This is a genomic window from Streptomyces sp. C10-9-1, from assembly GCF_024497955.1.
Lineage (GTDB): Bacteria > Actinomycetota > Actinomycetes > Streptomycetales > Streptomycetaceae > Streptomyces > Streptomyces sanyensis.
The window spans coordinates 1-100,659 of sequence record NZ_JANHKP010000022.1 but is presented as its reverse complement, the minus strand read 5'-3'; the positions used below and the strand labels follow the sequence as shown (position 1 = coordinate 100,659).

The window sequence follows — 100,659 nt, the reverse complement described above, 5'->3', positions numbered from 1 at the left end:
CAGATCTTTCCGATCCGATTTCCTCGGGGTGTTTCTCGGTCCTGCTCTCCGCTTTCCGGCCTCCCGGCCTTCCAGCGGTTCCGACTCTATCAGACCCTTTTGGCTCCGATTCCCCGTCGGCGGGACTGCCTCAAAGGGGCCGCTTTCGCGTTTTCCTTTTCGGCTTCCACCACGTTAGCGGATTCTCCTGGCGGCTCATAATCGAGGCATTCGAGCAGAATTTCGGCATGCCGAAATTCGCCCGGTCCGGGAGTCGTTCGTGAGTGATGGGTTGCCGCTCCGGGGTGCTTGGAGGCACATCCCGTTCCAGCGGCTCGGAATACATTAGGGGTCCGGCCCGAGTGCGTCAAGTCGAGCGTCCTGGGGCGGGCGGACCGGGCAGCGGCCCGCCATCGGGTCGGCGGTCGCGATACCTGTCACCGGTCGCCCCACCCCGCGCCCGGAGGACCCGGGCCGTACCCGGATGCCCGCGGCACGTCTCCGCCGGCCGGACGCGGGCCGCGGATCAGGAACCGGCGGACGGTCGGGCTCGCGGACTCAGCCGGTACGCCGAGACCGTCGGATCCCCGGCGAGGGAGAACCGGTGCTGCCAGTCGTGGGCCCTGCTCACACCCACCCGGGGACCCACCCGGATCAGCGCGGCGGGTACCGGCTCGCCCTCGGACAGGACGACCGCGGAACCTGACAGGACGTCCGCGCCGTTGTGCTCCCGCGTGATGCCGAGTGCCCGGCAGAAGTTGCCCGGACCTCGGGCGAGACGCGGGCCGTCGACCCGCTCCCCCCGCCGCTCACGTGCCAGGTCTTCCCCCTCCACGACCCTGCCCGCCCGGAGCAGGACGGCCGAGGCGGCGCCGTCCGTCCCGGTGACGACGTTGGCGCACCAGTGGAGGCCGTGGGACCGGTACACGTACAGGTGCCCCGCGGGTCCGAACATGGCGGCGTTGCGGGGCGTCCGGCCCCGGTAGGCGTGCGAGGCCGGGTCGGCCGTACCGGAGTACGCCTCGGTCTCGGTGAGGACGACGCTGACGGTCCCTTCCGGGGTCGTGCAGGTGAGGACGCTCCCGAGCAGCGTGGGGGCGGCCTCTTCGGCAGGACGGGAGAGGAAGTCACGGTCCACGGCGGGCGTCCTCCTCGGCAGGGGTGCAGCGGACGTGAGCACGGCGGGGGGCTCCTCCCGTCACCGCCCCGCGCACAGGTGCCCGACCCGGCAGCACCGGTGCCCTCCGGGGGACGGCCCGGTCGCGGAACGGGCGGAGCAGCGGCGTACGGTCGGGTCTCACGGTCACCGGATCGAGGCTACCGGGGAACCGCCCGCGGTCCTGCGGCGTATACGGGGTCGACGGCCGTGCGACCGAGACGACCGAGAAGAACAAGCTAGGAGTGGACATGGGCTTCAAGAAGCTGCTCGCGAGCCTGGGTGCCGGCGGTGCCTCCGTGGAAACCGTGCTGTCCGAGGAGAACGTCGTACCGGGCGGCGTGGTCCAGGGCGAGGTGCGCATCCAGGGCGGCTCCGTCGACCAGCAGATCGAGGGGCTCTCCGTCGGCCTCCAGGCGCGGGTCGAGGTCGAGAGCGGCGACCAGGAGTACAAGCAGGACATCGAGTTCACCAAGGTCCGCCTCGGCGGCGCCTTCGAGGCGAAGGCCGGGGCGGTCCACGTGGTGCCGTTCGGCCTGGAGATCCCGTGGGAGACGCCCGTCACCGCGATCGACGGCCAGATCCTGCGCGGGATGCACATCGGTGTGACCACCGAGCTGGAGATCGCCCGCGCCGTGGACTCCGGCGACCTCGACCCGATCAACGTCCACCCGCTCCCCGCGCAGAAGGCCATCCTCGACGCCTTTATCCAGCTCGGGTTCCGCTTCAAGAGCGCCGACATGGAGCGCGGCCACATCCGGGGCACCCGCCAGCGGCTGCCGTTCTACCAGGAGATCGAGTTCTTCGCCCCCCAGCAGTACCGGGGCCTGAACCAGGTGGAGCTGACGTTCATCGCCGACGAGCGCGAGATGGACGTCGTGCTGGAGATGGACAAGAAGCCGGGCCTGTTCACCGAGGGCAGCGACTCCTACCGCTCGTTCCAGGTCGGTCACCACGACTACCAGGGCACGGACTGGGCCGGCTACCTCAACCAGTGGCTCGCCGACGTCGGCGGGCGCCGCAACTGGTTCTGAGCGCCCCGGAGCCCGCCGGACGCACCCGTCGTCCGCCCGGACGGCGGGGCCACGGGGTAAGCGCTTCGGCGCCGGGTGCGCGCGCAGGGCCGGGTCGGGAGGGCGCGGCGGGCCGTGCCGGCGACCGGCGGCGCGGCGCGCGGCCGTGCGGGGCGCCGCGGCTCGGCCGTAGCGGACCGGACGAGGCCCTAGGCTCGTCTCCACCGTCGCCGGACCGCGTTCCGGCGGACCGGCGGCGGTGGAACCGACAGGACTGCCGAACCGGAGGTTTTCGACGTGGCCGAGCCGACGCGGGCTCCCCTTCCGCACGACTTCCACCCGCCGGTGCCCTCGTTCACGGTGGTGAGCGACGACATCGCACCGGGCTCCGACCTGGGGGACGCCCAGGTGCGCGCGAAGGGCGACACTTCCCCTCATCTGCGCTGGGAGGGCTTCCCGGAGGGGACCGGGAGCTTCGCCGTGACCTGTTTCGACCCGGACGCGCCGACGGGCAGCGGGTTCTGGCACTGGGTGCTCTTCGACATCCCGGCCTCGGTGACCGAGCTGCCCGCCGGTGCGGGCGGCGGCATGTTCGACGGGCTTCCGCCGGGGGCCGTCCACGTCCGCAACGACTACGGGTCCAGGGACTTCGGCGGCGCCGCGCCCCCGGCCGGTGAACGGCACCGCTACGTCTTCACCGTGTACGCGGTGGACACCGGGAAGCTGGGTCCGGACGCCGACGCCTCGCCGGCCGCGGTCGGCTTCCATCTGCGCTTCCACACGCTGGCACGGGCCCATGTGATCGCCGAGTTCGAGGAGCCGGCCGCGGGCTGAGTGTTCGCCTCCCGTTTGCCCTGCCCTGGTTCTGGAGAGATCAGGGCAGGGCAGTTTTTTCTTGCCGGGAGCCGGGGGTTCGTCCTCCGGGCAGGCACGGATATTGCGTTGTCCATCTCGGCGCGCCCGGCCAGAGTTGTTGCGAGCCCGAGCCCGCCGACCGGGCACGGGGCGTGAACGGGAGGTGGGCTGGATGCGTGACACGCTGGTGCTGAACGCGAGCTTCGAGCCGCTGTCGACGGTGACGCTGAACCGCGCCGTGGTACTGGTGCTCCAGGACAAGGCCGTCGTCGAGCAGGCGCACCCCGAGCTGCGTGTGCGCGGCGCCGCCGTGGACCTTCCCGTGCCCCGGGTGATCAGGCTCTGCCGCTACGTACGGGTGCCGTTCCGAAGACAGGCGCCGTGGTCGCGCAGGGGTGTGCTCGTGCGGGACCAGAACCGCTGCGCGTACTGCGGCGGTCGTGCCACGACCGTGGACCACGTGGTGCCGAGGTCGCACGGAGGTGCCGACTCCTGGCTGAACACGGTGGCCTCGTGCGCGGAGGACAACCACCGCAAGGCGGACCGGACGCCGGAGCAGGCGGGGATGCCGCTGCTGCGCCGCCCGTTCGTGCCCTCGCCGGCCGAGGCGATGCTGCTGGGGCTGCGCTCCGGCGAGCGGGCGGCTCTCCCCGACTGGCTGGTGACGGCCCCCGCCGCATGAGGCCGACGGGGCCGGGCGGGGCGCGGCCGTTGCCGGGTGGGCCCGCTTCCGCGGAGGCGGGAGCGGGCCCCTGGCGTTCTCAGCGCAGCAGCAGCTGTGCGATGGCGCTCACGCCCACCACGACGATGACGGTGCGCAGGACGGCGGGGGGCAGGCGGCGCCCCACCTTCGCGCCGATCTGGCCGCCGACGGCCGAGCCGACGGCGATGAGCAGCACGGCGGCCCAGTCGAAGTCGGCGACGAAGAGGAAGAACAGGGCCGCGATGCTGTTCACGATGGCGGCGAGGACGTTCTTGACGGCGTTGAGGCGCTGGAGGGTGTCGTTCAGGAGCATGCCCATCAGCGACAGGTAGAGGATGCCCTGGGCGGCGGTGAAGTAGCCGCCGTAGACGCTGGCGAGCAGCAGTCCGCAGAACAGGGCGGGCCCCACGTCGGCCGCGCCGGACGCGGTTCCCCGGCGTTCGCGGCGGCGCCGGACGGCCGCGGAGATCCGGGGCTGGAGGACGACCAGCACCAGTGCCAGCGCGACCAGGACGGGGACGATGGTCTCGAAGGCCGTCGGGGGCAGCAGGGTGAGGAGCACCGCTCCGGTGACCCCGCCGAGGGCGGCCGCGACGGCGAGCGTGCGCACCCGCCGTCCTTGGCCCCGCAGCTCCTCCCGGTAGCCGATGGCGCCGCTGAGGGAGCCGGGGACGAGGCCGAGTGCGTTGGAGACCGTCGCGGTGACCGGTGGCAGGCCGGTGGCGAGCAGGACGGGGAAGGTGATGAGCGTTCCCGAGCCCACGATGGTGTTGATGGTGCCCGCGCCGATCCCGGCGGCGAGGATCGCGAGTGCTTCCCAGACGGACAACGAATCCCAGATGGACAACGCCATCTCCTCCACGGTCGATGAGACGCCTCCCCGCCACAGGGTCGAGGGGCCTCACCGATCATCCACGGGGGTGCGGCCGTCAGTCGATGGGGGGTTGCTCCCGGCGCTCGGCGGCGCTGCCGCTCTTCTGCTGGCCGGGCACGCTGCCGCCCATGCCCGCCATCGGGTTGAAGTTGCCCATGGCGCCGCTGAGGCCCTTGAGGGCGTCGCCGATCTCGCTGGGCACGATCCAGAGCTTGTTGGCATCGCCTTCGGCGATCTTCGGGAGCATCTGGAGGTACTGGTAGGCGAGCAGCTTCTGGTCCGCGTCGCCGGCGTGGATGGACTCGAAGACGGTGCGGATCGCCTGGGCCTCGCCCTCCGCCTTGAGGGCGGCCGCCTTGGCCTCGCCCTCGGCGCGCAGGATGGCGGACTGCTTCTCGCCCTCGGCGGTGAGGATCTGGGACTGGCGGATGCCCTCCGCGGTGAGGATGGCGGCGCGCTTGTCCCGGTCGGCGCGCATCTGCTTCTCCATCGAGTCCTGGATGGAGGTGGGGGGCTCGATCGCCTTCAGTTCGACGCGGTTGACGCGGATGCCCCACTTGCCGGTGGCCTCGTCGAGCACACCGCGCAGGGCCGCGTTGATCTCCTCGCGGGAGGTGAGCGTCCGCTCCAGGTCCATGCCGCCGATGATGTTGCGGAGCGTGGTGACGGTGAGCTGCTCGATGGCCTGGATGTAGCTGGCGACCTCGTAGGTGGCGGCCCTGGCGTCGGTCACCTGGTAGTAGATGACGGTGTCGATGTTGACGACCAGGTTGTCCTGGGTGATCACCGGCTGGGGCGGGAAGGGGACGACCTGCTCGCGCAGGTCGATGCGGTTGCGGATGGAGTCGATGAAGGGCACGACGATGTTCAGGCCCGCGTTGAGGGTGCGGGTGTAGCGGCCGAAGCGTTCGACGATGGCGGCGCTGGCCTGGGGGATGACCTGGATGGTCTTGATCAGGGCGATGAAGACGAGCACCACCAGAATGATCAGGACGATGATGATCGGTTGCATCGCGCTCCCTGTGCCCTTCGCTGCGGGGTGTCCCCGGGGACCGGCGCCGGACCGGTCCGTCGACTGTGGTGATCAGTTTCCCAGAACTCGGGCCGTGGTGGGGCCCGTTCGGCCGGTGCGGTGCCTTCGGCCGGGAGCGGTGGGCGGCGGGGCGTCACATGACCACGGCGGTGGCACCGTCGATCTCGACGACGTCGACCTGTGCGCCGACCTCGAAGGCGGCGGACTCGTCGTAGGAGCGGGCGGACCAGATCTCGCCCCCGAGCTTGATCCGCCCGTTCCGCCCGTCGACACGCTCGACGACCACGGCCTGGCGTCCCGTCAGGGCGTCCACGCCGCTGGCGAACCCGGGTTTCTGCGAGCGCTGCCGGGCGGCGAGGGGGCGGACGACGGCGATCAGTGCCACCGAGACCGCGACGAAGACGAGCACCTGGGCGACCACTCCGGCGCCGAGGGCCGCGGTGACGGCCGCGGCCACCGCCCCTGCGGAGAACATGCCGAACTCCGGCATGGCGGTCAGCACGAGCGGAATGCCCAGTGCGACCGCGACGATCAGCCACCACACCCACGCATCGATGTCCACGGCACCCATGGTAGGGGCGGTGGTCGCCGTCGGGACAGGGGGCGTTCGGCCCGGAGGGCCGCCCGGCCGGCGCCGCGGCCGGTGGCAACCGGTCCGCAACTGCCTCCGGGGGCAGGGGGCTTCGCTCAGCCGAGCGGAAGGCCCTGCGCGGTCCAGCGGTCGCCGGTGCGCTCGACGACGAGGGGGAGGCCGAAGCAGAGGGAGAGGTTGCGGGAGGTCAGCTCGGTCTCCACGGGGCCCGCGGCGAGGACCTTGCCCTGGCGGATCATCAGCACGTGGGTGAAGCCCGGCGGGATCTCCTCCACGTGGTGGGTCACCATGATCATGGAGGGGGCGTAGGGGTCGCGGGCGAGGCGGCCGAGGCGGCGTACGAGGTCCTCGCGTCCGCCGAGGTCGAGTCCGGCGGCGGGCTCGTCGAGGAGCAGGAGTTCGGGGTCGGTCATCAGCGCGCGGGCGATGAGGGTCCGCTTGCGCTCGCCCTCGGAGAGGGTGCCGAAGCGGCGGTCGAGGTACTCGGTCATGCCGAGGCGGTCGAGGAAGGCGCGGGCCCGCTGCTCGTCGATCTCGTCGTAGTCCTCGTTCCAGGTGGCGGTCATGCCGTACGCGGCGGTGAGGACGGTCTCCAGGACGGTCTGGCTCTTGGGGAGCTTCTCGGCCATCGCGATGCCGGCCATGCCGATGCGGGGGCGCAGCTCGAAGACGTCCACCGCACCCAGGCGCTCGCCGAGGATCCGCGCGCTGCCGGTGCTGGGGAAGAGGTAGCTGGAGGCGATGTTGAGGAGGGTGGTCTTCCCGGCGCCGTTGGGTCCGAGGATCACCCAGCGCTCCCCCTCCTTGACCGACCAGGAGACGTCGTCCACCAGAGCGCGTCCCTCGCGGACCACGGATACGTCCACCAGCTCCAGTACATCGCTCATGAGCGCGTTGTCTCCCCATGCGTCGTCGAGGTCTTCGGGTGTCGGTGCGCCGTGGGCCTCCTGCGTACGGCTCAGGACACAGCACCGAGGGAAAACCTACGCCACCCGCCCCGCGCTCCGGGCCCCGGCCCGGTCCGCGGCCGGCGCTCCGGGAGGCGCGGGGCCCGTGGGCCGGGTGCGGGACGGTCCGGGGTGCGGTACGTCACAAGGCGCCGGGATCCCGGCACGGCAGGACGGACCGGTCGTTCCGGGCGGAGCGGGACGTGCCGGGAGGCCCGGGCCGTCCCGCGCCTCCCGGGGGTGTTCCCAGGGCGCGGCGACCGGTGCGCGGCGAGGGGCCCTCGCGCCGGGCGCACCCGGAGGACTCCGGCGGCCCGGCGGGGGTGCCTGCCGGGGCCCGGGGCCGGGCGGGCGGGACCTCCGCGGCACGCCCCGGGGACCGTCCCGCCGCCCCCGGCGGAAGCGGGTGCGGCACCGGCCGCGGTGCGCCGCGCGGCGGCGGGCCGTCCCGTGCCGGGGCGTCCGGGCGACGCGGCGAGGTGCCGCGGCCTTCGGCGTGGGCCCACCGGGGGTGACGGGGCGGCCTAGGCTGGTCGGCATGCTTTCGGAACCACGTTCAGGGCGCCTGGCCGCCTGGGGCAACGCGCTGCTGGCCGGTCTCGTCCCGCCGGACGACGCGGCGGCCGCGATCACCGGCGGGGACGCCGTGCACCGGGTGGAGGGCCTGCCCGAAGAGGACCGGCCGGTCGGGCTCACGCTGGCCCTGGGGCGGCTGCGGGCCCTGGGGGTGACGGGCTTCCGGGTGGCACTGCCCGCTCCGGGGCATCCGCTGGGGCTGAGCGGGCCGCCCGAGTTCAACGCCCGCGCCCTGGAGGCGGAGGAGGCGGTCACGGCCGTGGGGGCGGCCTTCGGGCTGGTGCCCGAGGTGCACGAGGCGGGGCCGGTGGGCGATGTGCACCGGGAGGTGGTCTGGCGGTGCCTCCCGGTGCGTGAGGCACCGCCCGCGGACGTCCCCTCGCTGGGCGAGGCCGAGAGGGAGCTGGCGGAGGCGCTGCGGGAGGCGGCCGAGGTCCTGGCGCGGCTCGACGTGGCGGCCTCCGGTCCGGCGGCGGAGGCCGCGCTGGACGCGTACCGGGCCCGGGCCGAGGCCGGGTGCGGGGAGGCGCTGGCGCCGGGGTACCCGGCGCGGGCGGCGCGGGTGCTGGAGCTGGCCCGGCGGATCGCGCTGCTGGTCTCCCTGGCCTACGGCAACGGGCACGGGGGTGCGGTCAGCGCCTCGGAGATGGCGGCGCGGGCGCGGGCGCTGGAGCCGGTGGAGCGGGTGGCACGGCGGGCGCAGGTGGCGGCGTACAACGCCTGTGTGGAGGAGCGGGAGCGCGGGCGCGGCTGACGGTGCGCCACCGCCCCGGTCCCGCGGGGGGCCGGGGCGGTGGCGGGGGCGTCAGGCGTTGGTGGCGGCGTTGCCGAAGGCGGGGTTCAGCAGGCCGATCACGTTGACCGAGTTGCCGGACACGTTCACCGGGATGTGCACGGGCAGCTGGACGAGGTTGCCGGAGGCGACGCCCGGGGACTGGACGGCCTGGCCGTGGGCGTGCGCACCGCCGGCCTCGGTGGCGGAGGCGGCGCCCGCGCCGGCGGCCACGAAGCTGCCGGCGATCATGGTGAGGGCTGCGGCCTTCTTCAGGTTCTTCACTGCTTCATCCTCCTGGGCGAGTGCCGCGACGGCCGCCGCGGCACTCTGGAGAACGCCCGACCCCCCGCACGGATACGCCATGTGAGTGACGAACACCCGTCGGTGTGAATCCACGTTCGGAAGATGACATTCCGATTGTGTGCCCGGCCGCGCTCCCCCGGGGGCCCGGACACGCCCGCGTACGCCCCGGGCCGCGCTCTCCTCAGCCCGCGTCACCGTGCCGGACGGCCCACAGCGCGGCCTGCGTCCGGTCCGCGAGGTCGAGCTTCATCAGGATGTTCGAGACGTGTGTCTTCACGGTCTTCTCCGAGAGCACCAGCGCACGGGCGATCTCCCGGTTGGAGCGGCCGTCGGCGATCAGGCCGAGCACCTCGCGCTCCCGGTCGGTCAGGCTCGGGCCCCTGCCCGAACCGCCGCCCGGCGCGTCCTGCGAGAGCAGTGCCCCGGCGACCTCCTGCTGGAGCAGCACATGGCCCGCGTGGACCGAGCGGATCGCCCCGGCGAGGGCGTCGGGGTCCACGTCCTTGTACACGTAGCCGGAGGCGCCCGCCCGGAGGGCGGGGACGACGGTGCGCTGCTCGGTGAAGCTGGTCACGATGAGCACCCTCGCCGGGCTGCCCAGATCGCGCAGCCTGCGCAGCGCCTCGATGCCGTCCGTGCCGGGCATCTTCACGTCCATCAGGACGACGTGCGGCTCCAGCTCGACGGCCCGCTCCACGCCCTCCGCCCCGTCGGCGGCCTCGCCGACCACCTCGATGTCGTCCTGCACCTCCAGGAAGGTGCGCAGGCCCCGCCGGACCACCTGGTGGTCGTCGACCAGCAGCACCCGGATCCGCTCCTCAGCCACCGGGGACCTCCATCTCGATCGTGGTGCCCTCGCCGGGCGCCGATTCCACCGTCAGGGCGCCGCCCACTCCCCCGGCGCGGTCCCGCATGGAGACCAGGCCGAGGTGGCGGCCCGCCCTGCGCACCGCTCCGGGGTCGAAGCCCCTGCCGTCGTCGTGGACGCTCAGGACCGCACCGCGGCCCCGGCGGGCGAGGGCGACGTCCACCCGGCCGGCGCCGGAGTGGCGCAGCGCGTTGTGCAGGGCCTCCTGCGCGACCCTCAGCAGCGCCTCCTCCTGGGCGGCGGGCAGCGCCCTGATGCGGCCCGCGTCGAAGGTGACCCGGGCGCTGTGGGCGCGGTCCAGGACCTGGACCTGGGTGCGCAGGGTGTTGACCAGGCCGTCCTCGTCCAGTGCCGCGGGACGCAGCTCCACCACGGCGGCACGCAGCTCGTCGGCGGCCTCCGCGGCCAGCTCCGCCACCTGGTGCAGCTCCTCCTTGGCGCGGGCCGGGGCGCGGTCCACCAGCGCGGCGGCGGCCTGGGCCGTCAGCCGCAGGGAGAAGAGCTTCTGGCTGACGGCGTCGTGGAGCTCGTGGGCGAGGCGCGAGCGCTCCTCGGCGATGGTGAGTTCGCGGCTGCGCTCGTACAGCCGGGCGTTGGTCAGGGCGATGGCGGCGTGCTGGGCGAGGATGCCCAGCAGCTCCTCGTCCTCCTCGGTGAAGCCGCAGCCGCCGGACGGCGGCCGGGCGCAGCGCTTGTTGGCGAGGAAGAGGGCGCCGATCACCTCGTCGCCGTCCCGGATCGGCAGCCCGAGGAAGTCGGTCATCTCGGGGTGGGCGGAGGGCCAGCCGCCGAAGCGCGGGTCCCGGGTGACGTCGGCCAGCCGCTCGGCGCGCGCGCCCTGGAGCATCGCGGCGAGGACGCCGTGCTGGCGCGGCAGGGGGCCGATGGCCTTCCACTGGGCGTCGGAGACGCCGTCGACCACGAACTGGGCGAAGCCGCCGTGGTCGTCGGGGACGCCCAGCGCCGCGTACTCGGCGTCCAGCAGCTCCCTGGCCGAGGCGACGATCGTCGCCAGCACGTCGCGCACCTGGAGGTGCCGGCTCATCGCCAGCAGCGCGGTGCTCACGGCCGCCAGGCCGGAGCTCGGTCGATGGCTCATGGCCTCACGGTACCGGCGGCCGGTGACCTTCCGTATCGGGCCGGGGACCGCTTCGGACCTGGGCCTCGGGTCGTAGGCCGACCGGTGGTCGTAGTCCGAAGTGCCCGGCCGGGAGGGGGCCCGGGCACGAGGCGACCGGGCGGTGCGCGTTCCTACGGTGGCGGCGAGAACGCGACGTACGGAGCGGAAGGGGCGGTCGCCATGCCGGTAGCGGTGGTCACGGGGGCGTCGAAGGGACTCGGGGGTGCGCTGGCGAGGGGCCTGGCCCGGGAGGGCTGGGACCTGGTGCTCGGTGCCCGGACGGCCGGGGAGCTCGGGGAGAGCGCGCGGCGGGCGGGACTCCACGGGACGCGGGTGAGGCAGGTGGCGGGCGATGTGGCGGACGCCGGGCACCGCTCGGAGCTGGTGTCCGCCGCCCGGGAGCTGGGCGGGCTGGACCTGCTGGTGAGCAATGCCGGTGCGCTCGGCGCGCAGCCCCTGGTACCGCTGGCGGAGCTGTCGCTGGAGGGCTTCCGCAGGGCCCTGGAGGTGAACGCGGTGGCCGCGCTGGGCCTGGTCCGGGAGGCACTGCCGCTGCTGCGGCGTTCTCCCGCGGGGGCGGTCCTGGCGGTGAGCTCGGACGCCGCGGTGGAGGCGTACGGGACCTGGGGCGGCTACGGGGCGTCCAAGGCGGCGCTCGACCGGCTGGTGGCGGTGCTGGGCGTGGAGGAGCCCGGCCTGAGGGCGTGGAGCGTGGACCCGGGCGACATGGACACCGGGATGTACCGCGCGGCGGTCCCCGGCGACCGCGACCCGCGGCCCTCGCCGGAGTCGGTGGTGCCGGCCTTCCTGCGCCTCCTCGCCGAGCGCCCCGCCTCGGGCCGGCTGGTCGCCGCGGACCTGGGAGGCTCCGCGTGAGCGCGGGTGCGGCCCGGGGCTCCGGGCGGGGCGGGGCGGGCGCCGTGCGGCTGGAGGGGCTGCGGGTGCCGCCGGAGCTGTCGGCGCGGGTGCCGGCGGAGGTGCGGGGCGCGGGACGGGAGGACGTGCGGCTGCTGGTCTCGCGGGGGCGCCGGGTGGTGCACCGGGTGTTCCGGGAGCTGCCGGGCCAGTTGCGGGCGGGGGACGTCCTGGTGGTGAACACCTCTCCCACCCTGCCGGCGGCGGTCGACGGGCGGCTGGGCCCGGAGCCGGTGGTGGTGCACTTCTCGACCCGCGGGCCGGGACGGGGAGCGGGCGCCCGGTGGGCGGTGGAGCTGAGGAGTCCGGACGGCGCGGGGACGACGGTACCGCGGGCGGGCGGTCCGCCGGGGGCCGTGGTGCGGCTGCCGGGGGGCACCCGGCTGGTGCTCCGCGAACCGCTGGCCCCGGGAGCGGACCGGCTGTGGTGGGCCTCGGCCGAGACGGCCGTGCCGGAGCTGCTGGCGCGGTACGGGCGCCCGATCCGCTACCGGTACACGGAGCGGGACCAGCCCGCCGCGGCGTACCGGACGGTGTTCTCGGTGCCCTGTCCGGACGGGTCGGGGTCGGCGGAGATGCCGAGTGCCTCGCGGCCCTTCACGGGTGCGCTGGTGGCGGAGCTGGTGAGCCGGGGGGTGCAGTTCGCCCCGGTCACGCTGCACACGGGGGTGTCGTCCCCGGAGGCGCACGAGCCTCCCTACCCGGAGCGCTTCTCGGTGCCGGCGGCGACGGCGTGGCTGGTGAACGCGGCCCGGGCGGCCGGAGGGCGGATCGTGGCGGTCGGGACGACGGCCGTGCGGTCGCTGGAGTCGGCCGCCGGGCCGTCGGGCGCCGTGGTGCCGACCGCCGGCTGGACGGATCTGGTGGTCACGCCCCGGCGGGGTGTGCGGGTGGTGGACGGGCTCCTGACGGGGCTCCACGAACCGGAGACCTCGCATCTGCTGATGCTGGAGGCACTGGCGGGCAGGGAGGCCCTGGTCCTCGCGTACGAGGAGGCCCTGCGGCGGGCCTACCTCTGGCACGAGTTCGGGGACACCCACCTCATCCTCCCGGCGGAGAGCACCCACATAGCGAGTTGCTGAAGCAACAGAGGGTGAGGGAGGCCCTGAGGGCGTGTGAGCCCTCGCATAGGGCGCAGGTCACTTACGAACCGTGCTAGTGGATAGATAAAGGGCATGTGAGCACGGACAGCACGGGTTAATCGGGCGTATCGGGCAAGGGTGATCCACTACCGCAGTTAGTACGTCACACCTTTGCCAGCAGATTTTGCTGCCGCTAAGAATTGCCGACGTCGCTTCCACGAACAGCGCAGAGCCGAACCGGCCCTGGAGCGACTCCCCGCTATTCGAAGAGGTACGCCTGCATGTCCGTGCTCAACTCCCCCGCCCTCCGTCGCCTCCGATCGCGCAAGGCCGCGGTCGCCGGTGTCGCCGTCGCCTCCGCCGCCGCCGTGGGGCTCACGCTCGTCCCCACCGACGCCGACGCCGGCACGACCACGGAGGTCGCCGCGGCCGCCCCGGTCTCCTGGAAGGTGGACCCCGCCCAGGCCGCCAAGGTGCAGGAGAGCATCGCCACCCAGCAGTCCTCCTTCGAGGCGCAGGTGAAGGCGCAGCTGGAGAAGAAGAAGGCCGAGGCCGAGGCGGCGAAGAAGAAGGCCGAGGCAGCAGAGAAGGCCGAGGCCGAGAAGAAGGCCAAGGCCGCCGCCGAGAAGCGTGCCGAGGAGAAGGCCGCCGCCGACCGCAAGGCCCGCGCCGCCAAGCCCGCGAAGGTGACCTACCCGAACAACCTGGACGGCTGGATCCGCGAGGCGCTGTCCATCATGAAGAAGCACGACATCCCCGGCAGCTACGAGGGCATCCACCGCAACATCATGCGCGAGTCCTCCGGCAACCCCCTCGCGATCAACAACTGGGACATCAACGCCCGCAACGGCGTCCCCTCCAAGGGCCTGCTCCAGGTCATCAAGCCGACCTTCGACGCCTACCACGTCCCGGGCACGAAGAAGGACCAGTACGACCCGGTCGCCAACATCGTCGCCGCCTGCAACTACGCGGCCGACCGCTACGGCTCCATGGACAACGTCGACAGCGCCTACTGAGCCGCGCGCACCCCGGCCGCCCGGCGCGGACACCGCGGACGCCCGGAGGGCGCACCCCCGTTCGGGGTGCGCCCTCCGGCGTCGTCCGCGGACCGTCCCCGGCCCGCGGTCACGTCACTTGCGCATGACCTCCGGCTCGTGGCGCCGCAGGAAGCGGGCCACCAGGAAGGCGCAGAAGGCCCCGAGGGCCAGCAGCACGCCCATGTCGAGCACCCAGGCCCCGGCCTCGTGGTCCCACAGCGGGTCCGTGCTGGCCGGATCGTCGGTGTTGGGGTTGATCCGGTTGAAGTCCAGGGTGGTGCCCGCGGCCGCCACCGCCCAGCGCGAGGGCATCAGGTACGAGAACTCGTTGACGCCGACCGTGCCGTGCAGGACGAACAGGCAGCCGGTGAAGACGACCTGGACGATGGCGAACATCACCAGCAGCGGCATGGTCTTCTCGGCCGTCTTCACCAGCGCCGAGATGATCAGGCCGAACATCATCGAGGTGAAGCCGAGGGCCATGATCGGCAGGGAGAGCTCCAGCAGCACCGCGCTCCCGAGGACCAGCCCCTCCTCGGGCAGCTCGCGGGTGGCGAAGCCGATCGCGCCGACCAGCGCACCCTGGACCGCGGTGATCATCCCGAGGACGATCACCTTGGACATCAGGTACGCGGACCGGGACAGGCCGGTGGCCCGCTCCCGCTCGTAGATCACCCGTTCCTTGATCAGCTCGCGGACCGAGTTGGCGGCGCCCGCGAAGCAGGCGCCCACCACCAGGATCAGCAGCACCGTGGTGGCCGTGCCGTTGGGGATGATCCGCCCGGTCTGCTCGTTGACGTTGACCAGCAGGCCGCTGTCCGGGTTGATCACCAGGCTCACGGCGCCGAGGACGGCCGGCAGCACCAGCATCAGGGCCATGAAGCCCTTGTCCGAGGCGATCACCGAGACGTACCGCCGGATCAGCGTGAACAGCTGGGAGCCCCAGCTCTGCGGCTTCGGCGGCTTCAGCTGCTGCGGCGGCATCTGCACCGCCTGCGGGGCGACCGCGTCGATGTCGGCGGCGTACATCTGGTAGTGCTGGGAGCCCTTCCAGCGGCCGGCCCAGTCGTAGTCCCGGTAGTTCTCGAAGGCCGAGAACACGTCCGCCCACGTGGTGTAGCCGAAGAAGTTCAGCGCCTCCTCGGGCGGGCCGAAGTACGCCACCGCTCCGCCGGGCGCCATCACCAGCAGCTTGTCGCAGAGCGCGAGTTCGGCCACGGAGTGGGTCACCACCAGCACGGTGCGGCCGTCGTCGGCGAGACCGCGCAGCAGCTGCATCACATCGCGGTCCATGCCCGGGTCGAGGCCGGAGGTCGGCTCGTCCAGGAAGATCAGCGAGGGCTTGGTCAGCAGCTCCAGGGCCACCGAGACGCGCTTGCGCTGCCCGCCGGAGAGCGCGGTGACCTTCTTGTCCTTGTGGATGTCCAGCTTCAGTTCGCGCAGCACCTCGCCGATGCGCGCCTCGCGCTCGGCCTCCGTGGTGTCGGCCGGGAAGCGGAGCTTGGCCGCGTACTTCAGGGCCTTACGGACGGTGAGCTCCTTGTGCAGGATGTCGTCCTGCGGGACCAGACCGATGCGCTGGCGCAGTTCGGCGAACTGCTTGTAGAGGCTGCGGTTGTCGTAGAGGACGTCGCCCTGGTCGGCCGGCCGGTAGCCGGTCAGCGCCTTGAGCAGGGTGGACTTCCCGGACCCGGAGGGGCCGATCACGCCGATGAGCGACTTCTCGGGCACGCCGAAGGACACGTCGCGCAGGATCTGCTTGCCGCCGTCGACGGTGACCGTGAGGTGGCGGGCGGAGAAGGAGACCTCGCCGGTGTCGACGAACTCCTCCAGCCGGTCGCCGACCAGCCGGAAGGCGGAGTGGCCGACGCCGACGATGTCGCTCGGGCCGATGAGGACCGTGGAGGACTTGGCGATGGGCTGGCCGTTGACGTACGTGCCGTTGTGCGAGCCCAGGTCGCGGATCTCGAAGCGGCCGTCGGGGGTCGCGACGAACTCGGCGTGGTGGCGCGAGACCTGGAGGTCGGAGACGACCAGTTCGTTCTCCAGGGCGCGTCCGATGCGCATGACGCGGCCGAGCGCCAGCTGGTGGAAGGTCGTCGGGCTGCGGTCGCCGTAGGCCGGGGCGGGGTCCTGCCGCCCGGCGCCCTGCTGGTGCGGGACCTGCCCTGCCCCCGGCGTCCCCGCCGCGCGCGGAGCCTGCGCCCCCTCGCCGGCGGGCGCGGATGCGGCGGCGGGCCCGGGCCAGGCCCCCGGCGCGCCGCCGGCCTGTGCGGCGGCGTGGGGCGCGGCGGCGGGCTGGGCGCCGTAGGCGCCGGGCGCCGGGGCGGAGAAGGCCAGCCGCGGGCCGTCCGTCGCGTTGCCGAGGTGGACGGCGGCGCCGGGGCCGAGCTCCGCCTGGTGGATCCGCCGGCCCCCCAGGTAGGTGCCGTTGGTGCTGCCGTGGTCCTCGACGGCCCAACTTCGGCCGCTCCAGCTGAGCGTGGCGTGCCGCCACGAGACCCGGGCGTCGTCGAGCACCAGGTCACCCTGGGGGTCGCGGCCGAGCGTGTATGTCCTGGACGGATCGAGGGTCCAGGTCCTTCCGTTCAATTCCAGTACGAGTTCCGGCACTCCATGCCCCACTAGTTGTCCCCCGAGCGCCCCCCGTCGCCGGGAGCCTAGGGATGGCGAACATCGTGGGAACTATTTCAGGCCCGGTCCGGTATCCGAAAGCCAGGCCGTGGGAAGACCCCCTTCGGTACCCAGTTGGGACCTTCGTCACCGCGCGGCGACGTGGCGCGGGGCGGTCCCCGACACGGCGCAGGGCGGTGCGGCCGAGGCCGGGGGACGCCCGGTGCGTGAGGGGGAGGCACGGTCCGCACCGGGGCGGCGGCGTGCGGCGCGCGGCTGTCCGCCAGGCGGGACGGAGGGGCTGTCCCGGGCCGCGCCGGATACGGTGGGAGCACCATGACTGCAGCGCAGACCCCTCCGGGTACCGACGTCCCCACCCTTCTCGTGAAGATCTTCGGGAAGGACCGCCCCGGCATCACCGCCGGGCTCTTCGACACCCTCGCCGCCTACGCCGTCGACGTGGTCGACATCGAGCAGGTCGTCTCCCGCGGTCGGCTCGTGCTGTGCGCGCTGGTCACCTCGCCGTCGGCGGGCGGGTCCGGCGAGGGCGACCTGCGGGCCACCGTGCACAGCTGGGCGGACTCCCTGGGGCTCCAGGCCGAGATCATCTCCGGTACGGGCGACAACCGGCCGCGCGGCAGCGGGCGTTCCCACGTCACCGTGCTGGGCCACCCGCTGACGGCCGAGTCGACGGCCGCCATAGCGGCCAGGATCAGCGGCATGGGCGCCAACATCGACCGCATCTTCCGGCTGGCGAAGTACCCCGTGACCGCGGTCGAGTTCGCCGTCTCCGGTGTGGAGACGGAGCCGCTGCGCACGGAGCTGGCCCCGCTGGCCCAGCGCATCGGCGTGGACGTGGCCGTGGTCTCCGCCGGTCTGCACCGGCGGGCCCAGCGCCTGGTCGTGATGGACGTGGACTCGACGCTGATCCAGGACGAGGTCATCGAGCTGTTCGCCGCCCATGCGGGCTGCGAGGACGAGGTGGCCGCGGTGACCGCCGCGGCGATGCGCGGTGAGCTCGACTTCGAGCAGTCGCTGCACGCCCGGGTGGCGCTGCTGGAGGGCCTGGACGCCTCGGTCGTCGACAAGGTGCGCGCCGAGGTCCGGCTGACGCCCGGGGCGCGGACCCTGATCCGCACCCTGAAGCGGCTCGGCTACCAGGTGGGCGTGGTCTCCGGCGGGTTCACCCAGGTCACCGACGACCTCAAGGAGCGGCTGGGGCTGGACTTCGCCTCGGCCAACACCCTGGAGATCGTGGACGGCAGGCTCACCGGCCGGGTGACGGGCGAGATCGTCGACCGTGCGGGCAAGGCCCGGCTGCTGCGCAGGTTCGCCGGGGAGGCGGGGGTTCCGCTGGAGCAGACGGTGGCGATCGGCGACGGCGCCAATGACCTGGACATGCTGAACGCCGCGGGGCTGGGAGTCGCCTTCAACGCGAAGCCGGTGGTGCGCGAGGCCGCGCACACCGCGGTCAACGTGCCCTTCCTGGACACGGTGCTGTACCTGCTGGGCATCACCCGGGAAGAGGTGGAGGCCGCGGACGGCGGCGCCGCGGAGCACTGAGCGGGGGGCGGTCCGCCCCGGGCCCCGGCGCGCGAGGGATGCCTCCGCCGGGGCCCGGGGCGTACGGCTCAGTCGTGCGGCGTGCAGTAGTCGAGCAGGCGTCCGGAGCCGTGCTCCAGGGTCTTCCAGGGTCCCGAGAAGCCCACCACCGCGTAGGCGGAGGTGGGGAACCCGTCCCGGTTCATCCGGGACAGGGTGTCGCCCTCCACGCTCCCGGCGAGCGCGTCGGCCAGCGCGTGCATCCCGGGGTTGTGGCCGATCACCAGCAGGTCGCCCACCTCGTCGGGGACCTCGTTGAGCAGGGCGATCAGCTCCCCGAGGGATGCCTCGTAGAGCCGCTCCTCGTAGACGGTCCTCGGGCGGTGGGGCAGCTCGTGCACGACCAGCTTCCAGGTCTCGCGCGTCCGGGTCGCGGTGGAGCACAGGGCGAGGTCGAAGGCGATTCCGGCCTGGGCGAGGCGGCGGCCCGCCACCGGTGCGTCCATCCGGCCGCGGTCGGCCAGAGGGCGCTCGTGGTCGGACACCTGGGGCCAGTCCGCCTTGGCGTGGCGGAGGAGGACGATCCGTCGGGACTCGGGGGATCCGGGGGGTGTCCCCCCGGAAGACACAGCGGCGCTCATACCTCCCAGCTTCGCATGAAACACGCCACCGGGCGCAGGGTGTTGACGGCTCTCCCTCGAAGGGGAGGCATCAGGGAGCGAGGGTCTCGCGCACCTGCGCGAGGAGCGCGCCGACCGCTCCGGCGCCCTGCGCACCGTCCGCGGCCTGCACCGCTCCGGTGGCCGTGATCAGGGCGAGGAGCGCGGCGAAGGCCAGCACCGGGAGAACCAGCGCCCACCAGGGCAGCCTCGTCCCGGCCGCGGCCGCTGGGCGGGGACGGGTGTGCGTGGGGACCGGCATCGCCGCCTCCGTGGGTCTGGGCTGGGGTACTTCCGACCCTACGGAGGAGCACCGGGCGGACCCATCCGGTGATCCACCCAGTTCTCCCTGAGCCCACCCCCCTAGGGGGTGGTGGTGCAGGCCCCACCCCCCAGGGGGCGGGGACCACGGGGGCGCCCGGCGCTCAGGGCGCGGCGATCGTCGCGACGATCGAGATGACCACGCCGATGAGGAGGATCAGGCCGAAGATCCCGAGGAGCTTCCGCTGGCCGTTCTGGGGGTTCGGATCGAGCACAGGCATGGGGTCAGTCTCGCATCCCCCGCTCGTCCTCGATCGTGCGGTCCCGGCCCGCCAGCACGCCCATGGCCATCTGGGGCACCAGCAGGGCGGCCATGAGGGACAGGGGCAGGGTCCAGCCGCCGCTGTGCTGGTAGAGCATGCCGACGAGCAGGGGGCCGGGGACGGAGATCAGGTACCCGGCGGACTGGGCGAAGGCCGAGAGCCGCACCACGCCCGCGCCGGTGCGGGAGCGCATGCCGATCATGGTCAGGGCGAGGGGGAAGGCGCAGTTGGAGACGCCCAGCAGCAGGGCCCAGGCCCAGGCCCCGGCGGCGGGGGCGAGGAGCAGTCCGAGGTAGCCGGCCAGTCCGCACAGCCCGAGGAGCACGACGATCGGGCCCTGGTGGCGCAGCCGGCCCGCCACCCGGGGGATGACGAAGGCCAGGGGGACGCCCATCGCCATGGTGACGGCGAGCAGGACGCCCGCGGTCGAGGCGGGGACCCCCGCGTCGCGGAAGATCTGCGGCATCCAGCCCATGGTGATGTAGGCGCCGGTGGCCTGGAGGCCGAAGAAGCCCCCGAGGGCCCAGGCGGTGGGGCTGCGGGTGATCCGGGGGGCCGGGGCGTCCCCGGGGGCCGCGGCGGCCCCGCCCTCCGCGGTCGCGGAGCGGCCGCGGACCAGGACGAGCCAGGGCAGGACCGCCAGCGCCGCGGGAAGGGCCCAGACGGCGAGCCCGGTGCGCCAACCGCCGCCCAGCGCCGAGGTCATGGGGACGGTGGCCGCGGCCGCGGCGGAGGTCCCGAGGGCGAGGGCCATCGAGTAGAGGCCGGTCATCGAGCCGACCCTGTCCGGGAAGTACCTCTTGACGATCACCGGCATCAGCACGTTGCTGACGGCGATGCCCATGAGGGCGAGGGCGCTCGCGGCGAGGAAGCCGGCCTCGCCCCCGGCGAGGGAGCGCGCCACCAGCCCGGCCGTGACGGCGGCCATGCCCGCGCAGACCACGGCGGCGGGCCCGAAACGGCGGGAGAGGCGGGGTGCGGCGCTGCCGAGGACGGCGAAGCAGAGCGCGGGCACGGAGGTGAGGAGCCCGGCGGCGGTGCCGCTCATGTGCAGGCCGGCGCGGGCCTCTTCGAGGAGGGGGCCGAGGCTGGTGATCGCGGGCCGGAGGTTGAGGGCTGCGAGCACGATGCCGACGGCGACGAGCCGGAGGGTCCACACCGCCCGCCGGGTGCCGGGGTCCGCGGGGGCGGCGCCGCGGGGGGAGGGTCGTGTGGGTGCCGTTTCGGCGGGTCGCAGGGTCCGGATCTCGTCAGGCATGGGGCCCATCATAGAATCATGGGATGAATACGTGTCCAGTCGGATGCCGCAGGGGGCCGGGTGCTGGAACGATGGGGTGACGACCGGCCCACGACCACCGGACCCGAGCGGGCCGGCCTACGACAAGGAGCACCATGGCGCTGTCCTCACCCCGGCGTTCCGCGCTCTCCGACCAGGTGATCGCCCAGCTGCGGAACCAGATCACCTCCGGGGAGTGGCCGGTGGGCTGCCGCATCCCCACCGAACCGGAACTCGTGGAGCAGCTCGGCGTCGCCCGCAACACGGTGCGCGAGGCGGTCCGCGCCCTGGCGCACAACGGCCTGCTGGACATCCGCCAGGGCTCGGGCACCTACGTCGTGGCCACCAGCGAGCTCGCCGGGGTGATGCACCGCCGCTTCGCCGACGCCGACCCGCGCCACATCGCCGAGCTGCGCTCCACCCTGGAGTCGTCCGGCGCCCGTCTGGCCGCCGAGCGGCGCACCGCGAAGGACCTCCTGCAGCTCCAGGCGCTGCTGGGACGGCGGGAGGAGGCGTGGGAGTCGGGCGACGCCGAGCGCTTCGTCGCCGCCGACGCCACCTTCCACCTGGCCGTGGTCGCCGCCTCGCACAACGAGGTGCTGACCGGCCTCTACGCCGACCTGGCCGACCTGCTGCGGGACTGGCTGCGCGACGACGTCGGGCGGGAGCTGCGCCCGGAGCACCACATGGACCACGCCCGCCTGGTGGAGGCGATCAGGGCGGGCGACGGGGAGCGGGCCGCGGCGGAGGCGGCGGGCTACCCGTTCCTGTGCCTGCGCCGCCCGGAGGGCGTGTGACCGCGCCCCGGCGCGGTCGGGGGCCGCGCGGACGCCGGGGACCGACGCGGGGCGGAGGGGCGGCGGACGGCGTCAGGCCCTCCCCACGACGGGCTCGTGGCTGACCCAGGCGCCGCGGACCTCCTTCCAGCAGCGCAAGCTGAGCTCCACGTAGCCCGCCGGGTCCACCCGGGCGGCCGCGGTGTCCGCGTCGACGTCCCACCACCGGTCGCACTCGACGTGCAGCCGGACGCGGTCGGCCCGCGGGTAGGGGTTGTGGCAGTAGGCGGTGGCCCGGGATCCGTCGACCACCGTGCGGCAGTCGGCCCGGTAGGGGGTCGGCCGCGGAGCCGGGGGCGCCGCGTCCCCCTGGCCGCCGGACCAGAGCGTCCTGGACGCCGTCGGGGTCGCGACCAGCAGAAACGCCGTCGCGCCCAGCACGAGCATGTTGCGCCGGTTCCTCCGCACGAGCAGAACACCCCCTCGGCCGAGCTGCGGCGCCGAGCGCCGCAGGAGCACCACAAGGAAGATTGCTCCTCCAGCATGGCCGCCGGGCACCCGCGGCGCCCCGCCCGTTGCGCCGAACGGGCGACGCCCCGCCCCCCGGTCTCCGCGGGGGCGGGGCGTCGCGTCGGCAGGTCCGGGCCGGTCAGGCACCCATGATGTGCACGCCGCCGTCGACGTGGACGATCTCGCCCGTCGTCTTCGGGAACCAGTCCGACAGCAGGGCCACCACACCGCGGCCGGCGGGCTCGGGGTCGGCCATGTCCCACTCCAGCGGGGAGCGGTCGTCCCAGACCTTCGCCAGCTCGGAGAAGCCGGGGATGGACTTGGCGGCCATGGACCCGATCGGGCCGGCGGAGATCAGGTTGCAGCGGATCCGCTGCTTGCCGAGGTCCCGGGCGAGATAGCGGCTGGTGGCCTCCAGCGCGGCCTTCGCCGGGCCCATCCAGTCGTACTGCGGCCAGGCGAACTGCGCGTCGAAGGTGAGGCCGACGACCGAGCCGCCCTCCTCCATCAGCGGCAGGCACGCCGTGGTCAGGGACTTCAGCGAGAAGGCCGAGACGTGCATGGCCGTCGAGACGGACTCGAAGGGCGTGTTGAGGAAGTTGCCGCCGAGGGCGTCCTGCGGGGCGAAGCCGATGGAGTGGACGACGCCGTCCAGGCCGCCGAGCTCGTCGCGGACGAGGTCGGCCAGGCGGGCCAGGTGCTCGTCGTTGGTCACGTCCAGCTCGATGACCTTGGCGGGCTTCGGCAGCTTCCTGGCGATGCGCTCCGTCAGCGTCGGGCGGGGAAACGCCGTGAGGATGATCTCGGCGCCCTGCTCCTGGGCCAGGCGGGCGGTGTGGAAGGCGATGGAGGACTCCATCAGCACACCGGTGACGAGGATGCGCTTGCCGGCGAGGATTCCGCTCATGTGATCAGTGACCCATGCCCAATCCGCCGTCGACGGGAACGACGGCTCCAGTGATGTACGAGGCGCTGTCGGAGGCGAGGAACGCGACCGCGGCGGCGATCTCCTCCGGCTGCGCGTAGCGCCCGAGGGGCACCTGGGAGACGATCCCGGCGCGCTGCTCCTCGGTGAGCGCCTGCGTCATGTCGGTGTCGACGAAGCCGGGCGCGACGACGTTGAAGGTGATGTTCCGCGACCCGAGCTCGCGGGCGAGCGAGCGGGCGAAGCCGACCAGGCCCGCCTTGGAGGCGGCGTAGTTGGCCTGGCCCGCCGAGCCGAGCAGCCCGACGACCGAGGAGATGAGGACCACGCGGCCCTTCTTGGCCCGCAGCATCCCCCGGTTCGCACGCTTCACGACCCGGAAGGTGCCGGTGAGGTTGGTGTCCAGGACGGAGGTGAAGTCCTCCTCCGACATCCGCATCAGCAGCTGGTCCTTGGTGATGCCGGCGTTGGCCACCAGCACCTCCACCGGACCGTGCTTCTCCTCGATCTCCTTGTAGGCCTGCTCCACCTGCTCCGCGTCGGTGATGTCGCACCTGACGGCCAGGAGACCGGCCGGCGGCTCCCCGGACCGGTAGGTGATCGCGACGTTGTCGCCGGCGTCGGCGAACGCGCGGGCGATGGCGAGGCCGATGCCCCGGTTTCCTCCGGTGACGAGAACCGAGCGGCTCAACGGATCACCCTTTCCCTCTGCGGTCAGATACGTCTGCAAACTATCGGTAGGCGGCGCCGTACGGGGAATCGGGGCCCGACAGCGCCGTCGTGCCGTCGCTGTTGGATCCCTACAGAAGCACGGTCCGTCCGCGCGCCCCGCCGAGGGCGCGGACGCCGCACGCGCCGCCGCGGCCCGGCACGGTCCACCCCGGCGTGAGCTGCACGCACGGCGGGGGGAGGGCCGCGGGCGGCGTCCCGGCCCCGCCGCCCGGGCGGGGCCGGGAGCGGTGCGGCAGAGCCTCCGGGACGCCCGCTCGTCCAGCGGTTCCGACAGGCCGCGCCCGCCCCGCGGCGCCGTCGTGCGCCGCCGCCGCGGCCGGACCGGTGGCGGGTTCCCGGGGACCGGCCCGCGCGCGCCGTCCCCGGCACCGGGCCCAACTCCCGGACACGGCGCCCTCGAACCGTGATTCACTGCGTGCCGTAGCGATCCCGGTGAGTCACTGGAGGAAGACCAGCCGTGCCCCACGACATCGATCCGACGTTCACCGCGCTGCCGCTGCGGGCGCTGGCCGACGCCGCGCTCGCCCGGGCCCGCGCGCTCGGGGCCGAGCACGCCGACTTCCGCCTGGAGCGGGTGCGCAGCGCCTCCTGGCGGCTGCGCGACGCCCGGCCCGCGGGCTCCTCCGACACCACCGACCTGGGGTACGCGGTGCGGGTGGTGCACGGCGGGGCGTGGGGCTTCGCCTCCGGCGTCGACATGACGATGGACGCGGCCGCCCGGGTGGCGGGGCAGGCCGTGGCCATGGCGAAGCTCTCCGCGCAGGTCATCGCGGCGGCCGGTTCGCAGGAGCGGGTGGAGCTGGCCGACGAGCCGGTGCACGCCGACAGGACGTGGGTCTCCTCCTACGAGACCAACCCCTTCGAGGTGCCCGACGAGGAGAAGACCGGACTGCTGGCGGACTTCAGCGCGCGGCTGCTGCGCGCCGACGGCGTCGCCCACGTGGACGCCTCGCTGCTGACCGTGCAGGAGAACAAGTTCTACGCGGACACCGCGGGCACCGTCACCACCCAGCAGCGGGTGCGCCTCCACCCGCAGCTCACCGCCGTGGCCGTGGACGGCACCTCGGGCGAGTTCGACTCGATGCGCACCCTTGCGCCGCCCGTGGGCCGGGGCTGGGAGTACCTGCGGGGAACCGGCTGGGACTGGGACGGCGAGCTGGAGGAGCTGCCGGGGCTGCTGGCCGGGAAGATGAGGGCCCCCAGTGTCGAGGCGGGCCGCTACGACCTGGTGATCGACCCCTCGAACCTGTGGCTGACCATCCACGAGTCGATCGGCCACGCCACCGAACTGGACCGGGCGCTGGGCTACGAGGCGGCCTACGCCGGCACCTCCTTCGCCACCCTCGACCGGCTGGGCACCCTGGCGTACGGCTCCCCGGCGATGCACGTGACCGGCGACCGGACCGCCGAGCACGGCCTCGCCACCGTCGGGTACGACGACGAGGGCGTCGCGGCGCAGAGCTGGGACCTGGTGCGCGGCGGCACCCTGGTCGGCTACCAGCTGGACCGGCGGACCGCCCGGCTCACCGGTCTCGGGCGCTCCAACGGCTGCGCCTACGCCGACTCCCCCGCGCATGTGCCGGTGCAGCGGATGGCCAACGTCTCGCTCCGGCCGGATCCGGGCGGCCTGTCGACCGAGGACCTGATCGGCGGGGTGGAGCGCGGGATCTACGTGGTCGGCGACCGCTCCTGGTCCATCGACATGCAGCGGTACAACTTCCAGTTCACCGGGCAGCGCTTCTTCCGCATCGAGAACGGCCGGCTGGCCGGCCAGCTGCGGGACGTGGCCTACCAGGCGACGACGACCGAGTTCTGGGGCTCGATGGAGCAGGTGGGCGGGCCGCAGACCTACGTGCTCGGCGGTGCCTTCAACTGCGGCAAGGCCCAGCCGGGGCAGGTCGCGGCGGTCTCGCACGGCTGCCCGTCCGCCCTGTTCCGGGGCGTCACCATCTTGAACACCACGCAGGAGGCCGGTCGATGAGCGCCCGCACCACCAAGCCGCACGAGATCGTCGAACGGGCGCTGGAGCTCTCCACCGCCGACGGGTGCGTGGTGATCGCCGACGAGCACTCCTCCGCCAACCTGCGGTGGGCGGGCAATGCGCTGACCACGAACGGCGTCACCCGCGGACGCACCCTGACGGTGATCGCCACCGTCGACGGGGCCGAGGGCACCGCCTCGGGCGTGGTGTCCCGCTCGGCGGTCACGGCGCAGGAGCTGGAGCCGCTGGTGCGGGCCGCGGAGGAGGCGGCGCGCGGCGCGGGCCCCGCGGAGGACGCCCAGCCGCTGGTGGCGGGCGTGCCCGAGTCCCCGGACTTCGCCGAGGCGCCCGCCGAGACCTCCTCCGCGGTGTTCGCCGGCTTCGCCCCGGCGCTGGGCGAGTCCTTCGCCAGGGCCCGCGCGGGCGGGCGGGAGCTGTACGGCTTCGCCCACCACGAGCTGACCTCGACCTACCTCGGGACGTCGAGCGGGCTGCGGCTGCGGCACGACCAGCCGAACGGGACCCTGGAGCTCAACGCCAAGTCGCCGGACCGCTCGCTCTCGGCCTGGGCGGGCCGCTCGACCCGGGACTTCGCCGACGTGGACCCGGGCGCACTGGACCTGGAGCTCGCGGAGCGGCTGGGCTGGGCCGGGCGGCGGGTGGAGCTGCCCGCCGGGCGGTACGAGACGCTGCTGCCCCCCACGGCCGTGGCCGACCTGCTGATCTACCAGCTGTGGTCCTCGGCGGCGCGGGACGCGGCGGAGGGCCGCACGGTCTTCTCCAAGCCCGGCGGCGGCACCCGCGTGGGCGAGCGGCTCTCCCCCCTCCCCCTGACCCTGCGCAGCGACCCGCGCGAGCCGGGCCTGGAATCCGCTCCCTTCGTGATCGCACACGCCTCGGGCGACGACGCCTCCGTCTTCGACAACGGCCTCGCGCTGGGGCCGACCGAGTGGGTGAGCGAGGGGCGGCTGGACCGCCTGGTCACCACCCGCCACAGCGCCGCGCTCACCGGCCTGCCGGTGGCCCCCGCCGTGGACAACCTGGTCCTGGACGCGGGGGGCGGGCGCTCCCTGGCCGAGATGGTCGCCTCCACGGAGCGGGGGCTGCTCCTGACCTGCCTGTGGTACATCCGCGAGGTCGACCCGGCGACGCTGCTGCTGACGGGGCTGACCCGGGACGGCGTCTACCTGGTGGAGGGCGGCGAGGTCGTGGGCGCGGTGAACAACTTCCGGTTCAACGAGTCGCCCGTCGGCCTGCTGGGCCGGGCGACGGAGGCGGGGCGCACCGAGAAGACGCTGCCGCGGGAGTGGGGCGACTGGTTCACCCGTGCCGCGATGCCCGCGCTGAGGGTGCCCGACTTCAACATGAGCTCGGTCAGCCAGGGCGTGTGACGGTCCCCTCCCGTGGGCGGGCGCCCGCGGGAGGCGCCCGCCCCGTCCGCCCCTCGGTCGGCCGTCGCCGCCTGCGGGGCACGCCATAGACTGGCGGCCCATCCATCCACACGAGGAGACCGAAGAACCGTGACGGACATCGTCGACGAGCTGACGTGGCGCGGGCTGATCGCCCAGTCCACCGACGAGGACGCATTGCGCAAGGCTCTCGCGGACGGTCCCGTCACCTTCTATTGCGGTTTCGACCCCACCGCCGCGAGTCTGCACGTCGGGCACCTGGTGCAGGTGCTGACCGTGCGGCGCCTTCAGCAGGCCGGCCACCGGCCGCTGGCGCTGGTCGGCGGGGCCACGGGGCAGATCGGCGACCCGCGGCCCACCGCGGAGCGCACGCTGAACGACCCGGAGACCATCGCGCAGTGGGTGACCCGGCTGCGCTCCCAGATCGAGCCGTTCCTCTCCTTCGAGGGGGAGAACGCCGCGGTCATGGTGAACAACCTGGACTGGACCGCCGGCATGTCGGCGATCGAGTTCCTGCGCGACATCGGCAAGCACTTCCGGGTCAACAAGATGCTGACCAAGGACTCGGTCGCCCGGCGGCTGGAGTCCGAGCAGGGCATCAGCTACACCGAGTTCAGCTACCAGCTGCTCCAGGGCATGGACTTCCTGGAGCTGTACCGCCGCTACGGCTGCACCCTCCAGCAGGGCGGCAGCGACCAGTGGGGGAACCTGACCGCCGGGCTCGACCTGATCCACCGCCTGGAGCCGGAGGCGGAGGTGCACGCCCTGGCCACGCCCCTGATGACCAAGGCGGACGGCACCAAGTTCGGGAAGTCCGAGGGCGGTGCGCTCTGGCTGGACCCGGAGATGACCACCCCGTACGCCTTCTACCAGTACTGGCTGAACACCGACGACCGGGACGTCTCACGCTTCCTGCGCATCCTGTCCTTCCGCTCGCGGGAGGAACTCACGGAGCTGGAGGAGCAGACGGCCCGGCGGCCGCAGGCGCGGGCCGCGCAGCGGGCGCTGGCCGAGGAGCTGACCACGCTGGTGCACGGCGCGGAGCAGTGCGCCGCGGTGGTGGCCGCGTCGAAGGCGCTGTTCGGCCAGGGCGAGTTGGCGGAGCTGGACGAGGCGACGCTGCGCGCGGCCCTCTCCGAGCTGCCGCACGCCCGGGTGGCGGAGCTGCTGCCGGTGGTGGACCTGCTGGTGGAGGTGGGCCTGGCGCCGAGCAGGTCGGGTGCGCGGCGGACCGTGAAGGAGGGCGGAGCCTACGTGAACAACGTGAAGGTGACCGCCGAGGACGCGGTACCCGCGGAGGCCGAGCTGCTGCACGGCCGCTGGCTGGTGCTGCGGCGGGGCAAGCGGAACCTGGCCGCGGTCGAGGTGGCCGCGGGGTGACCCCCCGCGTGCGGGGCACCCGCCCCCGTACGCCGGACTTCCACGGCGGGACCGGGCGGACGTGGCGTCCGCCCGGTCCCGCCGTGGCGCCGGGGATGCCGGGGCCGCTCAGGCCCGTTCGCGTCTGCCGCCCTTGAGCGAGGTGTAGGCCATGTCGCCGAGGAAGACCACGACGACGGCCGCCGCCAGCTGCAGGATGTGCCGGCCCCAGTCGATGCCGGGGGTCGCCGCGATCCCGAAGCCCCGGGCCAGGGCGTTGCCGATGATCGCGCCGATGATGCCGAAGATGGTGACCAGCCAGAGCGGACTGTGCTGCTTGCCCGGGATGATCGCCTTCGCGATCAGGCCGAGCACGAATCCCACGATGATCGCCCACAACCAGCCCATGGCTGCCTCCTCGTACGGCTCCGCGTGAGCAGTTACGCCTGCAAGTCTCCGTGCGCATCCGTGTCGCCGCACCTCGAAGGCGGTGCCGGGGTGCGCACGGTACCTCCGTGCGGCGCCCCGGGGTCGGCGGGCGGGCCGGGGCGGCGTACCGTGGGGACGGCCGGCCGCGGCAGTGCCGGGCAGACGAGGTCCGGCACGGAAACGGGTGGTGGAGCGCGATGGGCAGGCAGGGCGGTGCGGAGGTCTTCCGGATCACGGGTGCCCGGCGGGGACTGGCCGAGGACGTGCGCGGGCGGCAGCGCCGCTATGTGATCTCGATGTCGGTGCGGACGGTGGCGGTCGTGCTGACCGCGGTCCTGTGGGACGTGGAGCGCCATGTCGCCGTGGTCACGCTGGTCCTGGGGATGCTGCTGCCCTATGTGGCGGTGGTCGTCGCCAACGCGGGCCGGGAGAACGCGCCCTCGCTCCCGTCGGCGTACCTGCCGAGCCCGGTGCGCCCGATGATCTCCCCCGCGGCTCCGGACGCGGCGGACGAGGACGACCGGTTCGGCAACCTCAGGAAAACCTCAGATCAATCATGAAGTTCCTGTGCCCGTCCGGGCGTTGTCCGTGACATACTTCCTACGCGCTCCGCATCCCCCGTCGGAGCGACGGACCGACGCCGGGCAGCTCCCCCCGTGGCTGCCCGGCGTCGCCATGCTGGGACAATGGCGCGGTGAGTGACGAGACGCCGATCTGTTCCGCGAAGGGCTGCCGTGTTCCGGCGGTCTGGGTCCTCGCCTGGAACAACCCCAAGCTGCACACCCCCGAGCGCCGCAAGACATGGCTGGCCTGCGGGGAGCACCGGGAGCACCTGTCGCAGTTCCTCGGCGCGCGCGGCTTCCTCAAGGACGTGGTGCCGCTTCAGGAGTGGGAGCGGCGCGCCGGGGAGAGCGGGCGCACCGGGGGGTGAGTCCGCCGCGGGACCGGGCGGCACGCCCCGCGAGCGCGGGGCGGCCGAGCGGGCGCGGTCAGCCGCCGATGGCCGACATGGGGCGCTCGGGCTGGAGGAAGGACGGGTCGTCCAGTCCGGATCCGGCCTTCTTTCCCCACATCGCCTGCCGCCAGATCCGGGAGATCTCCTCGTCCGGGGCGTCCGAGCGGAGCGCGGCGCGCAGGTCGGTCTCCTCCGTGGCGAACAGGCAGGTGCGCACCTGGCCGTCGGCGGTCAGGCGGGTGCGGTCGCAGGCACGGCAGAAGGGCCGGGTCACCGAGGCGATCACCCCGACGCGGTGCGGGCCGCCGTCCACCACCCAGCGCTCCGCGGGTGCGGAGCCGCGCGCGGAGTCGTCCTCGGGGGCGAGGGTGAAGCGGGTGCGCAGCGTCTCCAGGATGTCACCGGCCGTGATCATGCCCTCCCGCTTCCAGCCGTGCTGGGCGTCGAGGGGCATCTGCTCGATGAACCGCAGCTCGTAGCCGTGGGCCATGGCCCAGGCGAGCAGCTCGGGCGCCTCGTCGTCGTTGAGCCCCGGCATCAGGACGGCGTTGACCTTGACGGGCGTGAGGCCCGCGTCCCGGGCCGCGGCGAGTCCGTCGAGCACGTCCTGGTGGCGGTCGCGGCGGGTGAGCGCCTTGAAGACCTCCGGGCGCAGGGTGTCCAGCGAGACGTTGACCCGGTCGAGGCCGGCGTCCTTCAGGGCCGTGGCGGTGCGCCGCAGTCCGATGCCGTTGGTCGTCAGCGACGTCTTCGGCCGGGGCTCCAGGGCGGCGACCCTCTCGACGATGCCGACCAGGCCGGGCCGCAGCAGGGGCTCTCCCCCGGTGAAGCGGACCTCGGTGACGCCGAGGTCGGTGACGGCGATGCGGACGAGCCGGACGATCTCGTCGTCGGTGAGCAGGTCGGGCTTGGCCAGCCACTGCAGGCCCTCCTCGGGCATGCAGTAGGTGCACCGCAGGTTGCACCGGTCCGTGAGGGAGACACGCAGGTCGGTTGCCGTGCGGCCGAACGTGTCGATGAGCACTGCTGGTCCCCTCCCCGGGTGGTGGAACTGACGCCTCCGAGCGTACGCCAGTCCGTCGGCGGCGAGGCGGCCAGATTGCCACGGACTCCGGCCCGGCCGCGTCGTAGGACCCTACGACGCGGCCGGGCCGGGAGGGGCTGCCGGGGCCCGCTCAGCGGTCCCCGGCCCCGGTCAGTGGGCGCCGACGCCGGTCAGCGACTTGACCTCCAGTTCGGCGTACTTGTCCCGGTCGGGCTCCTCCTTCGACAGCAGGGAGCCGAGCCAGCCGAGCAGGAAGCCGATCGGAATGGAGATGAGACCCGGGTTGGCCAGCGGGAACCAGGCGAAGTCGGCGTCCGGGAACATGGAGCTGGCCTTGCCCGAGACCACCGGGGAGAAGAGGACCAGTACGACCGACGCCGTCAGGCCGCCGTAGATCGACCACAGCGCGCCCCGGGTGGTGAACCGCTTCCAGAACAGGCTGTAGAGGATGGTCGGCAGGTTCGCGGAGGCCGCGACGGCGAAGGCGAGGGCGACCAGGCCGGCGACGTTGAGGTCGCGGGCGAGGGCGCCCAGGGCGATGGACACGATGCCGATGAGGACGGTGGCCCAGCGGGCGGCGCGGACCTCCTCCTTCTCGGTCGCCTGTCCCTTGCGGATCACGTTCGCGTAGATGTCGTGGGCGAAGGAGGAGGACGAGGCCAGGGTGAGTCCGGCGACCACGGCCAGGATGGTGGCGAAGGCGACCGCGGAGATCACCGCCAGCAGGATGGCGCCGGAGGCCGAGTCGGTGCCCCCGATGTGCAGGGCGAGGAGGGGGGCTGCCGTGTTGCCCGCCGCGTTGGACTCGGTGATCGTCTCCGGGCCGACGATCGCCGCGGCGCCGAAGCCGAGGGCGATGGTCATCAGGTAGAACGCGCCGATGATGCCGATGGCCCAGTTCACCGACTTCCGCGCCGCCTTGGCGGTGGGCACGGTGTAGAAGCGGATGAGGATGTGCGGCAGTCCGGCGGTGCCGAGGACGAGTGCGAGGCCCAGCGAGAGGAAGTCCAGCCGGGAGGTGCCGCTCACGCCGTACTTGAGGCCGGGTTCCAGGAAGGCCGCCCCGTGTCCGCTGTTCTCCGCGGCCTTGCCGAGCAGGGCGGAGATGTTGAAGTCGAACTTCCACAGCACCAGGAAGGTGATCAGCAGGGTGCCCGCGATGAGCAGGACGGCCTTGACCATCTGCACCCAGGTGGTGCCCTTCATCCCGCCGACGGTGACGTAGACGACCATCAGCAGGCCCACCAGGGTGACGATGGCGATCTTGCCGCCGTCGCTGGTGATGCCGAGCAGCAGGGAGACCAGCACACCCGCACCGGCCATCTGCGCGAGCAGGTAGAAGATCGACACCACGATGGTGGAGGTCCCCGCGGCGGTGCGCACGGGGCGCTGGCGCATGCGGTAGGCGAGGACGTCGCCCATGGTGTAGCGGCCGGAGTTGCGCAGGGGCTCGGCCACCAGCAGCAGGGCGACCAGCCAGGCCACCAGGAAGCCGATGGAGTAGAGGAAGCCGTCGTAGCCGAAGAGCGCGATGGCCCCGGCGATGCCGAGGAAGGAGGCGGCGGACATGTAGTCGCCGGAGATCGCGAGCCCGTTCTGGAAGCCGGTGAACTGGCGCCCGCCCGCGTAGAAGTCGGAGGCGTCCTTGGTCTGGCGTCCGGCCCACACGGTGATGAGCAGGGTGGCGACCACGAAGGCCGCGAACAGGGTGATGATCAGTGCGCGGTGCTCGGTGGTGGCGTTCTCCGCCGCGAGGTGCAGCGCGGGGCTCATGCGTCGGCCTCCATACGGGACTTGATGGCCTCCGCCTGCGGGTCGAGCTTCCCGGCGGCGTGCCGGGAGTAGAACCAGGCGATGAGGAAGGTGGTGGCGAACTGCGCGAGCCCGAGGACGAGAGCGACGTTGACGTTGCCGAGGAGCCTGGTGCCCATGAAGCCGCCCGCGTAGTTGGACAGCAGCACGTAGAGCAGGTACCAGGCGATGAAGGCGACGGTCAGGGGGAAGGCGAAGGAGCGGTGGGCCCGGCGCAGTTCGCCGAATTCCGGACTCTCCTGCATGCGGACGAACGCTTGTGCGGTGGGCTGTGCGGGGGCGGTGTCCGGGCCGCTCGGGGGCGGCGGCGCATCGGTGGTCACGGAATCTCCTCGCGACACGGGGCGGATGGGGGTCGGCTGGACGGTGGTGCCCTGGGGAATGGCGGGTTGTCGTTCCACTCCCTGACAACGGCACGGGGTGCGGGGCGAACCGGTTCACGCGGGTGGTTCTGCCAGGTGCCCGCCGGACGTCGCCGCCCCGGCGTCCGGACGGGACGGGTACCGCCCGTCCCGCACGCGCCCGCCTCCGGGGGGACGGGCGGTATCCGGCCGCATCCGTCCGCCGGATCCATTGAAGTGCCCACATGATCAGCGATAGCTTCACTCGTCATGAACCCGCCCATTCGCAAGGGGTGTTTGGGCGGTTGTCACGGATGATGTGGAGAACCCATGGCTCATCTGGGATCCGGACGACGACGCGCTCTCGCGCTCCCCGTCGGTCTGGCGCTCACGGCATCGCTGGGCTTCCTGCCGACGGGTACGGCGTCGGCAGCAGTCACGGACGATGTCCCCGCCGCGGTGTCGACGGACGGCCCCAAGCTGTCCTACGTGGTCAACGTCAAGGGCGGCTACGGCACCTCGAAGGCCGTCAAGAAGGCGATAGCCAAGGCCGGCGGCACGGTCGTGTACGCGTACGACCAGATAGGCGTGATCGTCGTCCACTCGCAGAACCCCGCGTTCGCCGAGACGATACGCGGCGTCCGCGGTGTGCAGTCGGCCGGCGCCACCCGCACCGCGCCGATCGCGGCGGCGAAGGACACGGCGATCGGGTCGGAGCGCCCGCTGGGCGCCGAGGAGGCCGCGGCCGCCGCCGAGGCCGCCGTGGACGGGCAGGACCCGCTCGAACCGCTCCAGTGGGACCTGCCCGCCATCAAGGCGGACCAGGCCCACAAGAAGTCGCTCGGCAGCAAGCGGGTGACCGTCGCGGTCATCGACACCGGTGTGGACGACACCCACCCCGACCTCGCGCCGAACTTCGACCGCAGGGCGTCCGTCAGCTGCGTCGGCGGTGTGCCGAACACGGCGGACGGCGCCTGGCGTCCGGGGCCGGACGAGTCCGACCACGGCACGCACGTCGCCGGGACCATCGCCGCCGCGAAGAACGACGTCGGCATCACCGGTGTCGCGCCGGGTGTGAAGGTCTCCGGCATCAAGGTCTCGCAGCCCGACGGCTTCTTCTACACCGAGGCCGTGGTCTGCGGCTTCGTGTGGGCGGCCGAGCACGGCGTCGACGTCACCAACAACAGCTACTACACCGACCCGTGGCTGTTCAACTGCAAGAACGACGCGGACCAGAAGGCCCTCGTCGAGGCCGTCTCCCGTGCCGCCCGGTACGCGGAGCGCAGGGGCGCGGTCAATGTGGCCGCGGCGGGCAACTCGCGGATGGACCTCGCCGCCGACGAGCTCACCGACGTCACGAGCCCGAACGACACCACCCCGGTGGAGCGCGTCGTCAACCCGCGCGAGTGCCTGGACATCCCGACCCAGATCCCGGGTGTGGTCACGGTCTCCGCACTGGGTGCGAAGAACCTGAAGTCCTCGTACTCGAACTACGGCCACGGTGTCGTCGACATCTCCGCCCCCGGCGGCGACGCGACCCGCTACCAGGCCCCGGAGGGACCGGCCGTCGACGGCCGCATCCTCTCCACGCTGCCCGGCGGCGGCTACGGGTACAAGGCGGGCACCTCGATGGCCTCCCCGCACGTCGCGGGCGTGGTCGCGCTGATCAAGTCGAAGCACCCCTACGCGCCGCCGGCGCTGGTCAAGGGCCTGCTGTACGCCCAGGCCGACGACACCGCCTGCACCAACCCGTACGACATCAACGGCGACGGCACGGTGGACACGGTCTGCGAGGGCGGCACGCGCAACAACGGCTTCTACGGCACCGGCGTCGTCGACGCCCTGGACGCCGTCCGCTGGTAGCGGCACCCCGGGGTGCGGCCGGTCCCTGAGGGCCGCACCCGGACCGGACCCGGCGACCGGGTGCGGCGGCCGCAGCGCGAGGGCCCCGAGGGGGCCGGGCCCGGCACGACCGGGACCGGCCGCCCTCGGGGCCCTTCGCCTCGGCGGGTGCCCGCGGGACGGCGGCCCGTACCGCGGGCCCGGACGCCGTGCCATAGTGGCGTCATGTCGGATGATCTTCCCCCGGGTGTCACGGAGGGCTGGGCCGCGCTCGGCGGCGACCCGGCGCTGACGGAACGGGTCACCGCCGCGGGGACGGGCGGCCTCCGCTCCCGGCTCCCCTCCCTGCCCCTCGCACGGGCCACCGTCGCCCTCTGCTCCCTGGCGGCCGCGGAGCTGGCCGCCCGGCGGGGCGGCGGTCCGGTGCCCGCCGTCCGCGTCGACGACGGAGCCGTGACCGCGGCCTTCCTCGGCGACCGGCTCGTACGGCTCGACGGGGCGCCGCCGACGGCCTTCGCCCCGCTGTCGCGCTTCTGGCCCGCCGCCGACGGCTGGGTCCGCACCCACGCCAACTACCCGCACCACCGGCGCCGGCTGCGGCAGGCGCTCGGCCTGCCGGACGGCGCGGGGGCGGCGTCCGTGGCCGGGGCGGTGGCGGAGCGCCCCGCCACCGAGGTGGAGGAGGCGGTGTACGCGGCGGGCGGCCTCGCCGTCGCCGTGCGCTCCACCCGGGAGTGGGCCGCGCATCCCCAGGGTGCGGCGGCCGGCGCCGAGCCGCTGCTGCACGTCGGGGAGCTGGGCGCGGCCGGGGCGCCGCCCGCCGCGGGGGCTCCCCGTGAGCTGCCGTGCGCCGGGCTGCGCGTGCTCGACCTGACGCGGGTGCTCGCGGGGCCGGTGGCCACCCGCACCCTCGCGCTGCTCGGCGCGGACGTGCTGCGCGTGGACTCCCCCGGTCTGCCGGAGGCCCAGGACCTTCACGACGACACCGGGCTCGGCAAGCGCTCCGCGCTGCTCGACCTCGGGCGCCGGGCCGACCGGGCGGTGTTCGAGGAGCTGCTGTCCTCGGCGGACGTGGTGGTGACGGGCTACCGGCCGGGCGCGCTGGACCGGTTCGGGCTGCTGCCCGGCGACCTCGCGGCCCGGCGGCCGGGGCTCGTGGTGGGCCGGCTCTCCGCGTGGGGCCGCAGCGGGCCCTGGTCCGGCCGCCGGGGCTTCGACAGCCTGGTGCAGGCCGCCTCGGGGATCGCGCTGCGGGAGGGGGACGCGGGCGTGCCGGGGGCCCTGCCGGCGCAGGCGCTGGACCACGGCACGGGGTATCTGCTCGCCGCCGGTCTGCTGCGGGCCCTGACCCTCCGGCAGGCCTCGGGCACCGGGCGGGTGGTGGACGTCTCGCTGGCGCGGACCGCCGCCTGGCTGCTGCACGGGCCGGGCACGGCGGCGGGGCCGTCGGGTACGGCGGCGGGTACGGCGGAGGACTTCGACGCGGAGCCGTGGATGACCGAGGTGGACACCCCGCGGGGCCGGCTCCGCCACGCGCTGCCCGCCGTGGCCTTCGACCATGGCCCCTCCGGCTGGGCGGTGCCCTCGGGCCGCTGGGGCGCGGACGCCCCCGGGTGGCGGCTGTGAGCGGGGGCGCCACCGCGGCGCACCCCCGTCACACCCCGGCGGCGCCCAGCAGGGAGCCGACCGCGTAGGTGACGCCCATCGCGACCGCACCACCGCCGACGTTGCGCAGCACGGCCCGTCCCGGAGGTGCGGCCCCCAGGCGTGCGCTCCACCAGCCGGTCAGGGCGAGGGTCACCAGCACCGACAGGACCGTGACGGACAGCCGGGCGGAGGCGGGCGGCAGCACCATCGCCAGCAGCGGCAGCAGGGCTCCCACCGTGAACGCCAGGAAGCTGGCCCCCGCCGCGTGCCAGGGGTTGGTGAGGGCGTCCGGGTCGATGCCGAGTTCCACCCGGGCGTGGGTGCGCAGGGCGTCGCGGGCGGTGAACTGCTCGGCGGCCTCCCGGGCCACCGCCCCCGAAAGGCCGCGGTCCGTCAGCATCTGCGTGAGTTCTTCCAGTTCGGCCTCGGGCTGCTCCGCCAGCTCGCGCCGCTCCTGCGCGAGGGCGGCCAGCTCGGAGTCGCGCTGGGTGGACACCGAGACGTACTCGCCCGCCGCCATGGACAGCGACCCGGCCATCAGCCCGGCCAGGCCCGCGGTCAGCAGGGCGGAGCGCTCCGAGGTCGCCCCCGCGACGCCGACGACCAGGCCGGCCGTGGAGACGATGCCGTCGTTGGCGCCGAGCACCGCCGCGCGGAGCCAGTTGAGGCGGGTGCCGAGTCCGCCGTGGCCCGCCTCGTGCTCCGCCTGCGCGGCCGCGGGGCGGCGGGCACCGCCCGCGTCCTGCGCCCCGGCCGCGTCACCGGGCCGCCTCTCGTCGCTCACGGGGACAGCGTCTCATCCCGGCCCGGCCCGGGGTGCGTCAACCCGCTGGGGGCACGGCGGTCTTGCGCCGCCTCGGCGGGGACCGGGGCGGGGCGCACCGGGGGGTCGAGTGCTGTCGGCGGCGGCCCGTATTCTCTGTGACCATGCTCGACGACCGAACGACCGCAGCGACGACCTGGCCGACCGCCTACCCCGAGGGGTACGCGGTCGTCGACGTGGAGACCACGGGGCTCGCCCGGGACGACCGGATCGTCTCGGCCGCCGTCTACCGGCTCGACGCCCGGGGCGAGGTCGAGGACCACTGGTACACCCTGGTCGACCCGGAGCGGGACCCGGGGCCGGTGTGGATCCACGGGCTGACGAGCGAGGTGCTCCGGGGGGCGCCGCTGTTCGGCGAGATCGCCGGGGAGTTCGCCTCGCGCCTGGCGGGCCGGGTCCTCGTCGCGCACAACGCCGCCTTCGACTGGAACATGATCGCCCGGGAGTACGCGCGCGCCCGCGGCGAGGCCCCGACCCGCCAGCGGCTGTGCACCATCGCCCTGGCGAAGGAGCTCCGGCTGCCGCTGCCGAACCTCAAGCTGGAGTCGCTGGCCGCGCACTTCGGGGTGGTGCAGCAGCGCGCCCACCACGCGCTGGACGACGCGCGGGTGCTCGCCGAGGCCTTCCGTCCCAGCCTGCACGCGGCCGCGCGGGGCGGTGTGCGGCTGCCGCTGCTGGAGTGCCGCCCGCTGACGGAGTGGACGGACACCGCCGCCCCGGCGCGTGTGGGGTACCAGGCGTCCCACGGGCACCGCAGCTGGCGCCCGTCCCGCAAGCGCCCGCCGTGCCCGTACCCGAACCCGGGCCGCTACACGGCCGGCGGGCCGCTGGTGCAGGGCATGCGGGTGGCCTTCTCCGGCGACACCTCGACCGAGCGGGAGCTGCTGGAGGACCGGGCGGTGGAGGCCGGCCTGCACGTGGCGACGAGCGTGTCGCGGCTGACGAGCCTGCTGGTCACCAACGACCCGGGCGCCGCCACCTCCAAGGCGGTCAAGGCGGCGGCCTTCGGCACCCCCGTCCTCGACGAGGCGGCCTTCACGCAGGCGCTGCGGGACGTGGCCCCCGCGCCGGGCGGGCGCCGCGCCCCGGCCGCTCCCCCGCCGCAGGCACCCGCATCGGAGTGAATGCGCGGCGACTCGCCCCCGGGCCGCTCGCCCGGGGCGGCCCGGGCGTTTCACCCTGAGGCGCATGGCACGTTGCGAGGTTTGCGGAAACGACTACGGCATGTCCTTCGAGGTGCACGCGCAGGGCGCGGTGCACGTCTTCGACTGCTTCTCCTGCGCCATCCACCGCATGGCACCCATCTGCGAGCACTGCCGGGTCCAGATCATCGGCCAGGGCGTGGAGGCCGAGGGCCACTGGTACTGCGGCGCCCACTGCGCCAGGGCGGAGGGGAGGGCCGGCATCGTCGACCGGGTGTGAGACACGGGAGCCCGCCCCCGGGGGCGAGGCTCCCCCGGCGCTCACGGCCCCCGGACGAGACCCCCTCGTCCGGGGGCCGCGGCGCGCCGGGTACCGTCGAGCCGTGTACCGCTTCCTGTTGACCCGGCAGTGGGTGATCCTCACCCTGATCGCCCTCGTCCTCGTCCCCTCGATGGTCGAGCTGGGCTTCTGGCAGTTCCACCGCCATGAGCGCCGGGTCGCGCAGAACGGACTGATCGCCGACAGCCTGGCCGCGGCACCGGTCCCCGTCGAGGAGCTCACCTCGCCGGGCCACACCGTCCCGCGGGCCGACTACTGGCGCGCCGCGCGGGCCACGGGCACCTTCGACACCGAGGGCGAGGTCGTGGTGCGGCGGCGCACCAACACCGAGGACAGGGTCGGGTTCCATGTGCTGACCCCCCTGGTGCTGGCGGACGGCCGTGCCGTGCTCGTCAACCGCGGCTGGGTCCCCTTCGGGGCCGACCAGACGGCGTTCCCCGAGGTGCCGCCCCCGCCGCGGGGCACCGTCACGGTCACGGGGCGGCTGAAGGCCGACGAGACGACCGGCACCAGCGGGATCAAGGACCTGGCCGGGCTCCCCCCGCGCCAGGTGATGCTCATCAGCAGTGCGCAGCAGGCCGAGCGGCTGGACCGCGAGGTCCTCGGCGGCTATCTGGAGCTGACGGACCCGCAGTCCGGCCCCGAGGGGCCCGAGCAGATCCCCGCGCCGGACCACGACTCGATCGGCGCCCACATGGCCTACGCCGTCCAGTGGTGGCTGTTCGCCGCCGGGGTGCCCGTCGGCTGGGTGGTCCTCGTCCGCCGTGAGCTGCGGGACCGGGCCGCGGCGCGGAAGCCCGGCACCCCGGAGCCCGCCCCCGCCGCTGGTTGACGGCCGACTCCGCCGGGAACACGCCAGAGCGTGACCCTACGCATCGAGGACTACGCCCTCATCGGCGACCTCCAGACGGCCGCGCTGGTCTCCGCGACCGGCTCCGTCGACTGGCTGTGCCTGCCGCGGTTCGACTCCGCGGCCTGCTTCGCCGCACTCGTGGGCAACGAGGAGAACGGCCACTGGAGGATCGCGCCCCGGGGCGCCGGGCGGTGCACCCGGCGCGGCTACGTCGGGGACTCGCTCGTCCTGGAGTCGGTGTGGGAGACCCGCACGGGCACGGTGCGGGTCCTCGACTTCATGCCCCAGCGCGACGAGGCCCCCGACCTGGTGCGGATCGTGGAGGGCGTCACCGGCAGCGTCGAGATGGCCGCGACACTGCGGCTGCGCTTCGACTACGGCTCCGTGGTGCCGTGGATGCGCCGGACGGACGGGCACCGGGTGGCGGTGGCAGGCCCCGACGCGGTGTGGCTGCGCAGCGAACCCCAGGTCAAGACGTGGGGCCAGCAGTTCAGCACCTGCTCCTCGTTCACGGTGGCGGCGGGCGAGTCGGTCGCCTTCGTCCTCACCTGGCACCCCTCGCACAAGTCCCGGCCCCCGCTCATCGACCCCCACGAGTCGCTGCGCCACACGCTGGAGGACTGGACCGCATGGGCCTCGGTGTGCGGCTACCGCGGCCCCTACCGCGAGGCGGTGGTGCGCTCCCTGATCACCCTGAAGGCACTCACCTACGCCCCGACGGGCGGCATCGTGGCGGCCCCGACCACCTCGCTCCCGGAGGAGCTCGGCGGGGTGCGCAACTGGGACTACCGCTTCTGCTGGCTGCGGGACTCCGCACTGACCCTGGGGTCGCTGGTGGCGGCGGGCTACCACGAGGAGGCCGCCGCCTGGCGGGACTGGCTGCTGCGCGCGGTGGCCGGCGACCCCGCCGACCTGCAGATCATGTACGGCATCGCGGGCGAGCGCCGGCTTCCCGAGTTCGAGGTGGAGTGGCTGGGCGGCTACGGCGGGGCGGTGCCGGTCCGGGTCGGCAACGAGGCCGCGACCCAGCTCCAGCTGGACGTCTACGGCGAGGTGATCGACTCCCTGTTCGTGTGCCGCCAGGCCGGCCTCCCCGCCGAGCGGCACGCGTGGAACATCCAGCTGAGCCTGCTGGGCTTCCTGGAGTCCACCTGGCGCCAGCCCGACGAGGGGCTGTGGGAGGTCCGCGGCCCGCGCCGCCACTTCGTCCACTCCAAGGTGATGGCCTGGGCGGCCGCCGACCGGGCGGTGCGCACCCTGGAGACGGACCGCTCGCTGCCCGGGGAGGTGGCCCGCTGGCGCGCCATGCGCGACGAGGTGCACCGGGAGGTGTGCGAGAAGGGCTACGACCCGGTGCGCAACACCTTCACCCAGTCCTACGGCTCCGAGGAGCTGGACGCGGCCACGCTGCTGATCCCGCACGTCGGCTTCCTCCCGGGTGACGACCCGCGGGTGCTGGGCACCATCGAGGCGGTCCGGCGGGAGCTGGCCGACGGGCCCCTGGTGCGGCGCTACAGCACGGTGGGTGCCGGGGTGGACGGGCTGCCCGGCAGCGAGGGCACGTTCCTCGCCTGCTCCTTCTGGCTGACCGACGCCCTGTGCATGGCGGGCCGCCACGAGGAGGCCCGCGAGCTGTTCGAGCAGCTGCTGGCGCTGCGCAACGACGTGGGTCTGCTGTCCGAGGAGTACGACCCGGTGGCCGAGCGCCTGCTGGGCAACTACCCGCAGGCGTTCAGTCACATCGGCCTGGTCAACACGGCCCTCGCACTCGCCCGGCACGACGAGGCAGGATAGGGCGCATGGATCTTGGACTGAAGGACCGCGTCTTCGTCGTCACCGGTGCCTCCCGGGGCCTGGGCCGCGCCTCCGCCGCGGCTCTGGTCGCCGAGGGGGCGCGGGTGGTGGTCACCGGCCGCGACGCGGCGGCGGTCGCCGACGCGGCCGCCGCCCTCGGCCCGGGTGCGGTGGGCCTGGCCTCGGACAACGCCGAGCCCGCCGCTGCGGAGCGCGCCGTGGCCGCGGCCAGGGAGCACTTCGGGCGGTTCGACGGGGTGCTGATCAGCGTGGGCGGCCCGGCGCCGGGCTTCGTGGCGGACAACACGGACGAGCAGTGGCGCTCGGCCTTCGAGTCGGTGTTCCTGGGGGCGGTGCGGCTCGCCCGCACGGCCGCGGCCGAACTCTCCGAGGGCGGGGTGATCGGCTTCGTGCTGTCCGCCTCCGTCCACGAGCCGATCGCGGGTCTGACGGTCTCCAACGGCCTGCGGCCGGGGCTCGCCGGTTTCGCGAAGTCCCTCGCCGACGAGCTGGGGCCGCGCGGCATCCGCGTGGTGGGGCTGCTGCCCTCCCGTATCGACACCGACCGCGTCCGGGAGCTGGACGCGCTCTCCGGCGACGCCGAGGCCGCCCGGGCGGCCGGTGAGGCCGCCATCCCGCTGCGGCGCTACGGCACGCCCGGGGAGTTCGGGGCCGTGGCGGCGTTCCTGCTGTCCCCGGCGGCCTCGTATCTGACCGGGGTCATGCTGCCGGTGGACGGCGGCGCACGGCGCGGCTTCTGACGGTCCCGCGGCGCGACCTCGGCTCAGCTGACCCGCTGGGCCCGGTGCCTGGAGGCCCGCAGCCTCGCCTCGGCCGGCAGCGCGGCGAGGCCGGTCGAGGTGCGGGCGTTGCCGAGGGCGCCGTCGGCCAGACCGGAGAGGACCTCCTCGGGTGAGGCGTGCGCTTCGAGGTGCAGCAGCACGCGTGCACCCGGCGCGGTGCGGCGGCGCCCGGTGAGCGCTACCGCGGCCCGGGAGACGCCCGCCATCGACTCGGCCTCGCTCCGCATCACCTCTTCGAGGGCCCGGCCGCGCAGCACGGCCCCTTCTCCGTCGCCGCTGTCCACCAGGATCTCGGCGAGCCGTGCGCGCCGCAGCTGCGCGAGCAGCCACCACAGGGCGAGCAGCAAGGCGAGCGCCAGGACGCCGATGACGACGGGCCACCACCAGCCCTCCGACCGCCACCGCGCCCGGTCCGCGTCGCTGAGCAGGACGTCGGAGGGACCGGACCAGGGCCACCAGGAGGGGACGTCGAGTCCGGCTCCGGCGGCGAGGACGGCGCCGCCGGCCGCGACCAGCGCGAGGCCCGCCAGGGCCAGCAGCACGCGGTTGGCCACCGGGAGCATGCGTCTCATGCCTTCCTCCCCGTGGGGCGGGTGACGTGGACGGTGAGGACGCAGGGGCGGGCGAGGCCGAGCTCCCGCAGGCCGATGGCGAGCGCGGTGTCGAGGTCGGCGCGCACCTCGTCGAGTTCGCGGAAGTGGGAGCGGGCGCGGACGGTGGCCCTGCCCCGGCCGACCCGCACCTTCGCCGACTGCACCCCGGAGACCTCCACGGCACGGTCGCGCAGCACCAGCGCGGCCGCTTCGCGGTCGAGTCCGGCACACACCCCGGGACGGTCGCGCCGCATGGGCAGGACGGCGCGCAGGCCGGGTGTGGCGGCGAGGACGAGGAGCCAGAGCCCGAGGAGCACCACGGCGGCCGCGACGGCGAGGACGGCCACCTCGTCCAGGCGCCAGCGGTCCAGGTGGTCGGCGAGTGCGCGCCGCCAGTGCATCGCCGGGCGGTCGGCGCGGACGGCGGCGACGTCGTACAGCAGCAGGCCGGTGGCGCCGAGGAGGACCAGCGCGAGTACGGCGGCGGGCACCCTGCGGGCGGACCAGAAGCGCCCGGCCCGGGGCCCTGAGGGCTCCGCGGGAGCGCGGCCGCGGGCGGCGGGCGGCCGGGCCGCGGCCGGGGCCGCCTCCTCGGCGGGGGTTCCCCCGGGCGCGTCGGCGCTCACCGGAGCCTCCCCTCCGCGGTGGCGTGCTGCGGAGCGGAGTGCAGCCGCTCGACCTGGACGGCCACTTCCGGCACCTCCATGTCCGCGAGTTCCCGTACCCGGCGTGCGACGTGCCGCCGCACGCGGGCGCACCGGCCCCCGATGTCGCAGGGGTAGTCGAGTTCCAGGCTGATCCTGATGCGGGCCGCGCCGTGGTGCACCACCACCATGGCGTGCGGGGCCGCGCCGCCCTCGGGGACGGGCAGGGCCTCCCGGGCCGCCCGGGTGGCGATCTTGGCGACGACCCGGTCCGCCACGGTGGTCGACCCCCGCTCGGCGGGGGCGACCCGGCGTGGGCGGGTCGGTGCGGGCTCACCCCCGGCCACGGCGGATCACCGCCGCCCGTTGCCGCGGCCGCGGAGGAAGTCGCCGATGTCGAGGTCGCCCTCGACGAAGCGGCCGACCACGAACCCGACCGCTCCCAGCGCGGCGACGAGAAGGAACGCCCCGAACCCGCCGAAGTACCCGGCGAATCCGAGAGCCATGCCGGCGACCATGCCGACGACCGCCATGCTCATCGTGGACTCCTCTCCTGGACCCGGTGCTACTGGATACGGGGTTCGGGCTCGTCGTCGTCCTCGTCGGGGAGCTTGACGTCGCTCACCGCGATGTTGACCTCGACGACCTCCAGGCCCGTCATGCGCTCGACCGCGGAGACGACGTTCTCCCGGACGGCCCGGGCCACGTCGGCGATGGAGACGCCGTAGTCGACGACGATCTCCAGGTCGAGCGCGGTCTGCACCTCCCCCACCTCGGCCTTGACCCCGCGTGCCGGACCGGACCTGCCGCCCGCACCGGGAACCCGGTCGCGCACGGCGCCGAAGGTGCGGGAGACGCCGCTGCCCATGGTGTGGACGCCGACGACGTCGCGCGCCGCGAGCCCGGCGATCTTCTCGACGACGCCGTCGGCGATCGTGGTCCGTCCGCGGACCTGGGCGTCGGCCCGTGTGCCGGGCGCGCTCCGGCGGGGGGTGTCGGCCCCCTGCTCGACGACGGCCGCCTGCGGGGGCCGGTTGCGCTCGCCTGTCTCGCTCATCGCGTGGTCCTTTCACGGGGCGCCGCGGATGGGCCCGCCCGGGCGGCCTCCGGCCTCCCTGCGGGACCGGGCGGGCCGGCTGCCGCCCCGCACCGGGTGCGGTGGGCACGGGCCGGAGAACCGGCCCCTGCCCACACTATGTGCGCCTGCCCCGTTGCGCGCCGGGGATGCGGCAGCACGGAGGAATCCCCCCGTCCGCACCCGGCCGCCGGGAGTCGCCGCCGGGGCCGGGCGGGCGTTCCGCCTCAGTCCGACAGGCCGGCGAGGTCGCGCAGCCGGCGGGCCTGGGCGGCCCGCTCGGCGGCCCGCTGCTCCTCGTAGCCGCGGGCGGTCGCACCCTGGAGCAGGGCCTTGGTCTCCACCACGGCGTCGCGCGGGGCGGCGAGCAGGGCGGCCGCGAGGTCGCGGACGGCGGCGTCGAGTTCGGCGGCCGGGACGACCAGGTTGGCCAGGCCCGTGCGCTCGGCCTCGTCGGCGTGGACGAAGCGCCCGGTGGCGCAGATCTCCAGGGCGCGCGCGTAGCCGACGAGCGCGACCAGGGGGCTCGTGCCCGCGAGGTCGGGCACGAGCCCCAGGGCGGTCTCGCGCATGGCGAACTGCACGTCCTCGGCCACCACCCGCAGGTCGCAGGCGAGGGCGAGCTGGAAACCCGCACCGATGGCATGGCCCTGGACGGCGGCGATGGTGACGAGGTCGGGGCGGCGCCACCAGGTGAAGGCCTCCTGGAAGGAGGCGATGGCGGCGTCCACCTCCGCGTCGGTGCCGCGGGCCAGGTCGACGAACGACGGCTCGCCGTCGAAGCCCTCGGGGGTGAAGGCCTGCCGGTCGAGTCCGGCGGAGAAGGACTTGCCCTCGCCGCGGAGCACGACGATCCGCACGTCGCCCGGGAGCAACCGGCCCGCCTGCGTCAACGCCCGCCAGAGAGCGAAGTCCTGGGCGTTGCGCTTGTCCGGCTTGGCCAGCGTGACCGTGGCGACGGCGCCGTCGACGGTGAGTCGTACACCGTCCTGGTCCAGCAGGGAGTCGTGCGAAGTCATGGGGCGCCTCCGTGGGTGCAGTGGGCCCGCGACAGCGGGCTACTGCACAGTAACCACCCGGAGGGCCGCCTGGCCGCCCGGGTGGCCACCGCATCGGGAAAAACGGTGTTCCGAAGGAGCCTTTCTGCTGACGGGGCTCAGGTCGAGGGGGCCTTCTTGCCCCTCGTCGCTCCGCCGCGTCCACGCAGGACGACGCCGGACTCGCTGAGCATCCGGTGCACGAATCCGTAGGAGCGGCCGGTCTCCTCGGCCAGCGCCCGGATGCTCGCACCGGAGTCGTACTTCTTCTTCAGGTCTGCCGCGAGCTTGTCGCGCGCGGCGCCGGTCACCCGGCTGCCCTTCTTCAGAGTCTCGGCCACCCGTGCCTCCTCATGGGAAGTGCGCTCTGGACTTCTCATGATCACCCCTCCCGGGCGTCCTGGCCACCCATTCGGCAAGGTCGATGCGGAACTCGTCACGGCGCACGACACGGCCACCACGACCGGAATGTCGCATTCCACTCGAACATCTGAGCGCTCTTTTTCGGCCATGGAGCGAAAAGAGCAGGTCACAGGCGGTCCGTGGGTCCCGTCACCACAGGGGAGCGGAGGCGGCCCGTCCGCCAGGCGCCACGCCGGGGTACGAGACCGACTCACACAGATGACGGAGTGCGCCTAGGCCGAATGATCCATAGGCGGGTGATCACCGGAGCCCTCCCGGGGCCTGCGGCGCCCCCGGGGGCCTCAGGCGAGGGCCACCAGGTCCGCGTAGTCCGCGCCCCACAGGTCCTCGACGCCGTCCGGCAGCAGGATGATCCGCTCCGGCTCCAGCGCCTCCACGGCACCCTCGTCGTGGGTCACCAGGATGACGGCGCCCTTGTAGGTGCGCAGCGCCCCGAGGATCTCCTCGCGGCTGGCCGGGTCCAGGTTGTTGGTGGGCTCGTCCAGCAGGAGGACGTTCGCCGAGGAGACCACGAGGGTGGCCAGCGCCAGACGCGTCTTCTCCCCGCCGGAGAGCACCCCGGCGGGCTTGTCCACGTCGTCGCCCGAGAACAGGAAGGAGCCCAGCGTCTTGCGCACCTCGACCAGGTCCAGGTCGGGCGCGGCGGAGCGCATGTTCTCCAGGACGGTGCGGTCCGGGTCGAGCGTCTCGTGCTCCTGGGCGTAGTAGCCGAGCTTGAGTCCGTGCCCGGGGGTCACCGCGCCGGTGTCCGGCTGCTCCACCCCGGCGAGCAGCCGCAGCAGGGTGGTCTTGCCCGCGCCGTTGAGGCCCAGGATGACCACCCGGGAGCCCTTGTCGACGGCGAGGTCGACGTCCGTGAAGATCTCCAGCGAGCCGTAGGACTTCGACAGGCTCTCCGCGGTGAGCGGGGTCCTCCCGCAGGGAGCGGGCTCGGGGAAGCGCAGCTTGGCGACCTTGTCGGCGACCCGCACCTCGTCCAGGCCGGCCAGCAGCCGCTCGGCCCGGCGGGCCATGTTCTGCGCGGCGACGGTCTTGGTGGCCTTCGCCCGCATCTTGTCGGCCTGGGAGTTGAGCGCGGCGGCCTTCTTCTCCGCGTTCTGCCGCTCGCGCCGGCGGCGCTTCTCGTCGGCCTCGCGCTGCTGCTGGTAGAGCTTCCAGCCCATGTTGTAGACGTCGATCTGGGAGCGGTTGGCGTCCAGGTAGAAGACCTTGTTGACCACCGTCTCGACCAGGTCCACGTCGTGGGAGATGACGACGAAGCCGCCCCGGTAGGTCTTGAGGTAGTCCCGGAGCCAGACGATCGAGTCGGCGTCGAGGTGGTTGGTCGGCTCGTCGAGCAGCAGGGTGTCGGCGTCCGAGAACAGGATGCGGGCCAGCTCCACGCGGCGGCGCTGACCGCCGGAGAGCGTGTGCAGGGGCTGCCCGAGCACCCGGTCCGGCAGCCCGAGCGCGGCGGCGATCGTCGCGGCCTCGGCCTCGGCCGCGTACCCGCCCTTGGTCAGGAACTCGGTCTCCTGGCGCTCGTACTGCCGCAGGGCCTTGTCCCGGGTGGCGCCCTGGCCGACCGCGATGCGCTCCTCGTTCTGGCGCATCCGGCGGATCAGCACGTCGAGGCCGCGCGCCGACAGGATGCGGTCGCGGGCCAGGACCTCCAGGTCTCCGGTACGCGGGTCCTGCGGGAGGTAGCCGACCTCACCGGAGCGGCTGATGGTGCCCGCCGCGGGGATGCCCTCGCCCGCGAGGCACTTGGTGAGGGTGGTCTTGCCCGCTCCGTTGCGGCCGACGAGGCCGATGCGGTCGCCCTTGGCGATGCGGAAGGAGGCGGACTCGATGAGGACGCGCGCGCCGGCGCGCAGCTCGATACCGGATGCGGTGATCACGGGGGACGTACTCCAGGGCGGTGTCGGACGGCGGAAGGGACGGGGAGCGACGCTTCGACGCCGTCTAATGCGCAAGGAGACAAGCCATACGGCCAGTCTAGCGGGGCGGGCAAGTGCTTTTCCGCGGTGCGCGGCGGGCCCGGGACGCCCCGGAGGGGCCGCTCCCCGGCCGCACGCAGCGGTGTCGGCGGGCTGCGCCCCGGCGGGGGGCACCGCCGCCGGGCGGCGGGGGTGCCAGACTGAGACCCGGATCACATCTGCCGCCGAGTATCCGAGGAGTTGGCGCCGTGCCCCACTCTCCGAGCATCTGCCCGACCCTGGTCTACGAGGACGCCAAGGCCGCGATCCGACAGCTCACCGGGGCCTTCGGCTTCACCGAGCACGCGGTCTACGAGAACGAGGACGGCTCGGTCGCCCACGCCGAGCTCGTCTTCGGCAACGGCATGGTGATGCTGGGCAGCAGGGGGACGGGCACCGCGTTCGACCGCCTGATGCGCGGGGGCGGCCCGGTGGGCGTCTTCGTCCACGTCGACGACGTGGACGCGCACCACGCCCGCGCGGTCGAGCACGGGGCGGAGATCGTGGCGGCCCCCGCCGACCAGGACTACGGCTCCCGCGACTACGTGGCCAGGGACCGCGAGGGGAACGTCTGGAGTTTCGGCAGCTACGCGCCGGCGGGAGCCGCGGCCGGGTAGCGCCCGGCCGCGGCACACCGGGTCAGACCCCGCCGGTGTGCACCTGGAAGGCCGCGCGGCGCACCGCCTTGGCGAGGGCCGGGTCCGGGTGGGCTGCGGCGAGCGCGACGAGGACCTGCACGGTGCGGGGGTGCCCGCCCGCCCGGACCTCCTCGATGAGGGCCGGCACCGTGCCCTGGACCGCCGACTCCAGGTGCCGCAGCAGCAGCTGGGGCTCCCCGTGGTCGGCCACGGCCGCCGCGGTGTCGACCCAGAGCCAGGTGGCCTCCTCCCGGGTGAGGACCTCCGCCGCCTCCTCGGGGTCGGCCCCCTCGTACTCGGCGATCCAGAGCAGGGCGTAGGGGCGCAGGGAGGGCTCCGCGGCCGCGGCGCGCACCTCGGCCTCCGCCGGCCCTCCCACCACGCGCAGCGCCTCGAAGGCGAGGCCGCGCAGCAGGGCGTCCTCCCCCCGGGCCGCGGCGAGGAGCTCGCCGACGGCGCTGGAGACGGTGCGCGCCGCGAGCCAGGCCCGGTACTCGGCGCGGGCCGGGCCCGGCGTGAGGCGGGCGCAGCCGCGCAGCATGTCCTCGGCGGACTGCTCGATGTTCCCGGCGGGGCTCTGCGCGGCCACGCAGATCTGCTCCAGCTTGACCCACACCGCCCAGTTGCCCAGGGGGGTGAGGGTGGCCTGGCCGGGCCCGAGGGTCAGCGCGCCGACGGAGGCCAGGCCCTGAAGCGCCCAGTCGAGCAGCACCGGCACGGGGACGTCCGCGTCCGCGGCGGGGGGTTCGGCCTCCGCGGGGCGGGCCGCCGGACCGCCCTCCGCGTCGAGCGGGTCGCAGCGCCCCTCGCGGAGTTCGGCGACCCGCTGCTCCAGCAGGTCCAGCAGCGCCGGCACGTGCACCGGCCCCGCGGAGAGCTGGAGCAGGGAGAGCAGCTGGGGGACCGCCTCGACGACCTCCGCGACGGCGGTCGGCGCGAGGTGCTCCGGCACGGGGTGCGCCAGCGACCAGGCGTCGAAGAGGGCGACCCAGCCGCGCAGCACGGCCATGTCGTCGCGGTCCCAGGCGCGCAGCCGCCATCCGGGCCGGGCGGTCTCGCCGTGGATCTCGATCAGCCCGGACAGACGGGCCCGGTCCCAGCCCGTACGCACCTGGTCCGGGGTCAGCCCGAGCGCGGCCGCGGCCCGCCTGCGCGCCTCGGGGAGCGAGCGGGCCGCCCCCGGGCCGCGCTCCACCGCCGCCCAGCGGGCGATGCGGACGGCGTCGGAGAGGAGTGCGCGCGCCTGGCCGGCCAGCTCCGCGGGGGCCGGGGTGCCCTCGGGGGGACGGGGTGCCGGACGGGTGCGCCGGGTCGTCACGGCCCGCCGCGCCGTGGCCAGGGACCCGGGGCGGACGAGTCGGAGTCTGGAGTTGCGCGCCAACTGCTCATCAGGCTTTCGGGACGTCACGGGGAGCAGTCTTCCCGTTGACGGCCCGAAAGCCCAAACGGACTCCGCGAACACGGGTCCGGACACGGACCGGGGCCGCCGGGGAGGGTGCGCCCGAGGGCGCGGGGGCCTGCGGGGTGCACGCGTCACATGAGCGGGACGAGGAAGCGGCGCACGGCCTCCTCGTACTCCTCGGGTGCGGCGTTCCACATCGCCCCGTGGGGGGCGTCCGCGACGGTGTGGAGGGTGACCAGGTCGGGCCGTTCCGCGGCCAGGCGCCGGGAGCCGTCCCAGGGGGCGAGGGCGTCTCCGGGCCCGTGCGCGACGAGGACGGGTACCCGCACCGCCGCCGGGTCCAGCGCCTCGGCGAGGCCGTCGCGGTGCGGTCCGGTGCGCCCCAGGGCCGCGCGGACCGCGAGCCGGACGAGGGGCGCCGGGGTCCCCCGGGCCGCGGCCAGCGCCCGCACGGTGCCCTCCCAGTCGAAGACCGGGGAGTCCAGGACCAGGCCGCTGATGCGGTCGCGCAGACCGGAACCGGCGGCCGCGCGCAGGGCCATGGTGGCGCCGGTGGAGAAGCCGTGGACGACGACGCGCTCGGCCCCGTGGCGGACGGCGTGGCGCACGGCGGCGTCGAGGTCGCGCCACTCGGAGTCGCCGAGGTGGCTCAGCCCGTCCGGCGGGCGGGGCGCCCCCGCGTCGCCCCGGTAGGCGAGGTCGAGGACCGGGAAGCGCAGCCGGTGCAGCAGGCCCAGCACGTTGAGCGGGTGCTCCCGGGTGGTGCCGATGCCGTGCACGGCGATCACCCAGGTGGTGCGGTCGCCGGGCACGAACCAGGCGGGCAGCGCTCCGAGTTCGCCGGGCACGAGGACCTCGGAGAAGGGCAGCCCGAGCGCGGAGGCCGGGTCGCCGCTGTGCACCTGCGGGGTGAGGCGGACACGGGCGCCGGTGCCGATGCCGTGGTCCGGGCCGCGCACCAGTCGGCGGACCACGGTGTCCGGGGAGGCGGCGCCGTCGAGGACGGGCCCGACGACGGCGTGGACGCCCGGCCCGGTCAGCCCGTAGAGGCCGGGACGCAGCGAGGCGAGGCTGCGGGTGAGGGTGACGGTGCCGGGTCCGGTGCCGTGGACGGTGAGCCGGGGGTCGCCCGGCAGGGGCCTTCGCAGGGGCGTCCCCAGGGCGGCGCTGCTCGCGAGGCGACCGGCGGCGACCGCGGCGGCCGCGCCGGCGCCGAGGAGGGTGGAGACGGCCGCTGCCGTCGCTGTAGCCGGGCGCACGGCTCCAGTGTGGGCGGGCCCCGGGGCGCCTGCCAGCGGAGGGCGCCCGGGCGGGGCGGCCCCTCAGCGCTCCCCGGCCGGGTCCTGGCCGTAGCCGCGCAGCCGGTCCGCGGTGTCCGCGAGCTGCGCGGCGTCCAGCAGGCGGGGGGCGCGTCCGGGGACGGAGGCGGCGGCGAGCCAGACCCGGCACATCCACTCCAGCTGGACGGTGCGGTCGAACGCCTGGTCGAGGGTGTCGCCGACGGCCACGGTCCCGTGGTTGCCGAGCAGGCAGGCGGTGCGCCCGCGCAGGGCCCGGACGGTGCGGCGGGCCAGTTCCGCGGTGCCGTAGGGCGCGTACGGAGCGACCCGGGGCGGGCCGCCGAGGGCGGCCGCCATGTAGTGGACCGGGGGGAGCTCGGTCACCAGGGTCGAGACGGCGGTGGCGTGCACGGCGTGGGTGTGCACCACGGCCCGGGCGGGTGTGGCGCGGTACACGGCCAGGTGGAGCGGAAGCTCACTGGTCGGGGCGAGCCGGCCGAGTACCCGCGTGCCGTCGAGGGCGACGCCGACGGCGTCCCCGGGGCCGAGCCGGTCGTAGGGGACGCCGCTGGGGGTGGCCAGCACCGTGTCGCCGACGCGGACCGAGACGTTGCCGGAGGTACCCGCGACGAGACCCTCCGCGGCGGTCCTGCGGGCAGTGGCGACCAGTTCCCGCCACGCCTTGTCGATCACGTCCCCGCGCGCCTCGTCGGTCATGGGCCGATCCTGCCAGCACCATGTCCCCGTGGAACAGGCGGCGGGGAGGACGGCGGAGGGTGTTCGAGTGGCCACCGGGCGCGGCCGCCGACGCGCCACGCACACAAGCGGAACCACGGGACCCTGTTTGGGGACACCGCAGCGCCCGACCCAGTTCACCTTCCGTTCACCCAGGTTGCCTACGGTCCACGCGTCAGTAACGTCAAACGATTGCCTGGGTAAATGGAACACATCACTCTGCTGCTCGCGATTGTGATCGTGACAGCGCTGGTGTTCGATTTCACGAACGGTTTCCACGACACCGCGAACGCGATGGCGACGACCATCTCGACCGGCGCGATGAAGCCCAAGTCCGCGGTGGCCATGTCCGCCGTTCTGAACCTCGTCGGAGCGTTCCTGTCGGTCGAGGTCGCCAAGACGATCTCGAGCGGACTGGTCGACGAATCAGGCATCTCACCCGAAGTCATCTTCGCGGCGCTCGTCGGCGCCATCCTCTGGAACCTGATGACCTGGCTGGTCGGCCTCCCCTCCAGCTCCTCCCACGCGCTGATGGGCGGCCTGATCGGCGCCACCGTGGCCTCGGCGGGCTTCTCCGCCGTCAACGGCGGCGTCGTGGTCACCAAGGTCCTGATCCCGGCGATCGCCGCCCCGCTCGTCGCGGGCATCGGCGCCATGTTCGCCGCGAAGCTCACCTACCGGATCGGCCGGAACACCGACGACAAGCAGACCGCCAAGGGCTACCGCGCCGGCCAGATCGCCTCCGCGGGCCTGGTCTCCCTCGCCCACGGCACCAACGACGCCCAGAAGACGATGGGCATCATCACCCTCGCCCTGGTCGCCGGCAACGTCGTCGCCCCCGGCTCCAACCCGCCCCTGTGGGTCATCGTCTCGGCCGGTCTGGCCATCGCGCTGGGCACCTACCTGGGCGGCTGGCGCATCATCCGCACCATGGGCAAGGGCCTCACCGACCTCCAGCCCCAGCAGGGCTTCGCCGCCCAGACCAGCGCCGCCAGCGTCATCCTGGCCTCCTCCAACCTGGGCTTCTCGCTGTCGACGACCCACTCCTGCTCCGGCGCCGTGATGGGCGCGGGCCTCGGCCGCAAGGGCGGCGTGGTCCGCTGGTCGACCGCCACCCGGATGTTCGTCGCCTGGGGCCTGACGCTCCCCGCCGCCGGCCTGGTCGCCGCCCTCTCCGAGTTCGTCACCAAGCAGGGCGACTGGGGCGTGGCCGTGGTCGCCGTCTTCCTCGTCGCCTCCTCCCTGGCGATCTGGATCGTCTCCCGCCGCCAGGTGGTCGACCACACCAACGTCAACGAGGCCGGGGAGGGCACCGCCGACGAGCCCCCGGGCGTCGTCACCACCGCCATCGCGGCCGTCACCCCCCCGCCCGCCGGTGAGGCCACGTCCCCCGTCTCCACCCCGGCCGAGTCCGAGCCGGCCCGTCCGGCCGCGGTCTAAGGAAGCAGTATGAAGATCGACTGGGTAGCCCTCGGCTCCGTCTTCGGCGTGAGCCTCGTCGCCACCGTCGCCCTGGTGGCCCTGTTCACTCTCGGGATCATCGGCCTGACCAAGCAGGAGTCGGCCGAGGGCTCGGGCGCAGTCCTGGCCCGCACCGGTGCCTACGCCTGCTTCGCCCTCTGCGTGGCGGCCGTCTCCTTCGGCATCTATCTGATCGTCGTCTGAGCAGTCCCGCCTGACGTCCTCCGGACCGCCCCGGGTGCCCCGCGCACCCGGGGCGGTCCTGCGCGTGCCGGTGCGCCCGGGACGGGCCGCCCGCGTCCCCGCGGCCACGGGGCACCGCGTGCTCTCCCGTCGCAGGTCAGGGGTGAGTTGACGGGCGTTCGCGACCATGGTGGACTGCCGGGGCCATACACGGCGGCAACAGGAGAGGAAGCCCGGTGGAAATCCGGCGCGGTCCCGCCACTGTGACCCGGTCGCCCGGGGAGCCAGGAACTCTCGCCGCCGTTCGCTCCGGACCAGGGCGCGGACCCTGAGTGAGGACTCGCCACATGCCCGGCCGCGGTTCAGCCCTGCCGTTCCGACACCCCTCCCGGGGACACTGACCCCGTGCGTGCCGAACGGATCTTCCCGTACGGCGCCGCCGCCGGACTCGCCGCCGACCTGCTGATCGGGGACCCCCGCACCGGCCATCCCGTGGCCGCCTTCGGACGCGCCGCGGCGGCCGTCGAGCGCCGCCTGTGGCGCGACGACCGGGCCCGGGGAGCGGTCCACACCGCAGTGTGCGCCGGGGGCGCCGTCGCGCTCGCGGCGCTCGCCGCACGGGCCGTGCGCCGCTCCCCCGCCGCCTCGGTGGCCCTCACCGCCGCCGCCACCTGGGCCGTCGTCGGCGGGACCACGCTGGGCCGGGAGGCCCGCACGGTGGGCGCCGCGCTGGCCGCCGGGGACATCGAGGCCGCCCGGCAAAGGCTCCCGCACCTGTGCGGGCGCGACCCGGAGGCCCTGGACGGGCAGCAGCTCGCCCGCGCGGTCGTGGAGTCGGTCGCCGAGAACACCTCCGACGCCGTCGTCGGCGCCCTGGTGTGGGGGGCCGTGGCGGGGGTCCCCGGGCTCGTCGGCTTCCGCGCCGTCAACACCCTGGACGCCATGGTGGGCCACCGCTCGCCTCGCCACCTGCGCTACGGCTGGGCCTCGGCGCGCCTGGACGACGCCGCCGGGTGGCCCGGGGCCCGGCTCACCGCGGCCCTCGCGGCTCTCGCCGGCCCCGACCCGGCCGGAGCGCTCCGCTCCTGGCGGCGGGACGCCGCCCGCCACCCCAGCCCCAACGCCGGCCCCGTGGAGGCCGCCTTCGCCGGCGCGCTGGGCGTGCGGCTGGGCGGGACCCTGGCCTACGGCGGCCGGGTGGAGCACCGGCCGGAGCTCAATCCCGGCGGGCGGCCGGTGGAGCATGCGGACATCGACCGGGCGGTGCGGCTGTCGCGCCGAACCGGGACACTGGCGCTCGCCGTCTGCGCGGGCGCCCGGCTGGCCGCGGGGGCGCTGCTGCGCCGCCGCGCCCGGCGGAGCGGGGCGGCCACCGGGGCGGCTCCGGAGGGGAGGCGGGGATGAGCGGCGGGCTGCTCGTCGCGGGGACGACCTCGGACGCGGGCAAGAGCGTGGTGACGGCGGGCATCTGCCGCTGGCTGGTCCGGCAGGGCGTGAAGGTCGCCCCGTTCAAGGGCCAGAACATGTCGCTGAACTCCTTCGTGACCCGTGAGGGCGCGGAGATCGGCCGGGCCCAGGCCATGCAGGCCCAGGCGGCCCGGGTGGAGCCCACGGCCCTGATGAACCCGGTGCTCCTCAAGCCCGGCGGGGACCGCTCCAGCCAGGTGGTGCTGAGGGGCCGGCCGATCGGCGAGATGAGCGCCCGCGGCTACCACGGGGACCGCCAGCGGGAGCTGTTCGAGCCGGTGATGGCCTGCCTGGAGGAGCTGCGCGCCACCCACGACGCGGTCATCTGCGAGGGCGCCGGGTCCCCGGCCGAGATCAACCTGCGGCGCACCGACATCGTCAACATGGGCGTGGCCCGGGCAGCACGGCTGCCGGTGGTCGTGGTCGGCGACATCGACCGCGGCGGGGTGTTCGCCCAGTTCTTCGGCACCACCGCGCTGCTGGCCCCCGAGGACCAGGAGCTGGTCGCCGGCTACCTGGTGAACAAGTTCCGCGGGGACGTCTCGCTGCTGCAGCCGGGGCTCGACATGCTCCACCGGCTCACCGGCCGCCCCGTCCACGGCGTCCTGCCCTACGCGCACGGCCTCGGCATCGACGAGGAGGACGGCCTGCGGGTCTCCCTGCGCGGCGCCGTGCGCGAGTCGGTGGTGGCCCCGCCGGTCGGCCGGGACCTGCTGCGGGTCGCCGTCTGCGCCGTGCCGCTGATGAGCAACTTCACCGACGTGGACGCCCTGGCCGCCGAACCCGGCGTGGTGGTGCGCTTCGTGGACCGCCCGGAGGAGCTGGCCGACGCCGACCTCGTGGTCGTCCCCGGCACCCGGGGCACGGTGCGCGCGCTGGACTGGCTGCGCACCCGCGGCCTCGCCGACGCCCTCGCCCGCAGGGCGGCCGAGGGGAGGCCGGTGCTCGGTGTCTGCGGCGGGTTCCAGGCACTGGGCGAGCACATCGACGACGAGGTGGAGTCCCGCGCCGGTGCGGTCCCGGGGCTGGGGCTGCTGCCGGTCCGGGTGCGCTTCGCCCGGGAGAAGACGCTCGCGAGGCCGTCCGGAGAGGCGCTCGGCGAGGCCGTCGAGGGCTACGAGATCCACCACGGGGTGGCCGAGGTGCTGGGCGGCGAGCCGTTCCTGGACGGCTGCCGGGTCGGAGCGGTGTGGGGCACCCACTGGCACGGCTCCCTGGAGAGCGACGGCTTCCGCCGGGCGTTCCTGGGCGAGGTGGCCCGGCAGTCCGGGCGCCGCTTCGTCCCCGCCCCGGACACCTGCTTCGGCGCCCTGCGCGAGGAGCAGCTCGACCGGCTCGGCGACCTGGTCGAGGAGCACGCGGACACCGGTGCGCTGCTGCGGCTGATCGAGCAGGGCCCGCCCGCGGGCCTGCCGTTCGTCCCCCCGGGCGCGCCGTGAGCGCCGCACCGGCCGAACCGAGAACCCTCAGCGACGTGAAGGAGCGATCATGAGCACCCGCTACCCGTTCACCGCGGTCGTCGGGATGGACGACCTGCGGCTGGCGCTGCTGCTCAACGCCGTCAGCCCCGCGGTGGGCGGCGTGCTGGTACGCGGCGAGAAGGGAACCGCCAAGAGCACCGCGGTGCGGGCCCTCGCGGACCTGCTGCCCGAGGTGGCGGTGGTCGCGGACTGCCGCTTCTCGTGCGACCCCGCCGCACCCGACCCCGGGTGCCCCGACGGCCCTCACCGGGCCGCCGCCCCGGACTCCCGTCCGGCGCGGATGGTGGAGCTCCCCGTGGGCGCCTCGGAGGACCGCCTGGTCGGGTCCCTGGACATCGAACGCGCCCTCGCCGACGGGGTGAAGTCCTTCGAGCCGGGCCTGCTCGCGGACGCCCACCGGGGCATCCTCTACGTCGACGAGGTCAACCTGCTCCACGACCACCTGGTCGACCTGATGCTCGACGCCGCGGCGATGGGGGCCTCCTACGTGGAGCGCGAGGGCGTCTCCGTGCGGCACGCCTCCCGGTTCCTGCTGGTCGGCACGATGAACCCGGAGGAGGGCGAACTCCGCCCGCAGCTGCTCGACCGGTTCGGGCTGACGGTGGAGGTGGCCGCCTCCCGCGACCCGGACCAGCGGGTCGAGGTCGTCCGCCGGCGGCTGGCCTTCGACGAGGACCCGGCCGCCTTCGCCGCCCGCTGGGCCGAGGACGAGGAGGAGCTGCGGGAGCGGGTCCGCGAGGCGCGGGAGCTGCTGCCCCGGGTGGCGCTGGGGGACACGGCGCTGCGCCAGATCGCGGCGACCTGCGCGGCGTTCGAGGTCGACGGGATGCGCGCGGACATCGTGATGGCCCGGACGGCCACCGCGCTGGCCGCCTGGGACGGCCGCTCGGAGGTCGCCGAGGAGGACGTGCGCCGGGCGGCCCTGCTCGCGCTGCCGCACCGCCGCCGCCGCAACCCCTTCGACGCGCCCGGCCTGGACGAGGACACCCTGGACGAGACGCTGTCCCGCTTCGGCGGCGACGACGAGCCGGACCCGGACCCCGACCCCGGGCCGCCTCCCGGCCCCGGCGACGGCGGGGGCGGGGGCGGAGGCGGTGTCCCGCCGCAGGGCGAGGGCCCCGCGGCCGAGGGTGCCGCGCCCGACCCCTCCGGGACCGGCCCGGAGGCCGGCGGTGCCCCCGGGCCGGACGGGCAGCAGGCCCCCGGGGGGCCGGGGGGCGGCGAGCAGCGGCCCGTCGCCGCCGCGGAACCCTTCCGGGCCCGGATGTTCAGCGTCCCGGGCCTCGGCGACGGGGCCGCGGGGCGGCGCTCCCGGGCCCGTACCGAGCACGGCCGCACCACGGGCGCGCGGCGCCCCCGGGGCGGGCTGACCCGGCTCCACCTGGCCGCCACGGTGCAGGCCGCCGCGCCCCACCAGCGCGCACGCGGCCGTACCGGGGCGGGCCTGGTGGTCCGCCGGGACGACCTGCGCCAGACCGTGCGGGAGGGCCGGGAGGGCAACCTCGTGCTGTTCGCGGTGGACGCCTCGGGCTCGATGGCCGCGCGGCAGCGCATGGGGGCCGTCAAGGGCGCGGTGCTGTCGCTGCTCCTCGACGCCTACCAGCGCCGGGACAAGGTCGGGCTGGTCACCTTCCGCGGCCGGGACGCCGAGCTGGCGCTGCCCCCGACGTCCTCGGTGGACGCGGCGGCGGCCCGCCTCGGCTCGCTGCCGACCGGCGGGCGGACGCCGCTGGCGGCCGGGCTGCTGAAGGCCCGTGAGACGCTCCGCGTGGAGCGGCTGCGCGATCCCGCGCGGCGCCCGCTGCTCGTCGTGGTCACCGACGGCCGCGCCACCGGGGCGGGCGACGCCTTCGGCTCGGCGCTGCGCGCGGCCCGGCTGCTCGCCGCCGAGGGAACCGCGTCGGTCGTGGTCGACTGCGAGTCGGGGTACGTGCGCCTCGGTCTGGCCGGCACCCTCGCCGGCGAACTCGGCGGCACCGCCGTCACCCTGGACGAGCTGCGCGCCGACTCGATCGCCGGCCTCGTGAGGGACGTCCGCACCGCAACCACCGCCAGGAGGGCCGCCTGATGCCCAAGGGACAGCCGTCCGTCGTCCCGGACGACGGACTCACCACCCGCCAGCGCCGCAACCGGCCGCTCGTGTTCGTGCACACGGGCGTCGGCAAGGGGAAGTCGACCGCCGCCTTCGGGCTCGCCCTGCGGGCCTGGAACCAGGGCTGGCCGATCGGCGTGTTCCAGTTCGTGAAGTCGGCCAAGTGGAAGGTCGGCGAGGAGAACGCGCTGAAGGTCCTCGGGGCCAGCGGGCAGGGCGGCACCGTGGCCTGGCACAAGATGGGCGAGGGCTGGTCGTGGATCCAGCGCACGCCCGCGGACGGCGAGCCGAGCAACGAGGACAAGGCCCGCGAGGGGTGGGAGCAGGTCAAGCGCGACCTCGCCGCCGAGACCCACCGGCTGTACGTGCTGGACGAGTTCGCCTATCCGCTGCACTGGGGGTGGATCGACGCCGACGAGGTGATCGAGGTGCTGCGCACCCGGCCCGGCACCCAGCACGTGGTGATCACGGGCCGCAACGCCCCGGGCAAGCTGGTCGACTTCGCCGACCTGGTCACCGACATGTCCAAGGTGAAGCACCCGATGGACACGGGTCAGAAGGGCCAGCGGGGCATCGAGTGGTAGCGCGTCTCGTCATCGCGGCGCCCTCCTCCGGCGCGGGCAAGACCACGGTGGCGACCGGTCTGATGGCCGCGTTCGCCGGCCGCGGGCTCGCGGTGTCCCCGCACAAGGTGGGCCCGGACTACATCGACCCGGGGTACCACGCGCTGGCGACGGGCCGCCCGGGGCGCAACCTGGACGCCTACCTGTGCGGTCCCGAGCTGGTGGGCCCGCTGTTCGCGCACGCCGCCGCGGGCTGCGGGCTGGCCGTCGTCGAGGGCGTGATGGGCCTGTACGACGGCGCGGCGGGCCAGGGCGAGCTGGCGTCGACCGCGCAGGTGGCCAAGCTCCTGCGGGCTCCCGTGGTGCTGGTGGTGGACGCCTCCTCGCAGTCCCGCTCGGTGGCCGCGCTGGTGCACGGCTTCGCGTCCTGGGACCCGGAGGTCCGGATCGGCGGGGTGATCCTCAACAAGGTGGCCACCGACCGCCACGAGCGGCTGCTGCGGGAGGCCCTGGGCGGCTCCGGCGTACCCGTGCTGGGCGTGCTGCGCCGGGCTCCCGCGGTCGAGACGCCCTCCCGGCACCTGGGACTGGTACCGGTCGCCGAGCGGCGCGCCGAGGCGGTCGAGGCGGTGCGGGCGCAGGCGGAGCAGGTGCGGGCCGGCTGCGACCTGGACGCGCTGCTGGCGCTGGCCCGCTCGGCCCCGCCACTGGACGCGGCCCCCTGGCGCCCGGAGGACGAACCGGCCGAGGGCGGACCGGCCGAGGGCGGCGGGGAGCGGCCGGTGGTCGCGGTGGCCGGCGGTGCGGCCTTCACCTTCTCCTACGCGGAGCACGTCGAACTGCTGCGGGCCGCGGGGGCGCAGGTCGTCCCCCTCGACCCGCTGCACGACGAGCGGCTGCCCGAGGGCACCCGCGGTCTGGTCGTCGGCGGGGGCTTCCCCGAGGTGTACGCGCCGGAGCTGTCGGCGAACGAGCCCCTGCGCCGGGACGTCGCCCGCCTCGCGCTCTCGGGTGCGCCGGTCGCGGCCGAGTGCGCGGGCCTGCTCTACCTGGCGCGCTCCCTGGACGGGCGGCCGATGTGCGGAGTGCTCGACGCCGAGGCGCGGATGTCGCCGCGGCTGACGCTCGGGTACCGGGAGGCGGTGGCCGTGGCGGACAGCCCGCTGGCCGCCGCGGGGTCCCGGATGCGCGGCCACGAGTTCCACCGCACGGTGCTGGAGCCGGGCGCGGGCCCGGTGCCCGCCTGGGGGATGGTCCGTCCCGAGCGGCGGGTGGAGGGCTTCGTCCAGGGCGGCGTGCACGCCAGCTACCTGCACACCCACTGGGCGTCCCGCCCCGGTACGGCGTCCCGGTTCGTGGCCGCCTGCCGGGCGGGCGCGGGGCACCGGGTGTGAGGGCGCGCGGGGGCGGGCTCCGGGCGCGGACCGCCGGTGGCCGGTCATCCGGCCAGGCCCACGACGAGCCAGACGAAGCCCACGCCGCCGACCGTGCACAGCAGGGTGGATCCGGCGGGGCGTTCCGCGTGGGCCTCCGGGAGGATCTCGGCGGCTGCCAGGTACAGCAGCACCCCTCCGAAGAAGCCGAGGTAGCCGCCGAGAAGCGCCTCGGGGAAGGCGAACAGCAGGGTGGTGGCGGCCCCCGCGACGGGGGCGAGCGCGGCCGCGAGCAGCATCAGCTGCGCGCGGCGCCTGGTGTTGCCGTAGAGGCTGGTGACCGTGTAGGTGGTGAAGCCGTCGGCGAAGTCGTGGGTGACGACGGCGAGGGCGACGGTGGCTCCCATCCCGCCGCCGATCTGGAAGGCCGCGCCGAGCGCCACGCCGTCCATCAGGCTGTGGAGCACCATCGCGGACGCGGCCGCGACACCCGTGCGCGGATCGCGTACCGGCTGCCCGCGGTCCGCCGTCCGGCGGGCCGCGGGCAGCCGCTGGGCCAGGTGCGCGACCAGGAAGCCAGCGACGAACAGCAGCAGGCCCCGCGGTACGCCGAGGAAGGGCCCGCCGGCGGCCGCCAGGGCCTCCGGCAGGAGTTCGAGCCCGACCACGCCGAGCATCAGCCCGCCCGCGAGGCCGAGCACCAGCGGCCGGCGGCCGGTGGCGCGCTGCGCCGTCCAGCCGCCGAACAGCGTCATCAGGAACGCGCCGAGCGCGACGAACACCGCCATGCGCCCTTGCTAGCCCATCCGCGGGGACGTCCGCACCCCGCGGGCCCCCCTCGTCACCCGGTTGCCCCGGATCGGCTGCCGGGGCGCCGGTGAGCGGGCCGGGCGCGGTGCGGGACCTCGTGGTCGGCGTCGGGGCCTCGCGCGGGGCGCCGCTCGCGGAGGTCGAGGGGCTGGTCCGGCACTGTCTGCGGGAGGCGGGGCTGCCCGTGGACCGGGTGGCGGCGCTGGCCACCCTGGACGCCCGGGCCGCGGAGCCGGGGGTGGCGGGCGCGGCGGAGCGGCTGGGGGTGCCGCTGCTGGCCTACACGGCAGGGGAGTTGGCCGCGGTGGAGGTGCCCGGAGGATCCGCGGCTGTGCTGGCGGCGGTGGGCACACCCTCGGTCGCGGAGGCCGCGGCCCTCGCCGGGGGCGGCGAACTGCTCCTCCCCAAGCGGGTGTCGAGGCCGGCCGGGCGCCGTGCCTCCGCGACCTGCGCGATCGCGCGGCGGAACGGGAGTGTGCTCCCGGGCACTGCCGGGATCGGCCCTTCCGAGCCATGATGGCCTGCGTGCGTTCTTCCCCCCACGTTCACGAGGAGACCCATCGTGTCCATCCCCCCTGCACCCTTGCGCGGCGGCCATGTACACCCGCGCTGACCACGACGAGGGCGGCGAGCGGCCCGGGACGCCGGCCCCCGTCCACGACCTGCGCCACCACGGGGACGCCGAGGTGCGCGACGGCGCCGCCGGCCTGGTCGACCTCGCGGTCAACGTCCGCACCGGCACACCGCCCCGCTGGCTGCGGGAGCACATAGCCGGCTCCCTGTCCGCTCTCGCCGCCTATCCCGACTCCCGGGCCGCCCGGGCCGCGGTGGCCGCCCGGCACGGGCTCCCGGAGGAACGGGTGCTGCTGACGGCGGGTGCGGCGGAGGCGTTCGTCCTGCTGGCCAGGGCACTGCGGGTGCGCAGGCCCGTGGTCGTGCACCCGCAGTTCACCGAGCCGGAGGCCGCGCTGCGGGACGCGGGGCACGAGGTCGGCCGGGTGCTGCTGCGTCCGGAGGAGGCGTTCCGGCTGCGGCCGGAGGCGGTCCCGGAGTCGGCGGACCTGGTGGTCGTCGGCAATCCGACCAATCCCACGTCCGTGCTGCACCCGGGGGAGCTCCTCGCCCGGCTGGCCCGCCCGGGGCGGGTGCTGGTGGTGGACGAGGCGTTCATGGACGCGGTGCCGGGCGAGCCCGAGGCCCTGGCGGGGCGCACCGACGTGCCGGGCCTGGTGGTCCTGCGCTCCCTGACCAAGACCTGGGGACTGGCCGGGCTGCGGATCGGGTACGTGCTGGCGGAGCCGGACACGGTCACTGCCCTGGAGCGCGTCCAGCCGCTGTGGCCGGTCTCCACGCCGGCACTGGCCGCCGCGGAGGCGTGCATGCGCCCGGCGGCGCTGGCGGAGGCGGAGCGGGCCGCGGCGGAGATCGCGGCGGACCGCGCGCACCTGCTGGCCGGACTGGCGGAGTTCGAGGAGGTCCGCACCGTCCCGGACGCGGCGGGGCCGTTCGTGCTGGTCCGGGTCCGCCGGGCAGGGGAGGTGCGCGAGGTGCTGCGGGGGCTCGGTTTCGCGGCCCGCCGGGGCGACACCTTCCCGGGCCTGGACGGCGGGTGGCTGCGCCTGGCCGTGCGGGACAGGGCGACGACGAATCGATTCCTCCAGGCTCTGGACCAGGCCCTGACGGCGGTGGGCTGAGCGGTCCGGGCCTCACCCGGTCGGGCCCGTCCCCCCTCGGTGGGGCCTGACCGGTCGCCGGACGGGGCGCGGAGCGGCGCGGGTGCGCGGGCGGCCCGCGCACCCGCGCCGCTCCCGCGGCCCGGTGTCAGCCCTGGCCGCGCGAGCGGCGGCGGGCCAGGATGCTCGCGGCGGCTCCCCCGACGAGCAGCACCCCGGCGGCGCCGGCGAGGTACGGGGTGGTGGAGCTGCCGCCGGTCTCGGCCAGGTTCTGCGTCGGCTCGCCCGCGGACTGCACCGAGATGTTGCTCTCCGGTTCCGCGGGGGACTCCGCCTCCTCGCCGGGCTCGGCCTCCTGCGCGGGCCGGTCGGGCCCGGTCTCCTCCTGCGCGGGCTTCTCCTCCTCCTCGGCCGCGGCCCGGGGCGAGGTGCAGGTGGACTCGGCGAGCGTGATCTCGCCCTCGACCTCGGCGACGTTGAGTTCCAGCGGGTCGACGGACACCTTGAGCCGCAGGGCCGCCGCCGCGGCGGTGGTGGAGGTGGTGCTGGTCTCCGACAGGTCGAGGGTGACCTTGCCGACGGCCGGGACGTCGACCACGGTCGGCCCGCCCGCGCTCAGCGTGACCTTCTTGCCGAGGACCCTGACGTGCCCGAGGACGTTCGCGGCGGCGGTGGGCTGCTTGCCCGCCTCGCAGCTCACCTCGGAGGTGACCTGCCGGAGTTCGATCAGGGAGAGCAGCGGCAGGCCGGGGAGGTGCACCTTCGCCCGTACCAGGGTGCTGGACGCCTCGGCCCGGCCACCCTCCACGGCGGCCTCGGCGGTGGCGGTGTCCGCCCGCAGGATCCGGATCGGGCGGCCCTTGTCGACGCCGTCCAGGGTCACGCTGAGCGCGGTCTTCCCGGCGCTCTGCGGGGCTTCGACGGCGTTCAGGGAGGTCCGGAGCGGGACCTGGACCGTCTTGTCGAGCAGGCCCACGTCCAGCCCGGCGCGGAGCACGACCGCGGTGGCCTCGCCCCCGCCCGGGCCGTCGGTGGCGTGCGCGGGCGCGGCCAGGGCGAGCGGTCCGGCGGCCAGCACCCCCGCGGCCAGCACGGCGGTGGTGCGGCGCGCGGGGACGCGGGCGGACGGCGCACGGAAGGTGTTGCTGTTCACGGTGGTGGAACCCCCACGGAAGACATGGCGCCGCCGAACGCCCGCGGGGACGCGCGGGGCCCTCGTCCGGCGGCGAAGACACCCAGATCTTTACGCACGGAGGGTGAACGCAGGGGCACCTGAAGTGAGTTCACCCCAAAGGGGGGTTTCCGCTTCGGTATTCGATTCCCGAGGCATGTGCGTTCGCTCCGGTCCCGTACGTCACTCCTCGGGGGTGGTGCGCCCGGCCCGTGCGCGGGCGCGTCGCCCCCGGGGCCGTGCGTGCGCCGAAAGTGTCTCAACGGTCGCAGGGGGTCGGAGGTCACGGCCCGTCAACACGGCCGCACGGCACCGGCCTCAGCCGACGATCCGGCCGTTCAGCACCACCCGGCGCGGTCCGGCCAGGGTGCGGACGTCGGCGCGCGGATCCTCGTCGTACACCACGAGGTCGGCCGGGGCGCCCTCCTCCAGTACCGGGCGTCCCAGCCACCGCCGGGCGCCCCACGTCGTCGCGGAGAGCGCCTCCACGGGCGGGATGCCCGCCTTGACCAGCTCGGCCACCTCGTCGGCGACCAGGCCGTGGGCCAGCGAGCCGCCCGCGTCGGTGCCCACGAAGACGGGCACGCCCGCGTCGTAGGCGGCCCGCACGGTGTCGTAGCGGCGCTCGTGGAGCCGGCGCATGTGGGCCGCCCAGCGCGGGAACCTGGCCTCGCCGCCGTCGGCCAGGTGCGGGAAGGTGGCGATGTTGACCAGCGTCGGGACGATGGCCACACCCCGCTCGGCGAAGAGCGGGACGGTCTCCTCGGTCAGCCCGGTGGCGTGCTCGATGCAGTCGATTCCGGCCTCCACCAGGTCCCGCAGCGACTCCTCGGCGAAGCAGTGGGCGGTGACCCGGGCGCCGAGCCGGTGCGCCTCGGCGATCGCGGCCTCGACGGCGCCGCGCGGCCAGCAGGCCGCGAGGTCGCCCTCCTCCCGGTCGATCCAGTCGCCGACGAGCTTGACCCAGCCGTCGCCGCGGCGCGCCTCGCGGGCGACGTAGGCGGTGAGGTCGCCGGGCTCGATCTCGTGGGCGTAGTTGCGGATGTAGCGCCGGGTGCGGGCGATGTGGCGGCCCGCGCGGATGATCTTCGGAAGGTCGTCGCGGTCGTCGATCCAGCGGGTGTCCGAGGGCGACCCGGCGTCGCGGATCAGCAGCGCGCCCGCGTCCCGGTCCGCGAGGGCCTGCTTCTCGCTGGTGGCCGCATCCACCGGCCCGTGCCGGTCGAGGCCCACGTGGCAGTGGGCGTCGACGAGGCCCGGGAGCGCCCAGCCCCGCACGGTGACCGCCTCGGCGCGGGGGCGCTCGTAGGTGATCCGGCCGTCCACCACCCAGAGCTCGTCGCACGCCTCGTCGGGGCCCGTGAGCACCCGCCCCTCCACCTTCAGCACCGTGTGATCGCTCATACAAGGCAGGGTACGAGGGCCTCGGCAGGCCCGGACGGGACCCGGCCGCGGGCGGAAGGCAGTACACCGCCGGGCGCCCGCCCCGGCAGCGCGCCGCGGACCCGCTCCCGGCCCTTCCCCCTCCGGCCGAGCCGGAGGGCCCGGAGAGCCCGGAGAGCCGCGCACCGCCGGCGGGGGCCCCGGCCGGGCGCCGCACGGATAATGCGGAAAGTAATAACGGAATGCGCGGAGGCGTCCTCCGTGCAACACTCGGAAAACACCGCGAGCGAATTCCCATGGATAGCTCCCCACATTCTGCTGCCCCCGATCCCGGAGGCTAAACCCGCGGATTCCCAACGATTTCGTTGACACTTCGGGGGCATGTCACGGACGTTTCGCGAGTGTGACCGACACCACACAAAATTTGTTTTGCCCCCAAATGTCCGTGCGTACCAGGGCAAATCTCCACCGAGGCGGCCGAGAGGTCGCGCCCGCGCGATAACACATACCGAGGCGTCACCCAACCCCTCCGCCCGATGCAATCTCGAAATTTGCTCGGTAAATTCAATTCGCATGACCGCCGCACAAGAAGACCTTGTACGAGCCCGAGACGCATTCCCGGATTCCGGCGCAGAGCCGGAGCCTTTCGAGATCGACACCCCACGAGTGGAGGACGGAGCCGCGATCTGGCGCATCGCCCGCGACTCCGAGGTCCTGGACCTCAACTCCTCGTACAGCTACCTGCTGTGGTGTCGCGACTTCGCCGCCACCTCGATCGTGGCCCGCGGACGGGACGGCGAGCCCCTCGCCTTCGTCACCGGATACGTACGGCCCGACCGGCCGGAGGCCCTCGTCGTCTGGCAGGTCGCCGTCGACGCGGCGCACCGCGGGCGGGGCCTGGCCGGCGTCCTGCTGGACGCGCTGACGGCCAAGGTCACCGGCGGTCGCGGGGTCCGCGAGATCGAGACCACGATCACGCCCGACAACACCGCGTCCGACCGGCTGTTCACCTCCTTCGCGGAGCGCCACGACGCACCGCTGCGCCGCGAGGTGCTCTTCGACGGCGAGCTGTTCCCCGAGGGGACGCACCAGCCGGAAGTGCTCTACCGCATCGGCCCGCTCGCAGCCTGACGCCCCCCACCCCCTTGGAGACCGCCGTGACCATCACCCCTCCCGCCCTCAGCGTCTTCCAGACCCTCGAATCCGAGGTCCGCAGCTACTGCCGCGGCTGGCCCGCCGTCTTCGACCGCGCGCAGGGCAGCTACCTCCACGACGAGGACGGCCACACCTACCTGGACTTCTTCGCCGGCGCCGGGTCGCTCAACTACGGGCACAACAACCCCGTCCTGAAACGCGCTCTGATCGACTACCTGGAGCGCGACGGCATCACCCACGGCCTCGACATGGCCACCGCGGCCAAGCGCGCCTTCCTGGAGTCCTTCGAGAACGTCGTGCTGCGCCCGCGCGACCTCCCCTACAAGGTCATGTTCCCCGGGCCGACGGGCACCAACGCCGTCGAGGCCGCACTCAAGCTGGCCCGCAAGGTCAAGGGCCGCGAGGCGATCGTCTCCTTCACCAACGCCTTCCACGGCATGTCCCTGGGTTCGCTGGCCGTCACCGGCAACGCCTTCAAGCGCGCCGGCGCGGGCATCCCGCTGGTCCACGGCACCCCGATGCCCTTCGACAACTACTTCGACGGCCAGGTCCCGGACTTCCTGTGGTTCGAGCGCCTGCTGGAGGACCAGGGCTCCGGCCTGAACAAGCCCGCCGCGGTGATCGTGGAGACCGTCCAGGGCGAGGGCGGCATCAACGTGGCGCGCCCCGAGTGGCTGCGTGCCCTCAAGGACCTGTGCGAGCGCCAGGACATGCTGCTGATCGTCGACGACATCCAGATGGGCTGCGGCCGCACGGGCGGCTTCTTCTCCTTCGAGGAGGCCGGCATCACGCCGGACATCGTGACGCTGTCGAAGTCCATCAGCGGCTACGGACTGCCCATGTCCCTGTGCCTGTTCCGCGGCGAGCTCGACATCTGGGAGCCCGGGGAGCACAACGGCACCTTCCGCGGCAACAACCCGGCGTTCGTGACCGCCGCGGCCGCCCTGAACACCTACTGGACCGACGGGCAGATGGAGAAGCAGACCCTCGCCCGCGGCGAGCAGGTCGAGCGCGCGCTGCTGGCGATCGTCGACGAGGAGGGCGGCCGGGGCCTCAGCTTCCGGGGCCGCGGGCTCGTCTGGGGCATCGAGTTCGACGACCACAGCCGCGCCGGCAGAATCTGCTCCCGCGCCTTCGAGCTCGGCCTGCTGCTGGAGACGTCCGGCCCGGAGAGCGAGGTCGTCAAACTGCTGCCGCCCCTCACCGTCTCCCCGGACGAGCTGGACGAGGGCCTGCGCATCCTGGCCCGGGCCGTCCGCGAGACCGCCTGACCCACCGCAACACCACCGAAAGGGAAGCAACGTACCGTGATCGTCCGATCGCTCAAGGACATCGAGAACACCGATCGCCACGTGCGGGCCGCGTCCGGCACGTGGGAGAGCAAGCGCATCGTGCTCGCGAAGGAGAAGGTCGGCTTCTCGCTCCACGAGACCGTGCTGTACGCGGGCACGGAGACGTCGATGTGGTACGCGAACCACATCGAGGCCGTGCTCTGCGTGGAGGGCGAGGCCGAGCTGACCGACCACGAGACGGGCGAGACGCACTGGATCTCCCCGGGCACGATGTACCTGCTCGACGGGCACGAGCGCCACACGCTCCGCCCGAAGACGGACTTCCGCTGCGTGTGCGTCTTCAACCCGCCCGTGACCGGACGGGAGGACCATGACGAGAACGGCGTGTACCCGCTGCTGACGGAGGAGGACTGAGGCATGACCACCGCACCCGAACGCACCGACCTGTACCCCACCCGGGGCGCCTCCGAGGTGCTGACCCCGCGCAAGGACCCGGTCGTCTGGTCCCCGCCGGGCGCCGCGGGGCCGATCGGGGCCGCGGACCTCGCGGGCTTCGAGCGTGACGGGTTCCTCACCGTCGGCGAGCTCCTGACCGACGACGAGGTCGCCGTCTACCGGGCCGAGCTGGAGAGGCTGGTCACCGACCCGGCGGTGCGCGCGGACGAGCGCTCCATCGTCGAGCCGCGCTCCCAGGACGTCCGCTCGGTCTTCGAGGTGCACCGGATCAGCGAGGTCTTCGCGGCGCTGGTGCGCGACGAGCGCGTGGTGGGCCGGGCCCGCCAGATCCTCGGCTCGGACGTGTACGTCCACCAGTCGCGGATCAACGTGAAGCCCGGCTTCGGCGCCTCCGGCTTCTACTGGCACTCGGACTTCGAGACGTGGCACGCCGAGGACGGACTGCCGAACATGCGCACCGTCTCGGTGTCGATCGCGCTGACCGAGAACCGCGACACCAACGGCGGGCTGATGATCATGCCCGGCTCACACAGGACCTTCCTGGGCTGCGCGGGCGCCACGCCGAAGGACAACTACAAGAAGTCGCTCCAGATGCAGGACGCGGGCACGCCGTCGGACGAGGCGCTCACCGGCCTGGCGGGCGAGCACGGGATCCGGCTGTTCACCGGCCGCGCGGGCTCGGCGACCTGGTTCGACTGCAACTGCATGCACGGCTCGGGCGACAACATCACCCCGTACCCGCGCAGCAACGTCTTCATCGTGTTCAACAGCGTGGAGAACACCGCGGAGGAGCCCTTCTCCGCTCCCGTGCGGCGCCCGGAGTTCATCGGGGCCCGGGACTTCACCCCGGTGACGTAGCACCCGCACGACGGGCGGGGCGTCCGCCGCCCCCGTCCGGGCGCCGGTCCGGCACACGGCCGGGGCAGGTCCTCCTCGGGAGACCTGCCCCGGCCGTGTGCCGTCGTGCGCCGTGCGGCCGGCCCCGTCAGGCGGTGCCGGCCGCCCGGGTCAGCCGCCCTGCGCGGCGGCGTCCTCCTCCGCGGGCAGTGGGGGGTAGTCCGTGTAGCCGCGGTGGTCGCCCCCGAAGAACGTGGCGGGGTCGGGGGTGTTGAACGGACCCCCGGCGCGCAGCCGGCGCGGCAGGTCGGGGTTGGCGAGGAAGAGCGCCCCGAAGGCCACCAGGTCCGCGACGCCGTCCTCGACCAGGGTCAGCGACCCGGGTCCGGTCGGCCCCTCGGTCGCCGGGTTCAGCACCAGGGTGCCGGAGAACAGCTTGCGCAGGGTGAGGACCAGCCCGCGCTCGGCGGGACCGGTCTCGACGACGTGGAGATAGGCGAGGCCGAGCGGCTCGACGGCCTCGGCCAGGGCCGTGTAGACCGGCTCGGGGTCCGGCTCGTCGATGTCGTTGTACGGGTTGCCGGGCGAGATCCGCAGCGCCGTGCGGTCGGCGCCGATCTCCTGGGCGACCGCCCTCGCGGCCTCCACGGCGAAGCGGATGCGCGCCTCGTCGCTGCCGCCCCACGCGTCGGTGCGCAGGTTGGTGTTGGGGGCCAGGAACTGGTGGATCAGGTAGCCGTTGGCGCCGTGCAGCTCGACCCCGTCGAAACCGGCCTCGACGGCGTTGCGCGCCGCAGCCGCGAAGTCGGCGATGACGGCCCGCACCTGGGCGTCGGTGAGTTCGGCGGGGGTGACCAGGTCCTGCGGGCCGGTGCGGGTGTAGATCTGCCCGCGGGCGGCGACCGGCGAGGCGCCGACGGGGGCGAGGCCGTCCGGGAGCAGGGAGGGGTGGCCGATCCGGCCCGCGTGCATGAGCTGGGCGAAGATCGTCCCGCCCGCCTCGTGCACCGCGTCGGTGACCTCGCGCCAGGCGGCGACCTGCTCGGCGGTGTGCAGCCCGGGGGTGTCCGGGTAGCCCTGGCCGCCGGGCGACGGCTGGATCGCCTCCGTGACGATCAGCCCCGCTCCGGCGCGCTGCCGGTAGTACTCGGTGGTGGCGGCCGTGGGCGTCAGTCCGGGGCCGTAGGCGCGGCTGCGGGTCATCGGTGCCATGGCGATGCGGTTGGCGAGCCTGCGGCCGCCGAGCAGGACCGGGTCGAAGGCTGTGGTCATGAGGGTCTCCCAGGTTTATGTGGTCGGCCAATGAATCCGACGGGAGCCACTGTAGCGCATTAGTTGGCCAGCCAAGATAAAATGTGTGACAGCATGTGGGGGCGGGCCCGCGACCGCCCCGCCGGCGGAGGGCGGCCCGGCATCCGCCACCCGAGAGCAGCCCGCGGCCCGACGGCGGTCCGCGGCCGAGGAGGCCCCATGTCCGGCGCCCAGGGCGACGCAGCCTGCGGTGACGCCCTTCCGTTCGCCGCACGCGGGGGCCCCGTCAGCCACGCCCTGTCACGGGTGGCCAGGCTGCACCGCATCGCCGCCGGAAAGCTCCTGCGCCGCCTCGACCTCTACCCCGGCCAGGAGTTCGTGATGATGCGGCTGTGGGGCGCCGGACCGGTCCGCCAGTCCGAACTGATCCGGGGCGTCGGCCTCGACCCCTCGACCGTGACCAAGATGCTCCAGCGCCTGGAGCAGACCGGGCACGTCCGCCGCGGCCCCGACCCGTCCGACCGCCGGGCGGTGCTCGTCGAGGCGACCGAACGCAGCTGCTCCCTGCTGGCGGAGGTCACCGCGGCGTGGACCGAGCTGGAGGAGTGGTCCCTGGCCGGCCTGGAACCCGGTGAGCGGCAGGAGCTGGCCCGGCTGCTGGGCAAGGTGGAGGCCAACCTCTGCGTGGAGTCGGCGGACTGCCTCCTCGACCGGGAGGCCGCGGCGCCGGGCCACCCCGCCGCGCCCGAGTGCGCCGCCGAGCCCGGCCCCGTCCCGGGCTGAGCCGGGCGGCGCTCCGAGGGGCGCCCGGCGCGCTCAGGCCCGCTTTCCCGCGGCCCTCTCGATCGCGTCCAGCGCGCGGTCCACGTCGTGCGCGGTGTTGTACAGGTGGAAGGCGGCCCGCAGGTTCCCCGCCCGCGCGGAGACCGAGATGCCGTCGGCGGCCAGCGCCTCGGCGCACCCGCCGAGCCCGGGCACCCCCACGACGGCCGAAGCCGCCCGCACCGGCTCCCAGCCGAGAGCCTCCAGACCGGCGCGGAAGCGGTCCGCCAGGGTCAGCGCATGGGCGCGGAGTGCCTCGGTGCCGACCTCCTCCACCAGGGCCAGCGACTGGCGCCCGGCATGGTAGGAGAGGAAGGCCGGGGGCTCGTCGTAGCGGCGCGCCGAGTGGGCGAGTTCGCCGATGGGGCCGTACGTCGTCTCCCACAGCCGCTCCGCGGCGAAGGTGCCCGCGTGCATCGGCAGCAGCGTGCGCTGCGCCTCCTCCCCCACCGTCAGGAAGGACACCCCGCGGGGGCAGAGCAGGAACTTGAAGCCGCCTGTCACCGTGTAGTCCCACTCCCCCGCACGCAGCGGCAGCCAGCCCGCCGACTGGCTCGCGTCGAGGAGTGTGCGCGCCCCGTGCGCCGCGGCCGCCGCCCGGACGGCCTCCAGGTCGGCCACGCGGCCGTCCGAGGACTGCACCGAGGACAGCGCGACGAGCGCCGTGTCCGGCCCGACCGCCTCGGCCAGCGACTCCAGCGGCGCGAAGCGCGCGACCAGGTCGCCGCGCACCGTGAAGGGTGTGATCACGGAGGCGTACTCGCCCTCAGGAAAGAGGACCTCCGCCCCGCGCGGCATCGACGCGGCGATCAGCCCGACATGGACGGAGACCGATCCGCCGACGGCCACCCGGGCCGCGTCCACACCCGCGATCCGGGCGAACGAGGCCCGCACCGCCTCGACGGCGGCCCAGTCCCCGGAGCCTCCCGCCCGCCCGTCGGCCAGCTCCTGCGCCAGCCTGCCCACGGCACGCACCGCCCGGTGCGGCAGCAGACCGCAGAGCGAGGTGTTGAGGTAGGTCGAGGCGGGCGCGAACTCGGCTGCGGCCAGCGGGTGAAGGCCGGGGGTGCTCGGTGTCGTCTCCATGTGATCACCCTGGTCCGCGCGCGGCCGCCGGTCAACCGGCGCGGCCGGGACGGGTGTTGGTCGGTCCTGTGCACCCACGCCCCGCACCCGGCCCCCGGGCTGCGGGCCCTTCGCGCGGGGCACGCGCCCGCCGTCGGACGGGGGGACCGCGCGCGGTGCGCCGCATCCGTCCCCGACCGCGGGGATGCCTGCTTCCGGGGGGTCCGCGCCGGGCAGCAGGCGCGACCCGGCCGCTTCCGCGTCCTCCTCGACGACGGCGGCCCGGTGCCCGGGCGGGTCGGTCTCGTCGACGGGGCGGAGGACCGCGCCGGACCCGGCCGCCGTGCGGCGGGGCGGGGTCCGGCGAACCGCCGCCGTGCGCGAGATGTCCACCCCTGGCCGCCGCGTACGGGCCGAGCGGGCGCCGGGCAGCCGCGGGCCTCGACAGCACGGGCTCCCTCGCGGTGCCGCGCCGCACGGGGTTCGCGGCCACCGGTCCCGTGGAGAACCGGTGGTCGGCCGGACCCCGGCTTCGTCCGCGCCTCGCCTCCGCACCGGGGACCGGCCGGCCACCGGGGAGTGCGGGACGGTCCTCAGCGGGCGGGGACCTCGCAGGCCCCGTCGGCGTCGCAGGCGGCAGGCCCGGCGGGGTCGGCGGCGTCCCGGGCCTCCGGCACCGCGCCGGCCGCGGGCCCGGTGTCCCGGCGGCCGCGCCACGCCTGCTCCAGGGCCTGGGTGAAGAGCTCGGCCGGCTGGCCGCCCGAGACCCCGTAGCGCCGGTCGAAGACGAAGAACGGCACACCGGTGGCGCCGAGCGAAGCGGCCTCGCTCTCGTCGGCCCGCACCTCCTCGGCGTAGGCCGCGGGATCGTCGAGCACGGCGCGCACCTCGGCCTCCTCCAGCCCGGCCTCGACGCCCAGGTCCACCAGGACGGCGCGGTCGAAGACGGAGCGCTCCTCGGCGAAGTTCGCGCGGTAGGCGAGCGAGAGCAGCGCGTCCTGGCGGCCGCGGGCCTTGGCGAGGTGGAGCAACCGGTGGATGTCGAAGGTGCTGCCGTGGTCGCGGCCCTCGGTGCGGTAGCCGAGCCCCTCGGCGCGGGCGCTGGAGGCGACGTGCTCCTCCATGGCGCGGGCCTCGTCGAGCGTGCGGCCGTACTTCCGCGCGAGCATGTCGATCACCGGGGCGACGTCTCCCGGGGCGCGGTGCGGGTCGAGCTCGAAGGAGCGGTGCACCACCTCGACCGCGTCGCGGTGGGCGAACGCGGCGAGCCCCTTCTCGAAGCGGGCCTTGCCGATGTAGCACCAGGGACACGCCACGTCGGACCAGATCTCGACACGCATGGTTCTCTCATCACTCCAGGTCGTACGGGTCTGCCGCCGGTTGCGACGGCGGCCGGAGGGGGAACACCGCGGCGGCGCCCCGCATTCCGCCCGGGCGTCGGCGCCCGGCGCGGCGGGGCGGGGCGGGGCGCCGAACCCCGCGGCTGAGCGCCGGGGCCGGACGCCGAAGGCACCGGAGGAGTTCCCGGGGGCAAGGGCCGAAAGAGTAAGGGAACGGTAAAGCGGACTCGCTCGTTACGCCTTTCATGACAGCTATGACCCCCGGCTCGAACATCCCTCTCACCGCCGTGCGCGTGGCGGTGGACGTCACCGCCCCGGTGCGGCTCGACGTATCGGGCCTGCTGCTCACCGCCGACGGCAAGGTGCGCTCCGACGACGACTTCATCTTCTACAACCAGCCGCAGGGCCCCGGTGTCAGCTACCGGTCCGGCGGCGGGACGGCCCCGGACGCGGTGGTGGTGGACACCGCGGCGGTGCCGCCCGGCATCGAGAGGGTCGTCGTCACGGCGAGCCCGGACGCGGCGGGGCAGACCTTCCAGGGCATCGAGCCGACCGCGACCGTCCGCAACGCCGACGACGGCAGCGCGCTGGCCTCCTTCACACCGCCCCGGCTGGGGTCCGAGACGGCGCTGGTGGTGGTCGAGCTCTACCGCCGCGGCGGGGCGTGGAAGGCCCGGGCGGTGGGCCAGGGCTACGCGAACGGCCTGGCGGGCATCGCGACCGACTTCGGCGTGTCGGTGGACGAGGCTCCCCCCGCCGCGGCCGCGGCCCCCGCGGCTCCTCCGATGCCCCCCGCTCCCCCGGCTCCCCCCGTCGCCGCGGCTCCGGCCGCCGCCCCGCAGGCGCCTCCGGCGCCCCCGGTCCCCGCGCCCGGCGCGGGGAAGGTGAACCTGGACAAGGGCCGGGTCAGTCTGCGCAAGAACGAGACGGTGTCGCTGGTCAAGGGCGGGCGCCCGCTGCTCTCCCAGGTCAAGATGGGCCTCGGCTGGGAGCCCGCGTTCCGGGGCAAGGACATCGACCTGGACGCCTCGGTCATCGCCTACGGCCCCCAGCGCAACCACCTGGACAGCTGCTACTTCGGCAAGCTCTCCATCCTCAACGGCGCCATCAAGCACTCCGGGGACAACCTGACGGGCGAGGGCGCGGGCGACGACGAGGTCATCGTCGTGGACCTGGGCCGCCTGCCCGCCGACGCCACGGGTCTGGTCTTCACGGTGAACTCCTTCTCCGGACAGAAGTTCACCGAGGTCGCCAAGGCGTACTGCCGCCTGATCGACGCCGCCACCGGCGAGGAGCTGGTGCGCTTCGACCTCACGGGTGCCGAGCCCCAGACCGGCGTCATGATGGCGAAGCTGATCCGCCAGTTCTCGGGCGAGTGGGAGATGACGGCGATGGGCGACTTCGTGAAGTCGCGCACCGTGCGCGGCATGGTCAAGCCCGCGGCCCAGGCGCTGTGAGCACCGGGGAGTCTCGCGGATCGCGGTGGGATTCCCCGGCGCCACCGTGCGGAACGGCGAGTGGCGGGTGACCGGGCTCGGCCGGGAACCGTTCTGCGGGCTGCCGCCCGACATGCGGTACGGCGTCGACGGCACCCCGGCCGTACCCGGGGCCCCCTTCCCGGGCCGGACGCAGGGCAGCGGCCGGCGCGGGCTGTCCTGAGGGAGCCGGACGCGCCGGACGATGGGACGACGACGCGGACGAGGGGTGCTGCGGTGGTGGAGGCGAGGGTGGCCGGACTGCCGCCATGCCTCCCCCGCGCGGGCGCCGACGGCGGCTGACGGGACCGGCGGACCCGTCGGCCGCCCCAGCCCCTCCGGGCGGGGTGGCCGCCCGGAACGCCGGAGGCCACGCCCCCGGCCCGCCCGGGACGCCTGAGGCCGGGCGCCCGTCCCGCCGGGGCGCTCCCGTGTGAACGCCGCGGTCTCCGCCCGTCCGCACGCGCCCCGGGGGCGGCATCCACGCCCCTGCCGGGGCGGACGGCGCACGGCGGCGGTCAGGCAGCCCCGGTGCGCGAGCGCGCCTTGAAGGCCGCCTTGCGGGCCTCCTTGGCGAGGCCCTTGTCCGGGTGCAGGGCCCCCATGGCCTCCAGCACCCGCGCGGTCGCCGGGTGGTCGACCCGCCAGGCCGCGTCGAAGAAGCCCCGGTGCTGGCCCACCAGCCCCACCACGAGTTCCCGGAGCTCGCCCGTCTCCCCGTCGGTGGCCAGCTGGGCGGCGATCGTGTCGACGGCGAGCCAGAAGACCATCGACTCGGGCGGGGGCGGCACGTCCGCGGCACCGTGCTCGGCGAGCCACACCCGGGCCAGTCCGCCCAGTTGGGCGTCGTCGAGCACCGCGCGCACCGAGGGCTCGGCCTGGGGGCCGACGAGCGCCAGTGCCTGCTGGCAGTGCAGTCGGCGCAGCGGCCCGCCCTCGTCGCGCCCCCGGGCGGCGGCGAGCAGTTCACGGGCGGCCTCGGGCGCCGGACGCGCGGCGAGCCACTGCCCGGTCTCGGCGTGGACGGCGGCCTCGGGGTAGTGGGCGAGGCGGTCCAGCAGGACGTCGGCGCCCTTGTCCGCGAGCTCGCCCACGGCGGGTGCCGCGAGCCCGGCCTCCAGCAGCCGCGCACGGACGCCGTACAGGCCGAGCGCGGTGAGGCGGACCAGGCCGTAGCGGCTGAGGTCCTCCTCCGCGGGCTCCTCCCCGTCGTCGGCGTCGTCCTCGGCGGCCATCAGCGCCTCGTCGACGGGCTGGTAGGCCACCAGCCCGATCGGCTCCAGCAGCCGGAACTGGTCGTCCAGGCGCATCATCGCCTCGGAGACCTGCTCCAGCACCTCGTCGGTGGGCTCCGCCATGTCCTCCGGCACGACCACCGAGGCGGCGAGGGCCGGGAGGGGGACCGCCGCGCCCTCGGTGCCTTCCGAGACCGTGAGGAGGTAGAGGTTGAGGAGCACGCCCTCCAGGAACTCGGCCTCGGCCTCGGGGTCCCAGTCGAGCGCCTCGAAGTCGATCTCGCCGTCCTCGCCGACGAGCGCACCGATGTCGTCCACGACGGGCGCCTCCGCGTCGGCGAGCGCCACGTCGAGGGCGTCCAGCCACAGTCCGAGGACGTCCTTCGGCGAACCCCGGGTGACCAGCGCCAGGTTGGCCCCCGCGACGGCACCGCCTGTCGCCTCCCCGGCCGTGCTCCCCGCCGGTCCGCCGGGGGCCCCGGCGCCCTCGGGCCCGTCCTCGTCCTGCGGGTCCTCGACGTCCACGAGGCCGGTGTCGACGGCGACCCGCCACGCCTCGCTGGCGTAGGCCGGGCCGTCGTCGTCGGGGCCGTCCGGCAGCCCCAGTTCCCGCGCGGCGGGGGCGAGTTGGTCCTCGACGAGTTCGCCGCCCGCACCGACCCGGGTCCCCGGACCCGCCCAGCGCGCGAGCCGCACGGCCCGCGCGAGCAGGGGTGCGGCGAGGGCGTCCCGGGCCAGTTCCGCGTCCGAGGGCAGCAGCACCGGCGGCAGGGCGGGGCGGTCTTCTGGCATCTGGATCGGGTCTCCTCCGCGCGTACGGGCCCGGGCGGCCTCGTGGGCTCTGTCGGGGCACGTCCAGCCTAGTGCCCCGGCGGCCGGGGTTCGCCCCGTCCCGGCGGCCGCCCCGGCCTTCCGGAGGCCCCCGACAGGGCGGTTCACCTGCGCTTCCCTGTACGTACAGACGGCAGCTCTTGACAAGTGGGCTTCCCAGCCAAGAGATTGACGCGCGTAGAGCTTGTCCTGTTCACGACCGTAGAACAGCGCGAAACCCCTCACCTCTCATCACCGGAGTACCTTGATGCCTTCCTCCGTCGTACCGAGAACCCACGCCGTCGCGGCGCTCGTCGCCGCCGCGCTCGCCGCGGGCCTGCTCGCCGGCTCCACCGGCGCCTCCGCGGCCGAGAACCCCTCGGTGCGCATCCATGACATCCAGGGCACCACCCGTATCTCGCCACTCGCGGGCAGCCAGGTCGCCGACGTGCCGGGCATCGTCACGGGCGTGCGGACCTACGGCTCCCGGGGGTTCTGGATCCAGGACACCCGGCCCGACGACGACCCGGCGACCAGCGAGGGCGTGTTCGTCTACACCGGCTCGGTACCCACCGTCTCCGTCGGCGACGACGTGCTGGTCTCCGGCACCGTCGGCGAGTACGTCCCCGGCGGGACCTCCTCCGGCAACCAGTCGGTGACCCAGATATCCAGGCCGACCGTGACCGTCCTCTCCCAGGGCAACCCGGTCCCGGCCCCCGTGACCGTGTGGGCCTGGTCGGTGCCGTCGGCGTACGCCCCGCAGGGCGACCCCGAGGACGGGGGCAGCATCAACGGCCGCACCCTGCGCCCCCGTTCGTACGCCCTGGACTACTACGAGTCCCTGGAGGGCACCAACATCCGCATCGGCACCTCGCGGGTGGTCGGGGCCACCAACCGCTACGCCGAGCTGTGGGTGACGGTCAAGCCGTGGGAGCACGCCAACCTGCGCGGCGGCACGGTCTACGGCTCCTACGGCTCCCAGAACACCGGGCGCCTGAAGGTGCAGTCGCTCACCCCGCTCGCCGAGCGGCCCTTCCCGGACGCGAACGTCGGAGACCTCCTCGGCGGCACCACCGAAGGCCCCCTCGACTTCAACCAGTACGGCGGCTACACGCTGGCGGCCCGCACCCTCGGCACGGTGCACGACCGCGGCCTGCGTCCGGAGAGGACCCGGCCGCAGCGCTCCGGCGAACTGGCGGTGGCCACCTACAACGTCGAGAACCTCGACCCCTCGGACCCGCAGGAGAAGTTCGACGCCCTCGCCCGGGCGGTCGTGGAGAACCTGGCGTCCCCCGACATCCTCGCCCTGGAGGAGATCCAGGACGACACCGGCAGCAGGAACGACGGCACCGTCTCGGCCGAGCGGACGCTGACCATGTTCACGGACGCGATCAAGGCGGCGGGCGGCCCGGCCTACGAGTGGCGCGCCGTCGACCCGGAGAACAACCAGGACGGCGGCCAGCCCGGCGGCAACATCCGCCAGGTGTTCCTCTTCAACCCCGAGCGGGTGTCCTTCACCGACCGGGGCGCGGCCGACGCCACGACCGCCACCGGAGTGGTGCGCGAGCGGGGCCGCGCGGCTCTGACCCACTCCCCCGGCCGGATCGATCCCGCGAACGCCGCCTGGGAGGACAGCCGCAAGCCGCTGGCGGGCGAGTTCAGCTTCCGGGGGCGCCCGGTGATCGTGATCGCCAACCACTTCGCGTCCAAGGGCGGCGACGAGTCGCTCACCTCGCACCACCAGCCGCCGAACCGCACCTCGGAGGCGCAGCGCCTGCTCCAGGCACAGACGGTCAACACCTTCGTGAAGGACGTCCTCGCGGCCGAGCGGCGGGCCAGGGTCCTGGTGGTCGGCGACATCAACGACTTCGAGTTCTCGGGGACCACGCGGGCGCTGACGGACGGCGGCGTGCTCCACGCGGCCATCACCTCCCTGCCGCGCTCCGAGCGCTACTCCTACGTCTACGACGGCAACAGCCAGGTGCTGGACCAGATCCTGACCAGCCCGGCGATCCGCCGCTTCGCCTACGACAGCGTGCACATCAACGCGGAGTTCGCCGACCAGAACAGCGACCACGACCCGCAGGTGCTGCGCTTCCGCCCGTAGCACCGGCGTCCGGTCCGGCCCGCGCTCCTTCCCCGCGCGGGCCGGACCGGCCCCGGGGCGCCGGGCGTCCGGCGGCGCTCCCCGGGGCCGGAGAGCCGGTCAGTCGAGGCAGAACTCGTTGCCCTCGACGTCCTGCATCACGATGCAGGACTCGTTCTCCTCGTCCGCGACCATCGTCCGCACGTGGACCGCGCCGAGCGCGACGAGGCGTGCGCACTCCGCCTCCAGCGTGGCGAGGCGCTCCTGCCCGACGAGCCCGATGCCCGCCCGCACATCCAGGTGCACCCTGTTCTTGGCCGTCTTCCCCTCGGGGACGCGCTGGAAGAACAGCCGGGGGCCGGCGCCCGAAGGGTCCTGGCACGCGGCCCACGCGCCCTGCTCCTCCGGCGGCTGGGCGCGCCGGTACTCCTCCCAGGTGGCGAACTCCGCCGCGGGCGGGGGCATGACGTACCCCAGCACCTCGCACCAGAAGCGGGCGACGCGCTCGGGTTCCGCGCAGTCGAAGGCGACTTGGAGCTGCTTGATCGCTGGCATCCGGGCACCGTAGCAAGGGGGCTTTCGCGCCGTCGACGGGGTTTCCGGTGCGCGGCCCGGCCGTCTCGCGTCCCGTCGGGAGCGGCCGCACTCCCCGTGCGGCGGCGCCTGCCGCCCGGTGCCCGGGACGGCAGACCCGTCCTCGGCTCACGGCTCACGGCTCAGAGATCACCGCAGGACCAGGCGCAGGTGACGGGCAGGGCCGCCACGGCAGACCTCGCGGCCCCCACACCGGCCGGTCGCCCCCGCTCTCCGAGGAGAGGCGTTTCACCACCGGGCTGAAGCCCGGTGGGCGACGAATGCTCCGGGTAGCGGACCGGCGATCGCACGCCGCCTGGGGCGCGTACCCCGGAGCACGTCGAGAGCGCCCTCCCCCGGGCCGACCCCGGGCCGTGGAAGGGCGCTCGACGATGACCGACGTCGACGGACGCCGACCGCTCGGCAGCAGGTCGGAGCGTTGGTCGACGGGGCGGCCGCCGGTGGTCAGTTGTGGCTGTGCAGGACCTCGTTGAGGCCGCCCCACACCGCGTTGTTCGGGCGGGCCTCGACGGCACCGGAGACCGAGTTGCGGCGGAAGAGGATGTTGCTCGCCCCGGACAGCTCCCGCGCCTTGACGATCTGGCCGTCAGGGAGCGTGACGCGGGTGCCCGCCGTCACGTACAGCCCCGCCTCCACGACGCACTCGTCGCCCAGCCCGATGCCCACGCCCGCCTCGGCACCGACGAGGCAGCGCTCGCCGATCACGATGCGGACGTTGCCGCCGCCGGAGAGGGTGCCCATGGTGGAGGCGCCGCCGCCGATGTCCGAGCCGTCCCCGACGACGACGCCCGCGGAGATCCGGCCCTCGACCATGGAGGTGCCGAGGGTGCCCGCGTTGAAGTTGACGAAGCCCTCGTGCATCACGGTGGTGCCCTCGGCGAGGTGGGCGCCGAGGCGCACCCGGTCGGCGTCGGCGATCCGCACGCCCTTGGGAGCCACGTAGTCCGTCATCCGCGGGAACTTGTCGACGGAGGTGACCTGGAGGTGCAGCCCCTCGGCACGGGCGTTGAGCCGTACCTCCTCCAGCCGGTCGACCGCGACGGGGCCGAGGCTCGTCCAGGCCACGTTGGCCAGCAGGCCGAAGACACCGTCCAGGTTCTGCCCGTGCGGCCGGACCAGCCGGTGGGAGAGCAGGTGGAGGCGCAGATAGGCGTCGTGGGCGTCGAGCGGCTTGTCGTCGAGGGAGGCGATCACCGTGCGGACGGCCACGACCTCGACGCCGCGGCGGGCATCGGTGCCGACGGCCTTGGCGGCACCCGCACCGAGCAGTTCGACGGCCTGCTCGGCCGTCAGCCTCTCGGTGGTCGCGGGGCCGGGCTCCTCGGCGAGCCGGGGAGCGGGGAACCAGGTGTCGAGGACGACGCCCTCGGGGGTGAGGGTGGCCAGGCCGGCGGCGACGGCGCCGGTGGTGCGCTGAGCGGTGGTGCTGTCGGGCGAGTCAGTCATGACAGGAAACCTAACGGTCCGGGGCGCGCGGGAGCGAACCGGTCTCAGGTGCCGGGCGGGGCGCCCGGCGCCTGCCGTCCGGCACGGCGGGGGCGGCGCCGGGCGGCGTGCAGCACATGGGCGCACGCGCCTTGACACCCCGGCTGCGCTGCGGCGACCTTGGTTACCGGGAAGTAAGAACGAGATGTCGGGGGTCTCACCATGGATCGGGGTGTCACGGAGCGGACAGCACAGGCCGCCGCCGGGGAGCCGCTCTCCTTCGGCGGTGTACCGCTGCAGGCGCGGCTTGCCGCCGCTCTGCCGGAGCTCACCTCAGCCGTCCTCGCCCGCCTGGTCGCCCGGGTGCCCGTATACGGGACGCTGCCGACCGAGCAGCTGGGCAGCGAGACCCGGCGCGTGATCGAGCAGGGCATCCGGACCTTCCTCGCGACCCTGCGCTCCGGTGAGCTGCCGGGCGAGGAGCGCCTGCAGGTACTGCGGCAGTCCGCCGCCAAGCGCGCCGAGGAGGGCGTTCCGGTCGAGGCGGTGATCCGGGCGTACCACGTCGGCGCCCAGGAGTGCCTGTCCCGGATGCTGTCCCACGCGGGCCCCGGGGACATGGCGGCCGTCCAGGAGACCGCCCTGCTGGTGCTGCGGTTCGTCGAGCAGATGACCGCCACGGTCGTCGAGGGGTACGTGGCGGTGCGCCACGCCACGGCGGGCGAGGAGCAGCTGGTGCGTCAGGGGGTGCTGACCGCGTTGCTGGACGGCGTGGACGTGCGCGCCGGGGCCCGCGACCGGGGGTTCGAGCTGCCGCCCTGCTACCTGGTGCTCGCCCTGGGCATCGGGCTGCACCCGGACGAGAGCGCCGACGGGGTGAGCCCGGTGATCGCCACCAAGCGCAAGCTGCGGCGGCTGCGCGTGGAGCTGGAGCGGCACACCGACGGGGCGGTGCTGTCCTCCCTGGGGCCGGACGGCGGGATCGCGCTGGTGCCGCACCGGGTGGGGCCCGGGGAGGTGGGCCCCGGGGACTGGCAGCGGCTGTCGGGGGTGGTCTCCCACATGAGCCGGGTGGCGGGGGTGGAGATCCGGGCCGGGGCGGCGGCGGCCGCGCCGGAGGGGGTGCGCGACGCGGCCCGTCTCGCCCAGGACATCCGCCGGGTGGCGGCGGCCTCGGGCAGGGGGCCCGGCCTGCATCTGCTCTCGGAGGTGCTGCTGGAGTACCAGCTGATGCAGCCGGGCCCGGCGCGCGACGCACTGGCCGACCTGATGCGCCCGCTGGAGGGCCGCCCCGAGCTGCTCGGCACGCTGCGGGTCTTCCTGCAGAGCGGGCTGAGCCGGCAGCTCACCGCCGAGCGGCTGCGCGTCCACCCGAACACGGTGGACTACCGGCTGCGCCGTGCCGCGGAGGCCACCGGCCTCGACGCGACCTCGGGCAGCGACGTCGTCCGGGTCCGGGCCGCGCTCAGCGCCCACGACGCCCGCGCCTCCTGCCCGGCGGGCAGTGTCTAGGACGGGAGGCCGGCACGTGCCCGGGGGCCGCACGCCCTGCGGCCCGGTGCGGCGCAGGACCGCCGTTCCCGGTCGCCGGACGGTGCACGCCCTGCGGAGGCGTGTTCTCAAGGGGTGGGCTGACGCCCGAGGGGGCGGCGGCTGCCCGACGGTGTCCCGTTCGTCGGGGCAGACCCGTCAGCCGTGAAGCGACAGGGCCGTGCCCGCCGGTGCGTCCGGCGGGCACGGCCCTGTCCGTAGCGCCCCGGCGACGCACCGCCCCGGGCAGGTCCGCCCGGGGCCGGGTGTCGCGGGGACGCCGGTCAGACGTTGAAGCCGAGGGCGCGCAGCTGCTCGCGCCCGTCGTCCGTGATCTTCTCCGGGCCCCACGGCGGCATCCAGACCCAGTTGATCTTCAGCTCGTTCACGATGCCGTCCGTGGCCGACTTGGCCTGGTCCTCGATCACGTCGGTCAGCGGGCAGGCCGCGGACGTCAGCGTCATGTCCAGGGTGGCGACGTTGGAGTCGTCGACGTGGATGCCGTAGATCAGGCCCAGGTTGACGACGTCGATGCCCAGTTCGGGGTCGACGACGTCGTACAGCGCCTCGCGGACCTCCTCCTCGGAGGCCGGCTTCAGGGCCGTGGTCTCGTTCTCGCTCATGCCGTCTTCCTCTCGGCGTCGTCGGGCTCGGCGTCGGCTGCCTCGCCCAGGGCCTGGGCGGTGGCGTCCTTCCAGGCCATCCAGCTCAGCAGGGCGCACTTCACCCGGGCCGGGTACTTGGAGACGCCGGCGAACGCCACGGCGTCCTCCAGCACCTCCTCCATCGCGTCGTCGGGCTCGATGCGCCCCTTGGACTGCATCAGCTCCAGGAAGGTGTCCTGGATCCGCCGCGCCTCGGCCAGCTCCTTGCCGACCAGCAGGTCGTTGAGGACGGAGGCGCTGGCCTGGCTGATGGAGCAGCCCTGCCCCTCGTACGAGACGTCGGCGACGCGCGAGCCCTCGTACCTCACCCGGAGGGTGATCTCGTCGCCGCAGGTCGGGTTGACGTGGTGCACCTCGGCGTCACCGTCACGCAAGCCCCGCCCGTGGGGGTTCTTGTAGTGGTCCAGGATGACGTCCTGGTACATGGAATCCAGCTTCACATCGTCCCCTAGCCGAAGAAGTTCCGGACGTGCTCCAGGCCGTCGACGAGGGCATCGACCTCCGCCGGCGTGGAGTACAGATAGAACGACGCCCGCGTGGTCGCGGGAATTCCGTACCGCAGGCAGACGGGGCGCGCGCAGTGGTGTCCCACGCGCACCGCGATGCCCTGCTCGTCGAGGACCTGGCCCACGTCGTGCGGGTGGATGTCGCCGAGCGTGAAGGAGATCGCGGCGCCGCGGTCCTCGGCCGTCGAGGGGCCGATGATCCGCAGGTCGGGGACCTCCAGCAGCCTGCGCACGGCGTACTCGGTGATCGCGTGCTCGTGCTGCGCGATCCGCTCCATGCCGATCGAGGCCAGGTAGTCCACGGCCGCGCCCAGCCCGACGGCCTGCGCGATCGGGGGCGTGCCGGCCTCGAACTTGTGCGGGGCGGGGGCGTACGTCGAGGAGTGCATCGAGACGGTCTCGATCATCTCGCCGCCGCCGAGGAAGGGGGGCAGGTCCTCCAGCAGCTCCTGCCGCCCCCACAGCACGCCGATGCCCGTGGGGCCGCACATCTTGTGGCCGGTGAAGGCCACGAAGTCGGCTCCGAGCTCCTGGACGTCCAGCACCATGTGGGGCGCCGCCTGGGAGGCGTCGACGCACACCAGCGCGCCGACGTCCTGGGCGCGGCGCACGATCGCCTCGACCGGGTTGATCGTGCCCATGATGTTGGAGACCAGGGTGAAGGAGACGATCTTCGTCTTCTCCGTGATGGTCTCCTCGATCGTGGACAGGTCGAGGCGGCCGTCGTCGGTGAGCCCGAACCACTTCAGCTTCGCGCCGGTGCGCTGCGAGAGCAGCTGCCAGGGCACGATGTTGGAGTGGTGCTCCATCTCCGTGATGACGACCTCGGTGTCGTGGTCGACCCGGTAGGGCTCCTCCGCCCAGCCGAGCATGTTGGCCACGAGGTTGAGCGACTCCGAGGCGTTCTTGGTGAAGATCACCTCGTCGCGGCTGGGGGCGTTGACGAAGGCCGCGACCTTGTCGCGGGCGCCCTCGTACAGCGCCGTGGCCTCCTCGGCGAGCACGTGCACGCCGCGGTGGACGTTGGCGTTGTGCCGCTCGTAGTAGCCGGTCAGGGCGTCGAGGACCTGGCGCGGCTTCTGGGAGGTCGCCGCGTTGTCCAGGTAGACGAGCCGCTTGCCGTCGTGGAGCACCCGGTCGAGGACCGGGAAGTCCTTGCGGATCGCCTCGGTGTCCAGAAGTCCGCTGAGACCCTGGTGGGACTGCGTCACGCCACTGCTCCCCTCTTGCTGTTCTCTCCGCCCGCGGGACGCGCCGGGGCCGCGCTGGCCGTGTGACGGCCGGCCGCCGTGCGCGCGTCGCTCACAGGGATACGCCGCCCTTCGTGTACGCCTCGTAGCCCTCGGCCTCCAGCTTGTCGGCGAGCTCGGGGCCACCGGACTCGGCGATGCGGCCGTCGGCGAACACGTGCACGTGGTCCGGCTTGATGTAACGCAGGATGCGCGTGTAGTGCGTGATCAGCAGGGTGCCGACCTCGCCGGACTCGCGCACGCGGTTGACGCCCTCGGAGACGATGCGCAGGGCGTCCACGTCGAGGCCGGAGTCGGTCTCGTCGAGGACGGCGATCTTCGGCTTGAGCAGCTCCAGCTGGAGGATCTCGTGGCGCTTCTTCTCACCGCCGGAGAAGCCCTCGTTGACGTTGCGCTCGGCGAAGGAGGGGTCCATGGAGAGCCGGGCCATGGCCTCCTTGACCTCCTTGACCCAGGTGCGCAGCTTGGGGGCCTCGCCGCGGATCGCGGTGGCGGAGGTGCGCAGGAAGTTGGAGACGGAGACGCCGGGCACCTCGACCGGGTACTGCATGGCGAGGAAGACGCCGGCGCGGGCGCGCTCGTCGACGCTCATCTCCAGGACGTCCTCGCCGTCCAGCGTGACGGTGCCGCCGGTGACGGTGTACTTGGGGTGGCCTGCGAGGGAGTACGCGAGGGTCGACTTGCCGGAGCCGTTGGGGCCCATGATGGCGTGGGTCTCACCCTGCTTCACGGTCAGGTCGACGCCCTTGAGGATCTCCCGGGAAGCGTTGTCGGCTTCGACGGAGACGTGCAGGTCGCGGATTTCAAGCGTTGCCATGGGTGACTCAGGACTCCTGGGTGACGGAGACGAGCACATCGTCCCCTTCGATCTGTACGGGGTAAACGGGGACGGGGCGCGTCGCGGGAAGGCCGGACGGCTTGCCGGTGCGGAGGTCGAAGCTGGAGCCGTGCAGCCAGCACTCGATGGCGCAGTCCTCGACCTCGCCCTCGGAGAGGGAGACGTTCGCGTGCGAGCAGATGTCGTTGATCGCGAACACCTCGCCCTCGGTGCGCACCAGTGACACCGGCGTGCCGTCGAGTTCCACCCGCTTCGGGGTGTCCTCCTCCAGCTCGCTCAGCGCGCAGGCTCGGACGAAGGCCATCAGACGGACGCCTCCAGCTCGGCCTCGATCTTGGCGATGAGGCGCTCCTCGACGTCGGCCAGGCCGATCTGCTGGACGAGTTCGGCGAAGAAGCCGCGGACGACCAGCCTGCGGGCCTCGGACTCGGGGATGCCGCGGGCCATCAGGTAGAACAGCTGCTCGTCGTCGAAGCGGCCGGTGGCGGAGGCGTGCCCGGCTCCGGCGATCTCGCCGGTCTCGATCTCCAGGTTGGGCACGGAGTCCACGCGCGCACCGTCGGTGAGGACGAGGTTGCGGTTCATCTCGTAGGTGTCGGTGCCCTCGGCGGCCGCCTGGATGAGCACGTCGCCGATCCACACCGCGTGGGCCTCGTCGCCCTGGAGGGCGCCCTTGTAGACCACGTTCGAGGTGCAGTGCGGGGTGTTGTGGTCGACCAGCAGGCGGTGCTCCTGGTGCTGCCCGCGGTCGGTGAAGTAGAGCCCGAAGAGCTCGGCCGCGCCGCCGGTGCCGGCGTAGGCCACCCGCGGGTGCAGGCGGACGACGTCGCCGCCGAAGGTGACGACCACGGACTTGAAGGAGGCGTCGCGGCCGATCAGGGCGTTGTGCTGCCCGACGTGGACGGCCGTGTCGTCCCAGTCCTGGACGGAGACGACGGTGAGCTTGGCGCCGTCGCCCAGGACGTAGTCGGTGTTGGCGGCGAGCACCGCGTCGCCGGTGTGGTCGATCACCACGACCGCCTCGGCGAAGGCGCCGAGCTCGACGACCTGGTGGCCGTAGGCGGTACCGCCCTCGCCGTGGACGGCGATGCGGATCGGCTCGGTGAGCACCGTCTCCTTGGGCACGGTGACGACCGAGGCCTGCTCGAAGGAGGAGTACGCCTGGGCCGCGACGCGGTCGACGGGGGTGCCGGCCCGGCCGAGCCGCGCGTCGTCGCGGCCGACCGTCTCCACGGTGACGCCCGCGGGCGCCTCGACGGCGACCTTGACGCCCGAGCCGGTTGCGGTGGCGGTGCCGTCGTGCAGCCCGCGCAGCCGCTCCAGCGGGGTGAAGCGCCATTCCTCCTCGCGGCCGTGGGGGACGGGGAAGTCCGCCACGTCGAAGGACGGGGGGGCGCTCATGCGGGTGGCGACGGTCGACTCGGCGGCCACCGCGATGGAGCCGGCGGTGGTGGATCCCACCGGGATGTTCTGGGCCTCAGCCATGGCTGTCGTGTTGCTCTCTTCCTGCGTACCTGCGTGAGAAGTCGATCGCTGCGGGGCGGGGCGGCGTCAGCCGACCGAGCCCTCCATCTGCAGCTCGATCAGCCGGTTCAGCTCCAGCGCGTACTCCATGGGGAGCTCCTTGGCGATCGGCTCGACGAAGCCGCGCACGATCATGGCCATCGCCTCGTCCTCGCTCAGGCCGCGGCTCATCAGGTAGAAGAGCTGGTCCTCGGAGACCTTGGAGACGGTCGCCTCGTGGCCCATGGAGACGTCGTCCTCGCGGACGTCGACGTAGGGGTAGGTGTCGGAGCGGGAGACCGTGTCCACGAGCAGCGCGTCGCAGAGCACGTTGGACTTGGCGCCGGGGGCGCCCTCGCCGATCTCGATCAGGCCGCGGTAGGAGGTGCGGCCACCGCCCCGCGCCACCGACTTGGAGACGATGTTGGAGGAGGTGTTGGGGGCCATGTGGACCATCTTGGCGCCCGCGTCCTGGTGCTGGCCCTCACCCGCGAAGGCGATGGACAGGGTCTCGCCCTTGGCGTGCTCCCCCATCAGGTAGACGGCCGGGTACTTCATGGTCACCTTGGAGCCGATGTTGCCGTCGACCCACTCCATGGTGGCGCCCTCGTAGGCGACGGCGCGCTTGGTGACCAGGTTGTAGACGTTGTTCGACCAGTTCTGGATGGTCGTGTAGCGGCAGCGGCCGCCCTTCTTGACGATGATCTCGACCACGGCGCTGTGCAGCGAGTCCGAGGAGTAGATCGGCGCGGTGCAGCCCTCGACGTAGTGGACGTAGGCGTCCTCGTCGACGATGATCAGCGTCCGCTCGAACTGGCCCATGTTCTCCGTGTTGATACGGAAGTAGGCCTGGAGCGGGATGTCCACGTGGACGCCCTTGGGCACGTAGATGAACGAGCCGCCGGACCACACGGCGGTGTTCAGCGAGGCGAACTTGTTGTCGCCGACCGGGATGACGGTGCCGAAGTACTCCTGGAAGAGCTCCGGGTGCTCCTTCAGCGCGGTGTCGGTGTCGAGGAAGATGACGCCCTGCGCCTCCAGGTCCTCGCGGATCTGGTGGTAGACGACCTCGGACTCGTACTGGGCGGCGACGCCGGCGACCAGGCGCTGCTTCTCCGCCTCCGGGATGCCGAGCTTGTCGTAGGTGTTCTTGATGTCCTCGGGCAGGTCCTCCCAGGAGGCGGCCTGCTGCTCGGTGGAGCGGACGAAGTACTTGATGTTGTCGAAGTCGATGCCGGAGAGGTCGGAGCCCCAGCTCGGCATGGGCTTCTTGTCGAACAGCCGCAGGCCCTTCAGGCGCAGCTTCAGCATCCACTCCGGCTCGTTCTTCTTCGCGGAGATGTCGCGGACGACCTCCTCGGAGAGACCGCGCTTGGCCGCGGCGCCGGCCTCGTCGGAGTCGGCCCAGCCGAATTCGTACGTACCCAGGCCCTCGAGTTCGGGGTGGGCAGTCTCCGTGGGGAGAGTCATGCGGGGTTCCTCCCGGCCTTGCTGGCAGATGCTGGTGTGGTGGTGGACGCGGTGCCGCCCGGGGGTGACCCGCGCGGGATGAAGGTGGTGCACACGCCGTCGCCGTGGGCGATGGTGGCGAGCCGCTGCACATGGGTGCCGAGGAGGCGGGAGAAGAACTCCGTCTCCGCCTCGCACAGCTGCGGGTACTTCTCCGCGGCGTGGGCGACCGGGCAGTGGTGCTGGCAGAGCTGCTCGCCGACCGGCGCGCTGCGGGCCGTAGCAGCGTACCCGTCGGCGCTCAGCGCCCGGGCCAGCGCCTCGGCCCGCTCCTCGGGAGCCGCGGCCTCGACGGCCGCGCGGTAGCTCCCGCCCTGGGCCTCGATCCGGTCGCGCGCGAAGGCGGCGACGGCGGCCTCGCCGGCCGCGCCTCCCCCGGCCGACCGCTCGATCCAGCCGAGGGCGTCGACCGCCAGGGTGTCGTAGGACTGGTCGAAGGCGTCCCGGCCGCAGTCGGTCAGGGCGAAGACCTTCGCGGGGCGGCCCCGGGTGCGGGCGCCGTAGACGCGCTGCTCGCGCGGCTCGACGACGTTCTCCGAGGCGAGTGCGTCGAGGTGGCGCCGGACGGCGGCCTGGGTGAGGCCGAGGCGCCCGGCGAGGTCGGCCACGGTGGACGGCCCGTGGTCCAGGATGGAACGCGCGACGCGGTTGCGCGTGGAGCGCTCACCGGTCGCGTGGTCCGTCTGGAGAGACTCGCCGACGTTTTTCACAACGCCATTGTTGCGTAATTCCTCGGAGCGTGACAAGCCGCGTCCCGATCACCGCGCGGTGCCGTGCATCACTTAGGCATACCTAAGCTGACCTGCGGGAACGATCACCCGGCACCGTCCGGCGAGGTGTCCCGCCGGGTCCGTCCCCGTCCGCCGACGGCACCCGGAGGCCCCGCTCGCGGGCCCGGCGCGCGAAGGCCCGGGCGTCGAGGACGGCCGCCCCGCCGGTGTCGTTGTCGAAGTAGGCGTAGACGTCGCCGCCCGGCCCGAAGGCGTCCGCGAGGCGGCCGGCCCAGGAGTCCAGCGCCCTGGGACCGTAGCGCGGCCGGGGTGAGGCCCGGCCCTCGTGGAGCCGCAGATACCCCCAGTCGGCCGTCCGCCACAGCGGCGAGACCGGCCGCGACCCGCGGTCGGCCCAGCACAGGGCCGCGCCGTGCGCGGCGAGCACGCCGCGGACCTCCGCGGTCCACCACGACGGGTGCCGCGGCTCCACGGCCACCCGCACGCCGCCGGGGAAGCAGCCGAGCACCGCGTCGAGCGCGGCCGCGTCGCCGCGGAGCGTCGGCGGCAGCTGGAGCAGCACCGGTCCCAGCCGCCCGCCCAGCCCGCGCGCCCGCTCCATCAGCCGCGCCACCGGTTCCCCGGGGTCGCGCAGCCGCCGGACGTGCGTCAGGTAGCGGCTCGCCTTCACCGCCATGACGAAGCCGGGAGGCGTGCTCTCCCGCCATCCGGCGAAGGTGGCCGCCTCGGGCAGCCGGTAGAAGACGTTGTTGTTCTCCACCGTGCGGAAGCTGCGGGCGTACACCTCAAGCCACCGCCGCCGGGGCACGCCCTCGTCGTACAGCACGCCCCGCCAGTCGTCGTACTGCCACCCGGAGGTGCCGAGGAGGACGGGCACCCCGCCCGGGTTCCCCCGCGGCACCCGCCCATGCGCGCTCACCCGCGACATCCGCCCCGTGCACGGCCGCGGGGCCCGGCGGCGGGCTCCGGGCCCGGGCTCCTTAGACTTCCGGGCATGAGCAACGAGCCCGCCGTGCGCGTCAGGGGCCTGGTGGCGCGCTACGGCGACAAGACCGCCGTGGACGGCCTGGACCTGGACGTGCCCGCGGGCTCGGTGACGGCGGTGCTGGGCCCCAACGGCGCGGGCAAGACCACCGTGATCGAGACCTGCGAGGGCTACCGGCGCCCGGACGCGGGCACCGTGCGCGTCCTGGGCATGGACCCGGTGGCGGACGCGGCGCGGCTGCGCCCGCGCGTGGGCGTGATGCTCCAGTCCGGCGGGGTCTACCCGGGGGCGCGGGCCGGGGAGATGCTCGCCCACACGGCGAGGCTCCACGCCCATCCGCTGGACGTGGACTTCCTGGTCGAGCTGCTGGGCCTCGGCTCCTGCGGCCGGACCCCCTACCGCAGGCTCTCCGGCGGCCAGCAGCAGCGGCTGTCCCTGGCCATGGCCGTGGTCGGCCGCCCCGAGCTGGTCTTCCTCGACGAGCCGACCGCCGGCCTCGACCCGCAGGCCCGGCGCGCCACCTGGGAGCTGGTGCGCCGGCTGCGCGCCGACGGCGTGACCACCGTGCTGACCACCCACTTCATGGACGAGGCGGAGCAGCTCGCGGACCGGGTCGCCATCGTGGACGCCGGGCGGGTGATCGCCGGGGGCACCGTCCAGGAGCTCTGCCGCGGCGGGGCGGAGGACAGCCTCCGCTTCACCGGGCGCCCCGGGCTCGACCTCGGCTCGCTGCTCAAGGCGCTGCCGGACGGCACGGCCGCCTCGGAGCCGGTCCCCGGGACCTACCGCGTCAGCGGCGACGTGGGGCCCGAGCTGCTGGCCACGGTGGCCTCCTGGTGCGCCCAGAACGGTGTGATGCCCGACGGCATCGCCGTCGAGCGGCACACCCTGGAGGACGTCTTCCTCGAACTGACCGGCAGGGAGCTGCGCGGATGAGCACCGGTACCTTCGCCCCGCGGCCGGGCGCCGCGCCGATCGGGCGCATGATCGCCGCCCAGGCCGCCCTGGAGACGCGGATGCTGCTGCGCAACGGCGAGCAGCTGCTGCTGACCGTGGTCATCCCCTCCCTGCTGCTGGTGCTGTTCTCCACCGTCGACGTCGTCGACACCGGCGCGGGGGAGCCCGTCGACTTCCTGGCCCCCGGTGTGCTGGCGCTCGCGGTGATGTCGACGGCCTTCACGGGGCAGGCGATCGCCACCGGCTTCGAGCGCCGGTACGGGGTCCTCAAGCGGCTCGGGGCCTCGCCGCTGCCCCGCTGGGCGCTGATGTGCGCCAAGACGCTGTCCGTTCTGGTGACGGAGGTGCTCCAGGTCGCCCTTCTGGCCCTGATCGCCTTCGGGCTCGGCTGGTCCCCTCAGGGCGGCCCGCTCCCCGTCGTGCTGCTGCTGGTGGCCGGCACCGCGGCCTTCTCGGGACTGGGCCTGCTGATGGCCGGCACCCTGCGGGCGGAGGCCACGCTCGCCGCCGCGAACCTCGTCTTCCTGCTGCTCCTGGTGGGCGGCGGGGTGATCGTGCCGCTGGACCGGTTCCCCGGCGCCGCCGCCTCCGTGCTGTCCCTGCTGCCGATCGCCGCGCTCTCGGAGGGGCTGCGGGACGTCCTCCAGCACGGCGCCGGCGTTCCCTGGGGCGACCTGGGGGTGCTGGCGGTGTGGGCCGTCCTCGGACTGGGAGCGGCCGCCCGGCTCTTCCGCTGGGAGTGACCCGGCGCCAGGATGCTCCCCTCGGGACCGGCACGAGGTGGAGGTCTGGATGGAACGGTGCGCAGCGCTGCGGCTCGACGAGGAGTGGGCAAGGATCCGTACCGGCAGACCCGGATCGGCACCCGGCGAGCGCGAGCGGATACTGACCGAGCTGATCGCCGCCCTCGCCCCGCACGCCGTGGACGACCCGGCGCTCACCACCACCCTCGGCCTGCGCTACGGCGACCTGGCCCGGCACCACTTCGACGTCGGCGGACGCGTGGACGCGCTGGCGGCCGCGGCCCGCGCCGTCCGGTACTGCGCCGCCGGGGCGCGGCACGGCGCCCGAGAGGCCCGGGCCTATGCGCGGGTCCTCGTCGACCAGGCCGTCTACCTCGCCGAGCCGCTCAGCGACGAGCTGGGCCTGCCGCGCTACGCCTTCCATCCGCAAGGCGAGCGGCCGCCGGCCGAGGACCTGCTGGCGGGGATGGCGGCGGTGGAGTCCACGCGCCGCGCGATCGCGGTCTGGGACGCACTCGACCAGGACGATCCACGCAACCGGGAGGGGCTCGCCCAGGCGTACGCCTTCCTGGGCGACCGGCTGGAGGAGCTCGGCCGTCCGGTGGACGCCGCCGAGTGGGCGGTACGGGCGGAGCGCGCGTTCCGCGCGGTGCGTCCGGACGCGGGGCCGGGCGAGCGGGCGCGCACGGCGGTGCTGGAGCACCTCGGCGACCAGCTGGAGCGCCGGCTGCGCAGGTGCCCGTTCGAGGAGGGCCTGACCCGTCTGCGCGGGCGCGGGCTGCTGCCGGACCGGCTGCTCGGGCTGGCGGTGGTGGCCGGGCGCATCGAGGGGATGGAGCCGGAGGCCATCGCCGCGGGCCTCCGGCTGGAGCGGGCGGAGGTGCGGCGCATCCTGAGGTCCCGCTCGTGGCGGGCCGTCTGGCGCTTCGACGTGTGCGCGGACGGCGGGACGTGGACGCCGCTGGCGCACCCGTGGCGGGGGATGGACGCGGTGACCGACCGCACCGCCGCCGCGGTGGCCGCCGAGCTGGCGGACGCCTTCCGCAGCTCGGAGGTGCTTCCCCCGGAGCCGGTCCGGTGGCGCTTCGCGCTGTGGTGGGACGAGGAGGACCACCTGGACGGATCACGTGTCCGGATGACGTATCCACCCGGACCGGACCCCTCGTGAACGCATGCACAAGCCCCCGCCTACGATAGGGCCCGTGCAGACCCCCCTCGCCTACATCGCCCAGCGCTGGACCCCGTCCCCCCGGACCCTGCGCCGTGCCGCGCTCTCCGCTCTCGTGATGAGCGTGGTCATCATCGTGACGGGCGGTGCCGTCCGCCTGACCGGGTCCGGACTCGGCTGCGACACCTGGCCCAAGTGCACCGACGACAGCCTCTTCGCCACCCCGGAGCAGGGGCTGCACGGTGCGATCGAGTTCGGCAACCGGCTGCTGACGTACGTCCTGGCGGCGGCCGTCGGCTGGACGATCGTGGCCGCGCGCTGCGTCGCACCGCGGCGCAGGGGGCTGTCCCGGCTGGCGTGGTCGCAGTTCTGGATCGTGATGGGCAACGCCGTGCTGGGCGGGATCACCGTCTGGGCGGGCCTGAACCCGTGGACGGTGGCGGGGCACTTCCTGCTGGCCACCGGCCTGCTGACGGTGACGACGCTCACCTGGGTGCGGGCCGGGGAGGGCGACGCCGCGCCGAGGCCCCGGGTGCCGCGGCCGGTCCGGCGGCTGTCCTGGGCGATCGTCGGGGTCTCCGCCCTGCTGATCGTGCTGGGGACCTCGGTCACCGGCTCCGGCAAGCACGCGGGCGACAGCAGCGACGTGCCGCGGATGCCCTGGGACTGGACCGCCGCCGCGCATGTGCACGCGATCGCCGCCTGGGTGGTCTGCGCACTGGCCGTGGCCGTGTGGCTGGCGGCCAAGGTGGTCGACGCGCCCGACGACGTCCGGGCCCGGGCTCGGGACCTGCTGCTGGTGGTCGCGGCGCAGGGCGTGATCGGCTACGTGCAGTACTTCACGGGCGTCCCCGAGCTGCTGGTCGGAGTGCACATGCTGGGGTCCGCGGTGATGTGGGTCGCGGTGGTCCGCCTGGCCCTGAGCCTCAGGGAGCGCCAGGTCGTGCCCGCGGCCTCCGCGCCCGCCCCGTCCGGCGAGGTCCTCTCCCCCGCCTGAGCCCCACCGCCCGTACGCACGGAACCGGGCCCCGACACCGTCGGGGCCCGGTTCCGTGCGTACGGGCGTGGCGGTTCCGTGCGTGCGGCCCTGGCAGTTCGGGCCGACCGGCGCACCCGGGGCGGCACCCCGTCGGGACGGTGTCCCCCGGTCCCCTCGGGGCGGCCCGGTGGGGTGCCGTTCAGCCGGCCGACGGCCCGCCGACCTGGATGCCCGCCATCCGGGTCCACTCGTAGGGACCGGTGCGGACCTTCCCGGCGAACTCGCCGTCGAAGTGCTCGTGGAGCGTGATGCCCGACTTCTCGGCGGCGCCGACGGCGATCGCGTGGGTGGGGGCGACCAGGTCTCCCCAGGCGCCGTCCTCGCCGACGAGCACGATCCTCGTGCCCGTCTGGCCGATGTACGCGAGCTGGCCCTCGGCGCCCCCGTGGGCGTCGGCGAAGGAGCGGATCTGCTTGGCGAGCCTGGCCGCCTTGCGCGCGGCCCGCGCGTCCCGCCCGGAGTCCTGTGCGTTCTCGTCAACCTGGGTTTCTGCCATGGCCTGGATGCTACCGGCGGGTAGATCGCTTGGCGACGCCGGGGCGGCGTGGCGTGCCCCACGCGCCGCCGCACACGAGCGCTGCCCCGCCCGAAGGGGGCGGGGCAGCGGAGCGGTTGCGGCCGGGCCGGGCGGAGCCGGACCGGGGACGGGCCTCAGCGCAGGAAGGGGTCCACCGCGACGGCGACGAAGAGCAGCGACACGTAGGTGATGGACCAGTGGAACAGGCGCATCTCCTTGAGCTTGGCGCCCGTCGCCCCCTCCTTGGCCCGGTTCTGGAGGCCGTGCGCCTCCCAGAGCCACCAGCCGCCCGCGGCCAGCGCCACGGCCGTGTAGAACCAGCCGGTGTAGCCGAGCGGGGTGAGCAGCAGCGACACCGCCACCATGACCCAGCTGTAGAGGACGATCTGGCGGGCGACGGCCGTGTTGCCCGCGACCACGGGAAGCATCGGGACGCCGACCCTGGCGTAGTCCTCCCGGACCTTCATCGACAGGGGCCAGTAGTGCGGCGGCGTCCAGAAGAAGATGACCAGGAACAGGATGACCGCGGCCCAGGACATCGAGTTGGTGACCGAGGACCAGCCGATGAGGACCGGCATGCACCCGGCGATGCCGCCCCAGACGATGTTCTGCGCGGTGCGGCGCTTGAGGATCATCGTGTAGACGACGACGTAGAACAGGAGTGCGCCGAGCGCCAGAGCCGCGGACAGCCAGTTGACGAGGAGGCCGAACCACACGGTGGAGACCACGGCCAGGGCGAGGCCGAAGACCAGTCCCTCGCGCGGCGAGACCATGCCGGTGACCAGGGGGCGCTGGGCCGTCCGGTCCATCAGGGCGTCGATGTCCCGGTCGATGTACATGTTGAGCGCGTTGGCGCCGCCCGCGGAGAGGTAGCCGCCGAAGCAGGTGGCGAACACCAGCCAGAGGTCGGGCACGCCCTGCTCCGCCAGGAACATCACCGGGACGGTGGTGATGAGCAGCAGCTCGATGATCCTGGGCTTGGTCAGCGCCACGAATGCCTTGACGCGGGCCCCGAACGGTCGATGGCCCCCCGGGCCGGTGGCCAAGACGACCCCTGCGGGTCGGGACTCGACGGCCGTCACGCACACCCCTGACAGAGAAATCCCAGCAAGCTCCGTGAGCGGGTGCCCCGCCCGAACGCCTGCGAACGGTGACGGGGAGCGACAACCCGGTGGACGCTTGCGCGTACCACGCCACTCTAGACGTTGCCCGGACGCCGATCTTCGCGGGGGTGTCCTCGTGTTGAGCCCCGCGGCCGCGCCGTCCGTATACGCACCCGAGAGGCGAACGGCGCGCCGGGCACGCACTCTGGCAGAAGTGCGGCCGACAGGTAAGACGCTTGTACGAGGGGACCGCCATTGCTGCAAAGGTAGGCTCGACAGCGCCCGGTAACACCCCTCGTCGCCGGGATCGACATGCGGAGAGGAGCCCTGACCCAGGGTGAGCATCAAGCCGACCACCACAGATCTCGAGTGGACCGCAGTGGACGAGCGGGCAGTGGACACGGTCCGTGTTCTGGCCATGGATTCCGTACAGAAGGTCGGCAACGGCCATCCGGGTACGGCCATGAGCCTGGCTCCGGCCGCCTACACCCTCTTCCAGAAGGTGATGCGGCACGACCCGGCGGACGCCGACTGGACCGGCCGCGACCGCTTCGTGCTGTCCGCTGGCCATTCCTCCCTGACCCTCTACATCCAGCTCTACCTGGCCGGCTTCGGCCTGGAGCTGGACGACCTCAAGGCCTTCCGCACCTGGGGCAGCAAGACCCCCGGACACCCGGAGTACGGCCACACCACCGGCGTCGAGACGACCACGGGCCCCCTCGGGCAGGGCGTCGCCAACGCGGTGGGCATGGCCATGGCCGCCCGCTACGAGCGCGGCCTGTTCGACCCCGAGGCCGCCCCGGGCACCTCGCCCTTCGACCACTTCGTGTACGCCGTCGCGGGCGACGGCTGCCTCCAGGAGGGCATCTCGGCCGAGGCGTCCTCGCTCGCGGGGCACCAGCAGCTCGGCAACCTGATCATGCTGTGGGACGACAACCACATCTCGATCGAGGGCGACACCGAGACCGCCATCTCCGAAGACACCATGAAGCGCTACGAGGCCTACGGCTGGCACGTGCAGCGCGTGGAGCCCAAGGAGAACGGCGACCTGGACCCGGCCGCCCTCCACGCCGCGATCGAGGCGGCCAAGGCCGAGACCCGGCGCCCGTCGTTCATCGCGATGCGCTCGATCATCGCGTGGCCCGCCCCCCACGCCCAGAACACCGAGGCCGCCCACGGCTCGGCGCTGGGCGAGGAGGAGGTCGCGGCCACCAAGCGCGTCATGGGCTTCGACCCGGAGCAGCACTTCGAGGTCTCCGACGAGGTCCTCGCGCACACCCGCGGGGCCCTGGACCGCGGCCGCGAGGTCCGCGCCGAGTGGGAGAAGGCGTACGCCGCCTGGCGCACGGCCAACCCGCAGCGCGCCGCCGAGTTCGACCGCATCCGCGCGGGCGAGCTGCCGACGGGCTGGGAGGAGAAGCTCCCGGAGTTCGAGACCGGCAAGGGCGTGGCCACCCGCGCCGCCTCCGGCAAGATCCTCCAGGCGCTCGGCGCCGTGGTGCCCGAGCTCTGGGGCGGCTCCGCCGACCTCGCCGGCTCGAACAACACGACGATCGACAAGACCTCGTCGTTCCTGCCCGCGGACAACCCGCTGCCCGAGGCCGACCCGTACGGCCGCACGGTCCACTTCGGCATCCGCGAGCACGCGATGGCCGCCGTGATGAACGGCATCGCGCTCCACGGCAACACCCGCATCTACGGCGGCACCTTCCTGGTGTTCTCCGACTACATGCGCAACGCCGTGCGCCTGTCGGCCCTGATGCACCTGCCGGTCACCTACGTGTGGACGCACGACTCGATCGGGTTGGGCGAGGACGGCCCGACCCACCAGCCCGTGGAGCACCTGGCCTCGCTGCGTGCCATCCCCGGCCTGAACGTGGTGCGCCCGGCGGACGCCAACGAGACCGCCGTCGCCTGGCGCGAGATCCTGCGCCGGTACACCAAGGAGTTCGGCGTGGGCGCCCCGCACGGCCTGGCGCTGACCCGCCAGGGCGTGCCGACCTACGAGCGCAACGAGGACGCGGCCAAGGGCGGCTACGTGCTCTTCGAGGCCGAGGGCCCCGACGGCGCGGCCGCCGAGCCGCAGCTCGTGCTGATCGGCACGGGCTCCGAGGTGCAGCTGGCCGTCGCGGCGCGCGAGCAGCTCCAGGCCGAGGGCGTGCCCACCCGCGTGGTGTCGATGCCGTCGGTGGAGTGGTTCGAGGAGCAGGAGCAGGAGTACCGGGACGCCGTGCTCCCGCCGTCGGTGAAGGCGCGGGTCGCGGTGGAGGCCGGCATCGGCCTGACCTGGCACCGCTACGTGGGCGACGCGGGCCGGATCGTCTCGCTGGAGCACTTCGGCGCCTCGGCGGACGGCAAGGTTCTCTTCCGCGAGTTCGGCTTCACGCCCGAGGCCGTCGCCGCCGCCGCGCGCGACTCCGTCGCCGCCGCCGCGCGCTGACGCCCGTACAAGACGACTAGGAGATGCAACTCTCATGACAGACGCACTCAAGCGCCTCTCCGACGAAGGCGTGGCGATCTGGCTGGACGACCTGTCCCGCACCCGGATCACCTCCGGCAACCTCGCCGAGCTGATCGACCAGCAGCACGTCGTCGGTGTCACCACCAACCCGTCGATCTTCCAGAAGGCGATCTCGGACGGCCACGGCTACGACCCGCAGCTGGAGGACCTCGCCGCCCGCCGGGTGACCGTCGAGGAGGCGGTCCGGATGATCACCACGGCGGACGTCCGCGACGCCGCCGACATCCTGCGCCCGGTGTTCGACCGGACGCAGGGCCAGGACGGCCGGGTCTCCATCGAGGTCGACCCCCGGCTGGCGCACAACACGCGGGCGACGATCGCCGAGGCCAAGCAGCTCGCCTGGCTGGTCGACCGCCCCAACACGCTGATCAAGATCCCGGCGACCAAGGCGGGCCTGCCGGCGATCACCGAGGTCATCGGCCTCGGCATCAGCGTCAACGTCACGCTGATCTTCTCGCTGGAGCGCTACCGCGAGGTCATGGACGCCTACCTGGCCGGTCTGGAGAAGGCCAAGGAGCGCGGCCTGGACCTGTCCAGGATCCACTCCGTGGCCTCGTTCTTCGTCTCCCGTGTGGACACCGAGATCGACAAGCGGCTCGACGCCCTCGGCACGCCCGAGGCCGCCGCCGTCCGCGGCAAGGCCGCGCTGGCCAACGCGCGTCTGGCCTACGAGGCCTACGAGGAGGTCTTCGGCGGCGAGCGCTGGGCCGCCCTGGACCGGGCGCAGGCCAACAGGCAGCGCCCGCTGTGGGCGTCCACGGGCGTCAAGGACAAGGCGTACAAGGACACCCTGTACGTCGACGAGCTGGTCGCCCCCGGCACGGTCAACACCATGCCGGAGGCCACCCTCGACGCCACCGCCGACCACGGCGCGATCACCGGCGACACGATCCGCGGCACCTACGAGCAGTCCCGCGCCGACCTCGACGCCGTGAAGGCCCTGGGCATCTCCTACGACGACGTCGTCCAGCTGCTGGAGGACGAGGGCGTGGAGAAGTTCGCGACCTCGTGGAACGAACTGCTCGCCTCGACCGAGGCGGAGCTCAAGCGTCTCGCTCCCTCGGAGGGCTGACCTACCTTGTCCAGTGTTGACGGAGCCAACCCGCTCCGTGATGCTGCCGACCGACGGCTCCCGCGGATCGCGGGGCCGTCGGGCCTGGTCATCTTCGGCGTCACGGGCGACCTGTCCCGTAAGAAGCTGATGCCCGCGGTCTACGACCTCGCCAACCGGGGTCTGCTGCCGCCGGGCTTCTCCCTGGTCGGTTTCGCCCGCCGAGAGTGGCAGGACGAGGACTTCGCCCAGGAGGTCCACGACGCGGTCAAGGAGCACGCGCGCACCCCCTTCCGCGAGGAGGTCTGGCACCAGCTCATCCAGGGGATGCGCTTCGTGCAGGGCACCTTCGACGACGACGACGCCTTCGAGCAGCTCAAGTCCACCATCGAGGATCTCGACAAGGCGCAGGGCACCGGCGGCAACTTCGCCTTCTACCTGTCGGTGCCGCCGAAGTTCTTCCCCAAGGTCGTCCGGCAGCTCAAGAAGCACGGGCTGGCCGACCAGAAGGAGGGCTCCTGGCGCCGCGCCGTCATCGAGAAGCCCTTCGGGCACAACCTGGAGACCGCCAAGGAGCTCAACCAGGTCGTGCACGAGGTCTTCCCCTCGGACGAGGTCTTCCGGATCGACCACTACCTCGGCAAGGAGACCGTCCAGAACATCCTGGCGCTGCGCTTCGCCAACACCCTCTTCGAGCCGATCTGGAACCGGTCCTACGTCGACCACGTGCAGATCACC

The 100,659-nt window shown here is 74.0% G+C and carries 98 protein-coding genes and 1 riboswitch; of the genes, 46 read left to right on the top strand and 52 right to left on the bottom strand.

Annotation, left to right across the window (positions count from 1 at the left end):
- Nucleotides 1-505: 505 nt before the first annotated feature.
- Entirely contained in the window at nt 506-1,117 is a 612-nt protein-coding gene (locus tag NPS70_RS26530) for a DNA-3-methyladenine glycosylase (protein WP_256526962.1), read from the bottom strand.
- A 269-nt stretch (nt 1,118-1,386) separates the two neighbouring features.
- Between NPS70_RS26530 and NPS70_RS26525 the strand changes: the two genes are divergently transcribed.
- The 3 genes from NPS70_RS26525 to NPS70_RS26515 all read left to right on the top strand — a co-directional run bounded on the left by NPS70_RS26525 (nt 1,387) and on the right by NPS70_RS26515 (nt 3,685).
- The gene (locus NPS70_RS26525; RefSeq protein WP_256526961.1) at nt 1,387-2,169 is read left to right on the top strand and encodes a sporulation protein; all 783 of its coding nucleotides are present in this window, start codon (nt 1,387-1,389) and stop codon (nt 2,167-2,169) included.
- 276 nt (nt 2,170-2,445) lie between these two features.
- A complete protein-coding gene (locus NPS70_RS26520) occupies nt 2,446-2,982 on the top strand; it encodes a YbhB/YbcL family Raf kinase inhibitor-like protein (RefSeq protein WP_256526960.1) in 537 nt (178 codons plus the stop codon).
- A gap of 193 nt (nt 2,983-3,175) precedes the next feature.
- A complete protein-coding gene (locus NPS70_RS26515; protein ID WP_256526959.1) occupies nt 3,176-3,685 on the top strand; it encodes an HNH endonuclease in 510 nt (169 codons plus the stop codon).
- 79 nt (nt 3,686-3,764) lie between these two features.
- On the opposite strand, the gene NPS70_RS26510 is transcribed toward NPS70_RS26515, so the two are convergent.
- The 4 genes from NPS70_RS26510 to NPS70_RS26495 all read right to left on the bottom strand — a co-directional run bounded on the left by NPS70_RS26510 (nt 3,765) and on the right by NPS70_RS26495 (nt 7,092).
- On the bottom strand, nt 3,765-4,535 hold the full coding sequence (locus NPS70_RS26510; RefSeq protein WP_256526968.1) for a sulfite exporter TauE/SafE family protein: 771 nt from the start codon (nt 4,533-4,535) through the stop codon (nt 3,765-3,767).
- 100 nt (nt 4,536-4,635) lie between these two features.
- The gene (locus NPS70_RS26505; RefSeq protein ID WP_256526958.1) at nt 4,636-5,592 is read right to left on the bottom strand and encodes an SPFH domain-containing protein; all 957 of its coding nucleotides are present in this window, start codon (nt 5,590-5,592) and stop codon (nt 4,636-4,638) included.
- Nucleotides 5,593-5,746: 154 nt separating this feature from the next.
- Nucleotides 5,747-6,175: an NfeD family protein gene (locus NPS70_RS26500; RefSeq protein WP_256526957.1), complete on the bottom strand. Its 429-nt coding sequence runs from the start codon at nt 6,173-6,175 to the stop codon at nt 5,747-5,749.
- Nucleotides 6,176-6,300: 125 nt separating this feature from the next.
- A complete protein-coding gene (locus NPS70_RS26495) occupies nt 6,301-7,092 on the bottom strand; it encodes an ABC transporter ATP-binding protein (protein ID WP_256526956.1) in 792 nt (263 codons plus the stop codon).
- Between the two features lie 598 nt (nt 7,093-7,690).
- Here NPS70_RS26495 and NPS70_RS26490 point away from each other — a divergent pair.
- Nucleotides 7,691-8,482, top strand: coding sequence for a hypothetical protein (locus NPS70_RS26490; protein WP_256526955.1), 792 nt, complete (start codon nt 7,691-7,693; stop codon nt 8,480-8,482).
- Nucleotides 8,483-8,533: 51 nt separating this feature from the next.
- Here the strand turns inward: NPS70_RS26490 and NPS70_RS26485 are convergent, their stop codons facing one another.
- From NPS70_RS26485 to NPS70_RS26475, 3 genes are all read right to left on the bottom strand, one after another.
- Complete coding sequence (locus tag NPS70_RS26485) at nt 8,534-8,785, bottom strand: chaplin (protein ID WP_256526954.1); 252 nt, start codon at nt 8,783-8,785, stop codon at nt 8,534-8,536.
- Between the two features lie 202 nt (nt 8,786-8,987).
- On the bottom strand, nt 8,988-9,632 hold the full coding sequence (locus NPS70_RS26480) for a response regulator transcription factor (RefSeq protein WP_256526953.1): 645 nt from the start codon (nt 9,630-9,632) through the stop codon (nt 8,988-8,990).
- Nucleotides 9,625-10,773: a GAF domain-containing sensor histidine kinase gene (locus tag NPS70_RS26475; protein ID WP_256526952.1), complete on the bottom strand. Its 1,149-nt coding sequence runs from the start codon at nt 10,771-10,773 to the stop codon at nt 9,625-9,627. Before NPS70_RS26475 ends, NPS70_RS26480 begins: the two co-directional genes overlap by 8 nt.
- Before the next feature lie 201 nt (nt 10,774-10,974).
- Here NPS70_RS26475 and NPS70_RS26470 point away from each other — a divergent pair, with 201 nt between their 5' ends.
- The 3 genes from NPS70_RS26470 (at nt 10,975) to NPS70_RS26460 (ending at nt 13,807) form a co-directional block, all read left to right on the top strand.
- Nucleotides 10,975-11,670 carry an SDR family oxidoreductase gene (locus NPS70_RS26470; RefSeq protein ID WP_256526951.1) on the top strand — a complete coding sequence of 232 codons (696 nt, stop codon included), beginning with the start codon at nt 10,975-10,977 and terminating at the stop codon, nt 11,668-11,670.
- Nucleotides 11,667-12,791, top strand: a complete 1,125-nt coding sequence (locus NPS70_RS26465; protein ID WP_308315051.1) for an S-adenosylmethionine:tRNA ribosyltransferase-isomerase — start codon at nt 11,667-11,669, stop codon at nt 12,789-12,791. Before NPS70_RS26470 ends, NPS70_RS26465 begins: the two co-directional genes overlap by 4 nt.
- Nucleotides 12,792-13,072: 281 nt before the next feature.
- Nucleotides 13,073-13,807, top strand: a complete 735-nt coding sequence (locus tag NPS70_RS26460) for a transglycosylase SLT domain-containing protein (protein WP_256526950.1) — start codon at nt 13,073-13,075, stop codon at nt 13,805-13,807.
- A gap of 114 nt (nt 13,808-13,921) precedes the next feature.
- On the opposite strand, the gene NPS70_RS26455 is transcribed toward NPS70_RS26460, so the two are convergent.
- Nucleotides 13,922-16,441, bottom strand: coding sequence for an FHA domain-containing protein (locus tag NPS70_RS26455; RefSeq protein WP_256526949.1), 2,520 nt, complete (start codon nt 16,439-16,441; stop codon nt 13,922-13,924).
- 336 nt (nt 16,442-16,777) lie between these two features.
- On the opposite strand from NPS70_RS26455, the gene serB reads away from it, so the two are divergent.
- A complete protein-coding gene (gene serB, locus NPS70_RS26450) occupies nt 16,778-18,004 on the top strand; it encodes a phosphoserine phosphatase SerB (RefSeq protein ID WP_256526948.1) in 1,227 nt (408 codons plus the stop codon).
- Nucleotides 18,005-18,072: 68 nt separating this feature from the next.
- Here the strand turns inward: serB and NPS70_RS26445 are convergent, their stop codons facing one another.
- From NPS70_RS26445 to NPS70_RS26430, 4 genes are all read right to left on the bottom strand, one after another.
- Nucleotides 18,073-18,624, bottom strand: coding sequence for a histidine phosphatase family protein (locus NPS70_RS26445; protein ID WP_256526947.1), 552 nt, complete (start codon nt 18,622-18,624; stop codon nt 18,073-18,075).
- 70 nt (nt 18,625-18,694) lie between these two features.
- Nucleotides 18,695-18,904, bottom strand: a complete 210-nt coding sequence (locus NPS70_RS26440; RefSeq protein WP_256526946.1) for a hypothetical protein — start codon at nt 18,902-18,904, stop codon at nt 18,695-18,697.
- A gap of 163 nt (nt 18,905-19,067) precedes the next feature.
- Complete coding sequence (locus NPS70_RS26435; protein WP_256526945.1) at nt 19,068-19,184, bottom strand: SGM_5486 family transporter-associated protein; 117 nt, start codon at nt 19,182-19,184, stop codon at nt 19,068-19,070.
- A gap of 4 nt (nt 19,185-19,188) precedes the next feature.
- Nucleotides 19,189-20,484 carry an MFS transporter gene (locus NPS70_RS26430; RefSeq protein ID WP_256526944.1) on the bottom strand — a complete coding sequence of 432 codons (1,296 nt, stop codon included), beginning with the start codon at nt 20,482-20,484 and terminating at the stop codon, nt 19,189-19,191.
- 134 nt (nt 20,485-20,618) lie between these two features.
- On the opposite strand from NPS70_RS26430, the gene NPS70_RS26425 reads away from it, so the two are divergent.
- Entirely contained in the window at nt 20,619-21,299 is a 681-nt protein-coding gene (locus tag NPS70_RS26425; RefSeq protein WP_256526943.1) for a FadR/GntR family transcriptional regulator, read from the top strand.
- A 72-nt stretch (nt 21,300-21,371) separates the two neighbouring features.
- Here the strand turns inward: NPS70_RS26425 and NPS70_RS26420 are convergent, their stop codons facing one another.
- The 3 genes from NPS70_RS26420 to fabG all read right to left on the bottom strand — a co-directional run bounded on the left by NPS70_RS26420 (nt 21,372) and on the right by fabG (nt 23,404).
- Nucleotides 21,372-21,725 (bottom strand): hypothetical protein, encoded by a 354-nt coding sequence (locus tag NPS70_RS26420; RefSeq protein ID WP_256526942.1) that lies wholly within the window; start codon nt 21,723-21,725, stop codon nt 21,372-21,374.
- Nucleotides 21,726-21,927: 202 nt separating this feature from the next.
- A complete protein-coding gene (gene fabI / locus NPS70_RS26415; protein ID WP_256526941.1) occupies nt 21,928-22,695 on the bottom strand; it encodes an enoyl-ACP reductase FabI in 768 nt (255 codons plus the stop codon).
- 4 nt (nt 22,696-22,699) lie between these two features.
- Nucleotides 22,700-23,404, bottom strand: a complete 705-nt coding sequence (gene fabG, locus NPS70_RS26410; protein WP_256526940.1) for a 3-oxoacyl-[acyl-carrier-protein] reductase — start codon at nt 23,402-23,404, stop codon at nt 22,700-22,702.
- A 498-nt stretch (nt 23,405-23,902) separates the two neighbouring features.
- Between fabG and NPS70_RS26405 the strand changes: the two genes are divergently transcribed.
- From NPS70_RS26405 to tyrS, 3 genes are all read left to right on the top strand, one after another.
- Nucleotides 23,903-25,426, top strand: coding sequence for a TldD/PmbA family protein (locus NPS70_RS26405; RefSeq protein ID WP_256526939.1), 1,524 nt, complete (start codon nt 23,903-23,905; stop codon nt 25,424-25,426).
- A complete protein-coding gene (locus NPS70_RS26400) occupies nt 25,423-26,817 on the top strand; it encodes a metallopeptidase TldD-related protein (RefSeq protein ID WP_256526938.1) in 1,395 nt (464 codons plus the stop codon). Before NPS70_RS26405 ends, NPS70_RS26400 begins: the two co-directional genes overlap by 4 nt.
- Before the next feature lie 129 nt (nt 26,818-26,946).
- On the top strand, nt 26,947-28,215 hold the full coding sequence (gene tyrS, locus NPS70_RS26395) for a tyrosine--tRNA ligase (RefSeq protein ID WP_256526937.1): 1,269 nt from the start codon (nt 26,947-26,949) through the stop codon (nt 28,213-28,215).
- A 108-nt stretch (nt 28,216-28,323) separates the two neighbouring features.
- Here tyrS and NPS70_RS26390 read toward each other — a convergent pair whose 3' ends face one another.
- Nucleotides 28,324-28,602 (bottom strand): GlsB/YeaQ/YmgE family stress response membrane protein, encoded by a 279-nt coding sequence (locus tag NPS70_RS26390; RefSeq protein WP_256526936.1) that lies wholly within the window; start codon nt 28,600-28,602, stop codon nt 28,324-28,326.
- A gap of 218 nt (nt 28,603-28,820) precedes the next feature.
- Between NPS70_RS26390 and NPS70_RS26385 the strand changes: the two genes are divergently transcribed.
- Nucleotides 28,821-29,183, top strand: a complete 363-nt coding sequence (locus NPS70_RS26385; protein ID WP_256526935.1) for a DUF3099 domain-containing protein — start codon at nt 28,821-28,823, stop codon at nt 29,181-29,183.
- A gap of 134 nt (nt 29,184-29,317) precedes the next feature.
- Nucleotides 29,318-29,554 (top strand): hypothetical protein, encoded by a 237-nt coding sequence (locus tag NPS70_RS26380; RefSeq protein WP_256526934.1) that lies wholly within the window; start codon nt 29,318-29,320, stop codon nt 29,552-29,554.
- Between the two features lie 58 nt (nt 29,555-29,612).
- Here NPS70_RS26380 and moaA read toward each other — a convergent pair whose 3' ends face one another.
- From moaA to NPS70_RS26365, 3 genes are all read right to left on the bottom strand, one after another.
- Complete coding sequence (moaA, locus tag NPS70_RS26375) at nt 29,613-30,602, bottom strand: GTP 3',8-cyclase MoaA (RefSeq protein ID WP_256526933.1); 990 nt, start codon at nt 30,600-30,602, stop codon at nt 29,613-29,615.
- A 171-nt stretch (nt 30,603-30,773) separates the two neighbouring features.
- On the bottom strand, nt 30,774-32,396 hold the full coding sequence (locus tag NPS70_RS26370; protein ID WP_256526932.1) for a cation acetate symporter: 1,623 nt from the start codon (nt 32,394-32,396) through the stop codon (nt 30,774-30,776).
- Entirely contained in the window at nt 32,393-32,758 is a 366-nt protein-coding gene (locus NPS70_RS26365) for a DUF485 domain-containing protein (protein ID WP_256526931.1), read from the bottom strand. Before NPS70_RS26365 ends, NPS70_RS26370 begins: the two co-directional genes overlap by 4 nt.
- Nucleotides 32,759-33,106: 348 nt before the next feature.
- On the opposite strand from NPS70_RS26365, the gene NPS70_RS26360 reads away from it, so the two are divergent.
- Together NPS70_RS26360 and NPS70_RS26355 are read left to right on the top strand one after the other, a co-directional pair.
- Complete coding sequence (locus NPS70_RS26360) at nt 33,107-34,639, top strand: S8 family serine peptidase (RefSeq protein ID WP_256526930.1); 1,533 nt, start codon at nt 33,107-33,109, stop codon at nt 34,637-34,639.
- A gap of 204 nt (nt 34,640-34,843) precedes the next feature.
- Nucleotides 34,844-36,244, top strand: a complete 1,401-nt coding sequence (locus NPS70_RS26355; RefSeq protein WP_256526929.1) for a CoA transferase — start codon at nt 34,844-34,846, stop codon at nt 36,242-36,244.
- 28 nt (nt 36,245-36,272) lie between these two features.
- Here NPS70_RS26355 and NPS70_RS26350 read toward each other — a convergent pair whose 3' ends face one another.
- Entirely contained in the window at nt 36,273-36,911 is a 639-nt protein-coding gene (locus tag NPS70_RS26350; RefSeq protein WP_256526966.1) for a VIT family protein, read from the bottom strand.
- A gap of 281 nt (nt 36,912-37,192) precedes the next feature.
- Between NPS70_RS26350 and NPS70_RS26345 the strand changes: the two genes are divergently transcribed.
- From NPS70_RS26345 to NPS70_RS26325, 5 genes are all read left to right on the top strand, one after another.
- On the top strand, nt 37,193-38,212 hold the full coding sequence (locus tag NPS70_RS26345; RefSeq protein WP_256526928.1) for a DEDDh family exonuclease: 1,020 nt from the start codon (nt 37,193-37,195) through the stop codon (nt 38,210-38,212).
- Nucleotides 38,213-38,276: 64 nt separating this feature from the next.
- Entirely contained in the window at nt 38,277-38,510 is a 234-nt protein-coding gene (locus tag NPS70_RS26340) for a hypothetical protein (RefSeq protein ID WP_005319131.1), read from the top strand.
- Nucleotides 38,511-38,613: 103 nt separating this feature from the next.
- The gene (locus NPS70_RS26335; protein WP_256526927.1) at nt 38,614-39,402 is read left to right on the top strand and encodes an SURF1 family protein; all 789 of its coding nucleotides are present in this window, start codon (nt 38,614-38,616) and stop codon (nt 39,400-39,402) included.
- A 30-nt stretch (nt 39,403-39,432) separates the two neighbouring features.
- Nucleotides 39,433-41,217 carry a glycoside hydrolase family 15 protein gene (locus NPS70_RS26330; protein ID WP_256526926.1) on the top strand — a complete coding sequence of 595 codons (1,785 nt, stop codon included), beginning with the start codon at nt 39,433-39,435 and terminating at the stop codon, nt 41,215-41,217.
- A 5-nt stretch (nt 41,218-41,222) separates the two neighbouring features.
- Nucleotides 41,223-41,978 (top strand): SDR family oxidoreductase, encoded by a 756-nt coding sequence (locus NPS70_RS26325; RefSeq protein WP_256526925.1) that lies wholly within the window; start codon nt 41,223-41,225, stop codon nt 41,976-41,978.
- Between the two features lie 23 nt (nt 41,979-42,001).
- Here the strand turns inward: NPS70_RS26325 and amaP are convergent, their stop codons facing one another.
- From amaP to abc-f, 8 genes are all read right to left on the bottom strand, one after another.
- Nucleotides 42,002-42,592, bottom strand: coding sequence for an alkaline shock response membrane anchor protein AmaP (amaP, locus tag NPS70_RS26320; protein WP_256526924.1), 591 nt, complete (start codon nt 42,590-42,592; stop codon nt 42,002-42,004).
- Complete coding sequence (locus NPS70_RS26315; RefSeq protein WP_256526923.1) at nt 42,589-43,239, bottom strand: DUF6286 domain-containing protein; 651 nt, start codon at nt 43,237-43,239, stop codon at nt 42,589-42,591. The genes amaP and NPS70_RS26315 overlap by 4 nt, the downstream gene beginning before the upstream one ends.
- Nucleotides 43,236-43,604, bottom strand: a complete 369-nt coding sequence (locus NPS70_RS28785; protein ID WP_256526922.1) for a hypothetical protein — start codon at nt 43,602-43,604, stop codon at nt 43,236-43,238. Before NPS70_RS28785 ends, NPS70_RS26315 begins: the two co-directional genes overlap by 4 nt.
- 6 nt (nt 43,605-43,610) lie before the next feature.
- On the bottom strand, nt 43,611-43,796 hold the full coding sequence (locus tag NPS70_RS26305; RefSeq protein WP_256526921.1) for a hypothetical protein: 186 nt from the start codon (nt 43,794-43,796) through the stop codon (nt 43,611-43,613).
- 26 nt (nt 43,797-43,822) lie between these two features.
- Entirely contained in the window at nt 43,823-44,314 is a 492-nt protein-coding gene (locus NPS70_RS26300) for an Asp23/Gls24 family envelope stress response protein (RefSeq protein ID WP_256526920.1), read from the bottom strand.
- A gap of 245 nt (nt 44,315-44,559) precedes the next feature.
- Entirely contained in the window at nt 44,560-45,351 is a 792-nt protein-coding gene (locus NPS70_RS26295) for an enoyl-CoA hydratase/isomerase family protein (protein WP_256526919.1), read from the bottom strand.
- Between the two features lie 137 nt (nt 45,352-45,488).
- Nucleotides 45,489-45,710 (bottom strand): helix-turn-helix domain-containing protein, encoded by a 222-nt coding sequence (locus NPS70_RS26290; RefSeq protein ID WP_256526917.1) that lies wholly within the window; start codon nt 45,708-45,710, stop codon nt 45,489-45,491.
- 363 nt (nt 45,711-46,073) lie between these two features.
- Nucleotides 46,074-47,672, bottom strand: coding sequence for a ribosomal protection-like ABC-F family protein (gene abc-f / locus NPS70_RS26285; protein ID WP_256526916.1), 1,599 nt, complete (start codon nt 47,670-47,672; stop codon nt 46,074-46,076).
- A 287-nt stretch (nt 47,673-47,959) separates the two neighbouring features.
- On the opposite strand from abc-f, the gene NPS70_RS26280 reads away from it, so the two are divergent.
- The gene (locus NPS70_RS26280; RefSeq protein ID WP_256526915.1) at nt 47,960-48,367 is read left to right on the top strand and encodes a VOC family protein; all 408 of its coding nucleotides are present in this window, start codon (nt 47,960-47,962) and stop codon (nt 48,365-48,367) included.
- Between the two features lie 22 nt (nt 48,368-48,389).
- Here NPS70_RS26280 and NPS70_RS26275 read toward each other — a convergent pair whose 3' ends face one another.
- The 3 genes from NPS70_RS26275 to NPS70_RS26265 all read right to left on the bottom strand — a co-directional run bounded on the left by NPS70_RS26275 (nt 48,390) and on the right by NPS70_RS26265 (nt 51,787).
- On the bottom strand, nt 48,390-49,796 hold the full coding sequence (locus NPS70_RS26275; RefSeq protein ID WP_374212060.1) for a hypothetical protein: 1,407 nt from the start codon (nt 49,794-49,796) through the stop codon (nt 48,390-48,392).
- A 125-nt stretch (nt 49,797-49,921) separates the two neighbouring features.
- Entirely contained in the window at nt 49,922-51,049 is a 1,128-nt protein-coding gene (locus tag NPS70_RS26270) for a hypothetical protein (RefSeq protein WP_256526914.1), read from the bottom strand.
- Nucleotides 51,050-51,112: 63 nt separating this feature from the next.
- Nucleotides 51,113-51,787 carry a class II aldolase/adducin family protein gene (locus tag NPS70_RS26265; RefSeq protein WP_256526913.1) on the bottom strand — a complete coding sequence of 225 codons (675 nt, stop codon included), beginning with the start codon at nt 51,785-51,787 and terminating at the stop codon, nt 51,113-51,115.
- 222 nt (nt 51,788-52,009) lie between these two features.
- Between NPS70_RS26265 and NPS70_RS26260 the strand changes: the two genes are divergently transcribed.
- From NPS70_RS26260 to NPS70_RS26230, 7 genes are all read left to right on the top strand, one after another.
- On the top strand, nt 52,010-53,245 hold the full coding sequence (locus NPS70_RS26260) for an inorganic phosphate transporter (RefSeq protein WP_256526912.1): 1,236 nt from the start codon (nt 52,010-52,012) through the stop codon (nt 53,243-53,245).
- A gap of 9 nt (nt 53,246-53,254) precedes the next feature.
- A complete protein-coding gene (locus NPS70_RS26255) occupies nt 53,255-53,470 on the top strand; it encodes a hypothetical protein (protein ID WP_256526911.1) in 216 nt (71 codons plus the stop codon).
- A gap of 203 nt (nt 53,471-53,673) precedes the next feature.
- Nucleotides 53,674-53,743, top strand: a riboswitch (cobalamin riboswitch).
- 111 nt (nt 53,744-53,854) lie between these two features.
- Nucleotides 53,855-54,853 carry a cobalamin biosynthesis protein gene (locus NPS70_RS26250; protein ID WP_256526910.1) on the top strand — a complete coding sequence of 333 codons (999 nt, stop codon included), beginning with the start codon at nt 53,855-53,857 and terminating at the stop codon, nt 54,851-54,853.
- A complete protein-coding gene (locus NPS70_RS26245; protein ID WP_256526909.1) occupies nt 54,850-56,355 on the top strand; it encodes a cobyric acid synthase in 1,506 nt (501 codons plus the stop codon). Before NPS70_RS26250 ends, NPS70_RS26245 begins: the two co-directional genes overlap by 4 nt.
- Nucleotides 56,356-56,404: 49 nt before the next feature.
- Complete coding sequence (locus tag NPS70_RS26240) at nt 56,405-58,465, top strand: putative cobaltochelatase (protein WP_256526908.1); 2,061 nt, start codon at nt 56,405-56,407, stop codon at nt 58,463-58,465.
- Nucleotides 58,465-59,073, top strand: a complete 609-nt coding sequence (gene cobO, locus NPS70_RS26235; RefSeq protein ID WP_256526907.1) for a cob(I)yrinic acid a,c-diamide adenosyltransferase — start codon at nt 58,465-58,467, stop codon at nt 59,071-59,073. The genes NPS70_RS26240 and cobO overlap by 1 nt, the downstream gene beginning before the upstream one ends.
- Entirely contained in the window at nt 59,067-60,446 is a 1,380-nt protein-coding gene (locus tag NPS70_RS26230; RefSeq protein WP_256526906.1) for a cobyrinate a,c-diamide synthase, read from the top strand. Before cobO ends, NPS70_RS26230 begins: the two co-directional genes overlap by 7 nt.
- 44 nt (nt 60,447-60,490) lie before the next feature.
- Here the strand turns inward: NPS70_RS26230 and NPS70_RS26225 are convergent, their stop codons facing one another.
- Entirely contained in the window at nt 60,491-61,213 is a 723-nt protein-coding gene (locus NPS70_RS26225; protein WP_256526905.1) for a ZIP family metal transporter, read from the bottom strand.
- An 89-nt stretch (nt 61,214-61,302) separates the two neighbouring features.
- Between NPS70_RS26225 and NPS70_RS26220 the strand changes: the two genes are divergently transcribed.
- Together NPS70_RS26220 and cobC are read left to right on the top strand one after the other, a co-directional pair.
- Nucleotides 61,303-61,752 carry a cobalamin biosynthesis protein gene (locus tag NPS70_RS26220; protein WP_374212059.1) on the top strand — a complete coding sequence of 150 codons (450 nt, stop codon included), beginning with the start codon at nt 61,303-61,305 and terminating at the stop codon, nt 61,750-61,752.
- Nucleotides 61,753-61,831: 79 nt separating this feature from the next.
- Nucleotides 61,832-62,929 carry an Rv2231c family pyridoxal phosphate-dependent protein CobC gene (cobC, locus tag NPS70_RS26215; protein WP_256526904.1) on the top strand — a complete coding sequence of 366 codons (1,098 nt, stop codon included), beginning with the start codon at nt 61,832-61,834 and terminating at the stop codon, nt 62,927-62,929.
- Nucleotides 62,930-63,056: 127 nt separating this feature from the next.
- Here the strand turns inward: cobC and NPS70_RS26210 are convergent, their stop codons facing one another.
- Both NPS70_RS26210 and NPS70_RS26205 read right to left on the bottom strand, forming a co-directional pair.
- Nucleotides 63,057-64,061 carry an SCO1860 family LAETG-anchored protein gene (locus NPS70_RS26210; protein ID WP_256526903.1) on the bottom strand — a complete coding sequence of 335 codons (1,005 nt, stop codon included), beginning with the start codon at nt 64,059-64,061 and terminating at the stop codon, nt 63,057-63,059.
- Between the two features lie 336 nt (nt 64,062-64,397).
- A complete protein-coding gene (locus NPS70_RS26205; protein WP_256526902.1) occupies nt 64,398-65,483 on the bottom strand; it encodes an amidohydrolase family protein in 1,086 nt (361 codons plus the stop codon).
- Nucleotides 65,484-66,035: 552 nt separating this feature from the next.
- Between NPS70_RS26205 and ectA the strand changes: the two genes are divergently transcribed.
- The 4 genes from ectA to thpD are packed head-to-tail and all read left to right on the top strand — an operon-like array spanning nt 66,036 to nt 69,223.
- Nucleotides 66,036-66,593 carry a diaminobutyrate acetyltransferase gene (gene ectA, locus NPS70_RS26200; protein ID WP_256526901.1) on the top strand — a complete coding sequence of 186 codons (558 nt, stop codon included), beginning with the start codon at nt 66,036-66,038 and terminating at the stop codon, nt 66,591-66,593.
- Between the two features lie 26 nt (nt 66,594-66,619).
- Nucleotides 66,620-67,888: a diaminobutyrate--2-oxoglutarate transaminase gene (gene ectB, locus NPS70_RS26195; RefSeq protein ID WP_256526900.1), complete on the top strand. Its 1,269-nt coding sequence runs from the start codon at nt 66,620-66,622 to the stop codon at nt 67,886-67,888.
- Nucleotides 67,889-67,924: 36 nt separating this feature from the next.
- Nucleotides 67,925-68,323 (top strand): ectoine synthase, encoded by a 399-nt coding sequence (locus tag NPS70_RS26190; RefSeq protein WP_256526899.1) that lies wholly within the window; start codon nt 67,925-67,927, stop codon nt 68,321-68,323.
- A 3-nt stretch (nt 68,324-68,326) separates the two neighbouring features.
- A complete protein-coding gene (thpD, locus tag NPS70_RS26185) occupies nt 68,327-69,223 on the top strand; it encodes an ectoine hydroxylase (RefSeq protein WP_256526898.1) in 897 nt (298 codons plus the stop codon).
- A gap of 150 nt (nt 69,224-69,373) precedes the next feature.
- On the opposite strand, the gene NPS70_RS26180 is transcribed toward thpD, so the two are convergent.
- Nucleotides 69,374-70,474 (bottom strand): alkene reductase, encoded by a 1,101-nt coding sequence (locus NPS70_RS26180; RefSeq protein WP_256526897.1) that lies wholly within the window; start codon nt 70,472-70,474, stop codon nt 69,374-69,376.
- 198 nt (nt 70,475-70,672) lie between these two features.
- Here NPS70_RS26180 and NPS70_RS26175 point away from each other — a divergent pair, with 198 nt between their 5' ends.
- On the top strand, nt 70,673-71,236 hold the full coding sequence (locus NPS70_RS26175) for a MarR family winged helix-turn-helix transcriptional regulator (RefSeq protein WP_256526896.1): 564 nt from the start codon (nt 70,673-70,675) through the stop codon (nt 71,234-71,236).
- A gap of 33 nt (nt 71,237-71,269) precedes the next feature.
- On the opposite strand, the gene NPS70_RS26170 is transcribed toward NPS70_RS26175, so the two are convergent.
- Entirely contained in the window at nt 71,270-72,361 is a 1,092-nt protein-coding gene (locus tag NPS70_RS26170) for an aminotransferase class V-fold PLP-dependent enzyme (RefSeq protein WP_256526895.1), read from the bottom strand.
- Nucleotides 72,362-72,933: 572 nt separating this feature from the next.
- Nucleotides 72,934-73,680: a DsbA family oxidoreductase gene (locus NPS70_RS26165; RefSeq protein ID WP_256526894.1), complete on the bottom strand. Its 747-nt coding sequence runs from the start codon at nt 73,678-73,680 to the stop codon at nt 72,934-72,936.
- Nucleotides 73,681-73,934: 254 nt separating this feature from the next.
- Between NPS70_RS26165 and NPS70_RS26160 the strand changes: the two genes are divergently transcribed.
- A complete protein-coding gene (locus tag NPS70_RS26160) occupies nt 73,935-75,137 on the top strand; it encodes a TerD family protein (RefSeq protein ID WP_256526893.1) in 1,203 nt (400 codons plus the stop codon).
- A 536-nt stretch (nt 75,138-75,673) separates the two neighbouring features.
- Here NPS70_RS26160 and NPS70_RS26155 read toward each other — a convergent pair.
- A complete protein-coding gene (locus NPS70_RS26155) occupies nt 75,674-77,182 on the bottom strand; it encodes a hypothetical protein (protein ID WP_256526892.1) in 1,509 nt (502 codons plus the stop codon).
- Between the two features lie 286 nt (nt 77,183-77,468).
- Between NPS70_RS26155 and NPS70_RS26150 the strand changes: the two genes are divergently transcribed.
- Nucleotides 77,469-79,307, top strand: coding sequence for an endonuclease/exonuclease/phosphatase family protein (locus NPS70_RS26150; RefSeq protein ID WP_256526891.1), 1,839 nt, complete (start codon nt 77,469-77,471; stop codon nt 79,305-79,307).
- Between the two features lie 99 nt (nt 79,308-79,406).
- Here the strand turns inward: NPS70_RS26150 and NPS70_RS26145 are convergent, their stop codons facing one another.
- Nucleotides 79,407-79,841 carry a VOC family protein gene (locus NPS70_RS26145; RefSeq protein ID WP_256526890.1) on the bottom strand — a complete coding sequence of 145 codons (435 nt, stop codon included), beginning with the start codon at nt 79,839-79,841 and terminating at the stop codon, nt 79,407-79,409.
- Between the two features lie 483 nt (nt 79,842-80,324).
- Entirely contained in the window at nt 80,325-81,326 is a 1,002-nt protein-coding gene (gene dapD / locus NPS70_RS26140; protein WP_256526889.1) for a 2,3,4,5-tetrahydropyridine-2,6-dicarboxylate N-succinyltransferase, read from the bottom strand.
- 201 nt (nt 81,327-81,527) lie between these two features.
- On the opposite strand from dapD, the gene NPS70_RS28605 reads away from it, so the two are divergent.
- Entirely contained in the window at nt 81,528-82,817 is a 1,290-nt protein-coding gene (locus tag NPS70_RS28605; protein WP_305886380.1) for a CdaR family transcriptional regulator, read from the top strand.
- 302 nt (nt 82,818-83,119) lie between these two features.
- On the opposite strand, the gene NPS70_RS26130 is transcribed toward NPS70_RS28605, so the two are convergent.
- The 9 genes from NPS70_RS26130 to NPS70_RS26090 form a co-directional block, all read right to left on the bottom strand.
- The gene (locus NPS70_RS26130; protein ID WP_256526888.1) at nt 83,120-83,458 is read right to left on the bottom strand and encodes a metal-sulfur cluster assembly factor; all 339 of its coding nucleotides are present in this window, start codon (nt 83,456-83,458) and stop codon (nt 83,120-83,122) included.
- Entirely contained in the window at nt 83,455-83,940 is a 486-nt protein-coding gene (gene sufU / locus NPS70_RS26125; protein WP_256526887.1) for a Fe-S cluster assembly sulfur transfer protein SufU, read from the bottom strand. The genes NPS70_RS26130 and sufU overlap by 4 nt, the downstream gene beginning before the upstream one ends.
- Nucleotides 83,941-83,948: 8 nt before the next feature.
- Entirely contained in the window at nt 83,949-85,217 is a 1,269-nt protein-coding gene (locus tag NPS70_RS26120) for a cysteine desulfurase (RefSeq protein WP_256526886.1), read from the bottom strand.
- 91 nt (nt 85,218-85,308) lie between these two features.
- Nucleotides 85,309-86,073 (bottom strand): Fe-S cluster assembly ATPase SufC, encoded by a 765-nt coding sequence (gene sufC, locus NPS70_RS26115; RefSeq protein ID WP_256526885.1) that lies wholly within the window; start codon nt 86,071-86,073, stop codon nt 85,309-85,311.
- Nucleotides 86,074-86,080: 7 nt separating this feature from the next.
- A complete protein-coding gene (locus tag NPS70_RS26110) occupies nt 86,081-86,398 on the bottom strand; it encodes a bifunctional 3-phenylpropionate/cinnamic acid dioxygenase ferredoxin subunit (protein ID WP_256526884.1) in 318 nt (105 codons plus the stop codon).
- Nucleotides 86,398-87,579: a Fe-S cluster assembly protein SufD gene (gene sufD / locus NPS70_RS26105; protein ID WP_256526883.1), complete on the bottom strand. Its 1,182-nt coding sequence runs from the start codon at nt 87,577-87,579 to the stop codon at nt 86,398-86,400. Before sufD ends, NPS70_RS26110 begins: the two co-directional genes overlap by 1 nt.
- 66 nt (nt 87,580-87,645) lie before the next feature.
- A complete protein-coding gene (sufB, locus tag NPS70_RS26100; protein ID WP_256526882.1) occupies nt 87,646-89,067 on the bottom strand; it encodes a Fe-S cluster assembly protein SufB in 1,422 nt (473 codons plus the stop codon).
- Complete coding sequence (locus NPS70_RS26095; RefSeq protein ID WP_256526881.1) at nt 89,064-89,816, bottom strand: ArsR family transcriptional regulator; 753 nt, start codon at nt 89,814-89,816, stop codon at nt 89,064-89,066. Before NPS70_RS26095 ends, sufB begins: the two co-directional genes overlap by 4 nt.
- 82 nt (nt 89,817-89,898) lie before the next feature.
- Nucleotides 89,899-90,714, bottom strand: a complete 816-nt coding sequence (locus tag NPS70_RS26090) for a DUF72 domain-containing protein (protein ID WP_256526963.1) — start codon at nt 90,712-90,714, stop codon at nt 89,899-89,901.
- A 117-nt stretch (nt 90,715-90,831) separates the two neighbouring features.
- On the opposite strand from NPS70_RS26090, the gene NPS70_RS26085 reads away from it, so the two are divergent.
- Genes NPS70_RS26085 through NPS70_RS26070 form a run of 4 tightly spaced genes read left to right on the top strand, consistent with a single transcriptional unit; the run spans nt 90,832 to nt 94,687 of the window.
- The gene (locus NPS70_RS26085; RefSeq protein ID WP_256526880.1) at nt 90,832-91,758 is read left to right on the top strand and encodes an ABC transporter ATP-binding protein; all 927 of its coding nucleotides are present in this window, start codon (nt 90,832-90,834) and stop codon (nt 91,756-91,758) included.
- A complete protein-coding gene (locus tag NPS70_RS26080) occupies nt 91,755-92,522 on the top strand; it encodes an ABC transporter permease (RefSeq protein ID WP_256526879.1) in 768 nt (255 codons plus the stop codon). Before NPS70_RS26085 ends, NPS70_RS26080 begins: the two co-directional genes overlap by 4 nt.
- 49 nt (nt 92,523-92,571) lie before the next feature.
- Nucleotides 92,572-93,690 carry a hypothetical protein gene (locus tag NPS70_RS26075; protein ID WP_256526878.1) on the top strand — a complete coding sequence of 373 codons (1,119 nt, stop codon included), beginning with the start codon at nt 92,572-92,574 and terminating at the stop codon, nt 93,688-93,690.
- Between the two features lie 4 nt (nt 93,691-93,694).
- On the top strand, nt 93,695-94,687 hold the full coding sequence (locus NPS70_RS26070; RefSeq protein WP_256526877.1) for a heme A synthase: 993 nt from the start codon (nt 93,695-93,697) through the stop codon (nt 94,685-94,687).
- Between the two features lie 181 nt (nt 94,688-94,868).
- Here the strand turns inward: NPS70_RS26070 and NPS70_RS26065 are convergent, their stop codons facing one another.
- Both NPS70_RS26065 and NPS70_RS26060 read right to left on the bottom strand, forming a co-directional pair.
- Nucleotides 94,869-95,225: a hypothetical protein gene (locus NPS70_RS26065; protein WP_256526876.1), complete on the bottom strand. Its 357-nt coding sequence runs from the start codon at nt 95,223-95,225 to the stop codon at nt 94,869-94,871.
- Between the two features lie 155 nt (nt 95,226-95,380).
- Nucleotides 95,381-96,334, bottom strand: a complete 954-nt coding sequence (locus tag NPS70_RS26060; protein ID WP_256526875.1) for a heme o synthase — start codon at nt 96,332-96,334, stop codon at nt 95,381-95,383.
- Nucleotides 96,335-96,686: 352 nt separating this feature from the next.
- Here NPS70_RS26060 and tkt point away from each other — a divergent pair, with 352 nt between their 5' ends.
- The 3 genes from tkt to NPS70_RS26045 form a co-directional block, all read left to right on the top strand.
- A complete protein-coding gene (gene tkt / locus NPS70_RS26055) occupies nt 96,687-98,789 on the top strand; it encodes a transketolase (protein WP_256526874.1) in 2,103 nt (700 codons plus the stop codon).
- Between the two features lie 34 nt (nt 98,790-98,823).
- Nucleotides 98,824-99,942 carry a transaldolase gene (gene tal / locus NPS70_RS26050; protein ID WP_256526873.1) on the top strand — a complete coding sequence of 373 codons (1,119 nt, stop codon included), beginning with the start codon at nt 98,824-98,826 and terminating at the stop codon, nt 99,940-99,942.
- A 6-nt stretch (nt 99,943-99,948) separates the two neighbouring features.
- On the top strand, nt 99,949-100,659 hold a 711-nt coding region (locus NPS70_RS26045), incomplete at its 3' end, for a glucose-6-phosphate dehydrogenase (RefSeq protein WP_256526872.1).

Coding starts and splice junctions, on each gene's coding strand:
- NPS70_RS26355 (WP_256526929.1), top strand. CDS start 34,844: ATGTCGGATGATCTTCCCCCGGGTGTCACGGAGGGCTGGGCCGCGCTC.
- NPS70_RS26420 (WP_256526942.1), bottom strand. CDS start 21,725: ATGCTCGTGCTGGGCGCGACGGCGTTTCTGCTGGTCGCGACCCCGACG.
- NPS70_RS26325 (WP_256526925.1), top strand. CDS start 41,223: ATGGATCTTGGACTGAAGGACCGCGTCTTCGTCGTCACCGGTGCCTCC.
- fabI (WP_256526941.1), bottom strand. CDS start 22,695: ATGAGCGGAATCCTCGCCGGCAAGCGCATCCTCGTCACCGGTGTGCTG.
- NPS70_RS26260 (WP_256526912.1), top strand. CDS start 52,010: ATGGAACACATCACTCTGCTGCTCGCGATTGTGATCGTGACAGCGCTG.
- NPS70_RS26305 (WP_256526921.1), bottom strand. CDS start 43,796: ATGAGCATGGCGGTCGTCGGCATGGTCGCCGGCATGGCTCTCGGATTC.
- NPS70_RS26255 (WP_256526911.1), top strand. CDS start 53,255: ATGAAGATCGACTGGGTAGCCCTCGGCTCCGTCTTCGGCGTGAGCCTC.
- amaP (WP_256526924.1), bottom strand. CDS start 42,592: ATGAGACGCATGCTCCCGGTGGCCAACCGCGTGCTGCTGGCCCTGGCG.
- thpD (WP_256526898.1), top strand. CDS start 68,327: ATGACCACCGCACCCGAACGCACCGACCTGTACCCCACCCGGGGCGCC.
- NPS70_RS26470 (WP_256526951.1), top strand. CDS start 10,975: ATGCCGGTAGCGGTGGTCACGGGGGCGTCGAAGGGACTCGGGGGTGCG.
- NPS70_RS26075 (WP_256526878.1), top strand. CDS start 92,572: ATGGAACGGTGCGCAGCGCTGCGGCTCGACGAGGAGTGGGCAAGGATC.
- NPS70_RS26225 (WP_256526905.1), bottom strand. CDS start 61,213: ATGGCGGTGTTCGTCGCGCTCGGCGCGTTCCTGATGACGCTGTTCGGC.
- NPS70_RS26295 (WP_256526919.1), bottom strand. CDS start 45,351: ATGACTTCGCACGACTCCCTGCTGGACCAGGACGGTGTACGACTCACC.
- NPS70_RS26085 (WP_256526880.1), top strand. CDS start 90,832: ATGAGCAACGAGCCCGCCGTGCGCGTCAGGGGCCTGGTGGCGCGCTAC.
- NPS70_RS26205 (WP_256526902.1), bottom strand. CDS start 65,483: ATGAGCGATCACACGGTGCTGAAGGTGGAGGGGCGGGTGCTCACGGGC.
- sufD (WP_256526883.1), bottom strand. CDS start 87,579: ATGGCTGAGGCCCAGAACATCCCGGTGGGATCCACCACCGCCGGCTCC.
- cobO (WP_256526907.1), top strand. CDS start 58,465: ATGCCCAAGGGACAGCCGTCCGTCGTCCCGGACGACGGACTCACCACC.
- NPS70_RS26155 (WP_256526892.1), bottom strand. CDS start 77,182: ATGCCAGAAGACCGCCCCGCCCTGCCGCCGGTGCTGCTGCCCTCGGAC.
- NPS70_RS26505 (WP_256526958.1), bottom strand. CDS start 5,592: ATGCAACCGATCATCATCGTCCTGATCATTCTGGTGGTGCTCGTCTTC.
- NPS70_RS26425 (WP_256526943.1), top strand. CDS start 20,619: ATGGCGCTGTCCTCACCCCGGCGTTCCGCGCTCTCCGACCAGGTGATC.
- NPS70_RS26475 (WP_256526952.1), bottom strand. CDS start 10,773: ATGAGCCATCGACCGAGCTCCGGCCTGGCGGCCGTGAGCACCGCGCTG.
- NPS70_RS26145 (WP_256526890.1), bottom strand. CDS start 79,841: ATGCCAGCGATCAAGCAGCTCCAAGTCGCCTTCGACTGCGCGGAACCC.
- NPS70_RS26495 (WP_256526956.1), bottom strand. CDS start 7,092: ATGAGCGATGTACTGGAGCTGGTGGACGTATCCGTGGTCCGCGAGGGA.
- serB (WP_256526948.1), top strand. CDS start 16,778: ATGACTGCAGCGCAGACCCCTCCGGGTACCGACGTCCCCACCCTTCTC.
- NPS70_RS26180 (WP_256526897.1), bottom strand. CDS start 70,474: ATGACCACAGCCTTCGACCCGGTCCTGCTCGGCGGCCGCAGGCTCGCC.
- NPS70_RS26265 (WP_256526913.1), bottom strand. CDS start 51,787: ATGACCGACGAGGCGCGCGGGGACGTGATCGACAAGGCGTGGCGGGAA.
- NPS70_RS26175 (WP_256526896.1), top strand. CDS start 70,673: ATGTCCGGCGCCCAGGGCGACGCAGCCTGCGGTGACGCCCTTCCGTTC.
- NPS70_RS26130 (WP_256526888.1), bottom strand. CDS start 83,458: ATGAGCGAGAACGAGACCACGGCCCTGAAGCCGGCCTCCGAGGAGGAG.
- ectA (WP_256526901.1), top strand. CDS start 66,036: ATGACCGCCGCACAAGAAGACCTTGTACGAGCCCGAGACGCATTCCCG.
- NPS70_RS26160 (WP_256526893.1), top strand. CDS start 73,935: ATGACCCCCGGCTCGAACATCCCTCTCACCGCCGTGCGCGTGGCGGTG.
- NPS70_RS26165 (WP_256526894.1), bottom strand. CDS start 73,680: ATGCGTGTCGAGATCTGGTCCGACGTGGCGTGTCCCTGGTGCTACATC.
- NPS70_RS26240 (WP_256526908.1), top strand. CDS start 56,405: ATGAGCACCCGCTACCCGTTCACCGCGGTCGTCGGGATGGACGACCTG.
- dapD (WP_256526889.1), bottom strand. CDS start 81,326: ATGACTGACTCGCCCGACAGCACCACCGCTCAGCGCACCACCGGCGCC.
- NPS70_RS26390 (WP_256526936.1), bottom strand. CDS start 28,602: ATGGGCTGGTTGTGGGCGATCATCGTGGGATTCGTGCTCGGCCTGATC.
- NPS70_RS26150 (WP_256526891.1), top strand. CDS start 77,469: ATGCCTTCCTCCGTCGTACCGAGAACCCACGCCGTCGCGGCGCTCGTC.
- NPS70_RS26360 (WP_256526930.1), top strand. CDS start 33,107: ATGGCTCATCTGGGATCCGGACGACGACGCGCTCTCGCGCTCCCCGTC.
- sufB (WP_256526882.1), bottom strand. CDS start 89,067: ATGACTCTCCCCACGGAGACTGCCCACCCCGAACTCGAGGGCCTGGGT.
- NPS70_RS26300 (WP_256526920.1), bottom strand. CDS start 44,314: ATGAGCGAGACAGGCGAGCGCAACCGGCCCCCGCAGGCGGCCGTCGTC.
- NPS70_RS26065 (WP_256526876.1), bottom strand. CDS start 95,225: ATGGCAGAAACCCAGGTTGACGAGAACGCACAGGACTCCGGGCGGGAC.
- NPS70_RS26110 (WP_256526884.1), bottom strand. CDS start 86,398: ATGGCCTTCGTCCGAGCCTGCGCGCTGAGCGAGCTGGAGGAGGACACC.
- NPS70_RS28605 (WP_305886380.1), top strand. CDS start 81,528: ATGGATCGGGGTGTCACGGAGCGGACAGCACAGGCCGCCGCCGGGGAG.
- NPS70_RS26385 (WP_256526935.1), top strand. CDS start 28,821: ATGGGCAGGCAGGGCGGTGCGGAGGTCTTCCGGATCACGGGTGCCCGG.
- NPS70_RS26490 (WP_256526955.1), top strand. CDS start 7,691: ATGCTTTCGGAACCACGTTCAGGGCGCCTGGCCGCCTGGGGCAACGCG.
- NPS70_RS26340 (WP_005319131.1), top strand. CDS start 38,277: ATGGCACGTTGCGAGGTTTGCGGAAACGACTACGGCATGTCCTTCGAG.
- NPS70_RS26440 (WP_256526946.1), bottom strand. CDS start 18,904: ATGCCGGTCCCCACGCACACCCGTCCCCGCCCAGCGGCCGCGGCCGGG.
- NPS70_RS26080 (WP_256526879.1), top strand. CDS start 91,755: ATGAGCACCGGTACCTTCGCCCCGCGGCCGGGCGCCGCGCCGATCGGG.
- NPS70_RS26445 (WP_256526947.1), bottom strand. CDS start 18,624: ATGAGCGCCGCTGTGTCTTCCGGGGGGACACCCCCCGGATCCCCCGAG.
- cobC (WP_256526904.1), top strand. CDS start 61,832: ATGTACACCCGCGCTGACCACGACGAGGGCGGCGAGCGGCCCGGGACG.
- NPS70_RS26245 (WP_256526909.1), top strand. CDS start 54,850: ATGAGCGGCGGGCTGCTCGTCGCGGGGACGACCTCGGACGCGGGCAAG.
- NPS70_RS26370 (WP_256526932.1), bottom strand. CDS start 32,396: ATGAGCCCCGCGCTGCACCTCGCGGCGGAGAACGCCACCACCGAGCAC.
- sufC (WP_256526885.1), bottom strand. CDS start 86,073: ATGGCAACGCTTGAAATCCGCGACCTGCACGTCTCCGTCGAAGCCGAC.
- NPS70_RS26515 (WP_256526959.1), top strand. CDS start 3,176: ATGCGTGACACGCTGGTGCTGAACGCGAGCTTCGAGCCGCTGTCGACG.
- NPS70_RS26070 (WP_256526877.1), top strand. CDS start 93,695: ATGCACAAGCCCCCGCCTACGATAGGGCCCGTGCAGACCCCCCTCGCC.
- tal (WP_256526873.1), top strand. CDS start 98,824: ATGACAGACGCACTCAAGCGCCTCTCCGACGAAGGCGTGGCGATCTGG.
- NPS70_RS26430 (WP_256526944.1), bottom strand. CDS start 20,484: ATGCCTGACGAGATCCGGACCCTGCGACCCGCCGAAACGGCACCCACA.
- NPS70_RS26400 (WP_256526938.1), top strand. CDS start 25,423: ATGAGCGCCCGCACCACCAAGCCGCACGAGATCGTCGAACGGGCGCTG.
- NPS70_RS26345 (WP_256526928.1), top strand. CDS start 37,193: ATGCTCGACGACCGAACGACCGCAGCGACGACCTGGCCGACCGCCTAC.
- NPS70_RS26435 (WP_256526945.1), bottom strand. CDS start 19,184: ATGCCTGTGCTCGATCCGAACCCCCAGAACGGCCAGCGGAAGCTCCTC.
- NPS70_RS26525 (WP_256526961.1), top strand. CDS start 1,387: ATGGGCTTCAAGAAGCTGCTCGCGAGCCTGGGTGCCGGCGGTGCCTCC.
- NPS70_RS26170 (WP_256526895.1), bottom strand. CDS start 72,361: ATGGAGACGACACCGAGCACCCCCGGCCTTCACCCGCTGGCCGCAGCC.
- NPS70_RS26460 (WP_256526950.1), top strand. CDS start 13,073: ATGTCCGTGCTCAACTCCCCCGCCCTCCGTCGCCTCCGATCGCGCAAG.